This window comes from Candidatus Enterococcus murrayae (assembly GCF_017315985.1).
Taxonomy (GTDB): domain Bacteria; phylum Bacillota; class Bacilli; order Lactobacillales; family Enterococcaceae; genus Enterococcus_A; species Enterococcus_A murrayae.
In genome coordinates this window covers 1-89791 of sequence record NZ_JAFLVR010000024.1, presented here as the reverse complement: position 1 = coordinate 89791, position 89791 = coordinate 1, and the positions used below count along the sequence as shown (strand labels likewise).

The 89791-nt window shown below is 39.6% G+C and carries 83 protein-coding genes and 1 tRNA gene; 18 read left to right on the top strand and 66 right to left on the bottom strand.

All coding sequences use genetic code 11. The features are described from left to right. Positions 1–93: 93 nt before the first annotated feature. The 20 genes from JZO85_RS11150 to map form a co-directional block, all read right to left on the bottom strand. Positions 94–2700: a carbonic anhydrase family protein gene (locus JZO85_RS11150; protein ID WP_207108603.1), complete on the bottom strand. Its 2607-nt coding sequence runs from the start codon at positions 2698–2700 to the stop codon at positions 94–96. A 318-nt stretch (positions 2701–3018) separates the two neighbouring features. Beyond that, entirely contained in the window at positions 3019–6003 is a 2985-nt protein-coding gene (locus tag JZO85_RS11145; RefSeq protein ID WP_207108602.1) for an LTA synthase family protein, read from the bottom strand. Positions 6004–6106: 103 nt separating this feature from the next. After that, the gene (locus JZO85_RS11140) at positions 6107–8251 is read right to left on the bottom strand and encodes a glycosyltransferase family 2 protein (protein WP_207108601.1); all 2145 of its coding nucleotides are present in this window, start codon (positions 8249–8251) and stop codon (positions 6107–6109) included. 4 nt (positions 8252–8255) lie between these two features. Then, positions 8256–11417, bottom strand: coding sequence for a glycosyltransferase (locus JZO85_RS11135; protein WP_207108600.1), 3162 nt, complete (start codon positions 11415–11417; stop codon positions 8256–8258). A 2-nt stretch (positions 11418–11419) separates the two neighbouring features. Then, positions 11420–12625 carry an ABC transporter ATP-binding protein gene (locus JZO85_RS11130; protein WP_207108599.1) on the bottom strand — a complete coding sequence of 402 codons (1206 nt, stop codon included), beginning with the start codon at positions 12623–12625 and terminating at the stop codon, positions 11420–11422. 14 nt (positions 12626–12639) lie between these two features. Beyond that, positions 12640–13452 (bottom strand): ABC transporter permease, encoded by an 813-nt coding sequence (locus JZO85_RS11125; protein WP_207108598.1) that lies wholly within the window; start codon positions 13450–13452, stop codon positions 12640–12642. A 337-nt stretch (positions 13453–13789) separates the two neighbouring features. After that, positions 13790–14413: a DUF2922 domain-containing protein gene (locus JZO85_RS11120; protein WP_207108597.1), complete on the bottom strand. Its 624-nt coding sequence runs from the start codon at positions 14411–14413 to the stop codon at positions 13790–13792. A 44-nt stretch (positions 14414–14457) separates the two neighbouring features. After that, a complete protein-coding gene (locus JZO85_RS11115; RefSeq protein ID WP_207108596.1) occupies positions 14458–14841 on the bottom strand; it encodes a hypothetical protein in 384 nt (127 codons plus the stop codon). A 357-nt stretch (positions 14842–15198) separates the two neighbouring features. After that, positions 15199–16461 (bottom strand): EpaQ family protein, encoded by a 1263-nt coding sequence (locus JZO85_RS11110; RefSeq protein WP_207108595.1) that lies wholly within the window; start codon positions 16459–16461, stop codon positions 15199–15201. 20 nt (positions 16462–16481) lie between these two features. Next, positions 16482–18578: a DUF7657 domain-containing protein gene (locus JZO85_RS11105; protein ID WP_207108594.1), complete on the bottom strand. Its 2097-nt coding sequence runs from the start codon at positions 18576–18578 to the stop codon at positions 16482–16484. After that, complete coding sequence (locus JZO85_RS11100) at positions 18550–19398, bottom strand: glycosyltransferase (protein WP_242550330.1); 849 nt, start codon at positions 19396–19398, stop codon at positions 18550–18552. Before JZO85_RS11100 ends, JZO85_RS11105 begins: the two co-directional genes overlap by 29 nt. A gap of 29 nt (positions 19399–19427) precedes the next feature. Further along, positions 19428–20273 (bottom strand): dTDP-4-dehydrorhamnose reductase, encoded by an 846-nt coding sequence (gene rfbD / locus JZO85_RS11095; protein ID WP_207108592.1) that lies wholly within the window; start codon positions 20271–20273, stop codon positions 19428–19430. A gap of 155 nt (positions 20274–20428) precedes the next feature. Beyond that, positions 20429–21457 carry a dTDP-glucose 4,6-dehydratase gene (gene rfbB / locus JZO85_RS11090; RefSeq protein WP_207108591.1) on the bottom strand — a complete coding sequence of 343 codons (1029 nt, stop codon included), beginning with the start codon at positions 21455–21457 and terminating at the stop codon, positions 20429–20431. Positions 21458–21586: 129 nt separating this feature from the next. Then, positions 21587–22168 (bottom strand): dTDP-4-dehydrorhamnose 3,5-epimerase, encoded by a 582-nt coding sequence (gene rfbC, locus JZO85_RS11085; protein ID WP_207108590.1) that lies wholly within the window; start codon positions 22166–22168, stop codon positions 21587–21589. 2 nt (positions 22169–22170) lie between these two features. After that, positions 22171–23040, bottom strand: coding sequence for a glucose-1-phosphate thymidylyltransferase RfbA (gene rfbA / locus JZO85_RS11080; RefSeq protein ID WP_207108589.1), 870 nt, complete (start codon positions 23038–23040; stop codon positions 22171–22173). Positions 23041–23083: 43 nt separating this feature from the next. Continuing rightward, positions 23084–23845: a glycosyltransferase gene (locus JZO85_RS11075; RefSeq protein ID WP_207108588.1), complete on the bottom strand. Its 762-nt coding sequence runs from the start codon at positions 23843–23845 to the stop codon at positions 23084–23086. A gap of 15 nt (positions 23846–23860) precedes the next feature. Further along, on the bottom strand, positions 23861–24655 hold the full coding sequence (locus JZO85_RS11070) for a glycosyltransferase family protein (RefSeq protein ID WP_207108587.1): 795 nt from the start codon (positions 24653–24655) through the stop codon (positions 23861–23863). A gap of 15 nt (positions 24656–24670) precedes the next feature. Beyond that, the gene (locus tag JZO85_RS11065) at positions 24671–25789 is read right to left on the bottom strand and encodes a glycosyltransferase family 4 protein (protein WP_207108586.1); all 1119 of its coding nucleotides are present in this window, start codon (positions 25787–25789) and stop codon (positions 24671–24673) included. An 87-nt stretch (positions 25790–25876) separates the two neighbouring features. Next, complete coding sequence (locus JZO85_RS11060) at positions 25877–26800, bottom strand: YihY/virulence factor BrkB family protein (protein WP_207108585.1); 924 nt, start codon at positions 26798–26800, stop codon at positions 25877–25879. A gap of 15 nt (positions 26801–26815) precedes the next feature. Then, positions 26816–27580: a type I methionyl aminopeptidase gene (gene map, locus JZO85_RS11055; RefSeq protein ID WP_207108584.1), complete on the bottom strand. Its 765-nt coding sequence runs from the start codon at positions 27578–27580 to the stop codon at positions 26816–26818. 268 nt (positions 27581–27848) lie between these two features. Between map and JZO85_RS11050 the strand changes: the two genes are divergently transcribed. Together JZO85_RS11050 and JZO85_RS11045 are read left to right on the top strand one after the other, a co-directional pair. After that, positions 27849–28292, top strand: coding sequence for a flavodoxin (locus JZO85_RS11050; RefSeq protein ID WP_207108583.1), 444 nt, complete (start codon positions 27849–27851; stop codon positions 28290–28292). A gap of 108 nt (positions 28293–28400) precedes the next feature. Then, positions 28401–29639, top strand: a complete 1239-nt coding sequence (locus tag JZO85_RS11045; RefSeq protein ID WP_207108582.1) for an aminopeptidase — start codon at positions 28401–28403, stop codon at positions 29637–29639. Between the two features lie 44 nt (positions 29640–29683). Here the strand turns inward: JZO85_RS11045 and JZO85_RS11040 are convergent. From JZO85_RS11040 to sfsA, 4 genes are all read right to left on the bottom strand, one after another. After that, positions 29684–29757: transfer RNA gene (locus JZO85_RS11040), tRNA-Arg, on the bottom strand. A 220-nt stretch (positions 29758–29977) separates the two neighbouring features. After that, the gene (locus JZO85_RS11035) at positions 29978–31156 is read right to left on the bottom strand and encodes a DEAD/DEAH box helicase (RefSeq protein ID WP_207108581.1); all 1179 of its coding nucleotides are present in this window, start codon (positions 31154–31156) and stop codon (positions 29978–29980) included. A gap of 8 nt (positions 31157–31164) precedes the next feature. Beyond that, a complete protein-coding gene (locus JZO85_RS11030; protein ID WP_207108580.1) occupies positions 31165–32166 on the bottom strand; it encodes a Gfo/Idh/MocA family protein in 1002 nt (333 codons plus the stop codon). A 14-nt stretch (positions 32167–32180) separates the two neighbouring features. Beyond that, entirely contained in the window at positions 32181–32912 is a 732-nt protein-coding gene (sfsA, locus tag JZO85_RS11025; RefSeq protein ID WP_207108579.1) for a DNA/RNA nuclease SfsA, read from the bottom strand. Between the two features lie 184 nt (positions 32913–33096). Between sfsA and JZO85_RS11020 the strand changes: the two genes are divergently transcribed. Further along, positions 33097–33453: a DUF4828 domain-containing protein gene (locus JZO85_RS11020; RefSeq protein WP_207108578.1), complete on the top strand. Its 357-nt coding sequence runs from the start codon at positions 33097–33099 to the stop codon at positions 33451–33453. A 33-nt stretch (positions 33454–33486) separates the two neighbouring features. On the opposite strand, the gene JZO85_RS11015 is transcribed toward JZO85_RS11020, so the two are convergent. After that, on the bottom strand, positions 33487–34923 hold the full coding sequence (locus JZO85_RS11015) for a glutamate synthase subunit beta (RefSeq protein ID WP_207108577.1): 1437 nt from the start codon (positions 34921–34923) through the stop codon (positions 33487–33489). Between the two features lies 1 nt (position 34924). After that, complete coding sequence (gltB, locus tag JZO85_RS11010) at positions 34925–39421, bottom strand: glutamate synthase large subunit (RefSeq protein WP_430732917.1); 4497 nt, start codon at positions 39419–39421, stop codon at positions 34925–34927. A gap of 209 nt (positions 39422–39630) precedes the next feature. Between gltB and efaR the strand changes: the two genes are divergently transcribed. Further along, positions 39631–40278 (top strand): transcriptional regulator EfaR, encoded by a 648-nt coding sequence (gene efaR / locus JZO85_RS11005; RefSeq protein ID WP_207108575.1) that lies wholly within the window; start codon positions 39631–39633, stop codon positions 40276–40278. A gap of 174 nt (positions 40279–40452) precedes the next feature. After that, positions 40453–41967: a glucose-6-phosphate dehydrogenase gene (zwf, locus tag JZO85_RS11000; protein ID WP_207108574.1), complete on the top strand. Its 1515-nt coding sequence runs from the start codon at positions 40453–40455 to the stop codon at positions 41965–41967. 215 nt (positions 41968–42182) lie between these two features. Here zwf and ileS read toward each other — a convergent pair whose 3' ends face one another. From ileS to JZO85_RS10915, 17 genes are all read right to left on the bottom strand, one after another. Next, on the bottom strand, positions 42183–44969 hold the full coding sequence (ileS, locus tag JZO85_RS10995; RefSeq protein WP_207108573.1) for an isoleucine--tRNA ligase: 2787 nt from the start codon (positions 44967–44969) through the stop codon (positions 42183–42185). Positions 44970–45405: 436 nt separating this feature from the next. Further along, on the bottom strand, positions 45406–46113 hold the full coding sequence (locus JZO85_RS10990; RefSeq protein ID WP_207108572.1) for a DivIVA domain-containing protein: 708 nt from the start codon (positions 46111–46113) through the stop codon (positions 45406–45408). Positions 46114–46135: 22 nt separating this feature from the next. Next, positions 46136–46918 carry a YlmH family RNA-binding protein gene (locus JZO85_RS10985; protein ID WP_207108571.1) on the bottom strand — a complete coding sequence of 261 codons (783 nt, stop codon included), beginning with the start codon at positions 46916–46918 and terminating at the stop codon, positions 46136–46138. A 12-nt stretch (positions 46919–46930) separates the two neighbouring features. Continuing rightward, positions 46931–47206, bottom strand: a complete 276-nt coding sequence (locus tag JZO85_RS10980; protein WP_207108570.1) for a YggT family protein — start codon at positions 47204–47206, stop codon at positions 46931–46933. A gap of 13 nt (positions 47207–47219) precedes the next feature. Continuing rightward, positions 47220–47852, bottom strand: coding sequence for a cell division protein SepF (locus tag JZO85_RS10975; protein WP_207108569.1), 633 nt, complete (start codon positions 47850–47852; stop codon positions 47220–47222). Between the two features lie 9 nt (positions 47853–47861). Further along, positions 47862–48539, bottom strand: coding sequence for a YggS family pyridoxal phosphate-dependent enzyme (locus JZO85_RS10970; RefSeq protein ID WP_207108568.1), 678 nt, complete (start codon positions 48537–48539; stop codon positions 47862–47864). Positions 48540–48553: 14 nt separating this feature from the next. After that, positions 48554–49792 (bottom strand): cell division protein FtsZ, encoded by a 1239-nt coding sequence (ftsZ, locus tag JZO85_RS10965; protein ID WP_207108567.1) that lies wholly within the window; start codon positions 49790–49792, stop codon positions 48554–48556. A 21-nt stretch (positions 49793–49813) separates the two neighbouring features. Next, positions 49814–51139 (bottom strand): cell division protein FtsA, encoded by a 1326-nt coding sequence (ftsA, locus tag JZO85_RS10960; protein WP_207108566.1) that lies wholly within the window; start codon positions 51137–51139, stop codon positions 49814–49816. 165 nt (positions 51140–51304) lie between these two features. After that, a complete protein-coding gene (locus JZO85_RS10955) occupies positions 51305–52405 on the bottom strand; it encodes a cell division protein FtsQ/DivIB (RefSeq protein ID WP_207108565.1) in 1101 nt (366 codons plus the stop codon). A gap of 9 nt (positions 52406–52414) precedes the next feature. Further along, positions 52415–53506 (bottom strand): undecaprenyldiphospho-muramoylpentapeptide beta-N-acetylglucosaminyltransferase, encoded by a 1092-nt coding sequence (gene murG, locus JZO85_RS10950; protein WP_207108564.1) that lies wholly within the window; start codon positions 53504–53506, stop codon positions 52415–52417. Positions 53507–53515: 9 nt separating this feature from the next. Next, entirely contained in the window at positions 53516–54880 is a 1365-nt protein-coding gene (gene murD, locus JZO85_RS10945; protein ID WP_207108563.1) for a UDP-N-acetylmuramoyl-L-alanine--D-glutamate ligase, read from the bottom strand. 14 nt (positions 54881–54894) lie between these two features. Next, positions 54895–55857, bottom strand: a complete 963-nt coding sequence (gene mraY, locus JZO85_RS10940; protein ID WP_207108562.1) for a phospho-N-acetylmuramoyl-pentapeptide-transferase — start codon at positions 55855–55857, stop codon at positions 54895–54897. A 15-nt stretch (positions 55858–55872) separates the two neighbouring features. Next, the gene (locus JZO85_RS10935) at positions 55873–58062 is read right to left on the bottom strand and encodes a penicillin-binding transpeptidase domain-containing protein (protein WP_207108561.1); all 2190 of its coding nucleotides are present in this window, start codon (positions 58060–58062) and stop codon (positions 55873–55875) included. Beyond that, entirely contained in the window at positions 58063–58440 is a 378-nt protein-coding gene (gene ftsL, locus JZO85_RS10930; protein ID WP_207108560.1) for a cell division protein FtsL, read from the bottom strand. It abuts the gene before it with no gap. Positions 58441–58445: 5 nt separating this feature from the next. Further along, positions 58446–59399: a 16S rRNA (cytosine(1402)-N(4))-methyltransferase RsmH gene (gene rsmH, locus JZO85_RS10925; protein ID WP_207108559.1), complete on the bottom strand. Its 954-nt coding sequence runs from the start codon at positions 59397–59399 to the stop codon at positions 58446–58448. Between the two features lie 15 nt (positions 59400–59414). Next, positions 59415–59846, bottom strand: a complete 432-nt coding sequence (gene mraZ / locus JZO85_RS10920) for a division/cell wall cluster transcriptional repressor MraZ (RefSeq protein WP_207108558.1) — start codon at positions 59844–59846, stop codon at positions 59415–59417. 168 nt (positions 59847–60014) lie between these two features. Beyond that, entirely contained in the window at positions 60015–60386 is a 372-nt protein-coding gene (locus JZO85_RS10915) for a DUF3397 domain-containing protein (protein ID WP_207108557.1), read from the bottom strand. 227 nt (positions 60387–60613) lie between these two features. Between JZO85_RS10915 and JZO85_RS10910 the strand changes: the two genes are divergently transcribed. Continuing rightward, complete coding sequence (locus JZO85_RS10910) at positions 60614–60730, top strand: DUF4044 domain-containing protein (RefSeq protein ID WP_088933054.1); 117 nt, start codon at positions 60614–60616, stop codon at positions 60728–60730. 26 nt (positions 60731–60756) lie between these two features. Here the strand turns inward: JZO85_RS10910 and recN are convergent, their stop codons facing one another. The 13 genes from recN to JZO85_RS10845 form a co-directional block, all read right to left on the bottom strand. After that, positions 60757–62427: a DNA repair protein RecN gene (recN, locus tag JZO85_RS10905; protein WP_207108556.1), complete on the bottom strand. Its 1671-nt coding sequence runs from the start codon at positions 62425–62427 to the stop codon at positions 60757–60759. A gap of 31 nt (positions 62428–62458) precedes the next feature. Then, positions 62459–62917: an arginine repressor gene (locus tag JZO85_RS10900; RefSeq protein ID WP_207108555.1), complete on the bottom strand. Its 459-nt coding sequence runs from the start codon at positions 62915–62917 to the stop codon at positions 62459–62461. 19 nt (positions 62918–62936) lie between these two features. Beyond that, positions 62937–63752, bottom strand: coding sequence for a TlyA family RNA methyltransferase (locus tag JZO85_RS10895; protein ID WP_207108554.1), 816 nt, complete (start codon positions 63750–63752; stop codon positions 62937–62939). Between the two features lie 44 nt (positions 63753–63796). After that, positions 63797–64681, bottom strand: a complete 885-nt coding sequence (locus tag JZO85_RS10890; RefSeq protein ID WP_207108553.1) for a polyprenyl synthetase family protein — start codon at positions 64679–64681, stop codon at positions 63797–63799. Beyond that, a complete protein-coding gene (locus JZO85_RS10885; RefSeq protein ID WP_207108552.1) occupies positions 64682–64903 on the bottom strand; it encodes an exodeoxyribonuclease VII small subunit in 222 nt (73 codons plus the stop codon). Further along, complete coding sequence (xseA, locus tag JZO85_RS10880) at positions 64903–66237, bottom strand: exodeoxyribonuclease VII large subunit (RefSeq protein ID WP_207108551.1); 1335 nt, start codon at positions 66235–66237, stop codon at positions 64903–64905. The genes JZO85_RS10885 and xseA overlap by 1 nt, the downstream gene beginning before the upstream one ends. Before the next feature lie 15 nt (positions 66238–66252). Next, entirely contained in the window at positions 66253–67110 is an 858-nt protein-coding gene (locus tag JZO85_RS10875; RefSeq protein WP_207108550.1) for a bifunctional methylenetetrahydrofolate dehydrogenase/methenyltetrahydrofolate cyclohydrolase, read from the bottom strand. Between the two features lie 59 nt (positions 67111–67169). Beyond that, positions 67170–67628 carry a transcription antitermination factor NusB gene (gene nusB, locus JZO85_RS10870; protein ID WP_207108549.1) on the bottom strand — a complete coding sequence of 153 codons (459 nt, stop codon included), beginning with the start codon at positions 67626–67628 and terminating at the stop codon, positions 67170–67172. After that, positions 67621–68046, bottom strand: a complete 426-nt coding sequence (locus tag JZO85_RS10865; protein ID WP_207108548.1) for an Asp23/Gls24 family envelope stress response protein — start codon at positions 68044–68046, stop codon at positions 67621–67623. Before JZO85_RS10865 ends, nusB begins: the two co-directional genes overlap by 8 nt. A 169-nt stretch (positions 68047–68215) precedes the next feature. Next, positions 68216–68773, bottom strand: coding sequence for an elongation factor P (gene efp, locus JZO85_RS10860; protein WP_207108547.1), 558 nt, complete (start codon positions 68771–68773; stop codon positions 68216–68218). A 233-nt stretch (positions 68774–69006) separates the two neighbouring features. Then, the gene (locus tag JZO85_RS10855; RefSeq protein ID WP_207108546.1) at positions 69007–70071 is read right to left on the bottom strand and encodes a M24 family metallopeptidase; all 1065 of its coding nucleotides are present in this window, start codon (positions 70069–70071) and stop codon (positions 69007–69009) included. 130 nt (positions 70072–70201) lie between these two features. Continuing rightward, entirely contained in the window at positions 70202–70438 is a 237-nt protein-coding gene (locus tag JZO85_RS10850; protein WP_242550331.1) for a GlsB/YeaQ/YmgE family stress response membrane protein, read from the bottom strand. Between the two features lie 211 nt (positions 70439–70649). Further along, positions 70650–71351, bottom strand: coding sequence for an LCP family glycopolymer transferase (locus tag JZO85_RS10845; RefSeq protein WP_207108545.1), 702 nt, complete (start codon positions 71349–71351; stop codon positions 70650–70652). A 165-nt stretch (positions 71352–71516) separates the two neighbouring features. On the opposite strand from JZO85_RS10845, the gene JZO85_RS10840 reads away from it, so the two are divergent. The 3 genes from JZO85_RS10840 (at position 71517) to JZO85_RS10830 (ending at position 74400) form a co-directional block, all read left to right on the top strand. Further along, positions 71517–72044 carry a PadR family transcriptional regulator gene (locus JZO85_RS10840; protein WP_207108605.1) on the top strand — a complete coding sequence of 176 codons (528 nt, stop codon included), beginning with the start codon at positions 71517–71519 and terminating at the stop codon, positions 72042–72044. Between the two features lie 126 nt (positions 72045–72170). Beyond that, positions 72171–73373, top strand: a complete 1203-nt coding sequence (locus JZO85_RS10835; protein WP_207108544.1) for an MFS transporter — start codon at positions 72171–72173, stop codon at positions 73371–73373. Positions 73374–73683: 310 nt separating this feature from the next. Continuing rightward, positions 73684–74400 carry a 6-phosphogluconolactonase gene (locus JZO85_RS10830; RefSeq protein ID WP_207108543.1) on the top strand — a complete coding sequence of 239 codons (717 nt, stop codon included), beginning with the start codon at positions 73684–73686 and terminating at the stop codon, positions 74398–74400. Positions 74401–74505: 105 nt separating this feature from the next. On the opposite strand, the gene JZO85_RS10825 is transcribed toward JZO85_RS10830, so the two are convergent. The 8 genes from JZO85_RS10825 to JZO85_RS10790 form a co-directional block, all read right to left on the bottom strand. After that, entirely contained in the window at positions 74506–75216 is a 711-nt protein-coding gene (locus JZO85_RS10825) for a glucosamine-6-phosphate deaminase (protein WP_207108542.1), read from the bottom strand. Between the two features lie 68 nt (positions 75217–75284). Continuing rightward, on the bottom strand, positions 75285–76097 hold the full coding sequence (locus JZO85_RS10820) for an RnfABCDGE type electron transport complex subunit B (RefSeq protein WP_207108541.1): 813 nt from the start codon (positions 76095–76097) through the stop codon (positions 75285–75287). Positions 76098–76109: 12 nt separating this feature from the next. Then, the gene (locus JZO85_RS10815) at positions 76110–76700 is read right to left on the bottom strand and encodes an electron transport complex protein RnfA (RefSeq protein WP_207108540.1); all 591 of its coding nucleotides are present in this window, start codon (positions 76698–76700) and stop codon (positions 76110–76112) included. Then, the gene (rsxE, locus tag JZO85_RS10810) at positions 76700–77377 is read right to left on the bottom strand and encodes an electron transport complex subunit RsxE (protein WP_207108539.1); all 678 of its coding nucleotides are present in this window, start codon (positions 77375–77377) and stop codon (positions 76700–76702) included. The genes JZO85_RS10815 and rsxE overlap by 1 nt, the downstream gene beginning before the upstream one ends. Before the next feature lie 12 nt (positions 77378–77389). After that, complete coding sequence (locus JZO85_RS10805) at positions 77390–77953, bottom strand: RnfABCDGE type electron transport complex subunit G (protein WP_207108538.1); 564 nt, start codon at positions 77951–77953, stop codon at positions 77390–77392. Then, a complete protein-coding gene (locus tag JZO85_RS10800) occupies positions 77950–78891 on the bottom strand; it encodes an RnfABCDGE type electron transport complex subunit D (RefSeq protein ID WP_207108537.1) in 942 nt (313 codons plus the stop codon). The genes JZO85_RS10805 and JZO85_RS10800 overlap by 4 nt, the downstream gene beginning before the upstream one ends. Beyond that, positions 78888–80213 (bottom strand): electron transport complex subunit RsxC, encoded by a 1326-nt coding sequence (gene rsxC / locus JZO85_RS10795; protein WP_207108536.1) that lies wholly within the window; start codon positions 80211–80213, stop codon positions 78888–78890. Before rsxC ends, JZO85_RS10800 begins: the two co-directional genes overlap by 4 nt. Before the next feature lie 285 nt (positions 80214–80498). Next, positions 80499–81875 carry an adhesive domain-containing protein gene (locus tag JZO85_RS10790; protein ID WP_207108535.1) on the bottom strand — a complete coding sequence of 459 codons (1377 nt, stop codon included), beginning with the start codon at positions 81873–81875 and terminating at the stop codon, positions 80499–80501. 342 nt (positions 81876–82217) lie between these two features. Here JZO85_RS10790 and JZO85_RS10785 point away from each other — a divergent pair, with 342 nt between their 5' ends. The 9 genes from JZO85_RS10785 to JZO85_RS10745 all read left to right on the top strand — a co-directional run bounded on the left by JZO85_RS10785 (position 82218) and on the right by JZO85_RS10745 (position 88550). Next, positions 82218–82601, top strand: coding sequence for an LPXTG cell wall anchor domain-containing protein (locus JZO85_RS10785; RefSeq protein ID WP_207108534.1), 384 nt, complete (start codon positions 82218–82220; stop codon positions 82599–82601). Continuing rightward, positions 82598–83224, top strand: a complete 627-nt coding sequence (locus JZO85_RS10780; protein ID WP_207108533.1) for a WxL domain-containing protein — start codon at positions 82598–82600, stop codon at positions 83222–83224. The genes JZO85_RS10785 and JZO85_RS10780 overlap by 4 nt, the downstream gene beginning before the upstream one ends. Before the next feature lie 163 nt (positions 83225–83387). Then, the gene (locus JZO85_RS10775) at positions 83388–84404 is read left to right on the top strand and encodes a WxLIP family cell surface protein (RefSeq protein ID WP_207108532.1); all 1017 of its coding nucleotides are present in this window, start codon (positions 83388–83390) and stop codon (positions 84402–84404) included. Between the two features lie 191 nt (positions 84405–84595). Continuing rightward, positions 84596–85120, top strand: coding sequence for a PadR family transcriptional regulator (locus JZO85_RS10770; protein ID WP_207108531.1), 525 nt, complete (start codon positions 84596–84598; stop codon positions 85118–85120). 24 nt (positions 85121–85144) lie between these two features. Then, on the top strand, positions 85145–85960 hold the full coding sequence (locus tag JZO85_RS10765; protein ID WP_207108530.1) for an AraC family transcriptional regulator: 816 nt from the start codon (positions 85145–85147) through the stop codon (positions 85958–85960). Positions 85961–86010: 50 nt separating this feature from the next. After that, positions 86011–86442, top strand: coding sequence for a VOC family protein (locus JZO85_RS10760; RefSeq protein WP_207108529.1), 432 nt, complete (start codon positions 86011–86013; stop codon positions 86440–86442). A 111-nt stretch (positions 86443–86553) separates the two neighbouring features. Continuing rightward, a complete protein-coding gene (locus JZO85_RS10755) occupies positions 86554–87174 on the top strand; it encodes a TetR/AcrR family transcriptional regulator (RefSeq protein ID WP_207108528.1) in 621 nt (206 codons plus the stop codon). Between the two features lie 14 nt (positions 87175–87188). After that, on the top strand, positions 87189–87968 hold the full coding sequence (locus tag JZO85_RS10750; protein WP_207108527.1) for a M23 family metallopeptidase: 780 nt from the start codon (positions 87189–87191) through the stop codon (positions 87966–87968). 21 nt (positions 87969–87989) lie between these two features. Beyond that, positions 87990–88550, top strand: coding sequence for a YdeI/OmpD-associated family protein (locus JZO85_RS10745; protein WP_207108604.1), 561 nt, complete (start codon positions 87990–87992; stop codon positions 88548–88550). 72 nt (positions 88551–88622) lie between these two features. Here JZO85_RS10745 and JZO85_RS10740 read toward each other — a convergent pair whose 3' ends face one another. Next, positions 88623–89138, bottom strand: a complete 516-nt coding sequence (locus tag JZO85_RS10740) for a DUF2922 domain-containing protein (RefSeq protein WP_207108526.1) — start codon at positions 89136–89138, stop codon at positions 88623–88625. A gap of 36 nt (positions 89139–89174) precedes the next feature. Then, entirely contained in the window at positions 89175–89558 is a 384-nt protein-coding gene (locus JZO85_RS10735; RefSeq protein ID WP_207108525.1) for a hypothetical protein, read from the bottom strand. Positions 89559–89791 lie beyond the last annotated feature (233 nt).

The window sequence follows — 89791 nt, the reverse complement described above, 5'->3', positions numbered from 1 at the left end:
TAAAATCAATTGATTTTACTGCTTTTTGTTCTTTAAAGACGATAATACAATTTATTTTAAATAGTCAAGGTTTTGAAAGTATATTTTTACATTCTAGTCTTGTGGGAATAGATAAATTTTTGAAAATCGGGTTCCTGAAAAAATATGTGATTGCATATTTCCAGCTAATACTTGATGCCATATTCTATTTTCGTTAGAACGATTTCCCCAAAAAATTCCAATATGACAATCATAATTAATATCCGTCCACACAGGATCAAAATAAATGATATCGCCTTTTTGAGCTTTACCGCTTCTTAGCAAAGCGTCTACTGAACCAAATGTATAGTATTCAGTATTACGCATTAGTGCATCACGCCAATTATAAGCATTAGCATAGCTGCCCCAACCTTGTGTAATTCCAGAGATACGGTTTAGATTCCCACCGCTTCTACGCATTACATATGCAACAAAACCCGTACAATTCATTCCTGGTCCATACCCATTAGGTGCGCCATAAGGGCTTAAAAAGGGTTCAGGATTGCTTGAAGATAAGCCACGATACGGTGTGCCCAGGTAGAAACGGTCATTTTGATGGGCAGATAATTCATTAATGACGCTTTGGCGAGAATTTCCAAGATAATGAGATACGCCTCTTCGCTCTCTGACAGCATCACTATTTACATAACCAAACCATTTACCATTAGACTCATATAGTGAATAATACGTCGAACCGTTCATATGTCTATAGTACCATTTGACTTGATATGTCTTATTAATCAGAGAATTCGTTCTCGCTTTCTCTTTCCAATTAAAATTATCCCAAATAGAATAGCCGCTCTTGGTTACAAGTACCGATTTATTTGTAGAAAATCCAGTTCCTTGAGCGCCTCCAGCTTTCGCTGCCCCACCCTCGTTTAGATAACCTTGCCAATTCCCTTTGTTGTCGTATAAAGATAGATACTTTGCTCCATTGAAATGTCGGTACCAACCTGTTACCCGATATGTTTTTTGATACATACTTTTCGTGGAAGTACCATTTTTGAAATTGAAATCTTTCCAGATCGTCCAATTGTTTTTGGTAATTGTCACATATTGATTGGTAGCGTTCCATTTGCCCCCAGGATTATTTACAACCTGTGCGCCGCCCTCGTTTAGATAACCTTGCCAGGTTCCTTTATTATCATATACTGACAGATATTTTGATCCATTATAATGGCGATACCAGCCTGTTACTCGATACGTCTTTTGATACATACTTTTCGTTGAATTACCATTTTTGAAATTGAAATCTTTCCAGATCGTCCAATTGTTTTTGGTAATTGTCACATATTGATTGGTGGTGTTCCATTTGCCCCCAGGATTGTTTACGAGTTTTGCTCCACCCTCATTCAAATAGCCTTGCCAAACTCCTTTATTATCATAGACAGATAGATATTTTGAACCGTTATAATGACGGTACCAACCAGTTACTCGATAGGTTCGTTGACACAAACCCTTTGTCGAACTGCCGGTTTTAAAATTGAAATCTTTCCAAATCGTCCAATTGTTTTTAGTAACAGTGATATATTGATTCGTACTGTTCCATTTTCCACCAGGCGTGTTAAATGTATCCACATAGTCGGCTCTCAAATAGCCTTGCCAAACTCCTTTATTATCATAGACAGATACGTATTTCGAGCCATTGAAATGATTATAATACCCTGTCACACGATAAGTTCGTTGATACATGCTTTTTGTTGAGTTTCCATTTTTAAAATCGAAATCTTTCCAAATTGTCAAACTATCTTTTGTAACGGTCACATATTCATTTGTATCATACCAGATTCCACCAGGATTACTAGCTTTTTGGATTGCATCTCCTCCAACAAAGCCTTTAAATGTTCCACCATTATCATAAATAGCAAAATACTTTTTACCTTCATAATGATAGTACCATTCTTTAACATTGAAAGTCCTTTCAAAAATAGAAGTGGTCGATCCAATTTCTTCAAGACCAGGCTTTTCCCAAATTTTATGATCGTTCTTAACAATAGAATAATAGTCGTTTACCGGATGCTTTTTGCCTGCTTTATCGCTACTTTTTTCGATAGCCGCAGCATTCACAACACCAATTGGTTGATCTGATGAATCCTTCAATGAATAATATTTCGTTCCATCAAAATGATTATAAAAGCCTTCGATTTCAAATGTTCGATCCATTAATTCTTCAGTAGTACCATTCTCTTCAAAATCTGAGGTCAATAATTCCGACGTATCTGAAACAATGCTCCCATAAACATTTTCTTCTGGAAATAATTTTCCTTGTTCTCCTACTGCTTTTTCAGTACTGTTAGGATCGATTAACCCAAGTTCGCTTTCAAACGTTGATAATAAATAATATTTTGTTCCATCATGAATAGCCTCTCGAGCAGCAAAAGTCTTTTGATAATTTTCCTTATTATCATCGATTACATTACCATTCGATTTATCCAACAGCACATAATCTCTATTCATAATAGAAACAAAAAAATTTCCTCCAATAGGTTCATTGTTATTAGACACAGTCTTCTTAATAATTGATTCTTCAGTTACCGATGAAGAATCTACACTCTGATCAGACGATACGGTCGTACTTTCAATTGTATTTATTGAATTTTCTTTTGATTGTACCTTTGAATCAACACTGCTAAAGGTACTACTAATTCTTGTTTCAAGAGAGCTTGTTGAAGACTCCATCACTGATGAGGATTCCTCAGTAGAATACGTAAATCCTAATAAAGGAAGACACAAAATGACTGACAAATAAGATATCAAAAATACTTTTTTTATTTTCATAACCAAACGTTAAGTAATCTATAGATTACTTAACAACCCTCCTGACTTTTTTAATCATTTTATCATAACAAACATATAGATTGGTTTCAAAAAAGCAAAAAAAAGTCAATAAAATTAACTGTTTTAATAGTAACTAGGTTCGAGTCTAGTTTTTTAAAATAAAAATGAACTGCATTGATATTTTTTTGCATTAAAACAATAAAATGTTAAATGCTATAAAAATTATTCTGATGCTCTTTTCATTGCCCATTTAGCAGAATATTGTTTTCCAGCAATTAAATCGTATTGAATCAACATATATTCCTTTATTATTTCTTTTTGTTCTTCGGAAAGTTGGCTTTCCTTCAACACATTATTGTTCTGATCAACAAATTTTCTTTGACCATTATAAACGTTTTGACTACTCGAATTGGGATCATTTGTTGTTGCGGGAATATTATTTAAAACCTCTGTCAACAATGCATAAAATGGTGTTACTTTTAATTGAGCTTGCTCCAAAGCAAGTGAAGGAAATACGTAAGGAGATACAAGAGAATATTTTTCATTCTTTTGATTATTATCCATATACTTATTATTATAAACAAAAAAATTTGTCTCTCGATAATTGTAAGGATATTTAGTGAATTCGTCTTCTTTGTAAATTCCAGGTAAATGATCACCATACCATAACAGCGTAATTGGCTTTTGTATATTATCAATTTCTAATATAAATTTTTCTAATGCCTGATCAGAAAGATTTAAACCTTTCAAATATGTTCTCATAGTATTTCCAGTACTATCTGTGACTATATCCCCGTCGTAATCAAAATCATTTTCTTCATAATAATTATCGTAAGGCATACGATTTTGCATAGTTGAAAGCTGAATAAATTGCGTCCTATTTTCATTTTTTTTAATTTTATCCAGGGTCTCATTATAAGAAGCCTCATCAGAAACATACGGATTATTACCAATTGTTTCTAAGTGTTTAAATCCATCAGGACTTTCTAAATAACGAAAAGTATCAAATCCAAACTTCTTGAAAACATTCATTCGATTATAAAGTGTTCCCCAATAAGGATGTATGGCAGATGACTCATCAAATAAATTTAAAAAACTCGGGGCAACTTTCTGTTTATTTACTAACTGAGTATATGGTGTAGGTAGTGTAGCGTCTAAATTGCTCATATCCATCCCCGTTAATGATTGCCATTCCATATTTGCTGTACCACCACCATAGGCAGATGATAACATTAATCCAGATGTCGTTTTCGATGAAAGACTGTTAACAAAAGGAATCGGATCACGACTCAATTTAATATTTGGCAATCTTGATGGATCGCTAAAGCTCTCACTTAACACAAATACTACAGTTTGATCTTGGGCCCATTCTTTACGACTCTCATTCATCTGAGTAGCTTCTTTATCATATTTTTTCATAATACTTTTAATTTTTTCTTCAGAATATTCTTTGGGTCTGTCCATTATTTTTACATCAATATTATTTATAAATTGGATTAGCGGCCCATTGATCATAGCTCCTTTCCTCTGGTTATAAAACTGACTATCTACTTTAAAGAATCTAAATAATAAATTAGAAGGGGAGTCTTGATGGTTTACCCAAAACAATCCAGAAAAAAGAAATAGCAACATAAAAATCCATAATAAACGCTTTTTAACACTAATTTTCAAGTTATAAAATTTATTTGCTCGATGTTGCAAAATAAAAGTGGAAATTGCTAATATCATTAAAATAAACACTAATACTATAACAATTATAGGGCTAATCATACTTAGTATTTCGCTAATATTTGACAAAAAAAGTAAATCGGAAGGTAGAATAGGTTCCATTCTCAATTTCACTTTTATTACTGTTGAAACGGTCAATAATAAATCGATTATCAGAGTAAATGTAAAAGCATACCAAAAACGCTTAGTTATTAAAAATATTAACAATAGAAATGCCGTTATGATAATAACATTCAAAAAGAGTTGCGCTTGTCTTTGAGTAAATATTGTTAGAACTGCTGAAATTGCTCTATCTTTAGTACGATAATCTGATAGTAAAAATATTTGCAAAGCAGTAAAAAAGTAGTAAAAAACTGCTGATAATATAAGTCTGGAATTAGCATATATCCAGTCTTTAATTTTCAATAGTTTGTCAATCAATTGAAACCAGGAATTAAAAACAAGCTTTCTTTCTATCCACTTATATATAGCGAACTTTTGCACCAGACAAATTACAAGGGCTAAAACAATACATACACTGAAGTAAATACCTATTATCAAAAGAATTCTTTTTGACCATTCAAAAGCCGAGTCAGGGAAAGCGATTTTATATTTTTCAGAGATCTTGTTAATAAGCACTTGCCAGTTAGTAGCAACTTGAGTGGCCACTAGAAAGATTGAAATAGTTTTAAAACTAGATTTAAAGGAACCTATCCTAGCATTATATCTTTCAATACAAATAAATAATAATACTGAATAATAAACTGAAAAAATCGACCATGGAACACTAAATCTATTTGCTGTACTAACATCCAGATGTACATGCATAGAAACCTTAGTCATAAGAATCACTAATAACGAAAGAAAAAATCCACTCAAAATAAAATGCATAAATCGATATCGAAATCTACTTACTATATTGAATCGTCGAATAACGTAACCCATTAAGAATAGATAAGCTACCCATAATATATTATTGCCTCCTGAAAAGCTAAAAATATCTTTTCCAAACATTGTTGGTAAAACCACAAAAAAAATGGATAGAAGTGTAAAACATTTTTTTATATTTGAATTTTGAAATTTATTTAAATGTGTAACTATTAATGGACTCGAGGCAAATACAAATAGAAATGATACCGCGAAGCCAAACAAATTTTGACTTATAGGAAATAAAATTATCCAGTAATCTCTTATATTTACAGATAAACAGAAGATATTTATTATTAATGCAAGCAGCACATACATTAAATACATTCTACCAAGTGGACTAATGAAATTCTTTTTCACGTTTTCGTTGGCATAATAGCCCATATACAACGCTAAAAGGTTTCCCCCCACAGCCGTAAGCGCAAGAAGAATATTGTATATATAAAATCTAGTTGGGTTTTGAGCATATTCAGGAACAACCGTAGCTGTGATGAGAACCCGTTGGATTATCATAAATACGCTCGCGAAAAAAATCGTTATAATCCCATACCTATTTGCTTTTTTCGTTTTCATCTATTTTATTCACCTTTTTTAATAGCCATTATTTTAATCAAAAATTCTAAATACAAGCACACTCACAACCTTTTTATATAAAACCAGACAAGTAGCTGAAAAGCTACTTGCCTATACGCACCGAAAAATCTCCCCCGACCCTAGTTAAATTAGGATTATAGAACGGATCATTCTCAATATAGCTCGCCCATGTCTCTTCCATATACTTAGTCTCTTTTTCGAAGCGGGCTTGTTTTTCTGGCGTGTTTTCGTATCCGCGTGATTGAGATTCGAAATGATATAATTCTGCGCCATGGAGCCATACATTATTATGACCGTTTTCGTATTCTTTCAGGCACAGGTCAACATCATTAAAGGCGACAGTCAGTTCTTCGTTGAAACCGCCGATTTCTGCAAAGTCTTTTGCTCGGATCATCATACAAGCAGCAGTCACTGCTAAATAATCGACATTTATTTCTAGTTTTCCGAAATAGCCAAAATCCCCTCGTGGGAAAGTATGATGCCCATGACCTGCGGCTCCGCCCATTCCAAGGATCACCCCAGCATGCTGGATAGTATTATTCGGATAATATAATTTCGCACCGACACAGCCGATTCGTTCAAATTGGGCGAATGAGACCATCTTGGTCATCCACTCTGGCGTGATGACTTCGGTATCGTTGTTCAAGAACAAGAGATATTTTCCTTTAGCTACCTTAGCGGCCAGATTATTGATGCGAGAATAGTTGAAAGGAATATCGATGGATTCCACGACAAATTTTTCGCCGAGCTGCTTTTTATAACCTGTATAGAGCTCTTGCATTTCAGGCTGATCACTGCCGTTATCTGCCATGATGATTTCATAATTTGTATAGGTCGTTTTCTCAATAATTGAATCGACACAACGTTTTACATCGTCATAGCCGTTGCGTGTAGGGATAATCACACTGACTAGGTCTTCCGAAAGCACTTGATAGTCCACATCATACAAGCCGTTTCCTGCTGCATGGTTGACAGTTGCTTTAATTCCACGACGATCAATTGCATCCTGTACAGCTTTTAATCCAGCATCGAATGCATAGCTTTTCGTTGACTGGTCGGCGGCCGTTGAGCTTGGTAAGATCCGCCAATAATATAGAATTTGTGGAATATGTGCAATCCGCTCAGCTGTGGTTTGTTCAGTGAATCGTAAAACCAAATCATAGTCCTGAGAACCTTCATAACCGACACGAAAGCCGCCAATTTTTTCCATGATCGAACGTCGATAGACTCCTAAGTGAGAAATATAGTTCGTTCCTAATAATAAATCCGGCGACCAATCAGGCTTAAAGGCTGGATCAAATCGTTTGCCGGCCATATCGATTTTGTCTTCATCGCTGTAAATCAAATCTAAATCAGCGTTCTTATTTAGGCATTTTGCTACTTCATACAAAGCAATTGGTGCCAACTCATCATCGTTATCCAGCAGCGCGACGAATTCTCCCGTTGCGATCTCTAATGCCGAATTGGTTGCTTTAGAAATATGGCCGTTTTCAGTACGGAAAACGAGTTTGATGCGAGAGTCTTGGGCTGCATATTTTTCTAATAACGGCCTTACAGTCGCATCAGTGGAATGATCGTCAGCCATACATAACTCCCAATTTGGATAAAATTGGTTTTGAACGGATTCGATGCATTTCGCCAGCCATTTTTCCTCAACATTATAAACCGGCATCAAAATCGAGATTACTGGCTGGTAATCGAATGCTGCGATTTCAGCTTTGATTGCAGCCGCATTCCAGTTTTCATTTTCAGCGATCCATTGTTGATAGCTTTCATCGGATTGCTTGTTTTGTTCCAATTTGATTCGACGCAAAGTGTTCTTTAACCCATTACGTTTTAAGTAACCCAATCCTTTGCGAGCTTTGCCGTATAAAGTGTGGATTTGTGACGGTTGCTTAGGTTCTTTACTGATGTTTTCATTTGGTACAAAGCTAAGGCTTTGCTTATGATCGCCAAAATGAAAATCAAGCACCACCTGTCCTGCCGCCTGCTCTACTTCAATAGTTAAATTAAAGCCCATTTGTAGGCTGGCACTTGTTTTATGAGCGGCAGCAACATCTGAACGAGGAGACCATTCGATTTTTTTGCTTACCACATTTTTCAAGGGAATAGTAATCGTTGGTACTTCCTTTGAATCAAGATCAAGCGCCCAGCCTTTAATCTCTAATTGCTTTGTTTCTGGATTGAACCTGCATTGATCAATGCAAACTTGTTCATTTTTTGCCATCGGATTAGCCTCCTATGCTGAATTGATTTGGATTGATCAATGGATCGTTCAATTCTTGAGAATATTTGTTAGTCAAAGCATCATATGCTTCTTTTTTCACACTAAAATGATTGTCACCTGGATAACGCACTTCAAAGTACGGATCGAAAATCAGTTTCTTCTTTTCCTTTGCTAATCGGATCGAGAAATCGATCCCCTTAATTTCAGTTGGCAGCTCCATATCAAATCCGCCCAAAGAAAGAAACTCGTCCTTACGAATAATCAATACATCTTCAGTCGCTGTGTAAATTTCTCGCGGTAACGCAGGACGGAAATAAGTTCCAATTGTTTTATTGGATAATCCCTGCTGCTCATACACGACACGCTCATTTGCCGGATCAATGATTACACCGCAATTTAGAATAGCTTCATCTTTACTGATAACCTTCCCTGCAACGGCCCCTACTTTTGGCAAGCGAACAAAATTCATCGCTTCTTTTAGCCAAGTAGAATTTGTCGGAACCAACTCTTCCGCTAAGAATACAACAAAATCACCTATCGCCTCTTTGGCCAATTGATTTTCATCCTTACCAGCAAAAATTCGAATACGTCCATCAGTTACTGCTGATTCACTCGCTAAAAGTTCAAAATCATTCCATTCAGTAGCTAAAAGTTCATTTAGCTGTTTTTCGCTTGGTTTCCCGATCAAAACGATCGAAACTTTTGGTTCGGTCTCATAGTTGAAATCGATCTTATAGGCGCCATAATTTTTCGTCATGGTCACGACACCGTTAAGATTACGTCGGTCAAGAGCTGCTTGCAGTGCATTTTGTCCCGCTACATACGCATATTCTTTACTTTGCGGATCCATCGCTACGGATGTTTCAATCGTTCGCCAATGATAGAGGATATTCGGAATATGATAGACCTCTTTTGCCGCTTCAGTTGCCCGTAAGACAAAATCATAATCCTGACTTCCGTTAAACTCTGTTCGCAGTCCGCCAACTGTGTCCACGATTGAGCGCTTCACTACGACAAAATGCGTAATATAATTGTGTCCCAATAATAATGTTTCGTTCCAATTGGGTTTGAAGAATGGATCGAACCGTTTCCCGCTCATGGACAACTTGTCTTCATCGGTATAAATAAATTCACGGCTTTGATCTTCATTCAATGCATTGACTACTGCCAATAACGCGGTATCCGCTAAAATATCATCATTGTCTAAGAACCCAATATAATCCCCTGTTGCGATAGCTATCGCAGAATTAGTCGCCTCTGAGATATGTCCGTTTTTTTCACGAAGAACGATTTTTACCCGTTCGTCCTTTGCCGCCAGTTCTTGTAGTAATGGTTTTATGTGTGCCTTAGGCGAAGCATCGTCTGACAAGCAAAGCTCCCAATTTGGATAAATTTGATCTGTCAGTGATTTCACACACGCACGCAACCATTTTTCATCAACATTATATACCGGCACAACCAAAGAAATTTTTGGTTGGAAAGCGAGTTCCTTTGAGGATTCGATTAGTTGCTCGCGGGCTGATTCTTCGATTTTTGTTATCCATTCTTCATAGTTTGCACTTTGCTGTTTCGAGCGTTGATAGTTCTTAACTGCTCCAACGAACCCGTTGCGCTTGATTGATCCAAGCAGACGACGAATTTTTCTGGTTACTGGAGTACTCACTGCCTTCGAATTTTTCGCCACGATCGGATAAATTCGATGCGGGCCATCAATTACTAGTAATTTTATGTCATCTATTACCTGCATATTTTTAGCAGTTAAAATAAAACCGAATTTTTCAGTAGAGTCGATTCCAAAAACTTCATTGACATCTGGACGATAGATCGAGTTAACTTGAAGTTCATTCACTGATTCAGCTAACAAGTACTCTAATGGCATCTTAGTTTTCTCTGAAAATCCCCAGCCCTTGATGATTGCTTCGTTTTCAGATTCATTATTTTCAATTGATTCAATCGTCAGTTTGATTCCTTCTATTTCAGTGCTTGCTTCCACATAAGGAATATTTTTTAGTTGATAATTATACTTGTCAAAGTAATTCAATTTCAATGTAAGCAAACGATTTTTATTCTTCTCATTCGCAGCATCTTCCATTACTTTAACTTCTGAAGGGAAAAATTCTTCTTCGTTTAATACATTGACATTTACTGTAAATGTCTTGCCTGCTACCAAAGCACCCTCAATGATTACATAGGGCTCTTCTGTAATATCAGGAAACATAAAAAGATCTTCTTGATACCAAGAAGCATTGGTTTCCTTGATGTCTAATAATTTATTATCAACAACAACTGACAGCTGAATTGCTGCAGGGACCTTACCCACCACGATACGTAATTTTTTTGTATTTTCTGGCGCCTGATGAATCGTTGTTTTGTTTTCATTTGTTTGATTGTTAAAAATGTAAGGTTCGATTTCAAACTTGCCATCAATCAAATACGCTAATTGCATTTGTTTATTGTAATTCGAATTGATCGGCTCTACTCGTTCCGGTTGTTCTACGGGTTCTTTGCGCAGTGCGTAAAAATACTGGTAGACTTCTCCAAACGGACGCTTTTTAAAGTCATAACGAACCATTTCCGGAAGTTCCTCATAACTGGCCGACAGCTCATTTTGCCCCACCTGTGAATAAGTAAAATCTTCTCTGTGAACAGTTAATCCGATTCGCTCAAACAATTCTTCAAAGCCATGCTGCGTATAAAAACTATTGTGCGTCCGATCTAGCAAGCCATATTGCTTCCAATCTAACTTATTGTTAAAAAGATCAATCAAGACAGAATTATGTGCCAAGTTGGGAAAGGTCAGCAAAATCTCTCCATTTGGCGCTAAGAATTTGCTTGCCTCCTGCAACGCCTTTTCTGAATCCGTCAAATGCTCCAAAACATCCGCAAATATAATAAAGTCAAATTTCTTCTCTGCGAAATGAGCCTTCCATTTATACTCTTCGATGTTTCCTAAAAAGCCGTCCTGGGCAAAGCCCATGACGTGCTCAAATAAGACCGAATCAAATTCGACGATCGATACTTCACATTTTTTTTCATTGATCAAATATTGAGTCATCCGACCATTGCCGGGCCCAAATTCTAACACAGAAGAACCTTCAGTGATCTGGCTGATGATTTTCCCCACACTCGTATGTTCTTCAAGCGACAAATCAAAATCATACTTCATAATTAAATCGTATCCTTCCACTTATGATCCAAAACGACGATGCCTTCGCCGACATATTTTCCAGAGATGAACATGGTCAAATATCTTGTTTTATAAACCAGCGGCACCGTTGCATTTTCTTCAAAAAGGGCTACGTCAAAATAATACTCGCCGCCTAGAAGTGCCATTTTTTCATATTCCAAATAGAAGATATTCTCGCCCTTTTTCCAGGGAATCGATTCCTCATCCAATAATGTATTCAGTCCGCAAACATAATTATTATCTACTGTACGAATAGCCACACCTAGAACAGGCTTCTTGATGGAATCGTCTTTCACGTTATACGTTACCTTGATAACGACCTTACTATCCTGTTCAACGATTTCCAGCGGCTGCAGATCACCATCCAATAATTCAGCAGAATTGACTTCCACAATATCATAAGCAGAAAAATCCTCCGACGAAGAATTTTCCCGGTCAACTGTTTTCAGAGACTTCTTCTTTAAAAAGTTTTCATAGGTCTCCGTGATTTCCATTGTTTCACCTTCTGCTTCAACAACACCATTTTTCAACCAATAAACTCGGTCACAGAAACGGCGAACCGCATTCACATCATGGGAAACAAATAAAATCGTTTTGCCGGCATTACGCAGTTCGGTGAATTTTTCCATACATTTCAGTTGGAATTCCAAGTCCCCAACTGCCAATGCTTCATCGACAATCAGGATATCAGGATCCACATTGATCGCCACAGCAAACGCCAAACGCACGAACATCCCGCTTGAATACGTTTTGACAGGTTGATACAAATGATCGCCGATATCAGCGAAATTAATAATGTCATCAACTTTATCAGCCATCTCTTCACGAGAGAAGCCTAAAACCATCCCATTGAGGAAAATATTCTCATAACCGCTGTATTCAGGATTGAATCCTGAGCCAAGCTCTAGAAGTGCCGCGATATTTCCTTCGATCTTCACTTCACCTTCTGAAGGAGTCAGTACTCCAGTAATGATCTTCAAGATCGTTGATTTTCCTGAACCGTTCTCTCCGATAAAACCGATCATTTCGCCTTTTTTCACTTGCACATTTACATCGTTCAACGCGTAAAAGACTTCATGATAAACCTTTCTAGTAGGACTTAACGCTTCCTTCAAACGATCAGAAGGCTTTTTATACATATCATATTTCTTTGTTAAGTGGTTGATTTCAATTACTGTTTCAGTCATTTAGATTTATCTCCTTATAGAACATCAGAAAAATGTGGTTTCAGGCGCTTGAAGACAACACTGCCGACCACTAATAGAATCAAAGTTACGACCCAAAAATAGATAGTCAGCAATGGTTTTTCCCAAAACCATTGCTCGCCAAAGAACGCATCTCGGTATCCTTGGACGACATAGAACATTGGATTGAATTTTAATATAAACTGAATCGTTGGATGTGCCGCGAATTGATTGATACTCCATAAAACCGGTGTCCCCCACATCAATGCTTGCATAATAACACCGATAAATTGATTGATATCTGGGAAAAAGGGTTGGATCGAAGAAGTGATCCACGTCAAGCCAGTCAAGAACATCATCATTGCAAAAAGATAATAAATCAGCTGCAGCATATGCAGACTTGGGATTGCATGATTAAAGATCGCTACAATTAAAGCAATCGCAATGAAAAACACATGCATAAATAATCCTGAAAACAATTTAACAGAGGGTAAAATTCGAATGTTGAACACAACTTTTTTTACTAAATAGCTGTATTCACGAAAAACATTCGTTGCCGAGCCCAATACTTCAGAGAAGTACATCCATGGCACCAACCCTGTTAATAGAAAAACAATGAATGGATATTTTCCATCGGTCATGGCCGCCTTGAACCCCACCCCAAACACAAACCAATAGGTTACGACCATCACTAGCGGATTAGCAAAGGCCCAAAAAATACCAAGAGCCGATCCAGCATAGCGTGCCTTGAAATCATTTACGGAAAACTGTTTTAGTAGGGTACGATTTTGAAAAATTTCTTTAAAAAAACTCAGTAAGTCTTTGAACATGTTTATTCCTCTCATCCAACTCTTTATTTATTATTTCTACAGTTGATTAACGTTATTATTCTACAGAAAGATATATGTAAAAGCAAGGTTATTAAGAAAAGCTTCGGTAATTGAACACTCGCTCATTCGCCTGTCAATTTCCCTTAATAGCAACAAAAATGAGCTTAACGTATCTTTCTAAGCCAAATCTATTTTATGAGGACTTTTTGCTTTTTCCATACATTGAAGCACACGCCAAATAGCCCGCTAAATTAGCGAGCTAAAAATTTTATTAAGTTTTCACTACTACTCATTTCACCCCATACCAACGTTGGATTTTCGATGGGATGAACACTGCTTATTCTCTTTTCCGGATACGATCAAGCAGCCGCTTTCGTTTTTTCTTCGGTGTAGGTGGCGGTGCCTGCGGGATCTCAGCGGACTCCGCCACCTTTCGTCTTTCTGTCAAAATGAGCTTGGCTGGCTGTTCTGTGTCGTCGATCTGGATATCTTCTAATGTATATCCGTCAGGCACACAGGCCGTGATAATCGACAGCGCTTCGCTCTGATACATTTCTCTTGGATTCATTTCCGCCGGCAGTTCAATTGTTTGGATTAATACATTGGGTTCAGGCTTTTCTTCAGAGACCTGAAGCATTGTTGCTGGCTGAGCGTCCTCGGCCATTTCAGGTTCTGGTCTCGTTTCCTCCACAGCGCGTACGGGAGCCTCCGCTTGAATGGACGGCTCCGCCGCTGGTTTCAGACTATCGTCAAAAAGCTCTGTCTCAATCGTTTCGACCAAAGTCGCATGCTTGACCTTTTTATATAAGCCGACACCCTTTCGTTCAAATAGGTTCAGCTGCGTTAACTTGGTTAAGGACGCTTTGATTTCCGCGCCCGTTTTCGTGGGATCCACATTTTTAAAGCGCAAATGTTGGGATTTGCCGTTGCTGTTTTCAAATTCTGCATCTAATGTGAACATGCTTTTCCTTCCTTTCATTCATTTTTTTCCTCACCTGTTCTTCGTCATGAACCTGCTAATCCTGCTAAAGGTTCTTTAATAAACTGGGTATATAGCGCGTGTATTTTTTCAGCAATATATGTTTTTGCGGGAAATAATTTAATCGTTAACAGCCGCCATTCCTTTTTCTCGAAATAGGCCGCAAAATAACTGTAAAAGCGACGCATCGCAGCCGTTGAGCGGGTCTGTAAAAAAATGTGCCGTACCAGCCGCTTCAGCAGCATTGAAAAATCTGCCGCCTCCAGCTCATCTCGTACTTGAAGCGCTACCAAAATTTGGATGGCGCCATTTCCGTCGTTGGTTTTTTTATAATAATGAGTGACGCGTCTTTCCAATGTCTTGCGAGTCAATGTAAAGAGCTGTCGTCTGCTCAACCCATAATCTTCCATGTGTACCTCCTTCTCTATTGATACTTATTTTTACTTGAGATCTCTACACACATAAAATAACCCTTTTGTCATGGGGTTTTCAATATCATAATGTTTATTTTAAATTAACATAATGAATTATCCGCCCTGAATATACAGTTAATAATAAGTTATCCGTCATAAAATAATGAGTAAATATCTATTTCTCATTATCATGCTAGTTAAATGAGAATTCCCTAATCGTATTTACGAACTGGTTTCCTTCTTTGCTTATAAAAATACCCTTATTGAATTCATTGCTAGTAGCAAAATTCAATAAGGGTATAAAAATTTCCATTTCAGCATGTAGCGTACCACATGGGTTTATGTGTAAATTGACTAGTAGCCCCGGCGATTTCTCCGTGTCGGTCTTAAATCAAACTCTTCATCTTCTGACGGATCAAACACGTTGACTGAATAGTCGAAAGTATCCTCAGCTTCAGGATTTCTCTGCCAAGCAAGTCCTAACAAACAAAATGTAATTGGGATCCAATAGGGAGCCATCAAGGTATCTTCCATTGTAGATTGAAGGAGTACTGCGAAAAAGGCGATAATAAAACTTAGCTGGCCCGCTTGAGTCGTTTCCTTAACAATAATCAACCAAACGTTATATAAAATAAATAGACTCATCAACACTAAACCAACCAAACCAAATTGTCCTAAAGTGGCATTATAACTGTTATGGTTTCCTAAAACCTGTTGACCGCGTTGAAACGTAAATGGCGGCATTCCCACAAAAAACTGCTCTTTTACTTTAAATAAGGTATCGTAAAAATGTTTCCAAATATCTTCTCGTCCTGTAAACAAATCAATATTACTTGAATTTGCCAAAAACAACGATAAGGGAAAAATTCCGATCAAAAAGACACTGTAGCCAATCCCATAAACCCACTTGATTTTTTCTTTTAAGAAGTTGGGCCATAGATCGAAGATTACAAAAACAACGACTGCAATAAACGCTGCTTGCGATTGAACGACCCATGTACAGGCTAAAGCTAAAAAGTAGATAGGGTATTTCAAAAGCTTCGCCCAAGTCCATTCAAGCGACTGTAATAACGTTGCGGCTAAAAAACTAGAGCACATCACACTGCTGCCAATAGTGTTTGTATTTATCCAAATTTCTTGCAGCTTATTACTTTTATCCCAGATACTTATCCCAGCGGCGGGCTCAGGGATCTCTGTGAATATTCGATAGGCAGTAATCAATAAAACCAGTGTCATCAATCCGGCAAATATCAACCGCATGCCTTTAACAAACTTGACTAACTTAAAGTCCAATACCACAAAAATAATCAATGCGATTGTAATATCTTGTAGAAAACCAGCTTGTCTTAGTCCGTCAAATTGATGAAAAAAGATAATTGAAAGTATCGCCACACCAATCCAAATCAGATCATCTCTTTTTAAACGATAAAAGTTCAATAATAAAACGATCGTTGCTCCTATCGGCATATAGCGATTCATACTCGCATAAATATTGAACATCCCCTGTGTACCGATGCCCTTGGTCCAAAGGAAAAAGCACAGTAAGGTCATCCCGATCAGAATGCATGCACTAATTAAATTTAAAATATTTGACGTGCTTTTTTTTACTAGTTCCATTTTTTTCCTCCGAACCTCGATTAGTTAATATATCCATCTTCAGCAGGCGCTGGTTGAGGGATATCTTGATAACTGTCTGTTCCGCCAATTGGGGCAATATTCGCCTCTGCTTCTGCTTGGGCCTCATCAGAAGTAAAGCTCAAACGATAAATCGTCCATTTATCCTTATCGGGACCATATAATTGTTCAAATTGCGCATAATTTAATGGATTATAATCTTCCAGCGGACGTTTGCTGATCACATATTTGATACCCAGTTTTTTACAATCAGTAAAATTGAGATTAACAGTAAAATTATCCGGTCGATCTAAACGAAATTCCGTTTTTCCTTTATCAATAAATGCTCGCACATGCGCATACCGATTATAAATTTCTTCATTTTTATGTTTAGGATCAATCTTGTGCCATAATTCCATATCTGGATAAAAGCGCACAGAATTAATCGTTTTGACTCCCAATGCAGGAGTAAAATTATAAAGGTTGTCTTCTGATAGCCATAAAGCATTGGGATCCTCTTTTTTGATTTTTACTATTTCTTCAGCTAAGGTCTTTTTATCAATCGCACCAGTCCCTTTAACGACTGGGTTAATAGAAAGTCCCGAAACTAATACAAGAGCAGTCATTGCTAGAATAAAAAACTTTTTCAATTTGAATAGCAAGCTAAACATAATCAAAGCAAAAACGACTAAGGTCATAAATATCTCAAAATTATTGAAATACAGTCCCATTATCGAAGAAACCACAGAATGAGTAGCCAAAATCATAACAAGACTTAGAAAAATCAATTTTATCCACCAGGTGATTCGCGCATATTCCCAGATGAAATTGATCATCCATAAGGATAATAGAACAGCAGCAAAGCCAAATGTTACTAAGCTCCGAGTACTAGTTACGTAAGTCAGCATCAAAGCTTTCGCAATTCCATGACTATATCCAAAATACGTCCAACCGAAGATGAATAAGCAGAACAAACCTAAAATCGCGCCAAGATACTTCTCTTCTCTTCCTTTTTTTGAAAAGAAAATAAAGGGTGATAAGAGTACGGTCAATGGAAAGAAATTGAAATAGGAAGCGACTTCCCCATTGTTCGTTCCATGAAAATTAAAATTATCAAACGGAATTTTCCAGTTTGTCAAAAACAGAAAGAAGTCAGAAGGTGGACGTCCCCCACCTTCGGCCTCTCGATGGCCAGGATAGATTGTATTGAGCGTCGCGTCGATCGCATCCTTTGAGGTGCTGTAAAAATGATAAAGCACGACCCCGATAATTCCTAGACCGCCAATAATGATCGGCAGGTCCCACACATCTATTACCAGCTCTTTTCTAAAATGAATCAATGTACCAAACAACCAAAACAATATCAAATATGCTAATGGCACCTGATGAGCTGGATACAGTACTAAAACAAAGCCGATCCCATTGATAACAATCAGACACATCATTAACAGTCGCTGCAGCACATTCTCATGTTTCGCAATATAATAATAGCTAGCCACCATGATTGCTAGTGTGAAAAACATCAAGTCGCCAACATGCTGCATGAACCACCACTGAATAGAGGGTGAGAAGGTGATCCAGAATGAACCCAGCAGTGAAAGATATTTGTTGCGTTTAGTCAAAATCATGACCATCTCAAAGCTCAATAGAAGCATCGCAATGATTTTGAAGCCCCAATAAAAGGACAGTCCCCGTTCCTTACCTAAAAAGAAAAAGCCCCAATTGAACGGTTTGCCAATCACCGTCAAATCCTTAACAGGTGAGTTGTAAGCGATGATCATATTCTGGCCTTCTTTGCCGTAATGCTTATTCACAACTGGATAGTCACTCTCAGCCTGTGAAAAGTAAAACGGTGTCTGCACCATCCACTCATCTGAACGGACCTCTCGGTTTTCTCCGAAGATAACATCAGACTTCTTATCATCACTACGTTCAGAAACGATCTTATCCCAAGAACCGATTGAGCTTCCATTTAAATTCAATACCACAATTAAAATAAGAAATAGTACACCGATAATATAGCGAAAACGGATAAACTGATCAACGATCCACACAAGCGGGTTCGTTCTCGTTTCTTCATATGGTACTTCCTTAGTTCGCTTTTGTGCCCTTGTTTCCATTGTTTCCTCCTGAGAATAAAAATTTAAATGTCATTTTTCCATAGTTAAATTTACCCGTTAATAATTGTTTGCATCCACGGAGCAATAATTGCCTGCGATATTGAGAAAACAATTGTTTGTCATATAAAGAATAATAGCATTTTTCAGCCTGAATGATTGCTTGATAACGAGAAAAATTCATTTGATTCACATAATCTAACACAGATAACTGATGCTGCAGTTCATGCAACAAGATTTTTATTTGCTTTTTTTCTGTAAAAATCCGCCAGCTCAACCAATGATCCAAGTAATCTAAGTGAAACTCTACATTGTAGCCGCCAATTTCGTTTAAGAAGCTTGTTCGAAGCGCTGCGGCTGAATTGATCACCATAATATCTTGAGAATATGTTTGACCTTTTTTAGGTAGTTCTGTATGTAATGGACGTAATGTATCACTGCGTACAGGTGAGATTTGCTGCTCATTATCTTTGATGATCGGTGCTATAGCTGCTACTGTTTGCGGCAAGTTGTGAGATGCTGTGATCAGCTCTACTAAGTATTCGTTTGTAAGTGTTGTATCTTGATCTAATGTTACTAGCCACTCAGTCTCTTCGCCGCGTTGCTTCAACGCATAATTATATGCCTGAGCCAAACCAACGTTTTTTGAGCTGTGATAATAAAGAAATCGTTCATCTAGATTCTCTGGCTCGTTAGCATGTTGACTATTATCAAAGAGCCATACTCGCTTGATCTCCGGAAAATTGTTTGAAGTGAGAAGCTTGTTCAGACTTTTGATCGTTGACGATTCTGAAAACGTCATATTGTATAAAACTACAATCATTTCAAACAAACTTCTCACCCCATAGATTTTTATTGTTTTTCTTCTAATTCAAGAAAGCTGGCTAACGCCTCTTGCCAAGTTGGAATCTCAAAACCTAAAGCTTGTGCTTTGCTTAGGTCCATAATTGAATATTGCGGACGTGTCGCTTTTTGCGGATACTCTTCTGAAGTTACAGGTGCTACTTCAACATCTGTATCTTTTAAAATTTCCTTCGCGAATTCATACCAAGAACAGCTATTTTCATTCGATAAGTGATACACGCCAAAAGGTACTTTTTTCTCAATCACAAACGCCATAAATTCAGCTAAGGTACGTGTCCATGTCGGACGTCCGAATTGATCATTCACAACAGTCAATCGATCATGGGTTTTAGCCAAGTTTTGCATTGTATAAATAAAGTTGTGCCCATAAATACCAAATACCCAAGAGGTACGGATGATATAGTAATCATCCATAATTTCTTGAACAGCTTTTTCTCCAAGAAGCTTTGTCCGGCCGTATTCACTTAATGGATTAGTCGCATCATCGACTTGATACATGCCGTCTTTTTTCTTGCCATCAAAAACATAGTCTGTACTGATATAGACTAACGTTGAACCAGCAGCTTTTGCTGCTTCAGCAACATTGCGCGTACCCTCAACATTGATTTTTTCATCAAGTGCTTTGCCTTCATCTTCTGCTTTGTCAACAGCAGTATATGCTGCACAATGATAGATAGTTTCTGGTTTCATGTCAGTAATAAACTTGTGTGTGGCTTCTTTATCTGTGATATCCAACTGATCTGCATCTGTTGAAACATACTCCATATGCTTTTCATCAAGCAAATAACGCAGCTCTGTACCTAATTGTCCATGTCCACCTGTAATTAAGATCATGTTTATCTACTCCTTGTGTATTCATTTAGTAAAAAAGTCTTCCAGCAGTTTGCTTTCTTCTTAAGCAGCCAGAATCACTGTTAAAACTGAAAAACAGCATACTCAACAGTCTGACTCGCAAAAAGGCAGGTAGCACCTGCCTCATTTAATTTGTATTATTGGCCGTTTTTCGCGTAGTTGTTTTCGACCGCTTCTTTTTCGGCACGCCACCAGTCTTCATGCTCTGTATACCATTGGATGGTATCTTTCATTCCAGCACGGAAGTTTGTAAACTCTGGGGTCCAGCCTAATTCTTCTCTTAATTTAGTAGAATCGATCGCATAACGCAAATCATGTCCTGCACGATCCCTTACATGGTCATAACCGTCTTTGGGTTGCCCCATTTCTTCTAAAATGATTTCCATTACGGTTTTATTGTCTTCTTCGCCATCGGCACCGATTAAATACGTCTCGCCGATCTTCCCTTTAGTCAAAATCGCCCAAACAGCAGAAGAATGATCATTCGTATGGATCCAGTCACGTACATTTTTCCCGTCACCATAAAGTTTTGGACGAATACCGCTCAAAATATTCGTAATTTGCCGTGGAATGAATTTCTCAATGTGTTGATAAGGTCCGTAGTTGTTCGAGCAATTTGAGATTGTTGCTTGTAAACCAAATGAACGAACCCAAGCTTTGACTAATAAGTCTGAACCAGCTTTAGTAGATGAATAAGGACTTGATGGATTGTAAGGTGTTTCTGAAGTAAATTTTTCCCCTTCACCTTCTCCATGCCCTGGCAAATCTTCTCTCAATGGAAGATCTCCATAAACTTCATCCGTTGAAACATGATGGTAGCGCACATTATTCTTGCGACAGGCTTCAATCAATGTATAGGTTCCAATAATATTTGTTTGTACAAATGGGAATGGATCCTTCAATGAATTGTCATTATGAGATTCAGCTGCATAGTGAACAACCGCATCTGTATCTTTAACTAAGCGTTCCACTAACTCAGCATCAGCGATATCTCCAACGACTAATTCTACTCGTTCCTCAGGAAGCCCAGCAAGATTTTCTTTGTTTCCAGCGTACGTTAGCTTGTCTAAAACTGTCACATGAACTTCTGGATGATTGTTTACAACATAATGAACAAAGTTAGAGCCAATAAAACCCGCTCCGCCTGTTACGATAATATTTTTCATCTATACTTTACTCCTATTTCGTATTAAAGTACTCATTTAAAAAAACTTAGAAACTGAGTTTGATTCATAAAACATAGTCAATCTGTTGAACTATTTATTCTTTTATACTGCAAAAATGAACTTGCCCTCTTAGATTTCACCGTAGACAAAGGGATTTTCAGTTTCAAATTCTTTCAAAGTCGGTTGTTTTGCGTCTTTTTCTGACGTGATAGCTTTTTCAATAGCGATCGGCCAATCAATTGCTAAATCGGGATCAGCAAATGAAATACCGCCATCTGCTTCTGCATCATAGTAATTGTCGCATTTGTACATGAAGTTGACGTTTGGCGTCAGAGTAACAAAACCATGGGCAAAACCGCGAGGTACTAACAACTGACGATGATTATGCTCCGAAAGAATGTAGCCTTCCCATTTTCCATAAGTCGGACTGCCTTTGCGGATATCTACGATCACATCTAGGACCGCACCTGTTACAACACGAATCAGCTTCGTCTGTGCAGATTTGCCTTTTTGGAAATGCAGACCGCGTAAAACCCCCGGTTGGGTCGATAGTGAATGATTGTCTTGAATAAAATCAAAATCAATCCCCGCTGCCTTGAAATCTTCCACGGAGTAGCTTTCCGTAAAGAATCCCCGATGATCTCCGAATACAGCAGGTTCTAAAATTTTTACATCTGTTAAATTTGTTTCTGTTACTTTGATTTTTCCCATGTCTATTCCTCTTCTGCTAAACGTAATAGATATTGACCATATTGGTTTTTCTTCAATGGCTGTGCAAGTTCAACTAAATCTTCTTTAGTGATATAACCCATTCGATAAGAAATTTCTTCTAAGCAGGCTACTTTTAGATTTTGGCGTTTTTCAATCGTCGAAATAAAAGTAGAAGCTTCTAACAATGATTCGTGCGTACCTGTGTCTAACCAAGCAAAGCCACGGCTCATCACTTCTACAGATAATCTATTGCGTTTCAAATATTCTTTATTGACATCCGTAATCTCTAACTCACCGCGCTCAGATGGCTGAATATTTTTGGCAATCTCAACTACATCGTTATCATAGAAATACAAGCCAGTTACAGCATAATGCGATTTTGGTTTTTCCGGTTTTTCTTCAATTGAAACAGCTTGCATATCGCCATCAAATTCCACCACGCCAAATCGCTCTGGATCATTCACATGATAGCCGAAGACCGTCGCACCCTCTGTTTTCTTCGCGGCACGCTGCAACATACGTGATAATCCGTCGCCATAATAAATGTTGTCCCCTAAAACTAGACAGACACTATCATCGCCAATAAACTCTTCTCCAATAATAAATGCTTGAGCCAAGCCGTCCGGACTTTCTTGCACCGCATATTCGATATGGATCCCCAATTCATGCCCATCACCGAAAAGATTTTCAAAGCGTGGCGTGTCTTGTGGTGTCGAGATGATCAAAATTTCATTGATTCCTGCCAACATTAACGTAGACATTGGGTAGTAGATCATTGGTTTATCGTAAACCGGCATTAATTGTTTCGAAGTTGCTTTGGTTAGAGGATATAAGCGTGTGCCGCTACCCCCTGCTAGAATAATTCCTTTCATACTTACGCTCCTTTTTTTGCATACGAACACATTATACCCGATGTTAGGTATTAGAAAAATCGTTTTGCTGTTTTTTTTTGAATTCTTTTATTCTTTTTCTAACTAATTTCAAGGCGTTCCATCGCCATTTAAACTGCTGAACTCGTGAAGCAGTGGTTTTTATCTCTGATGCATTCAACCCATGACGACGATAATATACCAGCTGTTCAGGAATAAATACCACACCATGATAATAATCGGCCAGCAATCCAATCCACATGTCATGCATCGGTACTTCAGCTGGAATTGGTAAAATGATTTTTTTCAGCTCTGAACGAAAAGCCATCCCGGCACCAATATAGCTGCTCTTCACGATGTTATGCCAGAACCCAGAATGGGTGTGGCGCATCGCTTGATAAGAGGGCACTAAAACTTCGAGATCATTATCCACGATAATCAAATCAGAAACGACCACTTTTGTTCTCGAATTGTCAAAATATGGCAGCGTCCTTTTAACTTTGTCCACATGCCAGAGATCATCCTGATCACTTAAAAAAATGATCGGATGCTTACTGTGCTGGATGGCATTAGCAAAATTCGCGATCAGACCTTTTCCTTCATTTTGAAAAAGCTTGACGCGTGGATCACTTACTTGTAAGTCTAATAAAAATTCCCACGTGCCATCTGTGGAATGGTCGTCGGAAATAATCAACTCATCATGCTCTGAAAGCTGCGGGAATATGCTGTTCAATTGTTCCTCAATAAAGTGACGCCCGTTGTATGTCGCCATACAAACGGAGATTCGCGTATTGGACTGCTTTTGCATTCCCTACCTCCAAAATTAAAAAAATTGCCAGCCCCATTTTTGAAAATACTTTCTCATGGACTGTAAGAAAATAAAAAATAATTTTCGGCTTTTGACTGCTCCGCGTTCGTATAAGTGAACAACCGTGAACTGTGGGCTATAAATTGCCTGATAGCCCGCTTGCTCCATTTTACGACAAAGATCATTATCCTCGAAGTACATAAAGTAGCGATCATCAAATCCTTCGATCTCATTAAATTTAGTCAAATCAACTACCATAAAACTGCCAGAGATCATTCGGACAAAACTATCACGATCGTCTGGTAAATCACGACACTCAAATCTAGCCAATCGCTTCGCAAATAGTTTTTTAACAAACTTAAACGGAATGAAACGCAGCATATAATCAAAAACATTCAAATGATTGCGAATTAAAAATTGTGTTGTTCCATCTTCGTTTAATATTTTCGGAGCCAACAATCCACACTCCGGGGTTTCAGCCAAATGAGCAGCCATATCTTTCAAATGATTTTTTGAAAGGATAATATCTGGATTAAAAATAATACCGTATCCAGTTGTTTCCAATAAATTAGTGTTATGCCCAAAACCAAAGCCCTTGTTCTCTTCATAAAAATTTATCTTCACAAACGGATAAACAAGATATTTTTTTAGCCGTTCACGATATTCTGGTTCAGAAGCATTATCAAAAATCTTAACTTGAATCGATTGATCTGTCCCTAATATTTCAATTAACGAATCTAGACTTAGAAAGATCTTGTCGCTATTGTGGGTCACGATGCTGACAGTCACATTAATATCATTCATATTCATAACGGACGACAACACTCATTTCTTCAAATATTTTTGCAGCACCTGCGAACGATATTCCTTGTTTCCGAAGAATCGGAAACTTTTTGTAATAAAACTGTATTTTTCACTGATTAAACCAATCAGCTCTAACAAGAAGGTCAAAGCAAAAACCATGGCAACAATCAAAACGATCGTTCCTACTTTGCTTGTGTAATTCAATAACAATGCAGAAAATGAGAACAGCACAGCAATCGCATAAATCGTCAAAACTGCCCCGCGATGTGTAAAGCCTAGATTTAATAGGCGGTGATGCAAGTGCTGTTTATCAGCAGCAGAAATCGGCATATTTTTAGATTTCCGCCGAACCATCGCAAAGAAAGTATCAGTCACTGGAACCCCTAGGATCACCAATGGTGTGATCAAAGAAATAAACGTAACATTTTTTAATCCCTGCAATGTCAATACAGACATCATGAAGCCTAAGAATAAGGCCCCTGTATCCCCTAAATAAATCTTAGCAGGATGAAAGTTATAGGGAAAGAATCCCATGATACTTGCAACCAAACAAAAAATTGCTAATGATATATACACAGTCGACGAATGCAGGAAGAAATAACCTATTACACCGATCGTCGTCAAACTAATGATCGATACACCCGAGGCTAGACCATCCAACCCATCGATTAGATTCAACGCATTAGTAATTCCGAAAATCCAAAATAAGGTTGCCGGTAAGCTGAGCCATTCAAGATTGATTCGGCCAAACAGCGGTGCCGTGAAAAAATCAAACTGAATATCGGCATAAAAATAAATGACTAATCCTGCCAAAAGAATCCCAATACTTTTCTGTTTAGGCGTCAATTCATATTTATCATCCAAAAGACCCGTAATAATAATAATTAAACCACCAACTAAAATCTTGCTGATATAATCAAAAGGAATCACATTACGGAATAGAATTAACGATGAAATAGCAAACGTAATAAAAATTGGCAAGCCGCCAGCACTGGGCATTGGCACTTGATTCATTCGGCGCGCATTTGGATTATCTACCAACCCAGTCTGGACCGAAATTATTTTAAAAATCGGAGTCAAAATCAACGCAATCAAAAAAGTCAAAAAATATTTAATGATCAGCCCGAATGATACTAACATATTGCCACCTGCCTTTTTACTAAAATTATTATATAGGATTGACCACTCTTTACAAGGCTCTCCTAAAATCTTTCAAAATTCTTGAGATTATTTTTTCTTTTTAATGAAACGATCCTTCAACTTGTTAAACCATTTATTAACACGATTTGATCCTTCTGTGACTTCTTGACCTGTACGATATTCTTCAATTGCCACGTTTAACACACCGCCTAAAATAATAATCGTCGCGGCAAAATTCAGCCAAAACATCAAAACTATGAAACTCCCGATGATTTGGTAACCAGAAACTCGTTGAGCAAAAGTCTGGGCATAGATACTGAATCCTTGTGCTAAAACGATCCAACCAACTGTCGCAAAAATTGTTCCGGGAAGTGCATATTTTATCCGTACATGCGCATTAGGGATAACGATATATAAACCACCTAAGATAACCAGCAACCCAATCAATGTCACTGGCCAGCGCAAAGCCAAGAATGTATCGATGATATCTGGTGAAAAACGTAATAATTGCTGTAAAGCATCTAAAATTACTTGACCTGCACTAAAAAACAGCGCGACAGCAATGATCGCCATCATTAAAATGCCCACAATGCCCACCGAGACAATACGGCTGATAACAAAATTCCCACGGTCTTCGACACCATAGGCCCGGTTCAACGCTGTTTGCAGCGCATTAATTCCTCGACTAGATGACCACAAAGCGGCCAGAACCGAGATAGAAAGCATACCGCCGGAAGTATTTTCTAACAAACCAGTAATCGCCGGCTTTAAAAAACTAAAAACATTTGGCGGAATGGCTTCACTTAAATATGGCAGAACTGTTTCTGGAGTGATATTAAAGTAGGGCAGCAAATTGCCAACAATAATCAAGATTGGAAAAAATGACAGCAATAAATAATAGGCGACTACCACAGAGCGGTCGCCTATTTCTGTTTCTGCTAAATGCTTTTGGATCGATTGGATAAAATCCATTAATTTCTTATTCTTTTTAATTTTATCTATTGGTCCCATAAAATCCTCGTCGTCCTAATACGTTCCTTCTTCACCTTGTGAAGTTAAAATTTTTGGTCCTTCTTTTGTAATCGCCAATGTATGTTCATATTGAGCACACCAGCCGCCATCACGCGTATACGCAGTCCAGCCATTCGGATCCATCTTCATTTGCCAATCTCCAGTATTAATCATCGGTTCGATCGTAATAACCATACCTTCCTTTAGCCGCAAGCCTTTTCCAGCAACACCGTAATGCGGAATCGCAGGCTCTTCATGGATAGTCGGTCCAATGCCATGTCCAACAAAATCACGCACAACTGAGAAGCCCTCGCCTTCAGCATAGGTTTGGATCGCGTGACCAATATCGCCGATGCGGTTTCCAACCTGTGCTTGTTCAATTCCAAGATACATCGCCTTTTTAGTAACTTCCATTAATCGTTTGATCTCGGGTGACGCTTCACCTACAGCGTATGACCAGCAGGAATCAGACATTGCTCCTTTGTATTCGACACACATGTCGACTTTAATCAGGTCGCCATTCTTTAATGGCTTCTTTCTTGGAAAACCATGACAAATTTCATCATTGATACTGCAGCAGGTCGCGTACTCATAGCCCTCAAAGCCTATTTGTGCTGCCACACCGCCATGACTTTCAATAAAGTCCCGTACAAAATTTTCAATATCCATACTAGTAATTCCTGGTTTTATAAAATCCCGCAAATGACGATGGACATCCGCCAGTAATTCGCCTGATTCATTCATCATTTCTACTTCACGGGGTGATTTTAATGTGATCATGTTCTCGACTCCTCATATTGATAATTCTACTAATTATTTTGTCCTTATTCTTCTGGTGAAAATATTTATCCAGATCGTCCGCTTAAACTTTCTTTCAAATCCGTTTAATTATAAGTCTGTGAAAAGCTGGACGAACATCCTTTTTCATCTTGTCCATTTTAACATAACCCTATAAAGCGAACAAATGGTTAGAGAGCGGTGATTTCCTTTTGATTTCCATTTTGATATAATGACCATAAAATTAGCTTAAAGCTAGGGAGGTTTTTTTTTGACATTAGCAAAAATCGTTTATGCCAGTATGACAGGAAATACCGAAGAAATCGCCGACATCGTCGCTGAAGCCTTCGAAAACTTAGATCTTGAAGTGGAAATCGACGAATGTACACAAGTGGATGCCGAAGATTTTCAAGATGCGGATATTTGTGTCGTCGCAACGTATACTTACGGTGAAGGGGATCTTCCTGATGAAATCATAGACTTTTATGAAGAACTGCAGGAGTTAGATTTAAGCGGTAAAATCTTCGGAGTGTGCGGTTCTGGCGATACATTCTATGATCAATACTGCAAATCTGTTGATGACTTCGATGCCGCCTTTGCAAAAACGGGGGCAACTCGTGGTGCCGACAGCGTGAAGGTTGAAATGGCGGCTGAAGAAGAAGATATCGAAAATCTCGAGGCCTTTGCGAAAAAAATCGCCGAAGCAGCATCATAGTATATTAAAAAAGATGTACCAAAAAACTGGTACATCTTTTTTAATTCATTTTCTTTTGAGAATTTCTAAGAAATGCTAAGATAAGATTAATGAAACGGAGGTATAGAAATGACACTACCTAATTTTGAAACACTTCTAAAAAAGTATGCCCACTTGATTACAAAAGTTGGTGTAAACATCCAAAAAAATGACACCGCTGTAATTTATGCGAGTGTTGATCAAGCTCCACTAGCACGACTTATTACAAAGGAAGCCTACCAACTGGGGGCTGCTGAAGTCATTGTTCAATGGAATGATGACGAGGTTCAACGTGAATTTTTAAGCCATGCGGCAGAGGATCGTATCAATGAGGTACCTGCTTATAAAGTTGACGAGGCAAATACTTTTGCTGAAAAACGGGTCACTCGGATCAGCATCGTTTCTCAAAATCCCGATGCTTTATTAGGAGTCGACACTAATCGAGTTGCTGCTTTTCAAGCGGCACGAGGAAAAGCACTTCAGTCCGTGATGGAAGCAACACAATCCAATAAATTACGTTGGACTGTCGTAGCCGCTTCAAGCCCTGCTTGGGCAAAAAAGGTTTTCCCAGAACTGGCTTCAAGCGAGGAACAGGTGGATAAATTGTGGGATGAGATTTTTAAAACCACTCGGATTTATGCAGATGATCCAGTTAAAGCTTGGGAAAAACATGACGCACTCATGCGGGAGCAAGCAGAACGTCTGAACAAAGAGCAATTCTATGCCCTTCATTACACCGCTCCGGGAACAGACATTGTCATCGGACTTCCTGAGAATCATGTTTGGGAAGGCGCTGGCAGTTTTGCAGCAGATGGCAATGAATTTATGGCTAATATGCCAACTGAAGAAGTTTTTACTGCTCCAGACCGTACGCGCGTCGATGGCTACATTACTAGTACAAAACCGTTGAGCTATGCGGGAACGACCTTAAATGAAATGAAATTTACCTTTAAAGACGGCAAAGTTGTAGAATTTTCTGCCAAAGATGGAACGGATGTTTTAGCATCATTATTAGATATTGACGAAGGAGCAAAACACCTAGGTGAGGTCGCCTTAGTTCCAGATCCCTCGCCAATCTCACAATCAGGAATTACGTTCTTTAATACATTATTTGATGAAAATGCGTCAAATCACTTAGCTCTGGGTGCTGCTTATCCTTTCAGTGTTGAAGGCGGAACTGAAATGTCGAAAGCAGAATTAGCAGACGCGGGATTAAATAGTAGTCAAACCCACGTTGATTTTATGGTAGGGTCAGCCCAAATGGATATTGACGGTATTCGTAAGGATGGCACAAAAATTCCTATTTTTAGGAATGGGGACTGGGCTTAGCCCAAACAAAATACCCACTTAGAAATTCTAAGTGGGTATTTTAACGTTCTCGACTGGAATCGAACCAGCGACCTATCGCTTAGGAGGCGATCGCTCTATCCTACTGAGCTACGAGAACACGCTCATATTATTGTAGCTATTTTAACTTATTTTAGCAAGATGTCGACCTTAAATTTAATGGACTCATTCAAAAAAAATGGAAAATCATGCTATTCAACTGTTACCAATTGATGAATTTTTCTAAGATAAGAATTCAAAAAGAGCAGTCGAAAACCTATAACTCAATCAATCATACTAGTATGGTTGAACTAGATAGGTACATAAAAAAAGGAAAAGACCTATTTCCGTCTTTTCCCTTTATTTTTTTTACTTTTCTTCTTTTTTGGTTCGCTTTGTTTTACTGGCTCCTCAGTTAGCAGTTCACCACCGAATAGATAAATTGGTGCGAGTTTCAGATCCAGCTTTTTAGCGATTTTCGTTAAATCTGATTTTTCTTGCGGGGTGACAAACGAAATCACGGTACCCGTTTCCCCCATTCGACCAACACGACCGGCCCGATGCAAATAACTCTCTTCGCTTAATGGCACGTCGACATTTATCACAAACGGCAGCTTCTCAATATCCAAACCACGACTTGCTAAATCCGTTGTCAAAAGCCCTAGAGCCTGATGTTTCTTGAACTGCTCGATCGCATTTTTACGCAGCATCTTCGATTGATCTGAAGCAAGACCCACTATAGGCAAATGATGGAACCGTAGCTTCTCTTCCGCACTCCCCATATCGCTTAATTGATTGAAAAAAATCATTCCCCAGAAAGCTGGCAAGTTTAGCAGACGCCGCAGTTGCTCAACTTTCTTTCGATCACTCGTTTCCAAATAAAAATGCTGCACATCGCCTTGGCTATCATCTTCTTTTGAGACATCTACAACTAACAATTCAGCTTCAAAACGGTGCAACTCCTCCAGCACAACATCCGCTGTCGCAGAAAAATATAAATGTTGCGCTTCGTTATCGCTGGCCTTCAAAATCTTTTGAATCAGCTGCAGACTTTGCCCTTGAATCAATTGATCAACTTCGTCAAAAACCAGTGTTCTGATAGTGGATGCTTTGATTTTCTTAGCCGTAATCAATTCCAAGACGCGACCAGGCGTACCGATCAGTAATTCTGGTTTTTTCTTCAAGGCTTCTTGTTGGCGTTTGACATTTGCGCCGCCGATTAAAGCTTGTACTTTCATACCTGAACCTGCCAACCATTTACGAGCGACTTCAACGACCTGCATTGCTAATTCTTGTGATGACGTTAAAACGAGAATCTGGCTGGCCATTCCAGCCTCAAGCTTATTGATCAAGGGTAATAAATAGGCCAGGGTCTTGCCGCTGCCAGTCGGAGCGATTCCAACTAAATTTTCCCCTTCCATTATCGGTGTATAAACCTCTGATTGGATTAATGCAGGCTTTGTAAAGCCCGCATCCTCCCAATTTTTTTTCAAAAATGGTACAAATTCTTGATTGTTCATAATTTCCTCTATTTCTCGTCGGCATCAAAAACGATGCCCGCACTTTTTCGCATATCATAAATCACTTGGTTTACATTCCGAGCCAATTCAACCCATTCTTCATAATCCGTCCCCAACTCGCGATCCGTTGGATTTAAGATTACTTTAGCAAACATATCGGCTTCCTCCATCATCGGGTTTTCCAATTGATGAACGGACAATTTTTCTCGTCGTTGATGATCACGATCATGGAAAACTGCCTCACTTATTGAATTTACTGCATTCATTACTAGAGTCCCATTCGTCAAATATATCTCTGACTGCTGAAAGCTGTCGCCGATTTTGCCTGTTCGAATCGTAACATCAAAGTTGTCATACCGCAATATACCCGTTCCGATCCCGTCAACACCTGTTGAGATTTTCTGTCCAAAGTAGAGACTTTCCTTCGGCATCCCAAACCAAGCTAACGCTGCATAAATTGGATAGACTCCTAAATCTGCTAATGCGCCGCCTGAAAAATGTGGAGAAAAGATGTTGGGTTCTTGACCATCTAAAACCTGATCGTAGCGTGAAGAGTATTTCATGAAGCTGAAATCCGCACCAATAATATGATCTTTAAAAGGCAGAAAATCAGCAACTGTTTTAAACGCTTTTTCATGAATATTACGAGCTGCTTCGAAGAAAAAGACTTTTTTCTGATTAGCTAGTTCAATGATCTCATCCATCTCTTTTGGTGTAGAGAAAGCTGGTTTTTCTACGATCACATTTTTTCCAGCTAAAATTCCTTGCTTTGCTTGTTCAAAATGCAGGCTGTTTGGTGAAGCGATATAAACGGTATTCAAATGTTCGATGCCAAAAAAGGTATCTAAATCCGTCGCGTATTCGACATCTCCATATTTTTCACCAAACTTTTGCGCCGTTTCTAATCGTCGCGAATAGACCGCCGCTAGCTGGTACTTGCCTGTTTCATGTGCCGCTTGCACAAATTGATCGGTAATCCAATTTGTTCCAATAATACCTAAATTAATCATGATTTTTCCGCCTTTCACTGATTTGGATCAATAAATTTTTGGTTCAAATCAAAGGGGACAGCCTCTTTGATTGAAATTGACTCCTGATCTACATCACAATTATACGCTAAAATCTGCACACCGTCTGCCTTGGCCTTTTCTACTGCCTCATAAAGCGCTGGCTGCATCTCACGGTGGATCGTAGCTGTTTGAATTGTCGGAAACTGAACAACGAATAAGACATAGCAGTGATACTCCATTGTTTGAGCCAATCGCAGTTCTTCTACGTGCTTTAAACCTCTTAACGTCGGAGCATCAGGAAATGCACCAATCTCATAATTTTCCAGCGTCATGCCTTTTACTTCAACGAACCCTTTTTCCTGCTGATCCGTTTCAAAGTAGATGTCGAATTTCGAACGTTCATACGTGTATTCACGCTTTAGATAATTGATTGAGCCCTTTAAACCAGGCAGTTTGATTTTGCCTGATAAGATTCCTTCAGCTGCCAATGCGTTTGGTATTTGTGAGTCGATGTTGATCCACATTTCGCCTTTTTTAACAGCAATCAGATCATAGGCCGTTTTTCGTTTGTCTGATGGCTGATGATTCACAGCCACTAAGGCATTGGGCAGTAACAATTCTTTGCTGCGCCCTGTATTTTTCACATGAGTAATGATTTCTTCCCCAGTGTTTAATAAACGGCAACGAGCAATAAAGCGATTGCTTCTCTCAATAAAAATAGCCAAGTAAATTGCAGAATACTTCATTTTTTATCAAAATCCTTCTATAAAAAGTTAAATAGTCCTTAAGCCTGATGGAAAGATGACAGACTTTATTATATAGTATAACAAAGCCTGTGTGAAAGGCGTTCAGTTTATTTTTAGAAAACTGATAGCCATTAATCAGGTAAGATGAGATTGGATTAGCTAAATGGTGAAAGGAGTTTTTTTGATGAGATTGAAATGGCCTGTCTTCCTTAGTGCGACATCGCTCGGTGCAGCAGCAGTGAGTTCAAAATTTGTCCGCAAACGTGAAGTAAAGGACTTAAATAATATTTATGTCGGTTCTTGGGAGTTCACTCATCCGAAAGAACACAAACACCACACAATTACGATTTATCCTGATTTATCGATTATTTTAGATGGCTCAGCCATTATCTACCAGCTGATTGAATTAAGTGAACAAAAGTTGGCGATCCAAGATCAATATGGTTATCATCTGTTGATCAAAACAAAAAATGGGACGCCAGACACACTCTATGATGAATTAGACGATGTATCGTTTCCCATCATTCCTGTAAAAAAATAAAAATAGGATGCCCGTTTTCCGGCATCCTATTTTTTATTGATGGATCAATGATCGTAGGATCTGATCCACCTTTTCAGCAGCTTTTCGGCCTTCACGAATTCCCCAAATCACAAGACTTGGACCGCGTCTGGCATCTCCTGCCACATAAACTTTTTCATTATTAGTCGTGTAGTCTTCATAAATCTCTTCAACCTCAAAAGCATCAAGCAGATTCTTCTCAGCACCAGTGAAACCCATTGCCAGTAAAACTAAATCCGCCTTCAACGCTTTTTCAGTTCCCTTGATTGGCTGGAATTGATTGTCCACCTGTGTCGTTTCAATTGCGATAACTTGTCCTCGTTCAGCTCCAATAAAAGCAGTCGTCGAAGTCATATACGTGGTCAGTTCAGGATTATGCAAGGCACCTTCTTCTTGCCCATAGCCTTCTCGATTGATCATTGAGTATTCCGGCCATGGGTTTGATACTGTTCGACTTGCTGGAAGCTGCGGTGTAATTTCTAATTGTTTTACAGAAGCCGCACCTTGCCGAATCGCCGAGCCAATACAGTCATTTCCCGTATCTCCTCCGCCAATTACAACGACATGCTTACCTGCTAATTTTTGGTCGGCAACTTTTTTACCATGCTGTAAGACATCTTTCGTACAGTCAGTTAAGTAATCTACCGCAAATTGAATGCCGTGTAGCTCGCGGCCTTTGACCTTTAAATCTCGAGGAACACTTGCACCGCTGGCAATAATTACCCGATCATAGCTTTCCTGCAGTTCGTCAGCAGTAATGTCTGTCCCAACCTCTGTGTTTAAAACAAACGTAATCCCAACTTCTTCCATCACATTGATACGGCGCTGAACGATTTCTTTATCCAGCTTCATATTAGGAATTCCATACATCAATAAACCACCGGCTCGATCGCTGCGCTCATAAACGGTAACTTGATGTCCCAGCTGGTTTAAGCGCCATGCTGCAGAAAGCCCCGCTGGACCAGATCCAATGATCGCTACTTTAAAGTCTGTCCGTTCTACTGGCAGCCCATCTGCTTTGACCCAATCATTTTCAAAGGCGTTATCAATGATGAATCGTTCATTGTCATGGATTGCCACCCCTGATCCATTCAGCCCTTCGGTACAAGACTTTTCACACGGTGCCGGACATACACGCCCAGTCATTTCCGGTAATGGATTGGTTTTCGCTAAACGATCAAAAGCATTTTTGAAGTCTCCGCGATAAACAAAATCATTCCACTCAGGAATCAGATTATCATTAGGACACCCTGAGACTGCTCGTTTTCCGCCATAGAAAATCCCTGTATGGCAAAATGGAATCCCACAGTTCATGCATCGAGCAGCTTGTTCTTGCCGCTCTTCTACACCGAGAGGGATCTGCAATTCTTCCCAATCGACAATCCGTTCTTCGACTGGCCGATAAGGATTATCCTTTCGCGGGTATTTTAAAAATCCAAATGGATCTGCCATATTAGCCACGCTCCTTTCCAGCCGGTACTGTTTGTTCCCCGATCACTTCGATGAAGGCTTTTTCAATCAATTCTTCACCAGTCAAACCTGTCTTCGCTAATTCCTCTGTCACACGAACCATTTCATGATATTCCCTAGGATAGACTTTGACAAAATGCTTTTGTGCATTTTCCCAATCATTCAATAATTCAGCCGCCTTTAATGAGTCGGTATAAGCCAAGTGCTTCTCGATCATGTCTTTTAAGACCGAATCATCGCCAGCTTCGCCGAATTTGAAAAGCTCTACCATCTCCAGATTACATTTATCAGCAAAAGTACCTGTTGGATCATATACATATGCGACTCCGCCTGACATTCCAGCTGCGAAGTTGCGACCAGTTGGCCCTAAAATGACGGCAACCCCACCTGTCATATATTCACAGCCATGATCCCCGACTCCTTCTACAACAACATTGGCCCCACTATTACGAACACAGAATCGTTCACCAGCTTTTCCGCGGAAGTAGCCTTCTCCGCGATTCGCACCGAAGCAAACAACGTTTCCAACGATCGGTGAATTTTCAACATCATAAGCAGCATCCTTCGGCGGTACGATAATCACACGACCCCCACTTAGTCCTTTTGCTACATAGTCATTGCCTTCGCCGATCAGCTTCAATTCCATCCCTTGTGTAATGAAGGAACCAAAGCTTTGTCCAGCAATTCCAGTATAGGTGTATCTGATCTGACCCGGCGTCAGTGCATAGTTGCCAAATCGCTCGGAAATCCAGCCACCCATTCTTGCACCGACTGTTCGATTGACATTATTGATTGGATAAGTCATCTCCACCTGTTCGCCATTTTTGATGGCTCCTTCGGCAAAATGATCCAATTCAGGCCACTCGCGTTTTTCTTTAAATGGATCCTCCGTTTTGCGTTCGATCCCGATGCTCGTTGATAATATCCTTGAGAAGTCTAACGATTTTGCTTTGCCTTTTGCAATAAAACGCGGTTCTAAAACTTCCGTATGTCCAATCATTTCATCAATACTTCTAAAGCCCAACTCCGCCATGATCTCCCGCAGATCTTCCGCGATGAAATACATCATATTGATCAGATGCTCCGGCTTGCCAACAAAGAATTTACGTAATGCCGGATTTTGTGTTGCAACACCCACAGGGCAAGTATTTAAACTACAAACCCGCATCATCACACAGCCGATAGCAACCAAAGCTAGTGAAGCAAAACTATACTCTTCCGCTCCAAGTAAAATCGCCATCGCTACATCGCGCCCAGTCATTAATTTTCCATCTGTTTCCAAAGTCATCCGTTGACGTAAATTATTCATGGCTAATGTTTGATGAGCTTCTGCGACCCCCATCTCCCATGGCAGCCCCGCGTCACGAATTGAATTTCGCGGCGAAGCACCTGTTCCTCCGTCATAACCAGAAATCACGACAACGTCAGCCCCGGCCTTCACTACACCAGTAGCGATAGTGCCAACACCCGTACTAGAAACCAGCTTGACGTTGATCTTCGCGTAAGGGTTAATTGCTTTTAAGTCATAGATCAATTGGGCTAAATCTTCGATTGAATAAATATCATGATGCGGCGGCGGTGAAATCAATCGCACGCCTGGTGTTGAACCGCGAATCTCAGCGACCCATGGGAAAACTTTATTGCCCGGTAATTGTCCGCCTTCACCTGGTTTTGCCCCCTGAGCCATTTTAATCTGCAATTCCTCAGCACTCATCAAATATTCAGCATTCACCCCAAAACGACCAGAGGCGACCTGTTTGATTTTACTATTATAGTTTTTACCATCTGCTTGCGGCTTGAATCGTTTACGATTTTCTCCACCCTCACCGCTATTAGATTTTGCGCCGATACTATTCATCGCTTCAGCGATACATTGGTGAGCTTCCTCACTTAGCGAACCGTAAGACATTGCTCCAACTTTAAAGCGTTTCACGATTTTGCTAGCAGGCTCTACCTCGGAAAGCTTCACCGCAGAACGCTCTTTTTTGAATTCCCATAACGCTCGTAGATTGGTTGGCTCCTCTAAGGCCTCCTGATTCATTTGCTCGACATAATGTTTGAACAATTGATAATCACCCGCGCGGACCGCTTGTTGGAAATTGTAAATAGTCTTCGGGTTGAACAGATGGTGCTCGCCATCAGCTTTGTATTGAAAGCTTCCGCCTGAAGCCAACAAATCATTCTGCTGCGGCCCATAGGCCAAATGGTGTCGCTGCAAATATTCTTCCTCAATTTGATGCAAGGATAGTCCACCGATTCGACTCGCTGTTCCTGTGAAATATTTTTCTGTCACAGGCTGACTGATTCCCACGACCTCAAATAACTGCGCGCCATGATAACCGGCAATTGTCGAGATTCCCATCCGCGACATGACTTTCACGATTCCCTTTTCAGCAGCTTTCCGATAATTTTCCAAGCCATTTTCAATCTTGAAATCATTCAAGGTCGCATAAGCTCCATAAGGATGGATTCCGCTGGCTCCATAACCGATCAAAGTCGCAAAATGATGAACTTCGCAAACCTCTGCAGAATCAACGACAATACTAGCTAATGACGCTTTTCCTTTTCGTACTAAGTAATTATGCAGACCGGATACAGCTAACAAAATTGGCATCGCCATTTTTGCTTTTTCTGAGCCGCGATCACTTAGAATCAGGATCGTACAGTCATTATCAATTGCTGATTCGGCCTCTTTAAACATTTGCTCCAGCCCATCTTCTAAAGCATTGCCGCCGCCGATTGGATATAGTGTTGAGATTGTCACAGTTTTTTGTTCCTTGGTACTTAATTGAGCAATCTTTAGAAAATCCGCACTACTAAGCACAGGACTTTTGATCTTCAATTTCTGGCAATTATGCGCATCGTCCACTCGAATATCACCATCACGCCCTAAGAACATCTCTGTTCCAATAACCAATTGTTCACGGATCGCATCGATCGGTGGATTGGTTACTTGGGCAAATTGCTGTTTGAAATAGGTGAATAATGATTGTGGCTGATCACTCAAGACGGCTAACGGTGAATCATAGCCCATCGAAAGAACAGGTTCTTCTCCTTTTTCAGCCATCTGTAATAACGCGCCGCGAATGATTTCATCGGTATAACCATTCAGCTTCCACATTCTTTGCAATTCTTTTTCGGTCAGTCTAGCTTCTTCTTTATTTATTTCAGCAAGCTGCGATAGATCAATGCGGTTTTCAGCCAGCCACTCTTTATAGGAATGAGCTTTTGCATACTTTTCTTTAATCTCTTGATTGCGATAAAATTTTCCATTGACGGTATCAACTAAGATCATATTTGCTGGTCCCAGCACACCTTTTTCAATGACAGATGATGGTGCAAAATCAACAACTCCTGATTCTGAGGCTACTTGAACAAAGCCGTCCTTCGTAATTGAGTAGCGAGAAGGACGCAAGCCGTTGCGATCCAAGGTTGCCCCCACCATTTCACCGTCCGTAAAACACAGTGCCGCAGGTCCGTCCCACGGTGCCATGAAACTGGCATTGTATTCTTGAAAAGCAGTCATTTCTTCACCCAGACCGGCCTCTTCTGACCAAGCCTCCGGCACCATCATCATCAATGCGTGAGGAATATCACGACCATTGCGATACAAGTATTCCATACAATTTTCCAGCTTGGCTGAGTCTGAATCTTCCTCGTTATATACCTCGATGCCATGACTCTTCATCCAATTTTCTGAACCGCGCAGCGTATTGATTTCTCCATTGTGAGCTAAAAAACGGAAAGGCTGTGCCCGATCCCAGCTTGGAAACGTATTTGTAGAAAATCGTGAATGCACAACTGCGATACTTGCCGCAAAATCTTCATCCTGTAAGTCATCATAAAAAATTCCAACCTGATAAGCATGTAACATACCTTTATAAACAATTGTTTTGCTGGATAAGCTGCAAATAGCCATTTCTCCTGCATGGTAGGTTTTCTCTAGCTTACGACGCAAACGGTACAGGCGGTCTTCGAAATCACGATCCGTTTGTACCTCCAATGGCCGCTTTATGAATAACTGCACAAAACTAGGCATAACTTTTTGTGCACCTGGTCCGCAGTTCTCATATTGAAACGGTACGTCTCGCTGCCAAAGAACTAAATAACCAGCAGCTTCAATCTCCTTCACGAGCGCTTGCTGCAAACCATTTTTATGCTTTTCCTCTGCTGGTAAAAAGAACATGCCTGTAGCATATTGCCCACGTTCGGGCAAAGTTATCCCTGCTGCGTTTGCTTCTCGTTGGAAAAACTTGTCTGGAATCGTTGCTAGAATACCTGCACCGTCACCAGTTTCGGGTTCTGCTCCAGTTCCCCCTCGATGGTTCATCCGTTCCAACATCGTTAATGCATGCTTTACTAATTGATGTGAAGCTTTCCCTTCCATCTGAGCAATAAAGCCCATACCACATGCATCCTTTTCAAATGAGGGATCATACATGGTCGGGGCTTCTGTTACTTGTTGCTTTGTCATAGACATCATCCTTTAAATAGTTTGACAATTCTCATTTATTTTTAATATACTACCTTTTTTTAAAAAGATAGGCAAGTGTTCTTAGAATTTTTTTTTAATTACCTTTGTTATTCAGGAGCTGATACTTTAAAAAGAAAAGACCAATCAAATGGAAAAAACAAAATTTATTTGGTAAACTTAATCTGATATGCTTCGTTATGAAAGGATGAACATCAATGACACCAAATCGCGAAGATTACTTAAAATTAATATTAGAATTAGGTGGCGATAAAGAAAAAGTTAGCAATAAAAAAATCGTTGCTGGTTTGTCCATTTCCGGAGCTTCTGTCAGCGAGATGATAAATAAACTAGTAAAAGAAGGCTTAGTTGAACACTCTCCTTACCAAGGCGTTCAATTGACACCGGCTGGTTTAGAAAAAGCCAGCACTCTTGTTCGTAAACATCGTTTATGGGAAGTTTTTCTAGTTGATCATCTTGGCTATTCATGGAATGAAGTCCATGATGAAGCAGAAGTATTAGAGCATGTGACATCCTCACAATTAGAACAAAAGTTAGATAATTATCTGAATCATCCAACCTTTTGTCCCCATGGCGGAATGATTCCGCAGCAAGATCAAACCGTCCACGAGAAAGATCGTCAGACATTGGCAAGCTACCCAGAAGGGACCAATGTTCGAATCGCACGTGTTTTGGATGAGAAGGATCTACTTGATTACTTGATGGATCTTGGTGTTAACATTCACGAAGAATACACGATTACCAATATTGCGGCCTATGAAGGCCCCGTTACTTTGGAAAATAGTCAAAAAAAAGTTTCCATCAGCTACAAAGCCGCATCCACAATATTTGTTGACGCTTTATAAAGATAAGTATCCCTTTTTTCTGCGCTATGGATGATAAATTGATCAAAATCAAATCACCGATCCAACTTTTTGCAGTTATGACAGGATAAGTGATAAACTTTTTAGTTGAATGGCTATAAAAATCATTTTCCACTTGTAAATTGAATACATTACTTTGAATTAGGAGTGAACCATATGGAACAAGCAGCACTATTTACCATCTTTGGTGGAACTGGCGACCTGGCGCAGCGGAAACTTTATCCCTCGTTGTTTCGCCTATATAAAAAAGGAAATTTAGCAGAGCATTTTGCTGTAATCGGTACCGCAAGACGACCATGGAGCGACGACCACTATCGTGAGATCGTTCGTGATACTATCAAAGATTTGGCACCAACCGATGAAGAAGCACAAGATTTCTCTAATCACTTTTACTATTTATCACACAATGTCAATGATACAGATCATTATGATCAGCTAAAAGTATTGGCTGACGAGTTAGACGAAAAATATGGCTTACAGGGAAACCGGATATATTACTTAGCTATGGCACCTCAGTTTTTCGGTACGATCGTCAACCATCTGAAATCACAAGAAATTTTGACGACGACTGGCTATAACCGTTTAGTGATCGAAAAACCATTCGGCTTTGATTACGATTCTGCCAATGAGCTGAATAATCAAATCCGAAATGTTTTCCCTGAACAAGATATTTTCAGGATCGATCATTACTTAGGGAAAGAAATGATTCAAAATATTTCCGTGATTCGTTTCGCCAATAATATCTTCGAATCCCTTTGGAACAACCGTTATATCGAAAATGTACAGATTACTTTTTCTGAAGCACTCGGTGTAGAAGACCGCGGTGGATACTATGAACATAGCGGTGCACTAAAAGATATGGTACAAAATCACATCTTGCAGGTCGTTGCTTTATTAGCAATGGAAGTGCCAACCTCTTTCTCGAATAAATCGATTCGTGAAGAAAAAGTAAAAGTTTTACAGGCGATCCGTCGATACGATTCAGAAGAAGTCTTGCAAAATTTCGTTCGAGGTCAATATGACACGGGAACGTTAGATGATAAAAATTTTGTTGCTTACCATGATGAGCCAAATGTGGCCAAAGATTCACTAATGGAGACTTTTGTTGCCGGAAAGTTCTTGATCGATAATTTCCGTTGGTCAGGTGTTCCCTTCTATGTTCGGACAGGTAAACGAATGACAGAAAAAGGAACACGTATTAATATCGTCTTTAAACAAGTTCCTGTGAACGTCTTTAATTTCGAACAGGAAGAAGCTGACGGAGAAGAATTACCGCAAAACATTTTGACTATTTATATTCAGCCAACAGAAGGCTTTTCTTTAACTTTAAACGGGAAGAAAATCGGGCAAGGTTTCAATACTGATCCTGTAAAATTAGACTTCCGTCAAAGTGCTGAAGTAACTGAAAATAGTCCTGAAGCTTATGAAAAATTATTGCTGGACGCTTTAAATGGCGATGGTACTAACTTTTCGCATTGGGATGAAGTGGCCAACTCATGGGAAATCGTTGATCGTATCCGTAATACATGGGATCAAACCACTCCTGGTTTCCCCAATTATGCAGCTGGAACAATGGGACCACAATGTGCTTTCGATTTGCTAGCTAAGAACGGACACGAGTGGGCCTGGCAGCCAGACCAATGGTATCGTGAACGTGGAAAATTAGATTAAACGTCAAAAAGCTGAGAGTATTCTCAGCTTTTTTATATTAGAAAAGCTTTACGAACTCCCTCAGCTTTTGAACACCAAGTAGGTACTGGCTGGTTCGTGAAGCCGGACACCGTTAAAGCGGTTGATTCATTGTTTTTACTTCTTAATTTTTTATGCTTTCTTTAAGAGATGGAGAAAAAACACGTACCGAATTATCGATACGTGTTTCTTCTATATTATTCCAATCCTTCAGAAACTGCTTCTGGATAATTTTCTTCAACGATATGGGCACATGAGGCACATAATGTTGGCAGTTTTTCATCTTCGCCGACTGTCGTGCGAACCTGACGACAACGGTCACAAACTTCGCCTTCTGCTTTTTCCACTAAGATCGCTGCATCATCAAAGCTCATAGCATTAGATGGAGCAGCCTCTTTCGAAATACTAAATGAATCAGGTGATACGATCAATAATTGAGCAAGATCAGCATCTAAGGCTGCCAGCAATGCTCCGACCTGTTCATTTGGATAGATCGTAACTTTTGCTTCCAGAGATTTACCGATGACTTTTTCATTGCGGGCTTCTTCTAAAGCCTTCAATACTTTATCACGGAAGTCCATGAACGCTTTCCATGTATCCAACAATTCAGCTTGATTAGGATATTCTTCATAGCCTGGCAATTCAGCCAATTGAACATATTCCTCTTCTTCCTTCAAATAGGTCCAAATTTCTTCTGTAGTATGAGGAATGATCGGTGTCAATAATTTCGTTAATGCAACCGCTGCTTGATAGAAAACAGTTTGCATACAACGACGTTCATAGCTGTCTTCTGCTTGGATATAAACAACATCCTTCGCAAAATCCAAGTAGAAGGAAGACAAATCAACCGTCAAGAAATTCACGATCGTTTTATAAATTTGTGTGAAGTCATACTTTTCGTATCCATCTTCACGAACCGCTTTGATTACTTCATTTAAGCGAACAAGCATATACTTATCAACTGAACGCAATTCCTCATAAGCAACCGCGTGCTTAGCTGGCTCAAAATCATTCGTATTTGCTAATAAGAATCGCATTGTATTCCGGATCTTACGATAAACTTCTGAAACTTGATTCAAGATATCCATGGATACTCGAACATCTGCCTCATAGTCTACACTGCTAACCCATAGACGTAAGATATCCGCACCCATTTGATTGATTACTTTTCCAGGTACGATCGTGTTGCCTAGAGATTTACTCATTTTGCGACCTTCCCCATCTAGAGTAAATCCTTGAGAGAGAACAGATTTATAAGGCGCAACACCATTGATAGCAACACTTGTGGTAATACTTGAGTTGAACCAGCCACGATATTGGTCAGAGCCTTCCAAATACATATCAGCTGGGAACGTTAGATTTTGACGTTGACGTAACACCGCTTCGTGAGAAGAGCCTGAGTCAAACCAAACGTCCATGATATCTGTCTCTTTAGTAAATTTTCCATTTGGCGAACTTGGATGAGTAAAGCCTTCTGGCAATAAATCTTTCGCTTCACGTTCGAACCAGATATTTGAACCATGTTCTGCGAATAATTGTGCAACATGTTCTGTCGTTTCTGGCGTGATGATTGGTTCACCATCTTCACCATAGAAAATTGGTAATGGTACACCCCACGCACGTTGACGAGAAATTACCCAGTCACCGCGGTCTCGGATCATATTGTACAGACGTGTTTTCCCCCAAGGAATAATCCAATCTACCTTTTCGATTTCGTCTAAGATATCTTGACGGAATTTATCAATCGAAGCAAACCATTGTGGTGTTGCACGATAAATGATCGGTTTCTTTGTTCGCCAATCATGCGGATAGCTATGCATGAAGAATTCTAATTTTAACAATGCGCCTTTTTCCTTCAGTAGGTCGGTCACCATCGCATTCGCTTTATCATAGAAGACACCTTCAAAGCCAGGTGCTTCGGCTGTCATCACACCCCGATCATCCACTGGAGAAATAATGTCATTGCGATATTTTTTCCAAGCGAAGTAGTCATCTTCACCATGTGCCGGTGATGTATGAACAAGTCCTGTACCAGCTTCTAAAGTAACATGATCGCCTAAAATCACTAATGATTCACGATCATAAAAAGGATGCTGTGCAGTCATATATTCAAAATCTTTTCCTGGAACCTCTTTAATAACTTTAGGTTCTGTCCAATCTAATTCCTTCGAAACAGAATCCAAAAGGTCTTTAGCCACTACATATTTTTTTCCAGCCTCTTCAACTACGACATACATATAGTCCTTGTTAATAGAAATCGCCTGATTTGCTGGCAAGGTCCATGGTGTTGTCGTCCAAATAATGAAGGATGTATCCGTATCTAAAATTCCTTTGCCATCTTTAACCTTAAACGCAACAAAAATTGAAGGAGATTTAACATCTTTGTACTCAACTTCCGCCTCAGCCAAAGAAGACTCACTTGATGGAGACCAATAGATTGGTTTCAAGCCTTTATAGATGTAGCCTTTTTCCGCCATTTTACCAAACACACGAATTTCAGCTGCTTCATAATCTGGTGTTAGCGTGATGTAAGGATTGTCCCATTCGCCTGCGATTCCCAAACGCTTGAAATCATCCCGTTGCTTATCCACCTGTGATAAAGCATACTCCTCACATTTTTTACGGTATTCCGCCATCGTCATTTCTTTTCGTTTGATTCCTTTGTTGGTAAGAACTTGTTCGATTGGCAGTCCATGTGTATCCCAACCAGGTACATAAGGGGCGCGGAAACCAGACATTGATTTTGAACGTACGATAATGTCTTTACTAATTTTATTTAACGCATGTCCGATATGGATATTGCCATTGGCATATGGCGGTCCATCATGTAAAACAAAGGTTGGTTTGCCTTCGTTCAATTTTTGACGTTTTTCGTAAATATTATTTTCTTCCCATTCCTTTTCCCATTGAGCTTCACGATTAGGTAAATTACCGCGCATTGGGAAGCCAGTTTTTCCAAGTTGAAGGGTTTCTTTTGTCTTCACTATTGATCGTCTCCTTTATTATTTGTAAGTTATTCCTGATTATAAAATCACCATCAGAGGAAATACTGTTCATCTACGTTTTTAGCATATGACGATTTGATCCGAATGACCGCTCTCTCTATAAATCAGAGGACCATGTCAAAAGAACGAAAAAATCGTGTTCGCATATCTATATTTTTTCCTATTCCATTGAAGCATGGAGAAAAAAATGACAAAAAAACAAGCGCATCCGCAAAGGGACGAGCTTGTCGTGGTACCACCCAAAATTTGAAACTTAAAGTTTCCTCTGATCATTGTTAACGTAATGACACGTCGATCGCTACTAATCGTTCACAATCGAATAATCTAGAGGATCTTTCTCATTAGAGGGTCTGCCGAACTTTCACTATCAACGGCTCGCTATAAGAATCTAATCAGCTTTTCTGTTCTAGAGTGATTAATTTTCGTCTGATTTAATTAATTCAGGAATATCAATCGTTAATCCCATGTCTTCCTCTTGAGGTTCAGGGGTAATGATTGGTTCATCTGAGTCTACTGCAATCTCAGCATCATTGTCAAGTTCATTGGCCAAAACTTCTCTCAAAACTTCATGACCATCACCAACGTATGAAGACATTGGTTTCAATACTTCTTCCCAGTCGCCGCTGCGTGCTTGATCGATTTGAGTTTCTAACAATAATAGTAATTGTTGATGGAAAACACGTGTCTTCTTCTTCAAATCATTTGTTTCGGCAGCCAGTTGACGGGCTTTAGACGTAGCATCGGTTAATATTTCTTTCGCCTTGTCTTCAGCAGTCGTTGTTAATAGGTTTGCTTTTTGCATAGCATTAGAAATTAGTTCATCCGCACGGTTTTGTGCAGAAGTAACGATTACTTCTGATTCCTTGCTTGCAGAAGATTTAACCTTGTCAGCTGTATCTTGAGCCACAACGATCGATTGATTCAATGCTTCTTTCAATTCATTGAAGTATTCCAATTTTTCTTCCGAATGCTTCAATGCTTTTTCTAATTCACGATTCTTTGCAATACTGTCCTCGTAATCACGAACAATCATATCTAAGAAATCATCGACTTCATCTTGGTTATAGCCACGCATTTTGGTGGAGAAATTCTTATTTTGGATATCTAATGGAGTTAATGCCATTTTTTTGTTCACCTCATAAATTTTATTTTCGTAAAACGCCTAAGCGTAAACGGAATTTTTCTTTCTTTGTTTTTCCCTCTAAGCCCTGAATTTGAATTCGACCAAATCCACGAACTGAAACGACATCTAATAAATCAAGTAAATAATCTGGACGTTCATTGACCGTCCAGTTGACCTTTACCTTACTGGCTTCAACTAACTGTTTGGAACGCTGTCTGGAAATATTATAAACCGTTGAAATAATTGCATCCAATCGCATCGAAGTCGCAGTAGTCGTTTCTTCGATCCAACTATCTTTAGGGATAATGATATCCGTGTATGGACGTTCCTCTAAATGAACGGTTACACGACCAATTTTAGTTACCTGATTTACGATATAGCTAGCAGATTCTTTAGCTAAAAAAATTTGCCAGCGATCACCATCAGAAATAATATCACCAAAATAGTCGCGTTTAATTCCTGCATTCATTAAAGTTCCCAGAATTTTTCCATGCGACAGCTCCGTAAACTTCTGCGGATAATTTATCTCAATCATCACAAGCTCAAAGTCATCAATTTGCGGTTCATAATAATCCGGATAAATCATGCAGCGACATCGTTCAGCATGTTCATATCCGCCATAAAAAGAAAATTTCAATTCGCTGTTTTCACGAATCAAGGTTTCTAAAATATACGCTTGGCGCGGATCTAAAAAATTCGTCAAATAAGGAGCGTACTGGCTTTCGACTTGTTCCAACCAATCGCCAACACCGTCAACAAATGGATGCTCTTCTGGTCTAAAATGTTGATAGACATTCGCATTCATATTGCCACCTCCTTAATAGATAATACTGATCAGAATTTTTTGTAAAACCTCCATCGCAATATTTAATGCAAAAATCGCTGCCATCACTGAAAAATCGATTCCGCCGAATTGTAAAGGTAAGCGTCGAAACAAATCAAGAAACGGCTCACAAATCCGGCCTAAAAGTTGTCCAAACTTAGACTGATAGGCTCCTGGAAACCATGACATCAACGCATAAACAACTAAAAGGATCGTATAGAGATAAACTAAACGATTTAAATAGTAAAAAAGTGTAATAAGTAGATTCAACTAAGCGGCTCCTTTACATTCCTAATCCATAAATATCTTCATCAACCATAGAACTCAATGTAGAATTCGCAATCTCAACGTTTGTTGGTGTGCATAAAAACATTTCATTACCAACACGTTTGATATCACCATCAATCATAAATACTGCGCCAGTTAAAAAATCCACTACGCGACGCGCTTTCATCTCATCTAAAGATTGGAAGTTAATCAAGACCACTTCACCTTGCCCTACACGTTTTGCAATTGTCATAGCTTCGTTGTAGGCTTTTGGTTCAACCACAGAAATACGGTCTTTCTTTTTTTCTTCCATTCTTGGTGCAAGTCGTTGTGCCCTACTAGTATTGTTTGGCATTGAAACAACTTTTTCGCTTTTCTTGGGCATGCTTTCTGCCTTTTTCATAACAGCTTCAGCTCGTCGATTAGTTTGAATCTCAACAGCTGGCTGTACTCTTTCTTGTACTTTCTTTTGTGTTCTTTCTTTTGGTCGTTCTTGTTTTTGATATGTGGAACGTGCCGTTACGCGTTCCTTTTTAGGCGCGCTTTGTGGGCGGCTAACCTGCTTCTTTGGGGCAGGTGCTTTTTCTTCATACATATCATCATCTGCTAAACCAAAAAAATCAGTGATCTTTGCAAGACTAATTCCCATTAACTTTACCTAACCTTTCCTAAATAGTGCCGTTCCGATGCGAACAAATGTGGCACCTTCTTCAATTGCCGTTTTGAAGTCTTGGCTCATTCCCATGCTTAATTCTGTACATGGCGCATACTGCAAGTTTTGTTCTTTCACACTTTCTTGAAGTTTTTTCAGAGTAGAAAAAATAGCTTGAGCTTCTTGCTGACCTGCCTCATAAGGAGCCATCGTCATCAAACCAATCACGTGTATTTTATCTAAACCTTCCAATTCTTTGATAAAGGAATAAAGCTCTGCTGGACTGATGCCATGCTTCGATTCCTCCCCAGAGATATTTACTTCAACGAAACAATTTATTTGATGTTCTGCACGTTTTTGAATTTCTTGTGCCAAACGCAAACTATCTAATGCATGAAAGTAGTCAATTTCATTTATAATTAATTTTACCTTGCGGCGCTGTAAATTACCAATAAGATGCCATTTAATATGTTGATGCTGTGAAAGACTTTGCTTTTTCTCCAGTAATTTGTCTACTCGATTTTCTGCTAAATCCGAAACGCCTAATTCAACGAGTTCATTTGCTGTATTGGAGTCGACACTCTTGGTCACCGCAACCATAGTAATCTCCTGTGGGTTACGTGAAACAAGAGCACACGACTCCTGAATTTCTTGCTCGATTTTATGCAAGTTTTCAGCGATCATGTGCTCTCCCCCTTTTATTTTCTACGGCGAAAGAATGGTGGTGTATCTAGTTCTTCGTCTTTTTCAGGTTTTACTTCTTCACGATTGAATGTCTCGAATTCTTTCTTTTCGATATTATCAAATTGCGTTTCTTCAACTTTTGGTCGAATATTTTCTTCTTTTCGAATATCCCATTCACCAAATGCAGATTGACCTTCGTTGTTTCTTGCAGGCTCAATATCTAAGTTTTGTTTTTGTGGAACTGATTGGATTTGGCTAGCACGTTGTGTGTTACGAGTAGCCTTACGCTCCTTTTTTGTTGGATCAATTCCAGTCGCAATTACTGTAACGCGAATTTCATCGCCTAATTCTTCGCTGATTGATGTACCTAAAATAATATTCACATCGCCTGTTGCTGCACTTGCAACAATATCAGAAGCATCTTGTGCTTCGAATAAAGTCATGTCTAAACCACCTGTGATATTTAACAACACCTGTTCCGCTCCATCAATAGATGTTTCTAATAATGGAGAAGAGATCGCTTTTTTCGTTGCTTCAACTACACGATCTTCACCGCTGGCAACACCGATACCCATCAAGGCAGTCCCTTGATTGGCCATCACTGTTTTCACATCAGCAAAGTCTAAGTTCACGTATCCAGGAGCTGTGATCAAGTCTGAGATTCCTTGAACCCCTTGACGTAAAACATTATCTGCTTCACGGAAGGCTTCAAGCATCGGAGTTTTCTTGTCGACAACTTCAAGTAAACGATTATTTGAGATAATCAATAATGTATCCACATTTTCTTTTAATAAGGATATACCTTCTGCCGCAAAGCGACCACGTTTAGGTCCTTCAAAGCTGAACGGACGGGTAACAACGCCGACTGTTAAGGCACCAAGTTCTTTAGCAATTTTTGCAACGATCGGAGCAGCACCTGTACCTGTGCCGCCGCCCATACCAGCAGTAATGAAGACCATATCCGCGCCTTCTAATGCATCTTGGATTGCTTGTTCACTTTCTTCTGCTGATTTTTGACCAACTTCAGGCTGTGACCCAGCACCTAAACCACGTGTGTATTTAGGGCCTAATTGAATAACTGTTTCTGCTTTTGAATTTTTAAGAGCTTGTACATCAGTGTTTGACGCAATGAATTCCACGCCTTTGACGTTTTCCTCGATCATCCGGTTGATAGCATTGCCACCGCCGCCGCCAACACCGATAACTTTAATAACCGCACCTTCGTTAATATTGTTATCTATTGAGAATTCCATATTTTCTATTCCTCCTACAAATTAGTCAAAAATATTAGAGAAGAAGTCTTTAATCTTCCCGGTAACTTTTTCTTCATTTTTTGGTTTTGTTTCTTCTTCGTAATCATTCGCTGCTTCGTAATCGTCATATACAGGTGCCGTAGAAACAGCATTTGGTTGTGGTGAAGCAGATAAAGATACCTTTTCCCCTGTTACAGCCGATTTTGCCAAATGATAAACATCGCTTAATTCGGCTGAGTAATTGACGATACTAATGACATTTGTAAAGACTGGATTTCTCAAACCCATTTGATTTGGGACGTGCAGTTTTACTGTCGTTCCAAAAATATCTTCAGCCAAGTCAACGACACCTGGCAAGCTTGCTGCACCACCGGTCAGTACAACACCGCCTGGTAAATCAAGTGCTTCGATTTCATCTAGTGCTTCTTTGGCTTTACGGAAAATCTGTTCTAAACGTGCTTCAATAATCTCAGCAAGATAGCGTTCATCAACTTTAACTGGATCAGTTTTTCCAATCACATCAACCGGAAAATCTTCATCCGCTGATGTTCTGCTTGGGTATGCATCTCCATAATTGATTTTTAACGCCTCTGCATTGTTGAATGACGTATTTAGAACAATCGAAATATCCTTAGTAACAAACTCTCCGCCCTCTTGGTCCACGTGAGTGAATTTTAGTTGCTTGTCGTGCATAACTGAGGTCGTTGTTTGCCCGCCACCCATATCAATTACGATCGTACCAAAATCTTTTTCGCCATCAGATAGGATAGACTCAGTTAAGGCTAAGGAAGTGATTACTGTTTCAGCAACAGTTAATCCCGCTTTTTCAACACATTTTGTAATGTTATGAATGATGGTCTTAGGCCCTGTAAATACTAATCCGAACATTTCAAGACGAACACCAATCATTCCTCGTGGATCTTTGATTCCTTCAAAACCATCAACGGTAAATTCTTGAGGCAATAGTGCAACTATTTGTCTTTCAGGAGGAACCGAACGAACCATTGCTGCTGAAGCGACATTACGAACATCATCATCCATAATCTCTTTTGATTCATTGTTCACAGCAATCATACCCTGACAAGGCTCAACTTCTAATAAGTTGGCAGGCAGTCCTACGCTGACACTTTTAATCTGAATCCCAGCTTTTTCCTCGGCCTGTTTTACTGCTCGTTGAATCGCCTGTACTGTTTTATCGATGTCTACGATAATCCCACGATTGATTCCTTCTGATTTTGCGTTTCCAACACCAATGATATTCATTTGGCTATCGATGTACTCGGCTACAACAACTTTTATCGATGTTGTCCCGATATCAAGGCCTACATACATTCCTGCTTTTGCCATGAATGGGATTCCCTCCTATTTTCAAATAAATGCTTTATTCAGATTTTATATTTTAAGTTACTGTTAAGCATGAAATATAATTTTTTGCAAGTAATTCACTGCCTTCAATTTTAACACATTTTGCCCAGAATGAAAAAGAAGATTCAACATTTTCTTGTAATAAATTTAATCATTTCCAACTGGCGTTTCAGATTGATCTATTGAGTCTTGTGTCGAATCCTCCGTAGCCGAATTTTCATTATAAGGATAGCTGTATATTCCTGCTTCCATATCGACTACACCTTTGATCTCCTTATCATTCATTTCCTTAGCGATCTGAGGATAATATTTCATTTTACTTCCTAAATCCCTGATGCTTATTAAAACCTTATTCCCATCATTCATGAAAATTTCCAATAATTCTTTATTTTCACTTGTAGGGGCATATTTTATCTGAGAAATACCCTGTTTGACTTCTTCGGTTAACTTTTTATAGCCTTCTAAAACTTTTAAGATTCTTTTTGAGCCAGTAAAGTTTTCTAAAATAGGCAACTCGCCATCACTTTTCTCAACTTCGATCGGAATGATCTTTCCGTTTGATATCACAGGAGAATATTTTCCATTACTTTCCAAATAAGCAACTTCCGGATATTCCTTAACCTGAACCTCGAAATGATTGAAACCATCAATATGGACTTCGGCATTTTCAATTTGAAGCTCTTGTCTCTTTAAATTTTTCACATTATCTTTGCGATCGAAATATTGACTCCACAGATTATCCCCAACAGTAAAATTGAGTTCTTTCTTTATTATCTCCGCCGAAATTTTTTCATTACCTTTTACACTCACTCCGCCTAACTTACCTAAGGGTGATATGTAATACAATAGTAATATTGCGGGAATCGAAAATAATCCAATTAAAATCGACGATCGTCTTACGAGACGTCGATTTCGTTCATGTTTAATATTTGGCAGTCGCTCTAAAAAAGAGCCGTTTTTTGGTCCTTTGACAGGTTCTTCTTCATCTTTCTCCACACCATTTTCAGCAGTTGGCAAATCCTCAAAATCCGTCTCTTCATTTTTATCATCAGCAGGTTCACTAGTGTTTGATATCTCTACCAATTGTTCAGAAGTATTAGACGGTATTTCAGGTTCGCCATTTTCAAGAGCCTTTTGTTTCAGATACTCCATATTTGCCAATTGCCAAGGAGTTAAATTTTCCTGCTTCGGCTTATCTTCTTGTTCTTTATTTTCTTCTGGAAACTCTTCACGACTAATGATCCTCACCTCCTAAAATTATTTGACGATTTCGTTGACCAGCAGCCACAGGCGCTCTGCTGCATCTGGTATGCCTTCTTGACGTGATGCTTTCGCCATTATCTCTCTTTTTTCCGAATCTTTCATGATCTCATCTACTGCATTCACTAAATTTTCACCCGTCAAATCAGCATCTGCAATCATTCTGACAGCACCCGCGTTCACAAGGCTTTGAGCATTTTTGGTTTGATGATCATTCGTCACATAAGGACTCGGAATTAAAATAGCCGGCAAACCTAAAGCAGTGAATTCTGCAATCGACGTTGCTCCAGCACGTCCAATCAATAAATCAACATTAGCCATAACATCTGTCATATTTTTAATATACGGTTGAAGCGAAAGATTGCGACTAATTTTTCCTACATCAAATTTTTCTGATATCTCGTTATAATAACGATCACCTGATGCATATAACACTTGATATTCTTTTTGAGAAAATTGTGGTAACGCCTGAATAACTGCTTGATTTATTTTAAGCGCACCTTGACTGCCTCCAAAAATCAGAACGGTAGGAACATCAGGCAACAAACCGTACTGCTCTAAAACATCTGATTTACCGCTAGTCACAACCTCTTGTGCTCGTGGATTTCCTACCAAAACGGTTTTAGCTTCTGGAAAATATTGTTTCGCATCAGGAAAACAGATACCTATTTTATCAGCAAAATGACTTAAAAACTTATTCGTAATCCCTGGAACGCTATTTTGTTCATGAACAATCGTCGGTATTTTCATCCTCGCTGCTGCATATACCACTGATCCAGAGACATACCCCCCGGTTCCAATTACAACATCAGGTTGGAACTCTCGCAAGATTTCCTTTGAGCGTCTGATGCTCTCAATGAAGAGTTGAACTGTTTTTAAATTATCCAGCGAAAGTTTCCGTTTGAATCCCTGAATTTTGATCGTTTTAAAAGAGATGCCTGTTTCAGGCACGATTTTATTTTCCAATCCCCGATGTGTTCCAACATATAGAAATTCAGAATCAGGTTGGATTTTTTGGACGTAGCGGATGAATGCTAAGGCTGGATAAATATGTCCGCCCGTGCCACCGCCTGTAACAAGTATTCTCATTTCATTTCCCTACTTTTCTAATTGCTTCACAGCATTCATAAATTTATCACCGCGAATTTCAAAGTTTGGATATTGATCCCAACTTGCATTGGCGGGAGACAATAAGATGCTATCGCCAATGTCGCTTTGTTCATAGGCCAATGGAACAGCCGTTTCAACATTCGATGTCAAAATGATCGTTTGAACGCCGGCTCGTCTTGCTGTTTCAGCAAGCTTCTCTTTTGTTTCACCAAATAGAATAAGTGCCTTGACACCCTCAAGAGATGGAATCAATTCATCAAACCCATTCCCACGATCTAATCCACCGGCTAATAGAATCAAACGCTCATTGTCAAAGCCGCTTAACGCCATTTCAGTTGCTAAGCTATTGGTAGCTTTTGAATCATTGTAAAACTTCCGTCCATTGATCGTATCCACATATTGCGTTCGATGAGGAACACCGTGAAAATTGCTTAATGCCGCCCGTATTCCTTCACTAGTAACACCCTTCAATTTTGCCACGACAATCGCTGCTAAAGCATTCTCAATATTATGAGCTCCGGGCACTCCTAGTTCAGAAGCATCCATGATTTTTTCTTCCTTATAATATAGTACGCCCTTTTCTAAATAAGCTCCGTCAGCCAACTTTTCCTTTGTTGAAAAAGGAACGACCTGTGCGTTTGTTCGTTGACTCATCTGTTGCAATTCTTTAGAATTCCAGTTTAAGACTAAATAATCATCAGCAGTCATGTTCTCTTGAATGGCCCATTTAGCCGCCACATAATTTTCACGAGTCTTATGATAGTCTAGATGTGCTTCATAAATGTTTGTAATAACCGCAATCTGGGGTTTGAAATCTCTAATGCCCATTAGTTGAAAGCTTGAAAGTTCCATAACGATATCATCATCTGCTGTAGCTTTAGCAGCCACTTCGCTACCAGGGAAGCCAATGTTACCAGCCAAATGTGCTTTACCTGTTGCTCTTTCTTGATTCAACAATAGACCGATCATGGTCGTTGTTGTCGTCTTACCATTCGTTCCAGTGATACCAACGATTGGACATTCTGCGACTTGATAAGCCAACTCCACTTCGGTCAAAATTGGGATGTTCAATTCTTCAGCTTTCGCTACTAAAGGATTGTCATAAGGGATACCAGGGTTTTTTACCATTAACGAAAAATCTTCATCTAATAGTTCAATTGGATGATGTCCGGTGATCACACGTACACCTTGCTCCAATAATCCTTGAGCCTCTGGATTTTCTTCAAAGGGCTTTCCGTCATTTACCGTAACAAGTGCGCCCAAGTCATTCAATAACTTGGCCGCACTAAATCCACTCTTCGCTAATCCTAATACTAATACTTTTTCGTTTTCATATTGTTTAATTTGCTTCATTTCCTAGTCATCTCCTACAGTACGATCAATAAAACAATGATGGATGCAATGAGTCCAATTGCCCAAAACACCGTATCCACTTTCCATTCCGACCAGCCTGACATCTCAAAATGGTGATGCAATGGTGACATTTTAAAAACACGTTTCCCTGTCATTTTAAAGGAAGTGACTTGAATAATCACGCTTGCTGTTTCAAAAATGTAAACCAAGCCAACTAACAATAAAGTCCACTCTTGATGTAATACAATCGAAACGGCTGCTAACAGCCCGCCTAAAGCAAGAGAACCGACATCTCCCATGAAAATTTTCGCTGGCTTTTTATTATAGGGAAAGAAACCAACTAGTCCGCCCATTACAGCCAAGCACACGATTAGAACTTCATACTGTTGCTGCTTCCATGCGATGATACCATAAGCTGCAAAAGAAATGGTGCCTAAGCCTGATACCAACCCATCAATACCATCAGTCAAATTTACCGCATTTGAAAAACCGACCAACCAAAAAATCACGAATAGGCCATACACAATGTTTAACGGCAAATTAATGCCGAAGAAGTTTAAGGTGTTTGGATAACCTTCCATTCGATAGATGATATAAAAAACAATAGCCACAACAACTTGCGCAATAAATTTCTGTTTCGAAGTCAGACCTTCGTTTTGTTTTTTTGATAATTTGATAAAATCATCTAAAAACCCAATGATTCCATATAGTAATAATACAAACACTAAAATGAATAGCGAAGTCGTCATTTGATGTGTCCAAAGACTAAACCAAATTGCAGTGATCACCGCAGCAGCTAAAAATCCTAAACCTCCCATTGTAGGAGTTCCTGCTTTGGAATTATGCCATTTTGGACCTTCATCACGAATTTCTTGTCCTTGTTTCTTCATTCTAAAATAGCCGATTATAAAAGGCATGCCTGCAACAGTAATCGCGAAACTACTGGCAAAAGCGATAAAAAGTTGTGCCGGTTGCATTTTTTTCTCTCCAGTCTAACCTAACGTAATTTTCAATTTCTTTTTCGATACTTCTACATAAGGAGCAATACTTTGCTTCGTGCAATAGCCATCTCCTTTAAAGCTGACATCAATATCTAGCAAATTTGCTAGTTTTAAAATATCTGCCTTTGACCAGCCGCGAACATCCGGCATTTCTTTCTTACCATCTGTCAACAATATCAAATGTTCATTTGCCATAACCTTCTCGCCTGGTTTCGCAGATTGTTTTATAATCTTATCTCCGTTCCCGACTACTACCGCTGATACTCCGCGTTTATTAGCATCTGCCGCAGCTTTAGAAGTGGTAAGATTACGGTAGTCTTCCACAGTAACCTTAGTGTTACTTTCTTCATCAGCAGAATCCGTTTCATTATTTTGAAAGTCCATAGCACGACTTAATAGCGGATTTGCAATTTCACCCATAATTCCCTCTTTATTTTCTTGAGGTTGCTTCAATGTTAAATACAAAATGTATTCAGGATCCTCTGAAGGAACCATTAATGCAATTGAATAAATATAGGCTGTTTCACCTGTTAAATATCTGCCATTCTCTGCAATTTGTGCTGTACCTGTTTTGGCAGAAATATGATATCCAGGTACTTTGTATTGATCGTAAGCAGAGCCATAGTTTTCACTCTCAACGGTATCCCGCATATATTCACGAACTTTTTGAGCAGTTTCAGCCGTTATTGGTTCGCCAACTACCTCTGGTCTTGTAACGATTTCTTTACCTGTATTAGGATTAGAAACTTTTTCGATATAATGAGGCTGTAGCATTTTTCCATCATTTGCTACGGCTGTAAAACCGCGCATCATTTGAAAATTCGTTACCCCTATTGCTTGTCCATACGAACTCATTGCTTGGTCAACAATATTACTTGTCGGCAATGTTCCTTTAGATTCACCTGGCAGGCCAGAATAAGTACTTTGACCAAAACCAAATCGTTTTACATATTCGGGCCATCGATCACCCAATCGTTCTTCTAGCTTAACCATTCCTACGTTACTAGACCAAGATAATGCCTGACGCATCGTCAAAATTCCTTTTTTTCCTAAATCCCAGTCATTGATAGTTGCATCAGCTACTTGAATTTTACCTGACACATAGCTTTCATTTTCATTAAAGACACCTTCATTGACTGCTGCAGATGTGGTAAAAACTTTCATTGTCGACCCTGGCTCATAGCTATCTTCTATTAGAAAATTCCGCCATGCATCAGATTCGCCTAAACCTTCTTTGGTCTCAGGATTAAATGTTGGTCGTTGAGACATAGCGAGAATATCTCCTGTCTTTGCCTGCATCAGCATTGCAGTCATTTCAGTAGGCTTCGCTTCTGAATTGACTTTATCCATTAAAGTTTCCAAATAACCTTGCAGTCCTGCGTCTAGGGTAGTATAGATATCTTCACCATCTACTGCCTTTTTTTCTTCAGCGACGCTGCCCGGAATAGGACGTTGATTTTCATCTTTTTGATAGACTATCTTACCGTCTTTCCCTTTTAGGACATCATCGTAGGCCGCTTCGACACCCATCATCCCAATTAAATTTTCTTTCTTATCCGGTTGGGCATATCCGATGAAATGAGAGGCAAAGTTTCCATTAGGATACATTCGATCAGTATGATCTGTGAAATAAAGTCCTTTTACTTTAGCCTTTTTCATCGCATCCTCGATATTTTGTTTTGTCTCTTCAGAAATGTTTTTCCCTTTATTACCAAACTCAACTTGATAATACCTACTTGTTCCATCACTATTTACGCCGCTTTTCAGAGTTTTTAATGCTGATTTTTCTTTAATGCCTAAATACTTATGTAAGATAGAAGCTAATTCATCAAAATTTTTCTCTTGGGCATAAAGCTTTTCTTCTCCTGAAACATAGCTTTCTGAAAGAATCGCATATACTGAATAAGAAGTTGCATCTTCTGCAATGACCTCTCCATTACGATCATAGATTGTACCTCGCTTAGCTTTGACAACCTCACCACCATGATAAAGTTCTTCAGTCTTAGCTTTTAACGAAGTCCCTGCAACATGACCGCCCGCCACTACATAAATCATGCGAACGGCAAATAAAAAGAACAATCCAATACTCGTAGCAAACAAAATAACGCCTACTTTTTTGCGATTGTTCATCGGAGTCAAATTCTTTTTTCGGATTTTTCTTTTTAGCCTTTTAAAGCTCATCTACTTCACTTTCCTTAAATTCGCATCATTGATCGAAAGTCCTGCTTTTTCAGCAATTTCTTTAAGACGATCTGAACGAGACAATTCACTTTTTTCTTGTTGCAATTGTGTCGCTGTCTTTTCTTTCGCATCAATATCAGTTTGAATACTAGTAATCTCGTTTTGGGTTTTGCTGATCTCATTACGGTAATTGACCATCACAATCGATAATCCAATCAACATTACTAAGAAGGCTAACACGGCAAATTTTTCCACTCGTGTAATTTTCTTTAAGCGATCTCCCGGAGAAACGAAGACTTTGAAAGAATCTGGCGTTTGATGAATCTCTTCTTGCTGAGAATCAAAGTGAAACTGTTGATTATTATTTAATTCTGCCATAATTCCTATCCTTTCTTCGCTTTCTCAGCGATCCGCAATTTTGCACTTCTCGCCCTATTATTCTCATATAATTCCTCATCTGAAGGAACAATCGGCTTGCGATTAACCAGCTTTAATACCGGCTGGAATTCTTCTGGTACTATGGGTAAGCCTGGCGGCATATCCTTAGGTGTACTGAATTCTTTAAATATTGTTTTTACGATTCGATCTTCTAATGAATGGAAAGTAATCACACTCACTCTGCCTTCGACAGCCAAAATATCAATCGCTTGTTCCAAAGAACTTTCAATTGCACCAAGCTCATCATTCACAGCAATACGTATAGCTTGAAAGACACGTTTGGCAGGGTGACCACCCTTACGACGTGCTGGAGCAGGAATAGCTTCTTTGATCACATCCACAAGTTCCCCTGTCGTTTCAATCGGTTTATCTGCACGCTTACGTTCGATTAAACGTGCAATTTGTTTAGAAAATTTTTCTTCCCCATAGCGAAAGAAAATTTTTACTAATTCATGGTAAGAATAATCATTGACAATTTGATACGCGCTCAACGGAGCATCTTGATCCATTCGCATATCTAGCGGAGCATCTTGATGATAGCTGAATCCACGCTCTGCTTCGTCAAGTTGCGGCGAAGAAACTCCTAAATCGTATAAAATTCCGTCAACTGCTGTAATGCCTAAACGATTTAATTCTGTCGCAAGATCTCTAAAGTTCGCTTTAACAAAGGTCACTTGATTCTTATCGACATATTCGGCTAAACGAATTTTCGCATGATTGATTGCTTTTTGATCTTGATCAAAAGCGTAAAGATGTCCATCTGAGCTCAGCTGACTCAGTAAGTATTCACTGTGACCAGCTCCGCCTAATGTACAATCAACATAAATACCGTTTGGTTTGATTGCTAGACCATCAACTGTCTCGCGTAGCAAAACGGTTGTATGTTGAAAGTCTGTCATTGATAATCCTCTTCTCTAAAATCCAAAATCGACCATTGTCTCTGCAATGTCATCAAAACTAGCTTCTGTTTCTTTTGTAAAATCATTCCATCGTGCTTGATCCCAAATTTCAATGCGATTCGCTACACCAATGATCACACATTCTTTTTCAATAGACGCATGATTGCGTAGTGACACTGGTATATTAATTCGCCCTTGTTTATCAATTTCACACTCGGTAGCTGCGGAGTAAAAGAAACGAACAAACGCCCGCGCATCTTTCTTAGAGAGTGGCATGTCATTCAGCTTTGTTTCTAGTTGGTTCCATTCGGTTAAAGGGTAACCGAATAGGCACCCATCCATCCCGCGGGTGACAACAAACTTCTCGCCTAATTGTTCACGTAGCTTTGATGGAACGATCAATCGTCCTTTTGCATCAATGTTATGTTGAAATTCGCCCATGAACATCTAGACTCCACCCCTTTTTACCACCGCATGAGATTAGTCTACCACAATCCCCCACAATCTACCACACTTTACAAAAAACAAAAATAACAGTTTCCTGACCTTTCCTAACCATACCGTATTAGCAGGAAATAAGGTGGTAATAAAGAGTTTTTTTAAAGTTTTTTTCAATTATAAGGCATTAATAATGCTCGCGATAATCAAAATAAAATAGACTAAAACCGATAGTAAAAACGTTAAGCGCCAAAACATTTTAAAGAAACGCCCATACATGATTTCGCGATACCGATAGGCTTGAAAAACAACCACACTAATGCCCAATAATAAAATAGTTAGTAAAAAATATGGTAAAATCGAAAACGAGCTGATACTTTTTGATATTTCGTGCATTCCCACAATTAAAAATGGCACAGTAATATCTGGCGTTTTCAAATTGAAGCGTTGTTTTAATTTGAAAGTTGTTATGATATAATCAGACGCTAAAAAGACGATAATTGGAAAAATGTACCATAACAATAAAATTGGTGAAAATGATGCCAACAAACACAGTCCTTCCTCTTCAAACTACTACCCTCACTATACTGCATTATCGTTACATTCGTGTTTCAATTCATTTAAAATATAAAGGATTTAGTAAGTTTTAACAATTGAATTCGCGATATTGTCACGAAAAGATTTCTTAGTATTTTTTAAAAGTTTTTTCAGTTATTTGCGGAGTTCAAAAAAATGAAGTATGATGAATTTGAATTTTTTTTGAGGATGGTGACGGTATGAATAAAAAAAAATCCACGAGTACTTTTTCTAAAGTTACCAAAGTTGTTATTTGGACCATGTTAATTTTAACAATTGGTTCATTAGTTTTGAGCAGTCTACTAAGTATTATGTAAGCAAATAGGCGGAGCAGCAGCTCCGCCTATTTTTTAGCTAATTGCAATAATTCCTTTGCATGTCTGACTGTCAATTCCGTGATTTCAGCACCTGCCAGCATGCGAGCTATTTCTTCAGTACGATCTTTTTCTGTTAGTTCTTCCACTCTTGTCAGCGTTCTACCATTCACCACTTCTTTGCGAATAAATAATTGGTGATCTGCCTTCGCTGCTACTTGGGGCAAATGGGTAATACAAAGCGCTTGCGAATTTTTACCAATTTGATAAATTTTATCTGCGATTGCCTGAGCCACTCGGCCACTTACACCTGTATCCACCTCATCAAATACGATACTCGTCAACCCTTGAGTTTTTGAAAAAATTGTCTTCAAAGCTAACATTACACGTGAGATTTCTCCACCTGAAGCTACCTTGACTAAGGGCTTCAAAGGTTCACCAGGATTTGTCGTTATGTAGAATTCTACCTCGTCAATTCCCTCAGCTGCAAAAATGATTTCCTTGAACGTCACTTCAAAACGAGCATTTTCCATATACAAGTCTTTTAACTCATTTTGGATAGCCGCCTCTAATTTTTTTGCCATCTTTTTTCGTGCTGCTTGTAACTTCATAGCTAATTTCTGTAGCTTTTCTTCCTTTACAATTAAATCTTTTTCTAGTTTTTCAAGTTTATCTCCAGAAAAATCTGAATCTAAAAGCTCTTGGCTGATTTTATCAAAATAACTCAAGATATCCTCAATTGAATCGCCGTATTTTCTTTTCAATTGATGAATCAATTCTAAACGTTCATTGACCAAATCTAGCCGTTCCTCATCTAATTCCAACATATCCAGTTGACGACCGATTTCACTGACCGCGTCTTGTAATAAGTAATAGGCACTGTGAACATTATCAGAGATATTTTCATAATCCTTGTCCAAAGAAGCAATTGTTTGAAGCTCTTGACTGGCTGAACCAATCACATCTAGCGAACTTGTCTCTTCGTTAGTCATAGCCTGATAGCTGTATGAAAGACTATCAACAATTTTTTGATAATTTGTCAGTTTTTCCCGTTCTTCAACTAGCCGCTCTTCCTCGCCAAGGGCTAGTTCCGCATTGCCGATTTCTTCCTGCTGAAATGTTAGCATATCAATCCGTTGAACAAAGGATTGTTCATTCTGTTTGAACTTTTTGACTTGTTTTACTAACGTGATATAGCTTTGGTAGGCTGTTTGATAAGTGGCTTTCAATTCTTGAAAATCAGCCGCACCAAAACTGTCTAAAAGTCGTAAATGAGATTCCGGATGCATCAATTCTTGATGATCATTTTGTCCTTGAATATCGACTAAGAATTGTCCAATCCGTCGCAGATTTGCTAAAGTCACGATTCTGCCGTTTACTCGTGATACACTCTTTCCTGATATGTTCAAATCTCTTTGAACAATCAGTCCTGCTTCGTCAACTTCGATCCCAAGCTCCTCCATTAATAATTGAAACTCTTGCTGCTTAGGTAAATCAAATAGACCTTCCACTAAGCATTTATCACTGCCCTGTCGAATGTATTCGATTGATGAACGTGCTCCGGCCAGCAAGCTGACCGCATCAATAATAATTGATTTCCCAGCACCAGTCTCCCCAGTTAAAGCTGTCATTCCATCAGTAAAGCCCAAATGCAACGAAGAAATGATCGCAAAATTTTTAATTGTCAGTTCTTGTAACATTTTTTTCATATTCTCCTTTTAATGAGACATACTAATTATTCTGACTTTTCTCAGCGATATCCTGTTGGATACGTATGGCATCTTCCTCAGTCAATGCTATCATCAAAACGCTGTCATCATCATTCAAAGTCGTAAATAAACTTTTCATGAATTGCTTTTCTAATAAATTTGCACATGCTGAGGCATTTCCCGGTAATGTCTTTACGTTGATGAATTTTTCCATTTGATTGACAGAGATTACCGCCTCTTTTAAAAGATCAGCTAATTTTTCATTCACATCTTCTTGTTCTTTACGCGGTATACTGTAGCGATAGCCGCCATTTTGTGCAGGTACTTTTATCAATTTCATTTCCTTAATATCCCGTGAAATTGTCGCTTGAGTTACCGTTACACCTTGCTGCGCAAGAATTTCAACAAAGTCCTCTTGCTTTTTCACATCATACTCACTCAATAACTGGGTAATAATACGGTGTCGTTCTTTTTTACGCATCTCTTCTCCTCCCGATTGATTATTTGTCTAGTTGTTGATGTGCCTCTGTCACAACCATTTCTAAATTGATTTCTGGATTTAACACACCTGTCTCCGCTACTTTTTTTAAATGAGCTAAAAACTCAATATTTCCTTCACCACCAGTGATTGGAGAATACGTTAACTCCTGCACGTCAAAGCCATGTGCTGCAGCAAAATCGGTGATTTCTTCTAACACCATCAAATGCGTTTTAGGGTCTTTAATAATGCCTTTTTTCCCGACATACTCTTTTCCAGCTTCGAATTGCGGCTTGATCAATGCAACGACATCACCATTCTCTGTTAAAATTTCATGTAATGGTGGTAAAATCAGTTTTAAAGAGATGAAGGAAACATCAATTGTTGCAAAATTTGGCTGTCCTTGATCAAAGTCGGCTAATTTAGCATAACGAAAGTTCGTCCTTTCCATTACTACGACCCGCTCATCTTGACGTAATTTCCATGCTAATTGGTTATAGCCAACATCTAGGGCGTAGCTTAACTTTGCTCCATTTTGCAACGCAACATCCGTAAATCCCCCTGTAGAAGAACCGATATCAAGCAAAATTTTTTGATCGATAGCTACATCGAAATTTTTCAAAGCTTTCTCCAATTTTAGGCCACCACGAGAAACATACGCTAAACTTTGCCCTTTAACTTGTAAACTCGTCTCAATTGAAATTTTTTCACCAGGCTTGTCTAATCGTTCGTTTTTTTGATCATAAACTAAACCGGCCATTACGGCGCGTTTTGCTTTCTCTCTAGTTTCAAAAAGTCCCTGGTTAAACGCTAACACATCGACACGTTCTTTTTTCATGCTGTCCCCTACTTCTTAAATAGATTTAGTCTTCATTCGACATATTACTTTTTCAAGGCAAAAAGCGCTAGTAATTCTTCGAAAATTTTAGGTTGAAATTGGGCTGCTTTCGTTAATTGCTGAATCACAATTTCAGCTTGTCCTAATTCCTCAGCTAGTGCCTGCTTCGCTCCTTCAATCCCCAGCAAAGCTGGATAAGTGCTTTTATCCGACTTTTCATCCTGACCAACTTGTTTCCCTAATTCTTCGGTGGTACTTACGACATCTAGTAGGTCGTCTCGAATCTGAAAAGCTAATCCAACATGTTTCCCAAGCTTTTCAAGAAGCCCAATCACATACTCAGGCTGATCTGCTAAGATTCCTCCTGCTACAAAAGCATACGTCAAGAGAGCCCCTGTTTTCCCACGGTGGATTGCTTTCAGTGCATTCAGCGGGACATGCTTATTTTCCGCTTCCATATCGCCAGCTTGTCCTGCTACCATCCCCCCGATACCTGCAGCCTTCGCTAAAAGCTGTATCAAAAGTACATTTTCTGCTGGACTTAATGTTGTCTCACTAATTAATTGAAAAGCTCCAGTTAAAAGACCATCGCCTGCTAAAATAGCTAGAGCCTCTCCATAAACCTTATGATTAGTTGGCTTTCCACGACGTAAATCATCATTATCCATTGCCGGGAGATCATCATGAATCAATGAATACGTGTGAATCATCTCAAGAGCTCCAGCCGTTTGATGGACCGGAGGCGTCAATTCTTTCCGAAAAGCCGACACAGTAGACAAAACTATCAATGGACGGATTCTTTTTCCTCCTGCCTCAATTGAATAGAGCATGCTTTTTTTTAAATCATCATGAATAGTATAAGTATTGATAAAATCAATGATTTCTTTTTCAACTTTAGGTAGTTCTTCAGCAGAAAGCTGCTGCAGCATTTAAGCTTCCTCCTCACTTGTAAAAGGCACTTCTTCATCTTCACTCATCATTTTAGTCAACGTTTTTTCTGCTTTAGTTAATGTATCTTGGCATTGCTTGCTCAGGACCATTCCTTTTTGAAAGGCCTCTAGCGCTTCTTCCAATGGTACATCACCACGTTCTAATTGTGTTACGATCGTTTCTAATTGTGCGATTGATTCTTCAAAGGTTGTATTTTCCATTATTTTGTCCCTTCTTCAATTTCTAAGATTGATGCTTTTGCAATACCATCAGCAAAATGCACCGTCATTTCTTTTTTCTTTAAATCCTTTACCGACCGAATTACATGATCGTCTTGAGTCGTATAGGTAAAACCGCGCCCCATCGTTTTCAGTGGACTCAGTAAATCAAGTGATGTGATTGCTTGTTGTAATCGGCGGTGTTGATTCTCTAAATAGCCTTGCATTTGCTGCTGCAGGCGTTCCTGCAAATAGTCCATTTGCTGTTGAGTCTGTTTGACACGATTGATGGGGTTCGCTTGAGCCAATCGGCTGCTATACTGCATCAATTCCCGTTCTCGTTGACTAACTAGGACCGTCATATTCTGCTGCAGCTGCTGGGTCAATCGATCTAATTGAACACTTTGAGCTTCATACAAACGAGTAGGTTGCCTGAAAATATAGGATTGCTGCAGGCGTTCAAAACGTGCTTTTTTACGCTGCAACTGATGTAAGAAGGCTTGTTCTAAACGTGCTTGCTTTTCTTTAATTCGTAAAATTTCTTCTGATAAAACAGGCACTGCCAGTTCAGCTGCAGCTGTCGGTGTTGCTGCTCGTACATCTGCGACTAAATCAGCAATCGTCGTATCCGTTTCATGTCCTACTGAAGAAATGATCGGTATCGGAGAGGCCGCAATTGCTCGAGCTACGATTTCTTCATTGAATGGCCACAGGTCTTCGATTGATCCGCCACCCCGTCCAATAATCATAGTATCAAAATCTAAGGCTTCTGCCTTATGAATGTTTTTGACAATATCAGCAGCAGCTTTGTCTCCTTGCACTAATGTTGGAAAAAGAACCAGCTGGGTGATGGGATATCGACGTTTCACGGTGGTGATAATATCTCGAATGACGGCACCGCTGGGACTTGTAATCACCGCAATCCGCTTTGGATAGCGTGGAAGAGATCTCTTTGGTTGCGAGAATAGCCCTTCTTTATTCAGTTTCTCTCGCAATTCAGCAAGAGCCTGATACAAAGCGCCTACACCGTCCGGTTCCATGTGATCAATATAAATTTGATAATTCCCGCTGGCTTCATATAAAGCTACGCGACCAACTACCAAAACCTTCATCCCTTCTTTTGGTGTAAATTTCAGTTTTTGAAAGGCACCTTTGAACATGATGGCACTAATCTTTGAGCGTTCATCTTTCAAGCTGAAATATTGATGACTATTCGCCCGCATACGAAAATTCGATATTTCTCCGGTCAAATAGACCCTCTCTAAATAGGGGTCTACGTCGAATTTCCGTTTTATATACTTGTTTAAAGCACTGACAGTCAGATACTCTTGTGTCATTTAAACACCTCTCTGCTATTCGTGGTCCAATACTTGCCGTTCGCAGCAGTCTACTGTTTGCTGCATTAGCATTGTAATGGTCATTGGTCCTACCCCACCTGGAACAGGTGTGATATAACTGGCAATTGGTTCGACTTCATCAAATTTCACGTCGCCGATTAGTTTACCTTCTTCATTGCTATTCATCCCAACATCAATTACGACTGCCCCTGGTTTTATAAACTCTTTCGTAACGAAATGACCTTTGCCGATTGCTACAACTAAAATATCTGCTTTGCTAGCAACGTTTGCCAGATCTTCCGTTTTCGAATGAGTCAACGTCACCGTTGCATCCGCTCCTAAAAGCAAGATCGCCATTGGTTTGCCGACGATATTACTGCGTCCAATCACAACTGCTTGTTTCCCAGCTAATGGAATATCGTATTCTTCAAACATTTTCATAATACCGTATGGTGTACAAGGAATTGTATGCGGCATTCCCGCGAATAATCTTCCCATGTTCATTGGATGGAATCCGTCAACATCTTTTAATGGATTGATTGCAAGCAAAACCTTCTCTTCATCAATATGATCCGGTAATGGCAACTGTACTAAAATTCCATGGAATTCATTTGATTTATTGAAGTGTTCAATTTCCTTAATCAAATCAGCCTCTGTGATCGCTTCGGGATAGCGTTTTACTTCAGAATGAATCCCAATCTTTTTGGCTGCACGTTCCTTATTTCTCACATATATTTGACTAGCAGGGTTTTCTCCAACCAGTAACACGACCAATCCTGGATGAATCCCTTTCGCTGCTAATGTTTCAACTTGTTTAGCTGTTTCTTGCTGAAGTTTTTCTGCCAATTCTTTTCCATTAATAATTTGTGCCATTTTTTATTCCCCACTTCTTTCCCTATATAGTTTAAATGAAGCTGGGAAAAATAGCTTCATCAGCTATTTGCCCCAGCTTCATCGATCTCTTTCATTACATTAGATAAGATACCATTGACGAACTTTCTTGATTGGTCATCACTGAAAGTTTTAGCCAATTCGATCGCTTCATTTAGAACCACTCGATTGGGTACTTGAGTATTGTACAGCATCTCGTAGATTCCTAGCCGCAAGATAATCAAATCCATTTTTGCAATTCGTTGAATCGACCAGTTAGAACGTAAATGCTTTTGAATAATCTCATCTAGCTCTGTTTGGTGTTCCACGACTCCCCCAACTATTTCATCAAGATAGACAGGAACAAAGGCTTCTTCGTCTTCACTGACGAATTCTTGCTGGTCAATACTTAATGCGTGGTTAATGGCATCCTTTTTGGTTAAATCCTGATTGAAGTCTAACGGGAATAGTGCCTGTAAGGCTTTTTCCCGAATCTCATGACGTGATAATTCTTTACTCATTATTTTCCTCTTCATCATTGAATAATTCTTCTAGGGTCGGTTGTTCTAATTTTTCAGCTACAACGCCTACTACATGGATGTTTACTTCGCTCAACGCTAAATCAGTCATAAATAAAACTTGCTGTTTTACACGTTCTTGCATAGCCATTGCTACTTTCGGTACAGAAGTGCCGTAATCAAAATAAGAATAGATATCGACTTTCAATCCGTCTTCATCATTTTTAAGATAAACACCTTTTCCATGAGCGGCTTTACCAAGCAGTTCAGTCACATTGCTTGCTAGAGAACCACGCATACCATAAACACCGTCCACTTTAGAAGCTGCGATTCCAATAATTACTTCAATCACTTCTGGTGCAATGATAATTTCACCGAGTTCAGGACTTTCGCCTAAAACTAAATTTTTTTCATCTGCCATCTTACTCTCTCCTTATTCCTCCAATGTACTTATTTTTCCTTATAAAAAAACAAGTCTGATGTTCATGTATCGCCCGAATAGAGATCACTCCATCGATTAGCTCTAAGAATAATACTAATTCTTTTATATTTAAACGCCACATACTGCTAGTCCATAAAAACTGAACCTTTTATGCTCGAGATACGTAACTGCCATCTTGAGTATTGACGATCAGCTTGTCTCCCTGATTCACGAAGAATGGTACATTGACTGTCAAACCTGTTTCCATCACAGCTGGCTTTGAACCGCCTGATGAGGTATCTCCTTTAATGTTTGGTTCTGTTTCCGCAACTTCTAATGTTACAGTGTTTGGAAGATCCACTCCTAAAACTTCGTTCCCATACATAATAACGGTTAATTCTGTGTTTTCTAATACGTAAAGCATTTCTTCTGCTACTTGCTGCTTAGGCATTTCGATTTGTTCGTAGCTTTGCATATCCATGAACACGTAGTTATCGCCATCATCATAAAGATATTGCATTTTTTTATTGTCAATTTGAGCTTTCGCAACTTTTTCACCCGCACGGAACGTTTTTTCTTGCATAGCTCCAGTACGCAGATTTTTGAGTTTTGAACGAACGAAGGCCGCACCTTTACCTGGTTTCACATGTTGGAAATCGACTACACGCCAAATGCCGCCGTCCACCTCGATAGTTAAACCAGTTTTAAAATCGTTTACTGAAATCATGATACTTCCTCCTAATTCAATGAAAGGAAATCAATTATTATTCTACTATTATATAGAAAGAATAGAAATATTAATTCCCTGCATATTGCCCATCTTTGCAGATTTGGTTCTAGTTTATCATTTCTTGTTTACTTACGCTACCTCTACCCAATTACGGCTTGTTCTTTTTAATGAAACTATTTTTAAAGCATCCCCTACTCTAATCTTGCTAAAATATATAGGGAAACTGATACTTATAAAATGATGAGTTCCTTCGGTGAATGCGTCAAAATTCGATTGCCTTCAGCTAAAATCACCAAATCATCTTCAATCCGAACACCGCCAAGACCAGCTAAGTAAATTCCCGGCTCGTCAGTAATGATATTGCCGACTTCTAGTGGCTCACCGTTGGATTGACTAACATTCGGCCCTTCATGAATTTCCATTCCAATACCATGCCCGGTAGAATGTCCAAAAGCCTCGCCATAGCCAGCTTCAGTAATAAAATCTCGAGCTGCCGCATCTAATTGTGCACCAGTTACTCCGGCCTGAGCCACTTCGATAACTTTTTGCTGCGCTTCTAAAACGATTTGATAAATGTCTTTTAACTGTTGTTCTGGCTCCCCTATTGCAAAAGTACGTGTGATATCCGATACATATCCTTGATATACACAACCAAAATCCAGTGTAATCAAATCGCCGTGCTCAATTTTTTTACTGCTGGCGACGCCATGAGGTAAAGCTGATCGAACACCGCTAGCAACGATCGTATCAAACGATGTGCCTGATGCCCCAAGTGAGCGCATAAAGAAGTCCAATTGATTTGCTACCTCAATTTCCGTCATTCCCGGACGAATCATCTTTAGGACATGCTCGAATCCTTCATCAGCTATCGCACAAGCCTTTTCAATGATGGCAATTTCTCCCGGATCCTTCTGTTCCCGCAACTTTTCAATGAAACCGCTGGCCGGTGCCAGCTCTGCGTCAATTGCTTCTTCAAAAACAGAATACTCAGCATAGGTCATGAAGGCGTCCTCAAATCCAAGAACGCTGATGCCCTCGCTTTCCATCAGTCTGATGATTTCTCCTATGGTATCTCCTTGATGTTGAATAATCGTCATTCCTTGAACTTGCTCATTAGCTTGTTCGATATAACGAAAATCAGTAATAAAGAACGCTCTTTCTAATGTAATAAATGCTAAACCGGCTGTTCCAGTAAAGTTTGTTAAATAGCGCAAGTTCGCCGGACTTGTTACTAAGTACGCATCAATTACTTCTTTTTTCATTAATCTACGTAAATTTTCCATTCGTTTTATCATTCTTATCACCCACAGTCCATTATAACAAAGTCTTTCAAAAAGCTGAACGAACACGACTAGAAAAACAAAAATCTCTGCTTTTAAACTAAAAAAAGGCAGAAGCTGATTTTCAGCCTCTGCAAACTACTTCTTATCGTCGTCCTGTGAAAAATGAAACAACCGCTACCACTACGACTGCACCTAAGATTGACGGTACTAATGCCATTCCTGCTAAGTGCGGCCCCCAGTGACCAAAAATTGCTTGACCTATATAGGAACCTGCTAGGCCTGCAATAATATTAAAGATGCAGCCCATCTGCTTGCCGCGGCCAGAAAGACTGCCGCCGATCGCTCCAATCACAGCACCTACTATTAACGTCCAAATCATCATTATCCCTCCATTTTTAGTGTAGCATCGCTTTTTTTATTTTTAATTCAAAAGCATCCATCACAATTGTCAAGTACTCAAAAGCAATTTAACCAAAAAGTTTCTCAGTTGTGAAACTCCTCTAAAGATTGATGTCAAAGCTTTTACGGCTATGTAAGCGGCTAATCCAATCAAAAAAAACGCTTTTTGGATACTTCCTGTGAATAACTTTTTATTGAATTAAATCAGATCGTAATTTCACGTTATTTTTCTCCCAATCGATCCTGTTTAGCTGATAGGGAAAATCACCATTTAACGTATAGCTCCCGACTTCCGGTACATTGATTTTATTCATCCGGACATTGCCTTTTGCTAAGTAACCTGTTCCCAGCTTTAACATGTCTTTTAAATTAAGATTGCTTCCTGAATACTCTCGGACTGTTCCATAATTATTAGTGATAGAAGATAATCGTGGTCGAAGCGTTTTGCGCTTTATCAATCGAATAATATCCTCCTGCCGTTCAAACACGTCGATCCGACCATCCTGATCAATCTGATAGCTGATATAGGCATCGATCTCAGCTAAAGTCAGTCGGTGCTCACCTTTTGTAAACAGCTGACCATTTTTTAAGGCGTGAAAATCTTTATAAACCGTTACGGCCATCTTCCCATCCTCTTCAAGGCCGGCTTCCTTCACACCAAGCAAACTATCTGCTTTTTTTAGAATCAAATATTTCTCGACTTTTACAGAAAAAGCAACTGAAAAATAGGCTAAGAACTTTTCAATCGGTACTTGTGTGTACAATTCACCAAGAGTCAGCTTCTGTATTTTTATTTCGGGCGAAACTCGCAACAGACTGTTTATACCACTAGTTAAATCATAAATAAAAAAACTTGAATATTCTTGGTCATCGAATACAAATAAGACTTTCACAACGATCTTCCTCTCTAAAATAAGTCTATTAGAATTCTGGAGAAAAAACATCCGCCGCAGGTCTGAAAAATGTTCATCAATTTTTATAAACAGTGATACAATAGACACGGAGAAAATAAGAAGGAAAATAGTTTAAAGGAAATCCTTAACAGAAAGGATCACATGATGAATACGATCAGCTATGTTGTTCTGGCAATGCTTGTGCGTTCGCCGTTGACCGGTTATGAATTAAAACACTTTTTGAATTTGTTTTGGGAAGCTCATCACAGCCAAATCTATCCAACCTTAAAAGAACTGCGCAGGCAGGAATTAATTGAGATCATTGATATTCCTGATGGGAAACGGAAAATTTATGATATTACTCCAGCAGGAAAAGAGTTAGTAAAGGAATGGGTTTTTACTAAAAGCCATGCTCCTTCTCAGAAAGATGAGTTCCTAGCGAAGGTGTTTACCATCTCTGCTCTGGATCGAGATACTTCAAAATTTTTAATCATGGAACGAAAACAATATTTTCAGGAACAACTCAGCGAATATTCCAAGGTCTTAGATGGTGTCACTGAATCAAGCGAAGAGGAGCGGCGAAAAAATTTTGGTCGCGAGCTGATTCTTGAACGAAAAATCCGTCTATGTAAGGAAGAGCTCGCTTGGTGTGCATGGGCAGAAGAAAAAATCGATGACTACTTCAAGGAATAATGGCAAGAAACAGATCATTTAGGGTCTGTTTCTTTTTTTGAAGAAAATATGTGTAAATTTATTTATGTAAATATTGACATAAAAATAATTTATGATTAAACTGTTGAATGGAAAGTGGTGGTTTACATGGAAAATTTAAACGGAAACTTAGTAACGGAAAAAGAAAATAGCAAAGCAGCATATGTTGTTGCCTTTGCTTGCATGATCGCCTTCATGGGGATCGGACTGGTAGATCCTATTTTAAATTCGATCGCCAAATCTTTACAGGCAACACCTGAGCAAACAACGCTATTATTTACAAGCTATATGATGGTGACGGGGATCGTCATGTTATTCACTGGTTTTGTTTCTAGCCGAATTGGTACGAAGAAAACTTTGATGGTAGGATTATTCATTATTATTTTATTTGCGCTTTTCGCTGGACTGTCAAATACGATTGACGCACTGATTTATTTCAGAGCTGGCTGGGGATTAGGAAATGCGCTCTTTATTTCAACAGCGTTATCGGCGATCGTCAGTGTGTTGATTGGTCAAACAGAGAAATCGATTATGCTTTATGAAGCCGCTATGGGATTGGGCATGTCGATTGGACCGCTCGTTGGGGGATCGCTTGGTTCTATCTCTTGGCGATTGCCATTTGCAGGCGTATCTGTTTTGATGCTGATTTCATTTTTGTCGATTTTAATTATGTTCAAGGAACCCGCAGGCAAAAAAGAAAAAATCGATTTTTTTGCTGGGATCAAGGCGTTGAAAAATCACAAATTGCGTTCCGTGGGTTTGATTGCATTACTTTATAATTTTGGTTTCTTTACTTTACTGGCCTATGCCCCCTTCTTAATGCCAAACTTTTCAGAAATGGAAATCGGCATGACCTTCTTCGGCTGGGGAATCCTATTAGCGATTTCTTCGATTTTCTTAGCAACGCGTTTTGAGAGAAGGATCGGCACTTTTTATACCCTAATGATCGGTTTTATTGGATTCATTGTTTGCTTATTGTTAATGGGAATCAATGCCGATCATCCTGCACTCGTAGCAGCTGCTTTGATCGTCGCTGGATTTTTCCAAGGGATCATTAATACATTGATGACTACGATCGCCATGGAAATCCTTGGAATCAAACGCAGCATCGCTTCTTCAACTTACAGCTTTGTACGCTTCTTTGGTGGTTCGCTTGCTCCGTTCGTTGCTGGTTTGATCGGTGCAAAATTTGGCGGTAATTATACCTTCTATTTTGCAAGTGTGATGGTCTTTATCGGAATCGTATTAATCATTATTCATTCCCAATATTTCGAAACAGTCGAAGAGGAAGACATTGAAGAGAACGCATAAAAATTGATGCTTCAGATTCAATACTAAAAAACGTGTGGATCCATAAAAATTATGGGCCAACACGTTTTTTTAGTGTCTTTACATAAAAGAAATTCATGTTATGGTTGTTTTGAGGAGTAGTCTCGATCAATCGTTTCTTTTTACGATTAAAAATGGATTCACTTTTTATCATACGCCGCCAAACAAACAGACACTTTGATTCCTCTCGTTGTCACTACTGGTATCAAATTTTTCTATGTCGCACTTTACCTAAAATAGTCAATAAATGCTTTAGAGCTGAGTAAAATATACTAGAAATGAGGGTAATTCGATGAAAATCACGACTGTAAAAACACAGGATGCAATGTGCATACTGGCAGCAACTGCCATTCTGGAAAAAATGAACAGCAACCATCGCGTGAACTGCGCTTTTACGGCTAACTCCGTTCCCAGCAGAATCTACGAATTAGTGATTGAGCACCTACGGGAATCCACGGACTGTTCGAACTTTCATGTTTATACTTCTGACGGCGGACCGCTTGAAAATTCTGATCACACAACGACATATAACGAGCTAAAAGAAAAATTCTGTGTTCCAGCAACTATCAAAGAAGAAAACATTCATGAAATAACGAAGGAAAATTACGCAGCATTTGACCAACAAATCGAGGAAGCTGGGGGACTTGATTTAATAGTCTTAGGCCTCGGGAGCGATGGGCACTTTTGTGGAAACATGCCACAGTCTACAAGCTTTGACAGTCTGTCTTATGAAGTAGAAATCAAACCTGAATATCCTTGGTATGATGTTTTTGCTGACATCTATAGTAAGCATGGTCAAGCCGTTCCCAGATCCTTCGTTACCATGGGGCCATTGAGTGTGCTAAAAGCAAAGGAGATTCTACTAATCGTTCATGGCAGTAACAAAGCGGAAGCTCTAGCAAAAATGCTGAAGGGGCCATTGACAGAAGCATGTCCAGCTTCCGTTTTAAGACGGCATTCAACTATTACCGTTCTTGCTGATGAAGAAGCTGCAAAGCTGATCAGCTAATTAAACAGACTCGCTCATTCAGCTTTTTAGCACCGTCTATCTATAGTCTGTGTCTCAAAATAACAAACAGGACTGAGATATTGTTTCTCAGTCCTGTTCTTGTTATTAAGCTAGTTGACTTGCCGCAGCTTTGTCTAAAATCACTGTTAAATTAGGATGCAAACGCAAAACGGAGGCTGGGATATCCTCTGTGATGGGACCTTCCAGTGCTTGCTTGATAATTGCTGCCTTCTTTTCCCCATTTGCAATCAGAACTAACTCTTTCGCAGCTAAAACCGTTTGCGGACCAAAGGTTACCATCTCTTTTCCCGGAGTATGAGGGCTTGATTCATCAATCAATTTATACAACGCATCCTCCGGCTCGATCGGCACACGATATACTCCGTAATCAAAGGAGGTGAACTCCGGCATGTTCCCGCAGAAATGACCATCGCTTCCGATTCCCATCAAAACAAGATCCAAACCTCCATCCTCAGCAATCTTTCGATCAAACGTCTGATAATTTTCTGCATCTAAAACGTCAATATTTTCTTCTTTAATCCCTAATGGCTGATGAAGCTCTTCATGCAATGCCTGCATCGTCAAACCATAATCTTGATCCTTTAAAGTAATTTCATCAAAGTTATAGAAATGCGCCAAGCTTTGGTCAAACGCCACAGTCTTTAAGCGAGTACTTAAAATTTCGTAAGCACGTTTTGGAGAAGAACCCGCAGTCAAAGCTAAGTTCACTCGCCGATTTTCCGCCCATTTCATTAAAATTATATCCGCCGTTAGTTGACTCAAGGTTTCGTAATTTTCTGTCACTAATAATTTCATTTCAACACCTGCCCTTTTCATATAATGATAGCACAAAATTTGAAAGGGCTTCCTGCTAGTTTAAAAACTCAGCTTAGAACTTTTTCTTTTACTGGCATCTTCAAAATACAATTTTGCGGACAGGCCTCTACACAATCGCCACAATTAATACATAACTCTGGATCGATCACCGCCACATTGTTTTCCATTTTGATTGCTTTTTGCGGACAGGTCTTCACACAGCGATTGCAGGTAATGCAGCCAACATCGCAAATTTTACGAACGCCACCGCCTTTGTCCTGATTCGAACATGCCACGATCGAGGTGTTTTCCGCCGGCAGCATCTTAATTAGATTTTTTGGACAAGCAGTGATACATTTCAAGCAGCCAACACATTTATCAGGATCAACCTTAGCGACACCATCAACGATGTGCAGTGCGTCATACTCACAAACTGCCTCACAATCCCCAAATCCCATACAACCAAAACGACAATCCTGAGGACCGCCGAAGAGCTGATTTGCTCCATAACATGTGGTGGTTCCGGCATAATCCATTTTACTATTGGTAAACTCGCACGTCCCATTGCAACGCACGAATGCTGCGACTTGCTCTACATCGCCTACTTCAACACCTAAAATCTCTGACAGTGTTTGACGTGTGGATGCCCCGCCTGGTGTACAATTGGTTGCCCCAGCAGTTCCTTCTGCCATTGCTTTTGCATACCCGTCACAACCAGAAAAACCGCATGCACCGCAATTGATTCCCGGCAGTGCGTCTCGCAGTGCTTCTTCTTTTTCATCAACGGGTTTATGAAAGATGATCGTCGCGAGTGAAAGAATGACGCCTGCGATCAACCCCATACCGCTAACAATGCCAATGGGTATCATGATATCTGTCATTTTTTTCACCCCCTATTGGAATAATCCTTCTGCCAAGCCGGCAAATCCAAGAAACGATAATGAGACAATTGCTGCAGCAATCAAAGTGATTGGCAAGCCTTGAAGCGACTCAGGTATGTCATTTCCTTCTAAGCGCCCCCGCACACCAGCGAAGATTACCATAGCTACTAAGAAACCGATACCTGCCGCAAATGAATTGACCATCGATTGCATAAAGGTATAATTTTTTGAAAAGTTCAGGATCGTTACTCCTAATACCGCACAATTCGTAGTGATGAGCGGCAAATAAATTCCTAATGCATTGTATAAAGGTGTCATATAGCGTTTCATTACAACCTCTACCAATTGCACCAATGCAGCAATTGTTAATATAAAGACGATCGTCTGCAAATAATCCAATCCCAATGGAACCAGCAGTGAATCATAGATCGGATAAGTAACCAATGTCGCTAATACCATAACGAACGTTACGGCTAATGACATCCCGACTGCCGTATCCAATTTCTTTGATACGCCTAGAAACGGACAAATCCCTAAAAACTGAGACAAAACAAAATTATCCGTCAAGATTCCCGCGACTATAATCGTTACAAAAATCTGCATTACTGATCACCTGCCTTTTCATCACAAACTGTCGTACAGGCCTCAGCGATTGGACAAGCGGTGCAATCGATTTCTTTAGTCTTGCGGTCGCTTAATTTATTAGCCAGCATGACTAGCATTCCAAAGACGAAGAACCCTCCTGGCGGCAGCAGCATGATCGTCATCGGAGGAACAACACCAGATGTTATTGGAAAACCAAACAAGGTCCCGCTTCCAAATAACTCACGAATCCCGCCCATGCAAAGCAGCGCCATGGTGAAACCGACACCCATACCCAGACCATCCAAAGCAGAATGGAGAACTGTATGATCCTTAGCATAGGCCTCTGCGCGTCCAAGAATAATACAATTCACTACGATCAATGGTAAGTAAATCCCTAATGTTGAATCTAATGCTGGAGCTAACGCTTTGACGACTAATTGAACCACCGTCACAAAGCCAGCTATGATGGTGATAAAGGCCGGAATTCTGACACGATCAGGAATCACTTTGCGCAAAAGCGAGATCACGACATTGGAGCCTAAAAGAACGACTGTCGCTGCGATTCCCATTCCTATACCGTTAATTGCCGAGGTAGTAACCGCCAAAGTGGGACAGGTTCCTAACATGAGACGAAGGACGGGATTTTCTTTGATCAAGCCTTTACTAAAAATTGCAGATACTTTCTCTTTTTCCATCGCTTTCCCCTCCTATTTCTCTGTTTTGGCGACTTGCTCAAAAAGTGCAAGCGCTTCTTTGACTGATGCAGCTACGGCTTTGGAAGATTTTGTCGCTCCCGTTACCGCTTCAACTTGATTTTTACTCGAAGGCTCATTCTTGACGATTTCCAGTGACTCGTTGAGCCCAGAAAACTGATTCACAAATTCTTTTTTCGTGACATTTTGCCCAAGTCCCGGCGTTTCATTCGAAGCATCTAGAACATTCACGCCGACGACTTTTCCATCCTTGACTGCACTCATAACACTCACATCGCTGCCGTAACCATAGGTTTTGGTTACAAACAGATAACCGAGTGTTTTGCCGGTCGCATCCAATGCTTGGTAGCCTTGATTTTCTCCCGCCATTTTTATCTCTTGAAAATCATCCGCCTTGATCAGCTGACTCATCACGCTTTGAGTCTGCTCCCACTCTTGTTTTGCGATACGATCCTTGAACACCGCGCGTGTCCCAGCTACCGCGAAAGTAATCACCAGACAAATGATAAACAAGCAAAGTGCATCTGTAAAAATTACTTTGGAGCTTGAACGTTTCATTCTACCTTCGCCCCCTCACCAAAGACTTTCGGGATCGTCAAATTCTCAATATGCGGAACAAGAATATTCATCAGCAAAATGGCGTATGAGACACCTTCTGGCAGTGCGGCAAAAAAGCGAATCAAAACGGTGACGATTCCGCAGCCGATACCAAAGATGATCTTACCCTTTTTCGTAATCGGTGATGTCGTGTAATCCGTCGCCATGAAAATAGCTCCTAACAATAAGCCACCAGACATCATTTGATATAAGGGATTTCCGCCTAGCAGGGTAGAAAAAATGATTACCGTCCCGATAAAGCAAAGCGGAATGATCGGTGAGATTACTTTTCTGACAACCAAGTAGGCACCGCCGATCAGTAAAGCCAGAGCACACGTCTCACCTAAGCTGCCTGCCCTGATTCCTAAAAACATATCTAATAGTGAAGGGATTTTCTGTCCCGTTTGAGAGGCTGAAAAATAGGTCGCCGATGAAATAACATCGGGGCGAAACATGTAATAATTTAGCGGCGGCTGCCAGGTGGTCATCTGAGAGGCAAATGACATCATCAAAATAATGCGGGCAGTAATAGCCGGGTTAACAAAGTTTTGACCGACACCGCCAAAAAATTCCTTTACGATAACAATCGCGATCACACCGCCTAAAATAGCCATCCAAAAAGGCAGCGTAACTGGCAGATTCAAGGCCAGCAGCAGACCTGTGACGACTGCCGTCAAATTATGGATCGTATCTGGCCGTTTTAAAACTTTTCTCGTTACGTACTCGCTGATCACACAGGCAGCGACAGTTACTAAAATCAAGATAAGAGCACGAAAACCAAATATAACAGTCGAAGCGATAACTGCTGGAATCAAGGCAATGATCACATCCAGCATAATGCCGCGGCTGCTATGACCGCTGTGTAGATGGGGCGAAATGGAAACAGGTAATTTGTTCATTGAGCAGCCTCCCTTTCTAGCTGTTTTGCGCGTTTCATAGATTGAACCAGTCGGCGGCCAGCAGGACACACAAACGCACAGCAGCCGCACTCCATACACGCGGATACATTCAATTTTTTTAATCCTGCTGTATCGTTATTGCGAGTACAGCGTTCGATCTGTACGGGTAATAATGACATCGGACAGGCTTCTACACAACGTCCGCAGCGAATGCAAGGCGACTCTTCCGGCAGGCTTTGAGCTTTAGATAAAATCGTAATCGCATTCGTTTGCTTAGTAATCGGCAGCTCCGTTGAAAATTGCGCGATTCCCATCATAGGTCCGCCTAAAATTATCTTGCTAGGCTCATCGATCAAGCCGCCACAAAATTTTATGACCTCTCCAATCGGTGTTCCGACAGGTACTACCACATTTTTCGGCTGTGCAATATTTCCATCTACCGTTATTCTTTTATGCGTCAGCGGCATGCCGATCTCAATGTAACGCTGTAAAAGAGAAATCGTTGAGATATTCGTAATCAGGCATCCCACCTCAGATGGCAGTTTGCCTGGTGGAATTTTTCGGCCTGTCGTCGCATAAACAAGCATTTTTTCTGCTCCTTGCGGATACAATGATGGAATCTCCATCACATCAATTCGCGGATCAAGATCAGCCAATTCATTCAAATGCTCCCGTAATCTTTTTAATCCTTTAGGCTTGTTGCTTTCGATCCCAACGACCCCATGAGCAATATTCAAATGCTTCATTACCACCTGCATCCCCGCAATAATACGCTCTGGATATTCCAAGCTCTCACGATAATCGGAGGTAATAAAGGGCTCACATTCAGCCCCATTGATGACTAATGTATCGATGGGGGTCTCCTCTTTGACATTCAGCTTCACATGTAAAGGAAAACCTGCTCCGCCGATCCCTACGATGCCGCTATCTCTTGCGGCCTTTAAAAGGGCTTCTTTTGAATGGATCTCGACCGGCCTTGGTTCAGGAAATTCTACCGGCAATCCGTCGCTCGCGATATGAACCGCATCACACATTTGACCATTGGCCATCAAAACTGGTTTGATTCCTTTTACCTTGCCAGAAACGGATGCATGGATCGGTGCCGAGACAAAAGCCTCCGAATCGCCGATTATTTGTCCAACCGTAACGATGTCTCCCTTCTTGACAGTCGGCGTACAGACTCCGCCAATATGCTGCTGCATTGGGATCGTCACGATTTTAGGCGGCTCCATAAAAACGCTTTCATATTCTGCCGTGTTTTTATTATGGGGGACTTTGACACCTCCTTTAAATTTTGCGATTGCTTTTGTTATTGTACTCATAGACAAACCTCCTCTGTGATCCAGCAAAATCATTCGGTTTTATTCTCACTTTGCGACCCTCTTTTTCAATTAACAAATGAAAAAGAAGGATAAAAAATGGATCTAGACATTCGCTGCCCAACTCATTCAACAGATTTATTTTCACAAAATGATTCACAAACTTCACTTATGATTTCCTCAGTGTACTTCTATGTTTATGATAGCACAGTGAAAAACAAATGTAATTAGTTTTCACAAAGTCACAAAAAAAAGTGCCTGACCGGCACTTTCCAAAAAAATCAGAACTTAAGGTGTATTAGAGATCGTCCACTGCAAGGTCGTTTGATAGCTGCCTGTTTGTCTTGGTGTATTTTTCGGTACAAAGAGCTGGAATTGATTCAAGGGCAGCTCAACATAACCCGCAGCTGTCGTATTACTAAGAGACATTAATGTGACCTGATTGCTTGGACTCATCTGGATGGTCTGATTATCAACGGCGAAGTAATTTTGAAAATTTGTATTTAAAGCACCTAATGCAATATCAAGACGAGCATTGGACAAGCTCTTCTGGCCACTCGTCCAGTTGTTCGCTTGAGCAACCTTCAATTGCCATGCTTTTGCTGTGGTACGAGTATCGTCAATTCGGATCGTTCCAGTTTGAAGCGGGTTCGCACTATTGCCGCCGATATAGGCTTTCCATGTTTCATCTATTTTAGTTTGAACTTGATGGGTCCCAAAATTCAAATTAGTCGGCAGCAATTCACTTTTCATCGCCAGCTCTCCAGCACCAAAATAAATAGTCGTATTGCCGCCAAAGTTACTTAATAATTGAATCGTCAGATCATCTGTTTGAACGATCCCGCCGCGAATCGCTGCCGCATAATTCTGTGTCAGCCCGGTGGGACTGGTAACAAACGTCGGCATAGAAACATTCGTTGATCCTAGAATCGAAGCTGAGACAAGGTTCGTACTGATCGTTGAATTCGGATTTCCCAAAGCAGTGATTAATCCGTTAACACTGGATAATACCTGTGTAAGAATCACACCGATCAAACCGAGAGGAAGTGTATTAAGCACATTATTCAGATCCGTCAGGCGGTTAGACAAGGTACTAGTCAAAATTGGCAGCAGTCCTTGGCTGATATTCACGCCCAGCAGAGTGGCGGATAATTGCTCGGTCGCTACCGACAGATTCTGATTGCCATAATTTTCATTTTTCAAATTGCTGATCGCTTGGTTGAGACTATTCAAGGGTGCCTGCAATGAAGGGTTCAACGGCAGCAGTGTATTAATAGTAGAAACTAGGGTGGTTAATAAAGTCAACAGGCCTCCAATCGGCAAGTCTGCTAATGGTATCGTCACAGAGGTGGTCACTGTGGAGCTGCCATTGGGTGTGACCTTTCCTGAAAGCTGTGACGGAACTGAGATCAAGACATATTTTTTTCCTGTTTTGATCAATCCGACCCCAGTCGTGGTTCCATTGATAGTAAAGTTTACTGGTTTTTGGCTGACATTTAGATAAGGCGATGCCGCGGTAGTTCCACTGTTATTGTTCACCTGAGTAGTAGCAAATAAGTCAACGGAAACTGCGCTTACGATCATGTTGGAACTTGTTAAAAATAGAAACAAGGCGGATCCGATGATCCAAATCTTTTGAAACAAACGTGCTCGTTTTCTTTTCATAGTTCTTCCCCCTCTATCTTCCAATTTACTTGCCCGTCAAAATTTTCCTTTGCGAGAAAATAATCGATTACTTACCGCTCTTTATAAAAAAGTGGTTCCTTCTTCGTGAAATTTCCTGGCGTTTCAGCGTAAAAGTACCGTTTATTCCTTTGCTTTCTCCCTTCATTAAACACAGCGTTTTAAAATGTGAAAAATATTTTGCTTAACTGTGAAGAAACGATGAGCACTTTGGTAACGTTTTTTTTGATACTGATTATATAATCCCTCCATAGATTCAAACTCTTTTCTGCGCAGAAAGGAACCACTTATTTTTTCACTAAGGACTGAGAAAGGGGGAGACAATTGAAGAATCAGATAATAGTTATCTTGAGTTTTCTGTCGCTCTTCGTTGTTCTTTCTTCACAGGCCGAAGCCGCCGTTACGAATGGCGAGGTTCAGTACTATTACGAAAGCAGTACCGCAACAAGCAGCAGCTCCACTTCAGAAACACAAGAAAGCAGCACTACCAGTGATTCTCTTACTTCCAGCACCATGAAGGAAGTAACGTCTCACAAAAACAACTCCGCTTCGATGAACAATCGAGACGACAGCTCACGCTCAGGCATCACACGATTTCTGCAAACAAATGATCAACGAAACACTTTTTTAGTTGTCATTGGACTTTTGATTCTCGCAATTGCTTTTTTAGGATGGCGGATCAGCAAAAATAGGAGGAAAAACGAATGAAAAAACAAGCTGCTTTACTCATAGCCGGACTTTTTGCCGGCAGCCTATTTGCCTTTTCAACTGGTGCTCACGCTGTAGATACTACTGGTACTGTCGATTATACCGATGGCGGTATTACCTTTGACCCTCAAGTCCCTGGAAATGCAAGTGCTTCACTGCCTAAAAATTTAAATTTCGGTTCACATGCGATTCAAACAACCGCAGATGAAACCTGGACAGCAACTTCTGATGGCGTACAAACTTCTCCTGTTACCACTGGTCAAATCGCAGTTAGTGATAACCGCGGCGGTACCGGCACAGGCTGGTCAGTCAAAGTAAACGAACCTACCCAGTTCACTGCTAATTCGACGCCATTAACAGGGGCTGAATTGAGCTTCACAGTAGGCACTTTGACGAACAATGTAAACGCTGCTCCAACTGGTACACGTATCGCAAATGGCGCTAAGACAGCTTTACTTGTTAATCAAACAGTCTCCGTTCTAACGGCGCAAACCAATGAAGGAGCTGGTGAAACAGCTTTGCCGATCACTAAATTCGAATTGAATGTGCCGAAAAACACTGCTAAGCAGCAAGCACAATATCAAACAACTTTAGTCTGGACCTTCTCAGCAACACCTAGCTAAAAAACTAGGATGGAACCCCGTCACCAGCCTCGCTTACTGTGAAAGCGGCTATAGGCTGTTCGACTATGATTCCGTCCTTTGACTTATATAAAAGGGGAACAAGAAAATTGAGAGAGACTCTTCCATTACGCGGAAAATACAATTGAAGTAAAGGAGCTAGAAAATGCGGAAGAAACAATTGAAATCATTTATACGAGGGACGCTCCTCATTTTAGCTTTTTCATTTTTACCAATTGTTGCTCATGGAGAGTCGTTGGATACCTTCGATGCAGTGATCCACCCATCGGAGCACCAAATTGATAAAAAACAGCTTTATTATGATTTGCAATACCAGCCAAATGAAGCCGAACGTTTGACGGTCACTCTGACCAATCGAACAGATCAGCCAATCAAGCTGAAGGCCTCATTCAATCGCGCTGTCACCAACAGCTTGGGTGTCGTGGAATACTCGGGAATGAATAAAGATGAGAGTAATTTCGGACCTAGTATTACCGATTTCGTCAAACTAAGCAGTCAGGAAATAGCCTTGGCAGCTAATGAATCAAAGGATATCTATCTAGACGTCAAAATGCCGGACAAAGAATTTGAGGGAGTTTTAGCCGGCGGTCTATATTTAGAACAGCTATCCACCGGAAAAGTCGATGGTAATATCAGAAATGTGTTTTCACGAGAGATCGCCGTCTTGCTGCAAAATAAGACGGACGAAGTAAAACCCGTTTTGAAAGTTACCAAAGCCAAATCTACTCAAGCCAACAGCCGCAATGCGATAGCCGTGACTGTTGATAATGAAAAAGCGGTCTATGTTAAAGATGTTACACTCACTTATGAAGTGAAAAAAAACGGTAAAAGCATTGTAAAAGATAAAAAAGAACAATTAACCTTGGCACCAAGCTCACGAATGAACTACTTGATTCAAATGAACAACACAGAATTTTCACCAGGACGATATTCAATCAACATGACCGTCCGTTCTGGCGATCAGAAATGGACCGGCAATCCAACTTTCACTATTGATCAAGAAAAAGCTGAGGATTACAACAAAAAGGATGTCACGATCAAAAAGAAGGCCATAAATCCTTGGCTCTGGATCGGACTTGCAGTGATCCTCCTTCTACTAGCTGCCGTGATCTTCATGTATAACAGAAACAGGAACTTGAAGAAAAAGCTAGATGGAAAATAAGAAACTAAGCCAGTGCTTCTTGAACGAAGCGCTGGCTTTTTTGAGTTCATTTCAAAGAATGGATGCGCTGGAAATGCTTCTTTTCAAACTTGACCAGTAGACAAAAACAAACTACTATATATTAGAGTAGTATAAAAACGATCACTGATTAATATAGTATATAAAAATACGCTAGAAAGAAGGTTTTTACGATGCGGACGATTGATTTAATTGTTCTGGGAATCTTAAAAAAAGAGGCACTGAGCGCCTATGATATTCAAAAATTGATCGACTATCGAAACATCACTCAATGGGTAAAGGTAAGCACTCCGACGATCTATAAAAAGATGCTGCAATTAGAAAAGCAAGGTTATGTCAAAAGCACCTTGAAAAAAAATGGCAAGATGCCGGAAAAAGCCGTCTACTCGTTAACCAAAAAAGGACAAATGGAATTCGAGAAATTAATGCTGGGAATCGCTGCCCGTCCGATCAATATCTTTTTAGATTTTAATGCTGTCATATTGAATCTAGACAGTTTAGCACCCGCTGATCAAAAAGCCTGTGTCAGTATTATCGAAGCCAATGCTGCAAAAATGAAAAAAAAGCTGAAGGACAGCATGACAGATGAGTCAAAATCAACTGCTCTACCTGAAACTGGAAAAGTAATCATGCATCAGCAGCTTCTTCTAATCGAAGCCATTGAGAAATGGATCGAAAGTGTAAAAACAGTCTTTTAAAAGCATATTGAAAAGGAGGATTCCATGCTTAACAAAAACAGCATCTATCAATGTCCTTTGCCAAAGATCAATCAAAACAACATCGTCATCGCTCCCCACCACTTATTACGTCCCTATATTGCCAACTACACATTCACAAATCCCAGTAACATGTCTGTTCAGCAAACCATACTGCCTACTATCAGCACGTCACTCATTTGTACATTTCAGAACGGCCAATTTACCGCCGGACTACGAGGAGTCAACACTCGACCAGTCGAAATAGCTGATTACGCGCGTCAATTTGATTTCATGTTTCTCGTTGAATTTCATGCTGCCGGGCTCTATCCGTTCATCCAAATTGACCAGAAGCTTTTAGCAAATGAGGGCTTTCTTTTTGAAGATTTGGATCCGCTCCTCTATCGGCAAATCGCTGAAGCTTACTACACCGCAAACGACATCCTTGCATTGACCGATAAGCTTGATGCGATCTTTTTGGCACAAATCCATACGGTTAAGATCAATCCTAATTTCTTGATCGCCTTTAATAGGCTCCTTGGATGTAATGGCGCTATTCGTGTGAAAGATCTGGCAAACGAGACTTACTATAGTGAAAAACATCTGAACCGCTTATTCCTGAAATACGCTGGTGCGAAGATAAAGACCTGCTCACGTATCATTCGTCTGAAAAAGGCGACTGATTTATTGAGTGCTTCTACCCCTGCCTCCCTTCTATTTGAACAAACCGGTCATCATGATTATGCTCATTTTATCCGTGACTTTACTGACATCTATGACATCGCTCCAAAAGAATATCTAGAAAAAATGTCGATTTTTTACAATGACCCCTATAAATTGTGAGGGTATACTCTCAAGTATAGAAATGAAATCAGAAAAAGGGGTACGATCCTATGTTAATGCCTTATGTACGATTCAATGGCACCTGTAAAGAAGCATTTTTGCGATATGCGGAAATTTTTAATGGAGAAATACAACACCTATCAATGTATGGCGATATTCCTGAAAATCCTGAGATGCCTATAAGTGAGGAGCTGAAATCAAAAGTCATGCATGGACAATTACTCCTGCCTAAACTAGGTGGAATCAGTGGTGCTGATTCTATATCAACGGTTGAAAAAGGTGGGAATGTGTCAATTCAAGCTCATTTACCAAATGAAGAGACTGCACAAAAAATCTTTTCAAAACTAGCTGAAGCGGGAGTAGTCATTGGTCCATTAGGAACCAATCCCCCGCCCGACGATAATAGTGTCAGCGGCTGTGTAGAGGATATGTATGGAGTTACTTGGATTATTTCAGCAACAAAAATTGTTTCGTATTATTAAGTCAGGACCAATAACAAATTCTGTTATTGGTTCTTTTATAACCACCTCATTGACCTATCAGGTAAATATTGTTACACTCTAATTGACCTAACAGGTAAAGGAGCGAACCCGTTGACTAAAATTAATTTAGAAGAGCCAAAGATTCAAGGAATAATTAATGCGGCTTTAAAGGAATTCTCTCAAAGAGGTTATGACGAAGCGTCTACTAATCGGATCGCAAAAGCAGCTGGTATGTCGAAGGCCTTGATGTTCCACTATGTAAAAAGCAAAGAGGAACTGCTTTTGCTTCTGTTGGATTATTGCGGAAGAACTATTGAAGATGACTATTTAAATAAGATGGATTTAGAGGAAAAAGATATTTTCAAACGGTTGTTGCAATCCTATTCCTTGCAGATTGAACTAATGAAAAAAAATCCTTGGATATTTGACTTTACTGATTTGAGAATCGAAACAAAATCCACAACAATTAATCAAAAACTAGCTGAGATAGCGACACAAAAACAATCACCTTGTGCAGAGGAATTATTTAAAAATATTGATGAGTCAAAATTCCGTAAAGATCTCAATATTGATCGCTGTAAACAATTGATTCTTTGGGGGAATAATGGTTTTACAACTGAAATTCTTGCAGAACTGAAAAATACTGAGTACAAAAATATCGACTACCAGGCGATCAGCGTTAAGTTGGCAGAGTATCTTGAAGACCTAAGAAGGGTTTTCTACGAGGAATAATTGTAGGAGGTTGCATGAAACGAATCCTGATTTTAATTGGATGTTGTCTGATTTTATTGCTGGTTTTCTCACAAGAAACAGCAAAAAGTCCCCCTCTACAGAAAAAAGGTTTTTCTATGGAAAAAGCAACGCACACCATTGTGTTTCCTTTACGCGGTGAATGGTACACGGAAACAAGCCCGGTTGATCGCGTTCCGAGCCATGGAACAGATCGCTTTGGACTACGGTATGCCTTTGATTTTATTCAAAAGGATCCAACAGGCAGCTCTCATACGGCAAAATCAGCGGATTATCTTTTTACCGGAATTTCACTGGACAAATATTACTGCTTTGGCCAACCTGTCTATGCCCCTTTTGACGGTGAAATCGTCACTCTGAAAAACAACACCTTTGATGGGGATAAGGCCTCTTGGATTCACGATCAAACGACAGCGATTCGCCACTCACTCTTTTTCAATCCAGAACAAGACGGATTCGAGACAATTGCAGGAAATTACGTCGTCATCAAACAAGCCACAGGAATCTATGCAGCTTTTTGCCATTTACAAAAAGATTCAATCGCTGTTACTGAAGGCAGCTCGATTCAACAAGGGACCTACCTTGGTAATGTCGGACATTCAGGAAATTCCACTGAACCTCATCTGCATTTTCAGCTGATGGATTCTGCTATAATCGAAACAGCAAACGGATTGCCCTTCGTGTTTGATGCCTATGAAACATACAATGGTCACTCGTGGGAGCTTGTCAAAAGTCAGCTTCCTGCTGCAGGAGAGCGCGTCCGCTCCATAAACTGAAAGCAGGTGAAAACTTTGGAAATGACACATCTATTTATACCTCAGAATCGGCAGGAACTGAGGGATTGGTTAACTAAAAATGCAGAAATATTGAATGTTGCTTGGATTGTGATTGATCGCGAGCAATCAAATTTGACCTATTTAGATATCGTGGAGGAAGCCCTTTGTTTCGGCTGGATCGACAGCACAAAAAAGAAGCTTTCCGATACAGCAACCGCTCAACGGTTATCCCCTAGAACTAAAAAAAGTCAATGGACTGAATTAAATAAAGAACGAGCCCGTCGTCTCATAGCCTTGAATTTAATGACTGATTTAGGTCGCGCAGCCTTACCTGATCTGTCACCAGAAAATTTTGTGATAGATTCAACCATTCTGGAAAGACTCGCCGCTGATCCAGAAATCCAGCAAAATTTTTCAGCGTTTCCTAAGCTTTATCAAAGAATTAAGATCGATAATATCCAGCGTTACGGCTCAGATAACAAACTCTTTGAACAACGCTTAGAAAAATTACTGGTCAACACTAAAGCAAATAAGCTTTTTGGTGCTTGGGATGATGACGGCAAATTAAGCGATTACAAATAAAGGGCCTTCATTTAAGCAAATCAGTTTTTTCCTAATGATTTGCTTTTTTTAGCTTTTCAATCGATTTAGCCGCTATTCCTGGTTTTTGAGATTCACGATCAATTGAAATCTCGCTGGACTGCTTCCTTCTTCAAAGCTGATATCTTCCAGCTTACCACCCTCAGGCATGATTGCCATTATTAGTGACAAGGCCTGCTGCTCACTCATTTCGTCAGGCTCAAGCCCTTCTGGTAACTCAAAGCGCTGCATCAGAACACCTGGTTGAAGCATTTTCTCCTCAACGATCAATTTTTGCGGATCGATCATTAATCCCTCAGCTGGCTGTTCATCGATCCGCTTATCTGAAATCGGCTCTGATGTTGTGTCGGTCTTTTTATCAAAAATCAGCGTCTCGATCTTATCAATAAATTTTGCTCCGACTACTTCTTGGTATAGATTAATACCATTTTTTTCAAATAGACTGACTGTTGTCAATTTTTCTAACGATGTTTTTATTTCTTCAGCCGTCTTATTAGGATCGACGTCATTTATACGCAGTCGCCGATTTTTTCCTGCACCATTTTCAAATGTTGCGACTATACTTAACATCACTAACTCCTTTCATTTTTTTATACGTGGTTAACGTCAAGATTCTACCAATCCTTCTAAAGGGCCTTTGATAAATTGTGTAAATAATTTTTTGACCGTTTCAGCTACATAAGTGGTTATCGCGAACAAACGAGACGTCAGCTGCTTCCACTCCTTTTTATCAAAATAATTCTGGAAATATATATGATAACGACGCAAAGCGCGCGTTGATTTTGTTTTAAACAATAAATGATGGACTAAATCTTTCATGAAAAATGAGAAGTCGGCTTCTTCTAATTCATCGCGAACCTGCAGTGCGACTAAAATCTGGATCGTCGTCTTTTCATCGTGAGTTTCTTCATAATACGCTTTCGTTCGCTTCTCTAAGGTCTTTCTCTTCAGTGAAAATAATTGTCTAGGTGTATATAATACTTCAGACATCTTCTCCCTCCTTCTACTTTGTTTGTGATCACGCCTTGACTATAATCCTATCGATTTACTCCTGTCAAACAGCAAAATTTTTTTAAGATGCTTCCATAAAGCAGAATCCTTATGAACACTGGAGAGTCTTAAAGTATATTTTTTTTGCTCATTTTGTATTAAAAAAAAGAAAGAAGAAATTCCATTCATTTTGCGTATCTTATTTTTTTATTTCTCTTGAATTTACACTTTAA

What these genes read in the sequence shown, in the direction of transcription:
- JZO85_RS11145 (WP_207108602.1), bottom strand. Translation starts at nt 6,003, where the DNA reads ATGAAAACGAAAAAAGCAAATAGGTATGGGATTATAACGATTTTTTTC.
- JZO85_RS11140 (WP_207108601.1), bottom strand. Translation starts at nt 8,251, where the DNA reads ATGGCAAAAAATGAACAAGTTTGCATTGATCAATGCAGGTTCAATCCA.
- JZO85_RS11135 (WP_207108600.1), bottom strand. Translation starts at nt 11,417, where the DNA reads ATGAAGTATGATTTTGATTTGTCGCTTGAAGAACATACGAGTGTGGGG.
- JZO85_RS11130 (WP_207108599.1), bottom strand. Translation starts at nt 12,625, where the DNA reads ATGACTGAAACAGTAATTGAAATCAACCACTTAACAAAGAAATATGAT.
- JZO85_RS11125 (WP_207108598.1), bottom strand. Translation starts at nt 13,452, where the DNA reads ATGTTCAAAGACTTACTGAGTTTTTTTAAAGAAATTTTTCAAAATCGT.
- JZO85_RS11120 (WP_207108597.1), bottom strand. Translation starts at nt 14,413, where the DNA reads ATGTTCACATTAGATGCAGAATTTGAAAACAGCAACGGCAAATCCCAA.
- JZO85_RS11115 (WP_207108596.1), bottom strand. Translation starts at nt 14,841, where the DNA reads ATGGAAGATTATGGGTTGAGCAGACGACAGCTCTTTACATTGACTCGC.
- JZO85_RS11110 (WP_207108595.1), bottom strand. Translation starts at nt 16,461, where the DNA reads ATGGAACTAGTAAAAAAAAGCACGTCAAATATTTTAAATTTAATTAGT.
- JZO85_RS11105 (WP_207108594.1), bottom strand. Translation starts at nt 18,578, where the DNA reads ATGGAAACAAGGGCACAAAAGCGAACTAAGGAAGTACCATATGAAGAA.
- JZO85_RS11100 (WP_242550330.1), bottom strand. Translation starts at nt 19,398, where the DNA reads ATGATTGTAGTTTTATACAATATGACGTTTTCAGAATCGTCAACGATC.
- rfbD (WP_207108592.1), bottom strand. Translation starts at nt 20,273, where the DNA reads ATGATCTTAATTACAGGTGGACATGGACAATTAGGTACAGAGCTGCGT.
- rfbB (WP_207108591.1), bottom strand. Translation starts at nt 21,457, where the DNA reads ATGAAAAATATTATCGTAACAGGCGGAGCGGGTTTTATTGGCTCTAAC.
- rfbC (WP_207108590.1), bottom strand. Translation starts at nt 22,168, where the DNA reads ATGGGAAAAATCAAAGTAACAGAAACAAATTTAACAGATGTAAAAATT.
- rfbA (WP_207108589.1), bottom strand. Translation starts at nt 23,040, where the DNA reads ATGAAAGGAATTATTCTAGCAGGGGGTAGCGGCACACGCTTATATCCT.
- JZO85_RS11075 (WP_207108588.1), bottom strand. Translation starts at nt 23,845, where the DNA reads ATGCAAAAGCAGTCCAATACGCGAATCTCCGTTTGTATGGCGACATAC.
- JZO85_RS11070 (WP_207108587.1), bottom strand. Translation starts at nt 24,655, where the DNA reads ATGAATATGAATGATATTAATGTGACTGTCAGCATCGTGACCCACAAT.
- JZO85_RS11065 (WP_207108586.1), bottom strand. Translation starts at nt 25,789, where the DNA reads ATGTTAGTATCATTCGGGCTGATCATTAAATATTTTTTGACTTTTTTG.
- JZO85_RS11060 (WP_207108585.1), bottom strand. Translation starts at nt 26,800, where the DNA reads ATGGGACCAATAGATAAAATTAAAAAGAATAAGAAATTAATGGATTTT.
- map (WP_207108584.1), bottom strand. Translation starts at nt 27,580, where the DNA reads ATGATCACATTAAAATCACCCCGTGAAGTAGAAATGATGAATGAATCA.
- JZO85_RS11045 (WP_207108582.1), top strand. Translation starts at nt 28,401, where the DNA reads ATGACACTACCTAATTTTGAAACACTTCTAAAAAAGTATGCCCACTTG.
- JZO85_RS11035 (WP_207108581.1), bottom strand. Translation starts at nt 31,156, where the DNA reads ATGAACAATCAAGAATTTGTACCATTTTTGAAAAAAAATTGGGAGGAT.
- JZO85_RS11030 (WP_207108580.1), bottom strand. Translation starts at nt 32,166, where the DNA reads ATGATTAATTTAGGTATTATTGGAACAAATTGGATTACCGATCAATTT.
- sfsA (WP_207108579.1), bottom strand. Translation starts at nt 32,912, where the DNA reads ATGAAGTATTCTGCAATTTACTTGGCTATTTTTATTGAGAGAAGCAAT.
- JZO85_RS11020 (WP_207108578.1), top strand. Translation starts at nt 33,097, where the DNA reads ATGAGATTGAAATGGCCTGTCTTCCTTAGTGCGACATCGCTCGGTGCA.
- JZO85_RS11015 (WP_207108577.1), bottom strand. Translation starts at nt 34,923, where the DNA reads ATGGCAGATCCATTTGGATTTTTAAAATACCCGCGAAAGGATAATCCT.
- gltB (WP_430732917.1), bottom strand. Translation starts at nt 39,421, where the DNA reads ATGTCTATGACAAAGCAACAAGTAACAGAAGCCCCGACCATGTATGAT.
- efaR (WP_207108575.1), top strand. Translation starts at nt 39,631, where the DNA reads ATGACACCAAATCGCGAAGATTACTTAAAATTAATATTAGAATTAGGT.
- zwf (WP_207108574.1), top strand. Translation starts at nt 40,453, where the DNA reads ATGGAACAAGCAGCACTATTTACCATCTTTGGTGGAACTGGCGACCTG.
- JZO85_RS10990 (WP_207108572.1), bottom strand. Translation starts at nt 46,113, where the DNA reads ATGGCATTAACTCCATTAGATATCCAAAATAAGAATTTCTCCACCAAA.
- JZO85_RS10985 (WP_207108571.1), bottom strand. Translation starts at nt 46,918, where the DNA reads ATGAATGCGAATGTCTATCAACATTTTAGACCAGAAGAGCATCCATTT.
- JZO85_RS10975 (WP_207108569.1), bottom strand. Translation starts at nt 47,852, where the DNA reads ATGGGAATTAGTCTTGCAAAGATCACTGATTTTTTTGGTTTAGCAGAT.
- JZO85_RS10970 (WP_207108568.1), bottom strand. Translation starts at nt 48,539, where the DNA reads ATGATCGCTGAAAACTTGCATAAAATCGAGCAAGAAATTCAGGAGTCG.
- ftsZ (WP_207108567.1), bottom strand. Translation starts at nt 49,792, where the DNA reads ATGGAATTCTCAATAGATAACAATATTAACGAAGGTGCGGTTATTAAA.
- ftsA (WP_207108566.1), bottom strand. Translation starts at nt 51,139, where the DNA reads ATGGCAAAAGCAGGAATGTATGTAGGCCTTGATATCGGGACAACATCG.
- murG (WP_207108564.1), bottom strand. Translation starts at nt 53,506, where the DNA reads ATGAGAATACTTGTTACAGGCGGTGGCACGGGCGGACATATTTATCCA.
- murD (WP_207108563.1), bottom strand. Translation starts at nt 54,880, where the DNA reads ATGAAGCAAATTAAACAATATGAAAACGAAAAAGTATTAGTATTAGGA.
- mraY (WP_207108562.1), bottom strand. Translation starts at nt 55,857, where the DNA reads ATGCAACCGGCACAACTTTTTATCGCTTTTGCCAGTAGTTTCGCGATT.
- JZO85_RS10935 (WP_207108561.1), bottom strand. Translation starts at nt 58,062, where the DNA reads ATGAGCTTTAAAAGGCTAAAAAGAAAAATCCGAAAAAAGAATTTGACT.
- ftsL (WP_207108560.1), bottom strand. Translation starts at nt 58,440, where the DNA reads ATGGCAGAATTAAATAATAATCAACAGTTTCACTTTGATTCTCAGCAA.
- rsmH (WP_207108559.1), bottom strand. Translation starts at nt 59,399, where the DNA reads ATGACAGACTTTCAACATACAACCGTTTTGCTACGCGAGACAGTTGAT.
- mraZ (WP_207108558.1), bottom strand. Translation starts at nt 59,846, where the DNA reads ATGTTCATGGGCGAATTTCAACATAACATTGATGCAAAAGGACGATTG.
- JZO85_RS10910 (WP_088933054.1), top strand. Translation starts at nt 60,614, where the DNA reads ATGAATAAAAAAAAATCCACGAGTACTTTTTCTAAAGTTACCAAAGTT.
- recN (WP_207108556.1), bottom strand. Translation starts at nt 62,427, where the DNA reads ATGTTACAAGAACTGACAATTAAAAATTTTGCGATCATTTCTTCGTTG.
- JZO85_RS10900 (WP_207108555.1), bottom strand. Translation starts at nt 62,917, where the DNA reads ATGCGTAAAAAAGAACGACACCGTATTATTACCCAGTTATTGAGTGAG.
- JZO85_RS10895 (WP_207108554.1), bottom strand. Translation starts at nt 63,752, where the DNA reads ATGAAAAAAGAACGTGTCGATGTGTTAGCGTTTAACCAGGGACTTTTT.
- JZO85_RS10890 (WP_207108553.1), bottom strand. Translation starts at nt 64,681, where the DNA reads ATGCTGCAGCAGCTTTCTGCTGAAGAACTACCTAAAGTTGAAAAAGAA.
- JZO85_RS10885 (WP_207108552.1), bottom strand. Translation starts at nt 64,903, where the DNA reads ATGGAAAATACAACCTTTGAAGAATCAATCGCACAATTAGAAACGATC.
- xseA (WP_207108551.1), bottom strand. Translation starts at nt 66,237, where the DNA reads ATGACACAAGAGTATCTGACTGTCAGTGCTTTAAACAAGTATATAAAA.
- JZO85_RS10875 (WP_207108550.1), bottom strand. Translation starts at nt 67,110, where the DNA reads ATGGCACAAATTATTAATGGAAAAGAATTGGCAGAAAAACTTCAGCAA.
- nusB (WP_207108549.1), bottom strand. Translation starts at nt 67,628, where the DNA reads ATGAGTAAAGAATTATCACGTCATGAGATTCGGGAAAAAGCCTTACAG.
- JZO85_RS10865 (WP_207108548.1), bottom strand. Translation starts at nt 68,046, where the DNA reads ATGGCAGATGAAAAAAATTTAGTTTTAGGCGAAAGTCCTGAACTCGGT.
- efp (WP_207108547.1), bottom strand. Translation starts at nt 68,773, where the DNA reads ATGATTTCAGTAAACGATTTTAAAACTGGTTTAACTATCGAGGTGGAC.
- JZO85_RS10855 (WP_207108546.1), bottom strand. Translation starts at nt 70,071, where the DNA reads ATGATAAAACGAATGGAAAATTTACGTAGATTAATGAAAAAAGAAGTA.
- JZO85_RS10850 (WP_242550331.1), bottom strand. Translation starts at nt 70,438, where the DNA reads ATGATTTGGACGTTAATAGTAGGTGCTGTGATTGGAGCGATCGGCGGC.
- JZO85_RS10840 (WP_207108605.1), top strand. Translation starts at nt 71,517, where the DNA reads ATGAATACGATCAGCTATGTTGTTCTGGCAATGCTTGTGCGTTCGCCG.
- JZO85_RS10835 (WP_207108544.1), top strand. Translation starts at nt 72,171, where the DNA reads ATGGAAAATTTAAACGGAAACTTAGTAACGGAAAAAGAAAATAGCAAA.
- JZO85_RS10830 (WP_207108543.1), top strand. Translation starts at nt 73,684, where the DNA reads ATGAAAATCACGACTGTAAAAACACAGGATGCAATGTGCATACTGGCA.
- JZO85_RS10825 (WP_207108542.1), bottom strand. Translation starts at nt 75,216, where the DNA reads ATGAAATTATTAGTGACAGAAAATTACGAAACCTTGAGTCAACTAACG.
- JZO85_RS10820 (WP_207108541.1), bottom strand. Translation starts at nt 76,097, where the DNA reads ATGACAGATATCATGATACCCATTGGCATTGTTAGCGGTATGGGGTTG.
- JZO85_RS10815 (WP_207108540.1), bottom strand. Translation starts at nt 76,700, where the DNA reads ATGCAGATTTTTGTAACGATTATAGTCGCGGGAATCTTGACGGATAAT.
- rsxE (WP_207108539.1), bottom strand. Translation starts at nt 77,377, where the DNA reads ATGGAAAAAGAGAAAGTATCTGCAATTTTTAGTAAAGGCTTGATCAAA.
- JZO85_RS10805 (WP_207108538.1), bottom strand. Translation starts at nt 77,953, where the DNA reads ATGAAACGTTCAAGCTCCAAAGTAATTTTTACAGATGCACTTTGCTTG.
- JZO85_RS10800 (WP_207108537.1), bottom strand. Translation starts at nt 78,891, where the DNA reads ATGAACAAATTACCTGTTTCCATTTCGCCCCATCTACACAGCGGTCAT.
- rsxC (WP_207108536.1), bottom strand. Translation starts at nt 80,213, where the DNA reads ATGAGTACAATAACAAAAGCAATCGCAAAATTTAAAGGAGGTGTCAAA.
- JZO85_RS10790 (WP_207108535.1), bottom strand. Translation starts at nt 81,875, where the DNA reads ATGAAAAGAAAACGAGCACGTTTGTTTCAAAAGATTTGGATCATCGGA.
- JZO85_RS10780 (WP_207108533.1), top strand. Translation starts at nt 82,598, where the DNA reads ATGAAAAAACAAGCTGCTTTACTCATAGCCGGACTTTTTGCCGGCAGC.
- JZO85_RS10775 (WP_207108532.1), top strand. Translation starts at nt 83,388, where the DNA reads ATGCGGAAGAAACAATTGAAATCATTTATACGAGGGACGCTCCTCATT.
- JZO85_RS10770 (WP_207108531.1), top strand. Translation starts at nt 84,596, where the DNA reads ATGCGGACGATTGATTTAATTGTTCTGGGAATCTTAAAAAAAGAGGCA.
- JZO85_RS10765 (WP_207108530.1), top strand. Translation starts at nt 85,145, where the DNA reads ATGCTTAACAAAAACAGCATCTATCAATGTCCTTTGCCAAAGATCAAT.
- JZO85_RS10760 (WP_207108529.1), top strand. Translation starts at nt 86,011, where the DNA reads ATGTTAATGCCTTATGTACGATTCAATGGCACCTGTAAAGAAGCATTT.
- JZO85_RS10750 (WP_207108527.1), top strand. Translation starts at nt 87,189, where the DNA reads ATGAAACGAATCCTGATTTTAATTGGATGTTGTCTGATTTTATTGCTG.
- JZO85_RS10745 (WP_207108604.1), top strand. Translation starts at nt 87,990, where the DNA reads ATGACACATCTATTTATACCTCAGAATCGGCAGGAACTGAGGGATTGG.
- JZO85_RS10740 (WP_207108526.1), bottom strand. Translation starts at nt 89,138, where the DNA reads ATGTTAAGTATAGTCGCAACATTTGAAAATGGTGCAGGAAAAAATCGG.
- JZO85_RS10735 (WP_207108525.1), bottom strand. Translation starts at nt 89,558, where the DNA reads ATGTCTGAAGTATTATATACACCTAGACAATTATTTTCACTGAAGAGA.